At 49.4% G+C, this 115,343-nt stretch carries 97 protein-coding genes and 2 pseudogenes (1 of these 99 running past the window's edge); 76 read left to right on the top strand and 23 right to left on the bottom strand.

Features of this window, described 5'->3' with window-relative positions; genetic code table 11:
- Positions 1 to 698: 698 nt before the first annotated feature.
- Positions 699 to 929 carry a hypothetical protein gene (locus M1D61_RS18460; protein ID WP_458120064.1) on the bottom strand — a complete coding sequence of 77 codons (231 nt, stop codon included), beginning with the start codon at positions 927 to 929 and terminating at the stop codon, positions 699 to 701.
- Positions 930 to 1,476: 547 nt separating this feature from the next.
- Here M1D61_RS18460 and M1D61_RS18455 point away from each other — a divergent pair.
- The 8 genes from M1D61_RS18455 to M1D61_RS18420 all read left to right on the top strand — a co-directional run bounded on the left by M1D61_RS18455 (position 1,477) and on the right by M1D61_RS18420 (position 9,435).
- Entirely contained in the window at positions 1,477 to 2,472 is a 996-nt protein-coding gene (locus tag M1D61_RS18455) for a LacI family DNA-binding transcriptional regulator (RefSeq protein WP_458120063.1), read from the top strand.
- Between the two features lie 35 nt (positions 2,473 to 2,507).
- The gene (gene rbsK, locus M1D61_RS18450; protein WP_458120062.1) at positions 2,508 to 3,422 is read left to right on the top strand and encodes a ribokinase; all 915 of its coding nucleotides are present in this window, start codon (positions 2,508 to 2,510) and stop codon (positions 3,420 to 3,422) included.
- Entirely contained in the window at positions 3,422 to 3,835 is a 414-nt protein-coding gene (rbsD, locus tag M1D61_RS18445; protein WP_458120061.1) for a D-ribose pyranase, read from the top strand. The genes rbsK and rbsD overlap by 1 nt, the downstream gene beginning before the upstream one ends.
- Positions 3,836 to 3,895: 60 nt before the next feature.
- Positions 3,896 to 5,377 (top strand): sugar ABC transporter ATP-binding protein, encoded by a 1,482-nt coding sequence (locus M1D61_RS18440; RefSeq protein ID WP_458120060.1) that lies wholly within the window; start codon positions 3,896 to 3,898, stop codon positions 5,375 to 5,377.
- A gap of 1 nt (position 5,378) precedes the next feature.
- Positions 5,379 to 6,347 (top strand): ribose ABC transporter permease RbsC, encoded by a 969-nt coding sequence (rbsC, locus tag M1D61_RS18435; protein ID WP_458120059.1) that lies wholly within the window; start codon positions 5,379 to 5,381, stop codon positions 6,345 to 6,347.
- A gap of 35 nt (positions 6,348 to 6,382) precedes the next feature.
- Positions 6,383 to 7,309 carry a ribose ABC transporter substrate-binding protein RbsB gene (rbsB, locus tag M1D61_RS18430; protein ID WP_458120058.1) on the top strand — a complete coding sequence of 309 codons (927 nt, stop codon included), beginning with the start codon at positions 6,383 to 6,385 and terminating at the stop codon, positions 7,307 to 7,309.
- Positions 7,310 to 7,560: 251 nt separating this feature from the next.
- Complete coding sequence (locus M1D61_RS18425) at positions 7,561 to 8,439, top strand: aminoglycoside 6-adenylyltransferase (RefSeq protein WP_458120057.1); 879 nt, start codon at positions 7,561 to 7,563, stop codon at positions 8,437 to 8,439.
- A gap of 96 nt (positions 8,440 to 8,535) precedes the next feature.
- A complete protein-coding gene (locus M1D61_RS18420; RefSeq protein ID WP_458120056.1) occupies positions 8,536 to 9,435 on the top strand; it encodes an arginase family protein in 900 nt (299 codons plus the stop codon).
- Positions 9,436 to 9,518: 83 nt separating this feature from the next.
- Here the strand turns inward: M1D61_RS18420 and M1D61_RS18415 are convergent, their stop codons facing one another.
- Positions 9,519 to 10,577: a hypothetical protein gene (locus M1D61_RS18415; protein WP_458120055.1), complete on the bottom strand. Its 1,059-nt coding sequence runs from the start codon at positions 10,575 to 10,577 to the stop codon at positions 9,519 to 9,521.
- A gap of 217 nt (positions 10,578 to 10,794) precedes the next feature.
- Between M1D61_RS18415 and htpG the strand changes: the two genes are divergently transcribed.
- Positions 10,795 to 12,696, top strand: a complete 1,902-nt coding sequence (gene htpG, locus M1D61_RS18410; protein WP_458120054.1) for a molecular chaperone HtpG — start codon at positions 10,795 to 10,797, stop codon at positions 12,694 to 12,696.
- Between the two features lie 241 nt (positions 12,697 to 12,937).
- Here htpG and M1D61_RS18405 read toward each other — a convergent pair whose 3' ends face one another.
- Both M1D61_RS18405 and M1D61_RS18400 read right to left on the bottom strand, forming a co-directional pair.
- A complete protein-coding gene (locus M1D61_RS18405; RefSeq protein WP_458120053.1) occupies positions 12,938 to 13,993 on the bottom strand; it encodes a sugar ABC transporter substrate-binding protein in 1,056 nt (351 codons plus the stop codon).
- 27 nt (positions 13,994 to 14,020) lie between these two features.
- Positions 14,021 to 15,727, bottom strand: coding sequence for a methyl-accepting chemotaxis protein (locus M1D61_RS18400; RefSeq protein WP_458120052.1), 1,707 nt, complete (start codon positions 15,725 to 15,727; stop codon positions 14,021 to 14,023).
- A gap of 377 nt (positions 15,728 to 16,104) precedes the next feature.
- On the opposite strand from M1D61_RS18400, the gene M1D61_RS18395 reads away from it, so the two are divergent.
- The 8 genes from M1D61_RS18395 (at position 16,105) to M1D61_RS18360 (ending at position 24,504) form a co-directional block, all read left to right on the top strand.
- Positions 16,105 to 16,689 carry a bifunctional transcriptional activator/DNA repair enzyme AdaA gene (locus tag M1D61_RS18395; RefSeq protein WP_458120051.1) on the top strand — a complete coding sequence of 195 codons (585 nt, stop codon included), beginning with the start codon at positions 16,105 to 16,107 and terminating at the stop codon, positions 16,687 to 16,689.
- 63 nt (positions 16,690 to 16,752) lie between these two features.
- Positions 16,753 to 17,382, top strand: coding sequence for a flavin reductase family protein (locus M1D61_RS18390; RefSeq protein ID WP_458120050.1), 630 nt, complete (start codon positions 16,753 to 16,755; stop codon positions 17,380 to 17,382).
- Between the two features lie 251 nt (positions 17,383 to 17,633).
- Positions 17,634 to 18,815 (top strand): ABC transporter substrate-binding protein, encoded by a 1,182-nt coding sequence (locus M1D61_RS18385; protein ID WP_458120049.1) that lies wholly within the window; start codon positions 17,634 to 17,636, stop codon positions 18,813 to 18,815.
- Between the two features lie 107 nt (positions 18,816 to 18,922).
- Complete coding sequence (locus M1D61_RS18380) at positions 18,923 to 20,761, top strand: ABC transporter permease (protein ID WP_458120048.1); 1,839 nt, start codon at positions 18,923 to 18,925, stop codon at positions 20,759 to 20,761.
- A 1-nt stretch (position 20,762) separates the two neighbouring features.
- Positions 20,763 to 21,905, top strand: coding sequence for an ABC transporter ATP-binding protein (locus M1D61_RS18375; RefSeq protein ID WP_458120047.1), 1,143 nt, complete (start codon positions 20,763 to 20,765; stop codon positions 21,903 to 21,905).
- Positions 21,906 to 21,987: 82 nt separating this feature from the next.
- Positions 21,988 to 22,758 carry a PHP-associated domain-containing protein gene (locus M1D61_RS18370; RefSeq protein WP_458120046.1) on the top strand — a complete coding sequence of 257 codons (771 nt, stop codon included), beginning with the start codon at positions 21,988 to 21,990 and terminating at the stop codon, positions 22,756 to 22,758.
- Between the two features lie 131 nt (positions 22,759 to 22,889).
- Positions 22,890 to 23,726, top strand: coding sequence for a MurR/RpiR family transcriptional regulator (locus M1D61_RS18365; protein WP_458120045.1), 837 nt, complete (start codon positions 22,890 to 22,892; stop codon positions 23,724 to 23,726).
- A 163-nt stretch (positions 23,727 to 23,889) separates the two neighbouring features.
- On the top strand, positions 23,890 to 24,504 hold the full coding sequence (locus M1D61_RS18360; protein ID WP_458120044.1) for a DUF6707 family protein: 615 nt from the start codon (positions 23,890 to 23,892) through the stop codon (positions 24,502 to 24,504).
- Positions 24,505 to 24,575: 71 nt separating this feature from the next.
- Here M1D61_RS18360 and M1D61_RS18355 read toward each other — a convergent pair whose 3' ends face one another.
- Both M1D61_RS18355 and M1D61_RS18350 read right to left on the bottom strand, forming a co-directional pair.
- Positions 24,576 to 25,112, bottom strand: a complete 537-nt coding sequence (locus M1D61_RS18355; RefSeq protein WP_458120043.1) for a hypothetical protein — start codon at positions 25,110 to 25,112, stop codon at positions 24,576 to 24,578.
- A gap of 119 nt (positions 25,113 to 25,231) precedes the next feature.
- A complete protein-coding gene (locus M1D61_RS18350) occupies positions 25,232 to 26,449 on the bottom strand; it encodes a hypothetical protein (protein ID WP_458120042.1) in 1,218 nt (405 codons plus the stop codon).
- Between the two features lie 331 nt (positions 26,450 to 26,780).
- Between M1D61_RS18350 and M1D61_RS18345 the strand changes: the two genes are divergently transcribed.
- From M1D61_RS18345 to M1D61_RS18325, 5 genes are all read left to right on the top strand, one after another.
- Positions 26,781 to 27,278: a HEAT repeat domain-containing protein gene (locus tag M1D61_RS18345; RefSeq protein ID WP_458120041.1), complete on the top strand. Its 498-nt coding sequence runs from the start codon at positions 26,781 to 26,783 to the stop codon at positions 27,276 to 27,278.
- A gap of 119 nt (positions 27,279 to 27,397) precedes the next feature.
- Positions 27,398 to 27,661 carry a NifU N-terminal domain-containing protein gene (locus M1D61_RS18340; RefSeq protein WP_046215996.1) on the top strand — a complete coding sequence of 88 codons (264 nt, stop codon included), beginning with the start codon at positions 27,398 to 27,400 and terminating at the stop codon, positions 27,659 to 27,661.
- 279 nt (positions 27,662 to 27,940) lie between these two features.
- A complete protein-coding gene (locus tag M1D61_RS18335; RefSeq protein ID WP_458120040.1) occupies positions 27,941 to 28,900 on the top strand; it encodes an MraY family glycosyltransferase in 960 nt (319 codons plus the stop codon).
- Positions 28,901 to 29,220: 320 nt separating this feature from the next.
- On the top strand, positions 29,221 to 29,745 hold the full coding sequence (locus M1D61_RS18330; RefSeq protein WP_458120039.1) for a hypothetical protein: 525 nt from the start codon (positions 29,221 to 29,223) through the stop codon (positions 29,743 to 29,745).
- A gap of 265 nt (positions 29,746 to 30,010) precedes the next feature.
- Positions 30,011 to 30,883 carry a DUF4261 domain-containing protein gene (locus M1D61_RS18325; RefSeq protein ID WP_458120038.1) on the top strand — a complete coding sequence of 291 codons (873 nt, stop codon included), beginning with the start codon at positions 30,011 to 30,013 and terminating at the stop codon, positions 30,881 to 30,883.
- Between the two features lie 125 nt (positions 30,884 to 31,008).
- Here M1D61_RS18325 and M1D61_RS18320 read toward each other — a convergent pair.
- A pseudogene (locus M1D61_RS18320) lies at positions 31,009 to 31,203 on the bottom strand (MFS transporter); the annotation flags it as partial.
- A gap of 202 nt (positions 31,204 to 31,405) precedes the next feature.
- Here M1D61_RS18320 and M1D61_RS18315 point away from each other — a divergent pair.
- The 13 genes from M1D61_RS18315 (at position 31,406) to M1D61_RS18255 (ending at position 46,282) form a co-directional block, all read left to right on the top strand.
- Entirely contained in the window at positions 31,406 to 31,828 is a 423-nt protein-coding gene (locus M1D61_RS18315; RefSeq protein ID WP_458120037.1) for a MarR family winged helix-turn-helix transcriptional regulator, read from the top strand.
- A gap of 265 nt (positions 31,829 to 32,093) precedes the next feature.
- A complete protein-coding gene (locus M1D61_RS18310; RefSeq protein WP_458120036.1) occupies positions 32,094 to 32,300 on the top strand; it encodes a helix-turn-helix transcriptional regulator in 207 nt (68 codons plus the stop codon).
- A gap of 54 nt (positions 32,301 to 32,354) precedes the next feature.
- The gene (locus M1D61_RS18305) at positions 32,355 to 33,467 is read left to right on the top strand and encodes an SAF domain-containing protein (RefSeq protein WP_458120035.1); all 1,113 of its coding nucleotides are present in this window, start codon (positions 32,355 to 32,357) and stop codon (positions 33,465 to 33,467) included.
- 12 nt (positions 33,468 to 33,479) lie between these two features.
- Positions 33,480 to 34,199 (top strand): hypothetical protein, encoded by a 720-nt coding sequence (locus M1D61_RS18300; protein ID WP_458120034.1) that lies wholly within the window; start codon positions 33,480 to 33,482, stop codon positions 34,197 to 34,199.
- Positions 34,187 to 35,017 (top strand): hypothetical protein, encoded by an 831-nt coding sequence (locus M1D61_RS18295; protein WP_458120033.1) that lies wholly within the window; start codon positions 34,187 to 34,189, stop codon positions 35,015 to 35,017. The genes M1D61_RS18300 and M1D61_RS18295 overlap by 13 nt, the downstream gene beginning before the upstream one ends.
- A 6-nt stretch (positions 35,018 to 35,023) precedes the next feature.
- Positions 35,024 to 36,931: an ATPase, T2SS/T4P/T4SS family gene (locus M1D61_RS18290; protein ID WP_458120032.1), complete on the top strand. Its 1,908-nt coding sequence runs from the start codon at positions 35,024 to 35,026 to the stop codon at positions 36,929 to 36,931.
- Positions 36,918 to 39,005 carry a hypothetical protein gene (locus M1D61_RS18285; RefSeq protein ID WP_458120031.1) on the top strand — a complete coding sequence of 696 codons (2,088 nt, stop codon included), beginning with the start codon at positions 36,918 to 36,920 and terminating at the stop codon, positions 39,003 to 39,005. The genes M1D61_RS18290 and M1D61_RS18285 overlap by 14 nt, the downstream gene beginning before the upstream one ends.
- Positions 39,006 to 39,081: 76 nt before the next feature.
- The gene (locus M1D61_RS18280; protein WP_046215986.1) at positions 39,082 to 39,564 is read left to right on the top strand and encodes an ATPase and permease components; all 483 of its coding nucleotides are present in this window, start codon (positions 39,082 to 39,084) and stop codon (positions 39,562 to 39,564) included.
- 272 nt (positions 39,565 to 39,836) lie between these two features.
- Positions 39,837 to 40,223 (top strand): hypothetical protein, encoded by a 387-nt coding sequence (locus tag M1D61_RS18275; protein WP_458120030.1) that lies wholly within the window; start codon positions 39,837 to 39,839, stop codon positions 40,221 to 40,223.
- A gap of 12 nt (positions 40,224 to 40,235) precedes the next feature.
- A complete protein-coding gene (locus M1D61_RS18270) occupies positions 40,236 to 40,781 on the top strand; it encodes a hypothetical protein (RefSeq protein ID WP_458120029.1) in 546 nt (181 codons plus the stop codon).
- The gene (locus M1D61_RS18265) at positions 40,768 to 41,751 is read left to right on the top strand and encodes a hypothetical protein (protein WP_458120028.1); all 984 of its coding nucleotides are present in this window, start codon (positions 40,768 to 40,770) and stop codon (positions 41,749 to 41,751) included. Before M1D61_RS18270 ends, M1D61_RS18265 begins: the two co-directional genes overlap by 14 nt.
- A 122-nt stretch (positions 41,752 to 41,873) precedes the next feature.
- A complete protein-coding gene (locus tag M1D61_RS18260) occupies positions 41,874 to 42,845 on the top strand; it encodes a copper amine oxidase N-terminal domain-containing protein (RefSeq protein ID WP_458120027.1) in 972 nt (323 codons plus the stop codon).
- On the top strand, positions 42,842 to 46,282 hold the full coding sequence (locus M1D61_RS18255; protein ID WP_458120026.1) for a DUF5704 domain-containing protein: 3,441 nt from the start codon (positions 42,842 to 42,844) through the stop codon (positions 46,280 to 46,282). The genes M1D61_RS18260 and M1D61_RS18255 overlap by 4 nt, the downstream gene beginning before the upstream one ends.
- Positions 46,283 to 46,404: 122 nt before the next feature.
- Here M1D61_RS18255 and M1D61_RS18250 read toward each other — a convergent pair whose 3' ends face one another.
- The 4 genes from M1D61_RS18250 to M1D61_RS18235 all read right to left on the bottom strand — a co-directional run bounded on the left by M1D61_RS18250 (position 46,405) and on the right by M1D61_RS18235 (position 51,257).
- Entirely contained in the window at positions 46,405 to 47,739 is a 1,335-nt protein-coding gene (locus M1D61_RS18250) for an anti sigma factor C-terminal domain-containing protein (protein WP_458120025.1), read from the bottom strand.
- Entirely contained in the window at positions 47,732 to 48,238 is a 507-nt protein-coding gene (locus M1D61_RS18245; protein ID WP_458120024.1) for a sigma-70 family RNA polymerase sigma factor, read from the bottom strand. Before M1D61_RS18245 ends, M1D61_RS18250 begins: the two co-directional genes overlap by 8 nt.
- 248 nt (positions 48,239 to 48,486) lie before the next feature.
- Complete coding sequence (locus M1D61_RS18240) at positions 48,487 to 49,743, bottom strand: stalk domain-containing protein (protein ID WP_458120023.1); 1,257 nt, start codon at positions 49,741 to 49,743, stop codon at positions 48,487 to 48,489.
- Positions 49,744 to 50,189: 446 nt separating this feature from the next.
- Entirely contained in the window at positions 50,190 to 51,257 is a 1,068-nt protein-coding gene (locus M1D61_RS18235) for a permease (RefSeq protein ID WP_458120022.1), read from the bottom strand.
- Between the two features lie 256 nt (positions 51,258 to 51,513).
- On the opposite strand from M1D61_RS18235, the gene selD reads away from it, so the two are divergent.
- The 12 genes from selD (at position 51,514) to M1D61_RS18175 (ending at position 62,718) form a co-directional block, all read left to right on the top strand.
- Complete coding sequence (gene selD / locus M1D61_RS18230) at positions 51,514 to 52,566, top strand: selenide, water dikinase SelD (RefSeq protein ID WP_458120021.1); 1,053 nt, start codon at positions 51,514 to 51,516, stop codon at positions 52,564 to 52,566.
- Positions 52,567 to 52,690: 124 nt separating this feature from the next.
- Positions 52,691 to 53,740 (top strand): tRNA 2-selenouridine(34) synthase MnmH, encoded by a 1,050-nt coding sequence (mnmH, locus tag M1D61_RS18225; protein WP_458120020.1) that lies wholly within the window; start codon positions 52,691 to 52,693, stop codon positions 53,738 to 53,740.
- A 590-nt stretch (positions 53,741 to 54,330) separates the two neighbouring features.
- The gene (locus M1D61_RS18220) at positions 54,331 to 55,008 is read left to right on the top strand and encodes a Na-translocating system protein MpsC family protein (protein WP_458120019.1); all 678 of its coding nucleotides are present in this window, start codon (positions 54,331 to 54,333) and stop codon (positions 55,006 to 55,008) included.
- A 131-nt stretch (positions 55,009 to 55,139) separates the two neighbouring features.
- Positions 55,140 to 55,523: a response regulator gene (locus tag M1D61_RS18215; protein WP_458120018.1), complete on the top strand. Its 384-nt coding sequence runs from the start codon at positions 55,140 to 55,142 to the stop codon at positions 55,521 to 55,523.
- 69 nt (positions 55,524 to 55,592) lie between these two features.
- Positions 55,593 to 56,270: a DUF2294 domain-containing protein gene (locus M1D61_RS18210; protein ID WP_458120017.1), complete on the top strand. Its 678-nt coding sequence runs from the start codon at positions 55,593 to 55,595 to the stop codon at positions 56,268 to 56,270.
- A gap of 223 nt (positions 56,271 to 56,493) precedes the next feature.
- Positions 56,494 to 57,168, top strand: a complete 675-nt coding sequence (locus M1D61_RS18205; RefSeq protein ID WP_458120016.1) for a Na-translocating system protein MpsC family protein — start codon at positions 56,494 to 56,496, stop codon at positions 57,166 to 57,168.
- A 160-nt stretch (positions 57,169 to 57,328) separates the two neighbouring features.
- Positions 57,329 to 57,721 carry a response regulator gene (locus M1D61_RS18200; protein ID WP_458120015.1) on the top strand — a complete coding sequence of 131 codons (393 nt, stop codon included), beginning with the start codon at positions 57,329 to 57,331 and terminating at the stop codon, positions 57,719 to 57,721.
- A gap of 249 nt (positions 57,722 to 57,970) precedes the next feature.
- The gene (locus M1D61_RS18195; protein WP_458120014.1) at positions 57,971 to 58,612 is read left to right on the top strand and encodes a deoxynucleoside kinase; all 642 of its coding nucleotides are present in this window, start codon (positions 57,971 to 57,973) and stop codon (positions 58,610 to 58,612) included.
- Positions 58,590 to 59,261 (top strand): deoxynucleoside kinase, encoded by a 672-nt coding sequence (locus M1D61_RS18190; RefSeq protein ID WP_458120013.1) that lies wholly within the window; start codon positions 58,590 to 58,592, stop codon positions 59,259 to 59,261. Before M1D61_RS18195 ends, M1D61_RS18190 begins: the two co-directional genes overlap by 23 nt.
- Positions 59,262 to 59,558: 297 nt before the next feature.
- Positions 59,559 to 60,071 carry a type IV pilus modification PilV family protein gene (locus M1D61_RS18185; protein ID WP_458120012.1) on the top strand — a complete coding sequence of 171 codons (513 nt, stop codon included), beginning with the start codon at positions 59,559 to 59,561 and terminating at the stop codon, positions 60,069 to 60,071.
- On the top strand, positions 60,055 to 60,741 hold the full coding sequence (locus M1D61_RS18180) for a prepilin-type N-terminal cleavage/methylation domain-containing protein (protein ID WP_458120011.1): 687 nt from the start codon (positions 60,055 to 60,057) through the stop codon (positions 60,739 to 60,741). Before M1D61_RS18185 ends, M1D61_RS18180 begins: the two co-directional genes overlap by 17 nt.
- Positions 60,742 to 60,756: 15 nt before the next feature.
- On the top strand, positions 60,757 to 62,718 hold the full coding sequence (locus M1D61_RS18175) for a hypothetical protein (RefSeq protein ID WP_458120010.1): 1,962 nt from the start codon (positions 60,757 to 60,759) through the stop codon (positions 62,716 to 62,718).
- 213 nt (positions 62,719 to 62,931) lie between these two features.
- Here M1D61_RS18175 and M1D61_RS18170 read toward each other — a convergent pair whose 3' ends face one another.
- Positions 62,932 to 67,446, bottom strand: coding sequence for a DUF5057 domain-containing protein (locus M1D61_RS18170; RefSeq protein ID WP_458120009.1), 4,515 nt, complete (start codon positions 67,444 to 67,446; stop codon positions 62,932 to 62,934).
- Positions 67,447 to 67,774: 328 nt separating this feature from the next.
- Between M1D61_RS18170 and M1D61_RS18165 the strand changes: the two genes are divergently transcribed.
- The 8 genes from M1D61_RS18165 (at position 67,775) to M1D61_RS18130 (ending at position 77,283) form a co-directional block, all read left to right on the top strand.
- Positions 67,775 to 69,439: a GspE/PulE family protein gene (locus tag M1D61_RS18165; protein WP_458120008.1), complete on the top strand. Its 1,665-nt coding sequence runs from the start codon at positions 67,775 to 67,777 to the stop codon at positions 69,437 to 69,439.
- A gap of 38 nt (positions 69,440 to 69,477) precedes the next feature.
- Entirely contained in the window at positions 69,478 to 70,527 is a 1,050-nt protein-coding gene (locus M1D61_RS18160; protein ID WP_458120007.1) for a type IV pilus twitching motility protein PilT, read from the top strand.
- Complete coding sequence (locus M1D61_RS18155) at positions 70,527 to 71,735, top strand: type II secretion system F family protein (RefSeq protein ID WP_458120006.1); 1,209 nt, start codon at positions 70,527 to 70,529, stop codon at positions 71,733 to 71,735. The genes M1D61_RS18160 and M1D61_RS18155 overlap by 1 nt, the downstream gene beginning before the upstream one ends.
- A gap of 70 nt (positions 71,736 to 71,805) precedes the next feature.
- Positions 71,806 to 72,300 carry a prepilin-type N-terminal cleavage/methylation domain-containing protein gene (locus M1D61_RS18150; RefSeq protein ID WP_458120005.1) on the top strand — a complete coding sequence of 165 codons (495 nt, stop codon included), beginning with the start codon at positions 71,806 to 71,808 and terminating at the stop codon, positions 72,298 to 72,300.
- A 306-nt stretch (positions 72,301 to 72,606) separates the two neighbouring features.
- Positions 72,607 to 73,362, top strand: a complete 756-nt coding sequence (locus M1D61_RS18145; RefSeq protein WP_458120004.1) for a prepilin peptidase — start codon at positions 72,607 to 72,609, stop codon at positions 73,360 to 73,362.
- Between the two features lie 10 nt (positions 73,363 to 73,372).
- A complete protein-coding gene (gene pilM / locus M1D61_RS18140; RefSeq protein WP_458120003.1) occupies positions 73,373 to 74,938 on the top strand; it encodes a pilus assembly protein PilM in 1,566 nt (521 codons plus the stop codon).
- On the top strand, positions 74,922 to 75,470 hold the full coding sequence (gene pilO, locus M1D61_RS18135) for a type 4a pilus biogenesis protein PilO (RefSeq protein ID WP_458120002.1): 549 nt from the start codon (positions 74,922 to 74,924) through the stop codon (positions 75,468 to 75,470). The genes pilM and pilO overlap by 17 nt, the downstream gene beginning before the upstream one ends.
- A 199-nt stretch (positions 75,471 to 75,669) precedes the next feature.
- Positions 75,670 to 77,283 carry a gamma-glutamyltransferase family protein gene (locus M1D61_RS18130; protein WP_458120001.1) on the top strand — a complete coding sequence of 538 codons (1,614 nt, stop codon included), beginning with the start codon at positions 75,670 to 75,672 and terminating at the stop codon, positions 77,281 to 77,283.
- Positions 77,284 to 77,457: 174 nt separating this feature from the next.
- Here M1D61_RS18130 and M1D61_RS18125 read toward each other — a convergent pair whose 3' ends face one another.
- A complete protein-coding gene (locus M1D61_RS18125) occupies positions 77,458 to 77,868 on the bottom strand; it encodes an Lrp/AsnC family transcriptional regulator (RefSeq protein WP_458122555.1) in 411 nt (136 codons plus the stop codon).
- Positions 77,869 to 78,004: 136 nt separating this feature from the next.
- Here M1D61_RS18125 and M1D61_RS18120 point away from each other — a divergent pair, with 136 nt between their 5' ends.
- Complete coding sequence (locus M1D61_RS18120) at positions 78,005 to 78,763, top strand: MBL fold metallo-hydrolase (protein ID WP_458120000.1); 759 nt, start codon at positions 78,005 to 78,007, stop codon at positions 78,761 to 78,763.
- A gap of 245 nt (positions 78,764 to 79,008) precedes the next feature.
- Here M1D61_RS18120 and M1D61_RS18115 read toward each other — a convergent pair whose 3' ends face one another.
- Both M1D61_RS18115 and M1D61_RS18110 read right to left on the bottom strand, forming a co-directional pair.
- On the bottom strand, positions 79,009 to 79,680 hold the full coding sequence (locus M1D61_RS18115; protein ID WP_458119999.1) for a TVP38/TMEM64 family protein: 672 nt from the start codon (positions 79,678 to 79,680) through the stop codon (positions 79,009 to 79,011).
- A gap of 96 nt (positions 79,681 to 79,776) precedes the next feature.
- Positions 79,777 to 80,385, bottom strand: a complete 609-nt coding sequence (locus M1D61_RS18110) for a TVP38/TMEM64 family protein (protein WP_458119998.1) — start codon at positions 80,383 to 80,385, stop codon at positions 79,777 to 79,779.
- Positions 80,386 to 80,621: 236 nt separating this feature from the next.
- Between M1D61_RS18110 and M1D61_RS18105 the strand changes: the two genes are divergently transcribed.
- The 12 genes from M1D61_RS18105 (at position 80,622) to nirD (ending at position 100,145) form a co-directional block, all read left to right on the top strand.
- On the top strand, positions 80,622 to 81,632 hold the full coding sequence (locus M1D61_RS18105) for an ion channel (protein ID WP_458119997.1): 1,011 nt from the start codon (positions 80,622 to 80,624) through the stop codon (positions 81,630 to 81,632).
- A gap of 239 nt (positions 81,633 to 81,871) precedes the next feature.
- On the top strand, positions 81,872 to 86,605 hold the full coding sequence (locus tag M1D61_RS18100) for a fibronectin type III domain-containing protein (RefSeq protein WP_458119996.1): 4,734 nt from the start codon (positions 81,872 to 81,874) through the stop codon (positions 86,603 to 86,605).
- A gap of 236 nt (positions 86,606 to 86,841) precedes the next feature.
- A complete protein-coding gene (aroD, locus tag M1D61_RS18095) occupies positions 86,842 to 87,612 on the top strand; it encodes a type I 3-dehydroquinate dehydratase (RefSeq protein WP_458119995.1) in 771 nt (256 codons plus the stop codon).
- Positions 87,613 to 87,890: 278 nt separating this feature from the next.
- Positions 87,891 to 88,667, top strand: coding sequence for an SMI1/KNR4 family protein (locus M1D61_RS18090; protein WP_458119994.1), 777 nt, complete (start codon positions 87,891 to 87,893; stop codon positions 88,665 to 88,667).
- A gap of 369 nt (positions 88,668 to 89,036) precedes the next feature.
- Positions 89,037 to 89,822, top strand: coding sequence for an SDR family oxidoreductase (locus M1D61_RS18085; protein WP_046215950.1), 786 nt, complete (start codon positions 89,037 to 89,039; stop codon positions 89,820 to 89,822).
- Between the two features lie 36 nt (positions 89,823 to 89,858).
- Positions 89,859 to 90,614 carry a hypothetical protein gene (locus M1D61_RS18080; RefSeq protein ID WP_458119993.1) on the top strand — a complete coding sequence of 252 codons (756 nt, stop codon included), beginning with the start codon at positions 89,859 to 89,861 and terminating at the stop codon, positions 90,612 to 90,614.
- Between the two features lie 151 nt (positions 90,615 to 90,765).
- The gene (locus M1D61_RS18075; RefSeq protein ID WP_046215948.1) at positions 90,766 to 90,981 is read left to right on the top strand and encodes a hypothetical protein; all 216 of its coding nucleotides are present in this window, start codon (positions 90,766 to 90,768) and stop codon (positions 90,979 to 90,981) included.
- Positions 90,982 to 91,189: 208 nt separating this feature from the next.
- Positions 91,190 to 91,792, top strand: a complete 603-nt coding sequence (locus M1D61_RS18070; protein WP_458119992.1) for a DUF1273 domain-containing protein — start codon at positions 91,190 to 91,192, stop codon at positions 91,790 to 91,792.
- Positions 91,793 to 92,172: 380 nt separating this feature from the next.
- The gene (locus tag M1D61_RS18065) at positions 92,173 to 93,855 is read left to right on the top strand and encodes an alpha-keto acid decarboxylase family protein (RefSeq protein WP_458119991.1); all 1,683 of its coding nucleotides are present in this window, start codon (positions 92,173 to 92,175) and stop codon (positions 93,853 to 93,855) included.
- 487 nt (positions 93,856 to 94,342) lie between these two features.
- Entirely contained in the window at positions 94,343 to 96,997 is a 2,655-nt protein-coding gene (locus M1D61_RS18060) for a cation-translocating P-type ATPase (RefSeq protein ID WP_458119990.1), read from the top strand.
- A 310-nt stretch (positions 96,998 to 97,307) separates the two neighbouring features.
- The gene (gene nirB / locus M1D61_RS18055; protein WP_458119989.1) at positions 97,308 to 99,731 is read left to right on the top strand and encodes a nitrite reductase large subunit NirB; all 2,424 of its coding nucleotides are present in this window, start codon (positions 97,308 to 97,310) and stop codon (positions 99,729 to 99,731) included.
- Between the two features lie 93 nt (positions 99,732 to 99,824).
- On the top strand, positions 99,825 to 100,145 hold the full coding sequence (nirD, locus tag M1D61_RS18050) for a nitrite reductase small subunit NirD (RefSeq protein WP_458119988.1): 321 nt from the start codon (positions 99,825 to 99,827) through the stop codon (positions 100,143 to 100,145).
- A 165-nt stretch (positions 100,146 to 100,310) separates the two neighbouring features.
- Here the strand turns inward: nirD and M1D61_RS18045 are convergent, their stop codons facing one another.
- Positions 100,311 to 100,910 (bottom strand): hypothetical protein, encoded by a 600-nt coding sequence (locus M1D61_RS18045; protein WP_458119987.1) that lies wholly within the window; start codon positions 100,908 to 100,910, stop codon positions 100,311 to 100,313.
- Positions 100,911 to 101,125: 215 nt separating this feature from the next.
- Here M1D61_RS18045 and M1D61_RS18040 point away from each other — a divergent pair, with 215 nt between their 5' ends.
- From M1D61_RS18040 to M1D61_RS18030, 3 genes are all read left to right on the top strand, one after another.
- On the top strand, positions 101,126 to 101,938 hold the full coding sequence (locus M1D61_RS18040; protein ID WP_458119986.1) for a methionine ABC transporter ATP-binding protein: 813 nt from the start codon (positions 101,126 to 101,128) through the stop codon (positions 101,936 to 101,938).
- Positions 101,931 to 102,611, top strand: coding sequence for a methionine ABC transporter permease (locus tag M1D61_RS18035; protein WP_458119985.1), 681 nt, complete (start codon positions 101,931 to 101,933; stop codon positions 102,609 to 102,611). The genes M1D61_RS18040 and M1D61_RS18035 overlap by 8 nt, the downstream gene beginning before the upstream one ends.
- Before the next feature lie 99 nt (positions 102,612 to 102,710).
- The gene (locus tag M1D61_RS18030; RefSeq protein WP_458122554.1) at positions 102,711 to 103,568 is read left to right on the top strand and encodes a MetQ/NlpA family ABC transporter substrate-binding protein; all 858 of its coding nucleotides are present in this window, start codon (positions 102,711 to 102,713) and stop codon (positions 103,566 to 103,568) included.
- A 275-nt stretch (positions 103,569 to 103,843) separates the two neighbouring features.
- Here M1D61_RS18030 and M1D61_RS18025 read toward each other — a convergent pair whose 3' ends face one another.
- On the bottom strand, positions 103,844 to 104,380 hold the full coding sequence (locus M1D61_RS18025) for a hypothetical protein (protein ID WP_458119984.1): 537 nt from the start codon (positions 104,378 to 104,380) through the stop codon (positions 103,844 to 103,846).
- Positions 104,381 to 104,723: 343 nt separating this feature from the next.
- On the opposite strand from M1D61_RS18025, the gene M1D61_RS18020 reads away from it, so the two are divergent.
- The gene (locus M1D61_RS18020) at positions 104,724 to 106,130 is read left to right on the top strand and encodes a malic enzyme-like NAD(P)-binding protein (RefSeq protein WP_458119983.1); all 1,407 of its coding nucleotides are present in this window, start codon (positions 104,724 to 104,726) and stop codon (positions 106,128 to 106,130) included.
- Positions 106,131 to 106,273: 143 nt separating this feature from the next.
- On the opposite strand, the gene M1D61_RS18015 is transcribed toward M1D61_RS18020, so the two are convergent.
- The 3 genes from M1D61_RS18015 to M1D61_RS18005 form a co-directional block, all read right to left on the bottom strand.
- Positions 106,274 to 107,074 (bottom strand): hypothetical protein, encoded by an 801-nt coding sequence (locus M1D61_RS18015; protein WP_458119982.1) that lies wholly within the window; start codon positions 107,072 to 107,074, stop codon positions 106,274 to 106,276.
- Between the two features lie 74 nt (positions 107,075 to 107,148).
- Positions 107,149 to 107,457, bottom strand: a complete 309-nt coding sequence (locus M1D61_RS18010; RefSeq protein ID WP_458119981.1) for a hypothetical protein — start codon at positions 107,455 to 107,457, stop codon at positions 107,149 to 107,151.
- 45 nt (positions 107,458 to 107,502) lie between these two features.
- The gene (locus M1D61_RS18005) at positions 107,503 to 108,672 is read right to left on the bottom strand and encodes a stalk domain-containing protein (protein WP_458119980.1); all 1,170 of its coding nucleotides are present in this window, start codon (positions 108,670 to 108,672) and stop codon (positions 107,503 to 107,505) included.
- A gap of 480 nt (positions 108,673 to 109,152) precedes the next feature.
- Here M1D61_RS18005 and M1D61_RS18000 point away from each other — a divergent pair, with 480 nt between their 5' ends.
- From M1D61_RS18000 to M1D61_RS17990, 3 genes are all read left to right on the top strand, one after another.
- Positions 109,153 to 109,668: a hypothetical protein gene (locus M1D61_RS18000; RefSeq protein ID WP_458119979.1), complete on the top strand. Its 516-nt coding sequence runs from the start codon at positions 109,153 to 109,155 to the stop codon at positions 109,666 to 109,668.
- A gap of 270 nt (positions 109,669 to 109,938) precedes the next feature.
- Positions 109,939 to 110,937, top strand: coding sequence for a Gfo/Idh/MocA family protein (locus M1D61_RS17995; RefSeq protein ID WP_458119978.1), 999 nt, complete (start codon positions 109,939 to 109,941; stop codon positions 110,935 to 110,937).
- A 102-nt stretch (positions 110,938 to 111,039) separates the two neighbouring features.
- Positions 111,040 to 112,374, top strand: a complete 1,335-nt coding sequence (locus M1D61_RS17990; RefSeq protein WP_458119977.1) for an AAA family ATPase — start codon at positions 111,040 to 111,042, stop codon at positions 112,372 to 112,374.
- An 85-nt stretch (positions 112,375 to 112,459) separates the two neighbouring features.
- On the opposite strand, the pseudogene M1D61_RS17985 reads toward M1D61_RS17990, so the two are convergent.
- Positions 112,460 to 113,403: pseudogene (locus tag M1D61_RS17985) on the bottom strand (IS30 family transposase).
- Positions 113,404 to 113,579: 176 nt separating this feature from the next.
- Positions 113,580 to 113,744 (bottom strand): hypothetical protein, encoded by a 165-nt coding sequence (locus M1D61_RS17980; RefSeq protein ID WP_458119976.1) that lies wholly within the window; start codon positions 113,742 to 113,744, stop codon positions 113,580 to 113,582.
- A 361-nt stretch (positions 113,745 to 114,105) separates the two neighbouring features.
- Between M1D61_RS17980 and M1D61_RS17975 the strand changes: the two genes are divergently transcribed.
- A complete protein-coding gene (locus tag M1D61_RS17975) occupies positions 114,106 to 114,432 on the top strand; it encodes a hypothetical protein (protein ID WP_458119975.1) in 327 nt (108 codons plus the stop codon).
- A 211-nt stretch (positions 114,433 to 114,643) separates the two neighbouring features.
- Here M1D61_RS17975 and M1D61_RS17970 read toward each other — a convergent pair whose 3' ends face one another.
- On the bottom strand, positions 114,644 to 115,343 hold the 3' portion of the coding sequence (locus M1D61_RS17970) for a dipeptidase (protein WP_458119974.1). 227 nt of this gene lie beyond the right edge of the window; 700 of the gene's 927 nt are visible here — the last part of the coding sequence; its start codon lies beyond the right edge, outside the window — the gene reads right to left on this strand; the stop codon is at positions 114,644 to 114,646.

The raw sequence follows: 115,343 nt of genomic DNA, 5'->3' as shown, positions 1-115,343 counted from the left end.
ATAGGGTGCCGCTGTAACGGCCCGGTTGGTGAATGTATAATCTGAAGTCTGGTGACTTCGTGTTGGGTGCTTTTTGATGGAAGATGATCATCTCTTTCATGTCTTTATATTAAATTAAAACTAAAATTTAATATGTGATTAAAATCACAATGCTGTGTGGAATTTGAAATAAATTTGGAGGGTTTGCCATAGACCGCTCCGGAAAGAGATAGGGGCACGGCCTCCGGTTAAGCCTGGAGATCCTTGGGTTGTGGGAGAAGATGAGGATCTCCAGGCTTAAATGTCGTTCGTCGCCCCTATTCCCCTTCCTGCGCTCTGTGCATCTATTTGTACATATGTACCTTCATGAATATGTCTTTATGATCTCTTTGTTGTACAAACATAATTGATAATTCATTTGTATGGTAAGGCTTGGATAAAAGGCTGCTTGTCATGTTATAGTTTATGTATAATCCTGGTATTAACACAGCTTTTTCATAACAAAGCGAAGCAGCCAGACAAGTGCGATCAGTACAACAATCAGCATAATCACTCCGGGAATACCTACGCCACCAAACATAATGAATACCTCCTTAGTCAGGCTCGAGTCTGTTATCATATTTTATAAGTGAACAAGTACAAATACAAACAAGTGAGAATTCCAACGCTAATTCCTAGTACCCATTTCATGTCGGCAACTATTCTTTGTATCCGAGCGGTTACCGGCTCTTATTCTCTTCTCGCCATTTCTCCAAGCCTTCCAGGATCTGATAAATCCACACAGCTACGGCAATATAACAGGACAGACTGACCAGATACTTGATCCCATTTTCCAGCGTAAACCATCCGGCGGCCATATCATATTGCAAAAGGGAAAGTCTGCGAAAACTGAGGTTGCCGATCACGTTAGCCAGCAGAAATGCCAGAATGAACTTGCGAAGTGTTTTCATAGAAGCCTCCTTGAGATGAGGATCGATGGGAAGACGAGATTTATCTTCAGATAGCTGCCTAATAATTTGGGTTGTAAAATAAATTGCGTTGCAGGTAGGTAATTGCATGATATCGTCTATATTGCTGCTTATTACCCTTCATCTGCAGGGCTGATTCTCCTACAGATACAAAGGCGCTGATAAAACTCCTACTGAATGGGACAGTAGTGATAGTAACTGCAGAGGAGTCTGCAATACTACGTCGAATAAGAAAATATATAATCAAGAAATTAATGAAAGAAAGCGGTGTTGCAGACGAAACAGTTACGTAACGATACGATAGCGGCAGGTAATAATGATTACGGACAATGCAATGTAATAGAAAGCATCAAATAAGATCCAATGGATGATGCAAAGCGCACTGAAGCAGTTAAAGCAAAACCAGCTTAAACTGAGTACAACCCTGCACAACCTCTCCATACTCATATGAAAAAATACCATTTGCCAAAATCAAAACCTTGTGATATTTTATATATGTAACCGGTTACAGATTCGAGGTGAGCAGCAAATGACAACTATAAAAGATGTAGCAAGCCATGCAGGTGTATCGGTAGCCACCGTCTCCCGTGTCATCAACGAGACCGGCTATGTTCATGAAGATACCCGGCGCAAAGTTGAAAACGCTATCCAGGAATTGAACTATACGCCCAATGAAGTGGCGCGTTCCCTATATAAACGCAAATCCAGATTGATCGGTCTGCTGCTGCCTGATATTACGAACCCTTATTTTCCACAGCTCGCTCGTGGAGTGGAGGATCGGATGCAGGAGAGCGGATTCCGCTTGATCTTTGGCAATAGTGATGAGAGTCAGATCAAAGAGCAGGATTACATACAGACTTTTGTGCAAAATAACGTAGTCGGTGTGATCTCGTCTACCAATGATCCGGGTTCGGCTTCGTACCGTTCGCTGAAAATCCCGGTAGTTTTTCTCGATCGTATATCGAGTGATCGCCCGGCGGTCTATGCGGACGGCCGGGAAGGCGGGCGGCTGGCGGCACAGCAGATGGTTCAGCGCGGCAGCCAGCGGATTACGGTGATGCAGGGACCGGCTCATATTCGTCCGGCGCAGGACCGCTTTCAGGGTGCGATTGAAGTGCTGCAGGATATGGGTATGAACTATCAGGTCACGCAGACCTCGTCGTTTTCCTTTACCGAAGCCGATCGGTGGGCGAGAGAGCTGTTCAAGCAGCATCCGGATACCGACGGAGTGATCGCCAGTAATGATATTACGGCCGCAGCCATCATTCAGGAAGCCCATCGTCTCGGGAAAAAGATTCCGGGCGACGTGCAGATTATCGGATTTGATGATACCCCGCTCAGCAATTTGTTATCGCCGGCACTGTCGACGATACGCCAGCCTGCTTATGATATGGGGCGCGCGGCCGCCGATCTGTTGATTCAGCTGATCGAAGGCACTGCCGTAGAGAAGCGTACGATCCAGATGCCGGTGCAGTTTATCGAACGGGAGACGACCCGTCCGCTGTCAGAGAGAGAGTTGTCTTAATATAAAATAGTCATAACGAAAGGTGGAATCTTATCATGTCTCAATCTCAACATACATTATCATCTTCTGCCAAAGCCAAAATCTGCGTGATCGGCAGCTGCTCGATGGATCTGGTCGTTACGTCTTCCCGGCGGCCGGGTGCAGGTGAGACGGTACTGGGAGAAAGCTTCAAAACGGTACCTGGCGGCAAAGGAGCCAATCAGGCCGTAGCTGCGGCACGTCTGGGCGCGGAAGTAACCATGATCGGCCGGGTAGGCGATGATCACCTGGGCGAAGCGATTTTACAAAACTTTAAAGAAAATCATGTGAATACTGATTATATGGAACCGGTTACAGATATGGAGAGCGGTACTGCCCATATTATTCTGGCCGAAGGAGACAACAGCATCATCGTGGTCAAGGCTGCCAATGATCATGTCACACCGGATTATGTAGCCAAGGCGGTTGAAGTCATTCAGAGTTCGGATATGGTCATGATCCAGCAGGAGATCCCCGAAGAGACGGTCGCTTATGTAAGCGAGATTTGTGCAAAAGCGAATGTACCGCTGCTGCTGAATCCGGCTCCTGCACGTCATGTGAGTGAAGCGGTGATTAACAATGTCTCTTATATTACGCCGAATGAGCACGAAGCTGCGGTTCTTTTTGAAGGACTGACCCTGCAGGAAGCACTTCGTCAACAGCCGAACCGTCTGTTTGTGACTGAGGGCAGCAACGGAGTTCGTTATTACGATGGTGAGCAGGAAGTAGTCGTACCGACTTACAAAGTGGAAGCGGTAGATACCACCGGAGCAGGAGACACATTTAACGCGGCTTTTGGCGTGGCGCTTGCAGAAGGCCAGTCACTGCAGGATGCTCTGCGTTTTGGTAATCGCGCAGCGTCTCTCTCTGTCACCAAATTCGGTGCTCAAGGCGGAATGCCAACACGCCAGGAAGTGGAGGAACAACTGTAATGAAGAAAAGTGGAATCCTGAACAGTCATATCGCCAAAGTACTCGCAGATCTCGGACATACGGATTATATTGTGATTGCCGATATCGGATTGCCAGTCCCGGAGGGAGTGCCAAAGATCGATCTGGCACTCACCTATGGTGTACCAAGCTTCCGGGATGTGGTACAGGCCATCGCCGCAGACATGGAGATCGAGCAGATTACGATCGCCGAGGAGATGATCGGACAGAACCGGGAGACTTTTACCTATATGCAAAGGGCATTCGGCAATATTCCATTGTCGACATGCAGTCATGAACAGTTCAAGCGTCACAGCCAGCAGGCCAAAGTGATTATCCGCACCGGTGAGTCCAGACCGTATGCCAACTGCATTTTGCATGCGGGGGTATATTTTGGAGCTGAAGCACAGCAGTAGCGGCAATAGGTAACCGGTTACAGAAATAAGAAGGCAGCAGATTCAAAGGAGGCATTGTATATGCAGATTCAGATGAATGGTATTTACAAATCCTTCGGTACAAACCAAGTTTTGAGCGGGGTTGATTTTGATCTCCGTCCAGGCGAAGTTCATGCACTGATGGGTGAAAATGGAGCGGGCAAATCAACGTTGATGAACATTTTGATAGGTCTGCATGAGCGTGATCAGGGAACGATTATGATCGACGGTGAGGAGACATATTTTGATAATCCCAAAGTGGCCGAGCAGAAAGGGATCGCTTTTATCCACCAGGAGCTGAATATCTGGCGCGATATGACGGTGCTGGAGAATTTATTTATCGGCAAAGAGATGACTTCCAAATGGGGCTTGCTCAACAACAGACAAATGAAAACGTTAGCAAAAGAGCAGTTCCGCAAACTGGCTGTCGATCTTCCTCTGCAGGGCGAAGCGGGAGACTGTTCCGTCGGCCAGCAGCAGATGATTGAGATCGCCAAAGCGCTGATGACCGATGCCAAAGTAATCGTAATGGATGAGCCGACGGCGGCGCTCACCGAACGCGAGATTCAGAAGCTGTTCGAAGTGATTGCATCCCTCAAAAAAGAAGGCGTCTCGATCGTCTATATCTCGCACCGGATGGAAGAGATTTTCGCGATTTGTGACCGGATTACGATTATGCGGGATGGCAAAACGGTAGATACCAAGGAGATTCCGCATACCAACTTTGATGAAGTCGTGAAAAAGATGGTCGGACGCGAGCTGACCGAGCGCTACCCGGTACGATCTCCGCATCCCGGCGAAGTGATCCTGGAAGTGAAGGAAGCGAGCAAAAAAGGCCAGTTTCGTAATGTGAGCTTTAACGTACGTGCGGGAGAGATCGTCGGCTTCTCCGGTCTGATGGGTTCGGGACGGACCGAGATTATGCGCACCCTGTTCGGTCTTGATACGCTGGACAGCGGCGAAATATGGATACGCGGCAAAAAAGTGACTATTCGCAGACCGGATGATGCGGTCAAGCACGGAATCGGCTTTATTACCGAAGATCGCAAGGATGAAGGTCTGGTACTGGACTTCTCCATTCGTGAAAATATGGCGCTGCCCAATCTGTTCAGCTTCTCGTCCAAAGGATTTATTTCCGGCAAAAAAGAAGCCGAATTCGTCGATACACTGATCAAGCGGCTGCAGGTCAAAACGCAGTCGGCCGAGACGCCCGCTCGCAGCCTCTCCGGCGGTAATCAGCAAAAAGTCGTTATCGCCAAATGGATCGGTATCGGACCAAGTCTGCTCATTCTGGACGAACCGACCCGCGGAGTCGATGTGGGCGCCAAGCGTGAAATCTATCAGTTGATGAATGAACTGACCGATCGCGGGGTCGCCATCATCATGGTGTCTTCCGAACTGCCGGAGGTGCTGGGCATGAGTGACCGGATCGTGGTCGTTCATGAAGGACGAATCAGCGGGGAACTGTCCAGCCAGGACGCTACCCAGGAAACTATTATGACGCTAGCTACAGGAGGACAGTGATATGTCAACGATAACCAAACCAAAATCAGAGAAAAACTTCAAATTATCCAATGTTACACAGAAGCTCGGTCCATTGCTGGGATTCATTATTCTGGTCATTATTGTATCGGTATTGAACCCCGGCTTCTTGGAACCGCTTAATATTTTGAACCTGCTGCGTCAGGTTGCGATTAATGCATTGATTGCATTTGGTATGACCTTTGTTATTTTGACTGGCGGTATCGACTTGTCGGTCGGCTCGATTCTGGCGCTATCCAGTGCGTTTGTAGCGAATCTGATGCTGGCAGGCGTGGACCCGATTCTGGCGATCATTATCGGCTGTGCCGCAGGTGGCGTGATGGGTATGGTGAACGGACTCATGATCACCAAGGGCAAAATGGCACCATTTATCGCCACACTGGCGACGATGACCATCTTCCGCGGACTGACGCTTGTCTACACCAACGGTAATCCGATCACGGGGCTCGGCGACAGCATGGCATTCCAGCTGTTCGGACGCGGTTATTTCCTCGGCATTCCGGTGCCGGCGATTACGATGGCGATTGCTTTTATCATCCTATGGGTGATCCTGCACAAAACGCCTTTTGGTCGTAAAACGTACGCAATCGGCGGTAACGAGAAAGCGGCGATTGTATCCGGTATCAAGGTACCACGTGTCAAAATCATGATTTATTCGCTGGCTGGTGCATTATCCGCACTCGCCGGGGCAATCCTGACTTCCCGTCTTAATTCGGCACAGCCGACAGCAGGTACATCATACGAGCTGGATGCGATTGCAGCGGTAGTGCTCGGCGGCACGAGTCTGTCCGGCGGACGCGGACGCATTGTCGGTACGCTGATCGGTGCGCTCATTATCGGTACACTAAACAACGGTCTGAATCTGCTGGGTGTATCTTCGTTCTACCAGATGGTCGTCAAAGGGATCGTTATCGTCATCGCTGTATTAATCGATCGCAAAAAGTCGGCATAACCGATAGATTTTAAAAAGGAAAAGAGGAATCAGGCATGAAAAAAATCGTACCTTTACTGGCCGCTGTCATGATCGTTGTGCTGCTCTCCGGCTGCTCCCTGCAGCCGCCGGAATGGGCCAAATCGGAAAAGTCGGCCAAACCCGGTGAAATCAAAATCGGACTATCCATTTCCACACTGAACAATCCATTTTTCGTATCGCTCAAAGACGGTGTCATGAAGGAAGCGAAAAAGCTGAATATCGAAGTGATCGTCGTTGATGCACAGAATGACTCGGCGAAGCAAAGCAATGATGTCGATGATCTGATGCAGCAGGGTGTGGATGCGCTGCTGATCAACCCGACCGATTCCGCCGCCATCTCGGCAGCTGTGCAATCGGCGAACGGACTGGATATTCCGGTCGTTACGCTGGACCGCTCTGCAGATAAGGGCGATGTCAAAGCGCTGGTCGCTTCGGACAATGCCAAAGGCGGCAAAATGGCAGCCGAATACATCGTCAAGGAACTTGGCAAAGATGCCAAAGTCATCGAGCTGCAGGGCGTACCGGGCGCTTCCGCTACCCGTGAACGCGGTAAAGGATTCCACGATGTAGCCGACAAGGAACTGGATGTCGTCGCCAGCCAGGCGGCAGACTTTGACCGTACCAAGGGTCTGACCGTGATGGAGAATCTGCTGCAGGGTAATCCGGATGTACAGGCCGTATTCGCTCACAATGACGAGATGGCACTCGGTGCGATCGAAGCGATCCAGAGCTCCGGCAAGGACATTCCCGTGATCGGATTCGACGGCAACGAAGACGCGCTGAATTCGATTAAGGAAGGCAAACTGACCGCTACCGTAGCCCAGCAGCCCGAACTGATCGGACAAATGGCTGTAGATGCCGCGCGCGATGTGCTGCAGGGCAAAACGGTCGAGAAGTCGATCCCTGCTCCGCTGAAGCTGGTGACCAAGGAAAATCAGTAAGCCAAGTTAATGCGTCAACCTCCAACATGAATGTAAAAGACAGTTCTTCCCTATCGATTCCCCGGTCCTGGCGCTTTGAACAGCGTTCGGATTGGGGAACTTTTTCCATTATTAAGAGGAATATTAACTCTTTGTTGAAAAGATATTAATTCTTCCATAACCGATACCCATCTCCGTCCATGTTAGGTATAATTTAACAATATCCATTTGTACATCATTCTGACAGACGCAAAGAAAGGAACCTGATAACGATGCGCAATAACCAGCAAATGATGGATCTGATCCTGAACTATGCCCGTAATGATGAGCGCATCCGGGCTGTCGCCATGAACGGTTCCCGGGTGAATGAGAATGCACCAGAAGATCCTTTTCAGGATTATGATGTGGTGTATCTGGTTACGGATGTGGATTCCTTTACCTCGGATCATAGCTGGGTGGATTATTTTGGCGAGCGGCTGATCATGCAGATTCCGGATAATTCTACATCGGATCCGCCTCATCCCAGCGGCAGCTTTGCCTATCTGATGCTGTTCGCCGATGGCAACCGGATCGATCTGCGGCTGCTGCCAATTCAGCAGTGTGAAGCCTATCTGCAGGAGGACAAGCTCACGGTCTTGCTGCTGGACAAGGATGGAAGCATACCGGCTCTGCCGGAACCGACAGATGAAGACTACCGGGTGATGCAGCCGACAGCTGTCCAATTTGCGGAGTGCTGCAATGAATTCTGGTGGGTATCCACCTATATTGCCAAAGGGCTGTGGCGGCGCGAGATTTTGTACGCGCTTGAACATCTGGACAGGTATGTACGCCCGATGCTGATCCGGATGCTGTCCTGGCAGGCAGGAGATCGGCATGGGTGGCAGATCAGCATCGGCAAAAGCGGCAAATATCTGGATAAGTATGTATCGGCAGAGGATTGGCAGGCACTGCTGGCTACGTACTCCTGTGCAGAGGAGGAGTCTGTCTGGCAGGCGGTATTTGCAACGATCGATCTGTTCAGCCGAACGGCCCGGCAGGTGGCTTCCTGTCTGGGACTGGAATATAATAGGGAAGAAGAAGGAAATGTAACTGCCCATCTGCGTCATATAGCGGGATTACCGCATGATGCCATACGCATTTATCCGGACTGATTACATATACAGGCGAGGATTCCGAACAGACTGAACGTTACAGGTTACGGTACAAGTTACGGAAGAGATTCGCCCCATAGAGAGAGGAATACCACAATGAGAATGCGAGCAATTGATATTTTTGAATTTCCCACCAATCTGGGACTGCGGCAGCAAAACCCGGATCACGAACCGGGTGTCAACCGGATGCCGGAATGGCTGCATCAACACGAGCTTCATGAACGGCTGCAGGCCGAGCAGGTATTTCGATTGGAACCACCGGCTTATGGGATGGAACAGGATGAGCTTTCAGGCATACTGAATATGGAGGCTGCTTCGGATTATGCGATTCGCCAGGCACAGCTGATGAGCCGCCAGCTGGAGCGGGACAGCTTCAAGCTGATCCTCGGCGGTGACTGCAGCATACTGATCGGCAGTACACTGGCCCTGAAGCAGCGAGGCAAATATGGTCTGTTCTTCCTGGATGGCCATACGGATTATATAACGCCTGATCTCTCGCAGACCGGAGGCATTGCCGGGATGGATCTGGCGATTGCTGCCGGAGTAGGCGATGAGCGGCTGACCAATCTGGAACAGTGCAAGCCCTATGTGGAGCCGCAGCATATCTTCTGTGTCGGCAATCGGGAATATGATCAGGCTTATGTGAAGCCGGTGCTGGAATCGGACGTGCATTATTACGATCTGGCACGCGTGCGCAGCGAAGGCATTCAGCCGATGGTCGAGTCCTTTTTGGCGATGATGAATGAACAGGAACTGGATGGTTTCCTGATCCATCTGGATGTGGATGTGCTGAATGATGCGCTGATGCCAGCGGTCGACAGCCGGCAGCCCGATGGACTGAGTTATGAGGAACTGGCGGAGATACTCATTTCGCTCGTATCCCATCGGCTCGCTGTCGGAATGGAAGTGACCATTCTCGATCCTTCGCTGGATCCGGATGGACAATATACCGCAGCTCTGGTCAATCATTTGACCGATGTGCTGGATCATATGTAACAGCCAAAAAAGACGACAGGTATCAGACTGTCGTCTTTGATTTTATCATGATATGTCATCTGTTGAGTCTTATGGCAGACCCTCTATCCATGGAGCTGTTGGATCACTTTCCAGCGTTGTTCATACTGCTCATGAATACGGCGTATCTGCTGGTCATGCAAAATAGTCTGGGCGATATTGCGCTCCAGCATGGCAACTACACGGATCTGTTCGGCGATCTGTTGCACCCGGGTGATCCGCTCATCGGTGGATGGCGCGATCTTCCGGTACGATTCCCGGATGGCACTCCAGCTGCGCACACTTTGCCGAAAAGCATTCAAAATAAATTTCAGCGTTTCTCCTGCCGCCGGATCTGTGAGATGTTCGAGCAGCAGCAGGAACTGAATCCGTGCTTGCATCACCAGCAGCATCTCCAGCTGCAGATGCTCTTCGGCCTCCGATACGGCAGTGGCAGCATGCTGTTGTTCCAGTTGATCCAGTTCGACCAGCCGCTCGGCCAGCACATCCATCGAATCAAAGACCGGGATGCTGCCATCTTCATGCCCGAGATTACGCCGGGCGCACTGGATCAGCAAAGTATACGGATCAATGGCAGCTGACGGAGCACTTTCCGCTGATGGTATAAAGGTAATCAGATCGCCGGTAAATCCGGCTTCAAACTCTGCAAATGGCTGCGCATGATTTTGTGTCAGATAGGCTACATCAGTGCAGCGCAGCTGATGGGATAATTCATCATGGTGGGTCACAATATAGAAATGGGCATTATGTAGCTGCTGATAATCCTTTTTGAGCCAAGAGCAGCAAAAGGTATCGCCCTTGACAAGTACAGGACGCTGCTGCCGGCTTTCCTGCTGAATGATCTCCAGTGCCTGCTGGGCAGACTGATTCCGGTGAATCCGGTGCTGCAGCCGGCTGGCCCCAAGAATCTGCTCATATGTAGTGTGATACGCTCTTGCTTCCTGTCCGAGCGCCTGATATTCCAGCGGCACATGAGCCTGATACTCAGGGAAGGTCCAGGCATGGGCAAAAGCCTGCAAATAGCCGCGGTTAAAATAAGAGGCAATCGTCGCCATGTTGCCGATCAGATTCGCCCGTTCAAAGCCGGGCAGAGGCTTCAGCAAAAAGCTGTAATCGTTCGACATCAATCGAATCCTCCTTCGTGTTGTTCCTTATCATTATATAATAGTTCAGTTAATTAATGAAATGATGCCCGCGGCTCACTTAACATTGACATCCAAAATAAGGGTGTGATATATAAAAGATAGGGTTTAGCACTCTATTCATACGAGTGCTAAATTAACGGATTGGAAGCAAGTGCATAAGCACTTACATATACTCATGAAGGGAGCAATAATCGTTATGACGAAAAAGCAATTTCAGGCAGAATCCAAGCGTCTGCTGGAGATGATGATTAACTCGATCTACACACACCGGGAGATTTTCCTGCGGGAGCTGATCTCCAACGCAAGTGATGCCATCGACAAGATCTACTACAAGGCACTGACCGACGATCAGCTCACATTCAACAAAGAGGACTACTTTATTAAGATTACACCGGATAAAGCCGCCAGAACCCTCACAATTACCGATACAGGAATCGGAATGACCGAAGAGGAACTGGAGAACAATCTGGGTATCATCGCCAAGAGCGGCTCGCTCGCTTTCAAAAAAGAAAACGAAGCCCAGGATGGTCACAATATTATCGGGCAATTCGGGGTCGGCTTCTATGCAGCCTTTATGGTAGCGGATGAAGTGACTGTTATTACGCGTGCACTGGGCAGTGACCAGGCATATCGCTGGTATTCCAATGGAGCGGACGGTTACACGATTGAACCGGCGGACAAGGATACTGTAGGTACCGATATTATTCTGAAAGTAAAAGAAAACACCGAAGATGATCAGTATGATGAGTATCTGGAAGAATACCGTCTGCGCGCGATCATCAAGAAATATTCCGACTTTATCCGTTATCCGATCAAGATGGATATTACCAGCAGCCGTCCGGCCGAGAAGCAGGAAGGCGATGCGGAAGACAAAGCACCGGAATATGTGGATTATACCGAAGAACAGACCGTCAACAGCATGATCCCGATCTGGCGCAAAAACAAAAGCGAACTGACTGACGAGGACTACAACAACTTCTATCAGGAGAAACGCTATGGCTTTGACAAGCCGCTCAAGCATGTGCATATCAGTGCCGACGGTGCTGTCGTATACAATGCGATCCTGTTTATCCCGGAAAATACACCGTTCGATTATTACACTAAAGAGTACGAAAAAGGGCTTGAACTGTACTCCAACGGCGTACTGATCATGGACAAATGTGGGGACCTGCTGCCGGATTACTTCAGCTTTGTCAAAGGGATGGTTGATTCCGAAGACCTGTCGCTCAACATCTCCCGCGAACTGCTGCAGCATGACCGCCAGCTGAAGCTGATCGCCAAAAACATCAAAAACAAGATCAAATCGCAGCTGCAGAGCATGATCCGTGACGAGCGTGAGAACTATGAGAAGTTCTACACTTCCTTTGGCCGCCAGCTCAAGTTCGGTGTGTACAATGACTACGGCATGCATAAGGACGATCTGCAGGATCTGCTGATGTTCCATTCATCCAAAGAGAAGAAGCTGGTTACGCTGGATGAGTACGTATCCCGTATGCCGGAAGATCAGAAGTATATCTACTATGCAGCCGGTGATTCCATTGAGCGCATCGAGAAGCTGCCGCAGACCGAGATGGTCTCCGATAAAGGCTACGAAATTCTGTATCTGACCGACGATATCGACGAGTTCGCACTCAAAGTCATCGCTGCCTATAAGGAAAAAGAATTCAAATCCGTATCCAGCGGCGACCTTGGCATCGAGCCGGACGAGAAGGATGAAGCGGCACAGGCAGAGGAAAATGACAATAAAGAGCTGTTCGAAGCGATGAAAGAAACGCTGGGCGGCAAAGTGAAAAATGTTAAAGCATCCAAACGCCTCAAATCCCATCCGGTCTGCCTGTCCACCGACGGCGAACTGTCGATCGAGATGGAGAAAATCCTGCAAATGATGCCAAACGGACAGGATGTCAAAGCAGAGAAAGTACTGGAAATCAACGTCAACCACGACGTATTCCAATCCCTGAAAAAAGCGTATGAAGGCGACAAGGAGAAGCTGGGCCTGTACACCAACCTGCTGTACAACCAGGCGCTGCTGATCGAAGGACTGCCGATTCAGGACCCGGTTGAATTTACGAATGATATTTGCAAAGTGATGGTGTAAGCCTCACCTGATCAGCTATCGTGCAGCAAAAGAATCGCTGACTGTGCTATACCGAAAATGATCAACAAAAAAATCGCTGATCGCTCCATAACAGAAACGATCAACGATCATTCCACGAACTAATTTGGAAACCACAAAAAGACCGAAGTCTGCAAATGCAGTTTCGGTCTTTTTGTGGTTTGTGTTTTATGATGGGTGATGTATCAACAGCAGACCTTTTGGGCACAAAAGCTGTAATAATTTATTTCGTACCGTAAATGTCGGCTTCCTTGAGATAGTCATCCTTGATGACGGTATCACGGATATTGTCTGCAGTCACAGCGGTAGGCTCCAGCAGGATGGAAGGGACGTCGATTTTGCCGTTATTTACCTGGCTGGTCGTCTGGATGGCTGTCCCCTGTGCTACCTGCAGTGCCATATCGGCAGCCTGTTTGGCGATGGCTGTGATCGGCTTGTAAATGGTCATCGCCTGAGTACCTTTGGCAACGCGCTGTACACCGGCGAGTTCGGCATCCTGTCCGGATACGGGTACACCGCTGACACCTGCGGCCTGCAGTGAATTAATGACCCCGCCGGCTGTTCCGTCATTGGCTGCGACGACCGCATCGATCTTGTTGCCGTTTTGCTGGAGGGCAGAGGCCATATTTTTCTGTGCAGTGGCGGGGTCCCAGCCTTCGGTGTACTGATCGTACACGAGGCGAATATCGCCTTTGTCGATCAAAGGTTGCAGTACGCTCATGGCACCCTGGCGGAACAGGATGGCATTATTGTCGGTTTTGGCACCGCCGATATAGGCATAGCTGCCGGTCGGCTGACGTTTGACGATTTCCTGTGCTTGCATTACGCCAACCTTCTCGTTATCAAAAGACACATAGTAGTCCACATCCGCATTTTTGATCAACCGGTCATAGGAGACGACTTTGATTCCGACGGCGTGGGCTTTTTCGACGATAGCAGCGGATTTCTCGGCATCATGCGGCACAACGACGAGCACATCGACCCCTTCATGGATGAGCAGTTCAGCTTGCTTGAGCTGTACATCGTCCAGCCCGTTGGCTGCGAGCGTCTTGACCCGGCCGCCCTGATCCTGAATGGCTTTCTCGAACAGCGCTTTGTCTTTGTACCAGCGCTCTTCTCTGAGTGTATCGAGAACGAAGCCTACATAAGGCTTGTCGTCCGGCGTCAATTTGACCTTGGCAGGGTCGGCAGTCGGAGCAGCCGGTGCCGGTCCGCAGGCGGTCGACAGTACGGCAGTGGCAAGCAGCAGCGTTCCGAGCAGTGTTTTGGTTTTTCTCATGTTATATCCTCCTGATATCGGCTTCATCTACAGATGGAAGCGTCCGATCATGGTATTCATTCGTTCGACCATTTCCTTGAGCTGCAAGGCGCTGCTGGAGATATGATCGATGGAAGCTTTTTGTTCATGGACGGAAGCTGAGATCTCCTCGGCACCTGCTGCCGACTCTTCGGAAATGGCGGCACTGTTGTTGACCGCTTCATTAATCTGGCTGCTGGCGCTCTGGGCATGCTGTACCGTATCGGAAATGGCACTGACGCGTCCGGTCATGTCTTCAATATACTGCTTGATCTCGGCAAAGTACTGTCCGGTGATCTCGATCTTCTGCGTGCCTTCGGATACTTCTGCATAGCCCTGCTTCAGTTCCTGGGACATGACGGTAGATTGTTCCTGAATGTCGCTAATCACGCCAGTAATATCTTCGACCGAGCGGGAGACTTCTTCCGACAATTTGCGGATTTCTCCGGCGACGACCGCGAAGCCTTTGCCGGCTTCACCTGCGCGTGCGGCTTCAATGGAAGCATTCAGCGCCAGCAGGTTGGTCTGCTTGGCAATCGATTTGATCACATCGGTAATTTCCGTAATGGAATGCGTTTTGGCTTCGAGACTGGCTACTTTATCTACAGATTGGTTCATGACTTGATTGATCACGCTCATCTGTTCCAGGGAGGCTTTCATCTGATGGTCGCCTTTGATGGAAGCATTCAGCGCTTCACCGGAGAAGGTAACCAGCTCTTCGCTGTGCGCGCGGGCACGATCGAGACGTCCGCTGAACTCGTGTGTACTTTCGGCAATTTCTGTTGTTTCGTTTGCCTGGCTGCTGGCTCCGGAAGCAAGTTCCTCGATAGTGATGGCAATCTGTTCGCTGCTTTCTTTAACTCTGCCGGATACATCGGATAATGCGGTCCCGTGAGTATCCATTTCCACAGCGAGTACCTGCACTTCACGGATCATATTTTGCAGGGAAGTACCCATTCGGTTAATCGAGTCGGACAGCAGCCCGATCTCGTCATTGCCGGTATAGAGGAGCGGTTCATTATTCAGCTGACCTTCGGCGATACGGTCGCTCGCCTGAACGACCTTGTTCAATTCCCGGTTGATGCGGCGGCTGATCACATACATCAGGACAAAGCCGATTACAATAGAGGTGATTCCGGATACGACGAGCAAGGTGACGGTAGTGGTCATGCCTTTTTTGGTCTGCTCGATGGATTGGCCGCTCTCCCGGCTGGCGACTTCCTTGAGCTGATTGCCGGCTTCCATCGTTTGTGCTTTCAGCTGCTCGGCTTCTGTCTGAAGTTTGCTGAAGCTCTGTGTATTGATATTTTGTACATTGGGAACGATGGTACTGAAGAAGTATTGATCCAGCTTGTCATTGTTCTCCAGGATCTGATTAAATGCCTGCATCTGTTCGGCACTGAGCAGCGTTTTGGCTTGCTTGGCGGTCTCCGTGAATTTCATGCTGTCATCCAGATAGTCGGATAAAATCCGATCCTCGGACAGTAATATATATTCAGGAATATGATTATATTTCTGGTTGTACAAAGACAGCAGCTCGGATATATTCATCGCTCCCCAACTCTTCATACTGGATGTCTCCATTGTCTTCCGGGCGTTCTGCAGTACCGTATAGGTGGCTGCAACAGATGCCAGGAAAATAACCGATACCAGAGCGAAAATAAGCATATATTTCATACCGATTTTAAGATTGCTCCATTTCCATTGTGTAATCAAACTGATTCCCCCTGATCTAGTAATACTTAACATAAAATGTAATTACATATTTTATATCGGTCATAAGGAGCAGGGACTAAATAGCTAAGCGAGCTATAAAAGAGTAAGCAAGCAGCTAAAAGGTAACGCTTGCATTAAAATGGTGACAGGACAAGTCGGAGTCTGATTTTTATGAAAATACATAAAGAGAAGTAACCAATTCAGAAGCAAAAAAGCGTAAAATGAATTATGAAATGAAACCGAGGTACTTTTTCCATATTTTTTATAAAAAGAGATTAGTAGAATAGATTTGCCAAGCGGCAGAGTCATTTGAACGTTATACAAGACAGCTCAATGTATTTCAACAATTAGGCAGCAAGATTGGAAGGAGAGATCATATGTCTAACCATAACGGCCTGGAATTAACAGAAACCTACTGGCAGGCGATCATCCGTAATGATGCCTCTTACGACGGTATTTTCTTTTACGCTGTCCAAACGACCCGCATTTTCTGCAGACCGTCCTGCAAATCACGTATGCCCAACCGGGAGAATGTAGCGGTCTTCCAAAATGGACAGGAAGCGCTGGATGCCGGATTCCATGCCTGCAAAAGATGTCAGCCGGATCAACTGCAGCCGCCGCGGACCGAATGGGTTGAAGATGTGGCCCTGCTGATCGAACAGCGTTATGCAGAAAATTGGAGTCTGGATGATCTGTCCCGGGAAGTCAGTGTAAGCCCATTTCATTTGCAGCGCTCCTTCAAGGAACTCAAAGGCAGCTCTCCCGCCGAATACCTCCAGTCCATACGTTTGCAGCAGGCGGCAGAGCTGCTGCAGAAGACGCAGAAGACCGTTTCTGAAATCGGCATGGATGTAGGTTTCCAGAACCCTGCCTATTTTGCCACCCTGTTTAAGAAGAAAAATGGCCGGACTCCTACCGCCTATCGGCTGCAGATGTACAGCAGCAATGAACAAGCAAGATAACAAAAGACGGATCACTCTCGCCTCTTTTATACTGGGCATAACCTGTTACAGAGGAGTGATCCCATGCACCAAACTATCGATCCAAGCATACTGTATTTCGGCACACCGGTTGTACTGATCAGCACCCTGAATGAAGACGGAACCCCTAATCTGGCACCCATCTCATCGATCTGGTGGCTGAACCATTCCTGCATGATCGGCATGTCCAGCCGCTCCCAGACGATGCTGAATCTGCAAAGAGAGCAGCAGTGCGTATTGAACCTTCCTTCCGCCGACCAGGTCGATGCAGTCGACCGTCTGGCGCTTACAACCGGCAGAACGCCAGTACCCGAATACAAAGCAACGATGGGCTACATACACGAACCCGACAAATTCACCGGCGCCGGCCTGCACCCGCTGCAAGCCGATCAGGTCAACGCCCCAAGAGTACAGGAATGCCCTGTGCAGCTGGAAGCCATCGTCGAACAAATCCATGCCTTTGACAATAAGGGCACCGGCCATATCAACGCCGTAGAGTTGCGAATCGCCAAGGTACATATCGAGGAATCCCTGCTCATGCCCCCTCGCAACCATATCGACCCTGACCGCTGGAAGCCGCTGATGATGAACTTCTGCGAGTTCTACACCCTTGGAGAAAAGCTGCATCCATCCCGCCTGGCCGTTCCTTTCATGAACAGCCACGATCCATCGTAATTCCGAAGCGACCATGACTCCCTCAATACCGAGGCAGCCTGCGGTCGCTTTTCTTTTTCTTTTTTCTTTTTTTTTTTTTGAAAAAAAATTATCAAAATAAAATAGAAAGATAATTTTTTACCAAAACCTTCCCCTTCGTTAATCATCTTCTTACACTTCCCCCCTAATATGAATAAAGAAAGCGGCGCACGGCAAGCTGAAGGACAGCAATGCCGGAGGATGCCATTTATCATGTATTCCAGGAGGAATTTATGAAAAACGGATCAATAAATCACCAATGGATCAAACCTGCAGGCTTGCTGTCTCTGCTGCTCGTGCCTGCTCTGCTGTTATCGGCCTGTGGCAATACAGGAACCGAAGCGGCGGCGAACGGACAGGCGGCTCAGACGATAACGACGAATGAAACGGCGGACCAGCTGTACGCCCAGGCCAAGCAGGAGGGCAAGGTAGTCGTGTATTCCACATCCGGCCGGGCCAATGATGCCGCCGAGACCTTTATGAAAAAGTACCCCGGCGTCAGAGTCGAAGTGAGCAAAGTCAAATCCGACGAGATGATGGATAAAGTCACCAATGAACAGGATGCCGGACAGTTCAACCCGGATGTGATCATCACCAAGGAAGTGAGCGGAGCGGTCGGCAAGGAAATGGTCGAACAGGGACGTTATCTCAAATACCTGCCCGATGATATCGCGCCCAAAGTCGACGAGCCTTACCGCACCAAAGCGCCGGGGTATGCCAACTACGCCGAATTCCGCACGATCTTTTACAATACCGACTATTACAAAAAGACTCCCGTCACCAACTGGTGGGACCTGACCACGCCGGAGTTCAAGAACAACATATATGTCGCCGATCCGCTCAGCTCGCCGGCTTTTATGGATCTGTTCACCACGATGGTCATACATAGCGATGATATGGCTGCCGCCTACAAGCAAAAGTTCGGCAAGGATATTCAGCTCAGCGGTACGGAAAATGTCGGCTATGAATTCATACGTCAGCTGTTCGCCAACGGACTCACCGTCCTCAAGGGCAGTGACGATGTACTGGATGCGATCGGCAAAACGCCGAGCGGTGCAGTGGGTATTGCTGTCTCCGGCGATGTGTCCAAAGTCGAGGAGAATGGCTGGGATGTGAAGCCGATCTACGATATCCAGCCGAAGACGTCAGTAGCGGATTCCGGATATCTGTACATTGCCAACAAAGCGCCGCATCAGGCCGCCGGCAAGCTGTTTATCCGCTGGATGATGGGCGAGCAGGATGGTAAGGGCGAAGGTCTGGCTGCCTTTAACGAAGTGGGATCATGGGTACCGCGTTCGGATGTGAAGACCAAGAACCCGATCGGCTTTGAACAGCTGAACCTCTGGGATTACGATGCGGACACACTGTATATGACTTCACCAAAAGTACGCGACTTCTGGATTCAGCAAAAATAATCAAAGTCTGACGAAGCTGCACCGTGGATCAGCGTGATCGCTGCCATTGCTGCAGCTTCATAGCTTCAATCCTACAAACTCAAAATACAAAAGAAGGAGGGAGCCGGATGTCCAGCAAGTCATTGTCCCCCATCTCTCTGAAACGAAACCGGAGTCGTCTGTGGAATCAGGTGACTGGCTGGCTGCGCAATCCGGTGAACCTGATCGGTACAATAGGGCTGCTGTTTCTCGCCTATACGATTATCTGGCCGGTGGTGGAGATTCTGATCGCCACCTTCATCTGGAAGCAGCAGGATATGCGGATTACCGCAGCAGCGAATCCGGGGCATTTTACGTTTTATCACTGGCAGCGGGTGCTGGCGAGTGACATCAGTTCGTCCCTGTTTTACAAGCCGATTCTGCATGCATCGGCGGTAGCGCTGAGTGTATCGGTCATCTCGATGGTGCTCGGCTGTGGTCTGGCCTGGCTGGTCACCCGTACCGATCTTCCTTTCAAAAAAGGCATTACCTTTCTGGCGGTCATTCCGTATCTGCTGCCATCCTGGGTTATTGCACAGGCATGGCTGACTTTTTTCAAAAATGAAAAGATTGGCGGGACGCCGGGAATTCTGCAGTCGCTCACCCATATGAGCACGCCGGACTGGCTGGCATACGGATTCGTGCCGATCGTGGCGTCGCTATCGATCCATGACAGTGTGTATTTTTTCCTGCTGGTCGGCGCGGCGCTCAGTTCGATGAACAGCCAGCTGGAAGAGGCGGCGAGTATGAGCGGAGCGGGCCGATTCCGGATATTGCGCAGAATTGTATTTCCGCTGATGCTGCCGGCGATTCTCTCGGGATTTATTCTTACCTTTACCCGGGCGATCAGTTCGTACGGGGTACCGGCCATTCTCGGTACGCCGGTCGATTTCTATATGATCTCGACGATGCTGTATTCGAGTATGCGTGCTCGGCTGACGACAGAAGCGCATGTGCTCAGTCTGATGCTGATGCTGATCTCGATGCTGATGATCTATATGAACCACCGGATCGTCGGCCGCCAGCGCAGCTTTGTTACTGTCACTGGCAAGGACAGCCACAAGACCGTTATGCCGCTGGGGCGTCTGCGCCGTCCGCTGGCAGGGATCACAGTCATGCTTATGACGCTGGTGTCGGTCGTACCGCTGCTTATTTTGCTGCTGCAGACATTTATGCTGCGCGAAGGCGTGTATACGGCGGATAACTGGACATTGCATTACTGGATCGGCGGCTCGGTGAGCGGGATCAATTCCGGTGAAAAGGGCGTACTGCACAATCCGATCTTCCTGCTGGCACTGCGCAATTCGCTCTGGATTGCGGCCATCTCGTCGGTAATCGCTGCCGTGGTCGGTCTGATTCTCGGTTATGTGGCGGCCAGAGGCAAACAGACGTGGATCGGGCGTATGGTCGATCAGGTCTCCTTTTTCCCATATCTGATTCCGGGAATTTCGCTGTCCGCCATCTATATTACGATGTTTGCCAAGCCGCATTTTATCGTGCCCGCGCTATATGGTACGGTCTGGCTGATTATTTTGATTACCGTCGTTAAGGAACTGCCTTTTACCGTCAAGGCAGGCAGTGCGTCGGTCATGCAGATTGGCGGAGAGCTGGAGGAATCGGCCCAGGTGAGCGGGGCTTCCTGGTGGACCCGGTTTCGCCGAATTCTGCTGCCGCTGAACCGCAAAAGTCTGCTGTCCGCCTTTTTGCTCGTATTTATCGGGGCGATGAAGGAGACGGAGCTGATCATCATGCTGGTTACGCCGCGTACGGAGACACTGACGACATTAACATTTGAATATGTGGAAAAAGGCTACACCCAGCTGACCAATGTGGTGCTGATGATTATGATTGCGATTGTGATTCTGGTCTATTATCTGGCCACCCGATACGGCAAGGCAGATCTGACCACAGGGATTGGAGGACAATAATATGAATGCGATTGAACTGCAGGGAATCCGCGTCGATATGGGCCGCAAAAGCATACTGAAGGGCATCGATCTGACGATTGAGCAGGGGGACTTTATGACCTTTCTCGGGCCTTCCGGCTGCGGCAAGACGACGCTGCTGCGCACGATTGCCGGTCTGCAAAAAGCAGATGGTGGCACGATTGTGCTGCACGGTCAGGAGGTAGCCAATGGAGAGACCGCGTACCATATGGACCCGGCCAAGCGCGGACTGAGTCTTGTGTTCCAGAGCTATGCCCTGTGGCCGCATATGTCGGTCTATGAGAATGTGGCATTCGGTCTGCAGGTGCGCCGCCAGTCCAGAACCGAGATTCGTGAAAAGGTCACCGCCGCCCTGGAAAAAGTACGCATCGCCGATCTGGCCGAACGTTATCCGGGCGAGCTGTCCGGCGGGCAGCAGCAGCGGGTTGCGATTGCGAGAGCGATTGTGACCGAGCCGCAGGTGCTGCTGCTGGATGAGCCGCTATCCAATCTGGATGCCCGTCTGCGTGTGGAGATGAGAGCAGAGCTCAAGCGGCTGCACCGGGAGCTGGGCGCGACGATTATCTATGTTACGCATGACCAGCAGGAAGCGCTGACCCTGTCGACGCGGATTGCGGTGTTTTTTGAAGGGGAGATTGTGCAGCTGGATCGACCGCAGGTGCTGTATCGCAGACCGGCTACGCTGCAGGTAGCCGATTTCTTCGGTAGTGGCGGCATGGATACGAATCATCTGGGTGCCGAGCTGATCGCGGCGGATGGCGGGCGGGTGTACCTGAGTTCGCCGGTCTGCTCCTTTCCGCTGGAAGGCATTACATTGACGGAGACGATGCCAGTCATTTTGACGATCAAGCCGGAGCATATCCAGCTGCATCGCAGCTTTATACCGCATGCGGTGCCGTCTGTCGTCGAAGCTGTCTTCCCGGCAGGTGCCGAAACGCTGGTGAAGCTGATGACCGATGGCAGTGAACTGAGTGCCCGTGTGCTCGGGGATGCCGAATACAGCTGCGGCGAGACGGTGTATATGACGCTGAATCCTGAATATATGAATATATACAACCGGGATAGCGGCCGTCTGCTGACGGATATCCGCCCGGTAATGCCGACCCGGGAAATGGTTCGGGCCTGAGCATACCGAGAAGAACGGGAAGCAGCACCTCTAGCTGAAATGATGCACCTAATCGAATTTTAATTTTATGGAGGAACCTATCATGAGAATCGACTTTCATATTCACGCCAAATTATCCAAGAAAACAGACTTTTCACTGGAGCACTTCTATACCATTCTGGATGAAGCCAAAACGCACGGTCTGGATGCGATCATTCTGACCGAGCATTTTAATACCCGCCGGTTTGACGAGGTATATGGTACGCTGGATCAGCATCTGCCGTGCAACGGGCATTATTATGACCGGGATGGATTCCGCATCTTTACCGGGATGGAAGTCGATGTAGCCGAGGGCGGGCATATTCTGGTCAGTGGACCCAGGGAAGCGCTGCTCAAGGTACGTGAGGCACTGGAGAGCTACACTTCGCCAGAGCATTTTATCCCGCTGGAAGGGCTGTTCGATCTGTGTCATCCGGCAGGATTGATGGTCATCGGGGGACATCCGTTCCGCGAGTCCAATCATCTGTACCATGTGGCACCGGAGCTGCTGCGCCGGTTCGATGCCTTTGACCTGAACGGCAAGGATCTGCACGAGATCGGCATTCAGGAAAATATCGCCAAAGTACTCACCCTGGGTGAGCAGCATGATGTGCCGGTCGTCGCTGGCAGTGATGCGCACCAGATGTTCCAGGTCGGCTGTGTGTTTAACGAGCTGCCTGGTACTTATGAGACGGTTGACGAGATTCGTCAGGCGATTCGCGCAGGGCAGTGCCGCCGCAGTATCTCTCCTTCGCTGCATCTGCAGGTACGTGCCGCCAATGCAGTCAAAAAGCTGCTCAAGAAGAAGGTAGAAGTTACCGATTCGCCGAATTGAATCTTATTCCGGCAGCAGCTGCAGTACATTTACGTTATCCTGAATAAAAGCAGCACACCAAAAGCCGACTTGCACCGTCCATACTGGACTGGCCAAGCCGGCTTAATGAACAGAAAGCAGAGGGCCGCATCATGGAACTTACTTTTGCCAGTAACAGGCTGTCCCGTAGTCACCAGCGGGTCGCCGATTATATTATCAAAAATATCGAGGGTATTCCATTTATGGTAGAGGAAGATATCGCGGCAGCCTGCAAGGTCAGCGTCTCAACCGTCTCCCGCTTCTGGGCGGAGATTGAATGCCGCAATCTCAAGGAATTCAAGCACAGGGTCCAGAAGGAGGGACTGGTCTCTCCGTCGCGCAAGCTGCAGTCTGCCTTTGACCGGATGGAGGAGCAGGGTAATGCTTCCGCGCAGATTATGGATACGACTGTCTATCTGCAGCAGACTGCCGATCGGCTGGAGCAGGATGTATTCAACCGGGCCGTGCAGTATCTGGTGGAAGCGGACACGGTGCATATCTATGGTCCCGGCTCTGCTCGCTCGCTGGCTGTACTGCTGGAATTCCGACTGAACCGGTTCGGCAATCATGTACGCATGATGGACTATGGCGGTCATGAACTGCTGGGGTCCTTTATCCATATGAAAGCAGGCGATGCGGTCGTACTGTTCGGATTTGTCGCGGAGTCGCCGGAGCTGGCGTCGCTGCTCGATTATGCCCGCGAAGCAGGCTGCTACACGATTCTGGTAACCGACCTGGCAGTCAGTGATATGCGGCAAAAGGCCGATGTGGCGCTTTATACTGCCAGAGGCGAAGTATGGGAATTCCACTCCATGGCTGCGCCGCTCGTGCTTCTGGAGACGCTGATCGTCGCTGTCGGCAAATCGCAGGAACAGGAAGCACTCCACCGCAGCGAAGAACTGCACCGGCTGCGTCAGCAGTACGGCAAATGGCTGCCCAAGCAGGTCTGAATCTGATCCATCGTCCGAATAGATCAAGCAGTGGACGATAACGGCAGACGACAACATCAATACAGCCAATTGCACGAGAAGAGTCTGTCAGCAAAGACAGGCTCCTGTATACTGGATACAGTATGTATATCAATCCCATTTTGCGAGGAGGCATCCCTATCTTATGAAGCTCAAGGAAGCACTATCCATTATCCACGGCGATACCGAAGCTGCCGACTATCTGTCCCGTACACCAGCCCGCGCCAGACGCACGGCCAAGGGCGAACTGGAGACCTGCGTCCGGCTCGGCTGGCTGCTGTATGTTACCGGTGAACCGGAAGCGGCAGGCCGGCTGATCGAGCCGCTGACAGCCGTTTCTTTTGAAAACAACTATGATCACTGGACATGGATCGAGTACGCGCTGGTTCTGCAGGTGCAGCTATCTGCGGGGGCAGCGGACGAAGAAAAGGTCCGCCAGCAGGCTATATCCGCAGTCGAACAGGCTGTGCAGACCGGCGAAGAATCGATTGTGCAGGTAAAACAAAAAGTGCACGGCCGCTTCCTGAGAGGAGAGACCCTGCACCCTGAAAATATAGAAAAGGCGGTTCAGGACAAAGACGATATTCGCGAAGCCAACTATCGGCTCATTCATCTGATGGAGCTGAGCAAGCTCGCTGTACTGGGCGGCTCAACAGAATATCCGGCAGAGCAGGCTGCCCGTGAAGCTGCAGAGCAGCAGGCACGCATCCGTCAGATTGCCGAACAGCACGGACGAGCAGAACTGGACCCATTTAAATAAACATATCATTCATGGATTGCAGTCAGTATGCCAGCCCCCTGAATTGCTCGAATGGATCGAGCCGGACTCATTTAAAAAGACATACCGTTCATCCACCGCAGCCAGTCTGCCAGATCTTCGAACTTGCGCTCCTGCTGACTGTAATATCTGTACACCCGCGGTTCGGCCGACTTGTCCTCCGGCCAGACCAGCAGGGTGTACTCTCCATCATCTTCACTTATCACCGACAGTACAGACAGCCGGTCATCCGGGTAGCGTGCCGGTGCGCTGTCTTGTTGGTTGTCCCGCATCGCAGTGATCCATTCACGAAAAGGCTGCCCGTGTATCACTTCTCCCATCTGCATAGGGTCCAGCATATGCTCGCCAAGATCCAGCCAGCTGCCGGCATAGGCAAACCGCTCCAGCAGCTGTGGACTGACTGGCCGCAGGACACCCTTATCCAGTGTCGGAATCTGCTCTGCCTGTATGCCTGGCGCGATCTTCAGCCGGATATGGCTGCGGGCTTCCATTTCAATCATGCCTGTGGATACCAGTTCCTGTACTCTAGCTTCCATGCGTGCAGGGAAATTCATTTTGTACTGATCCAGCAGCTGCGATATAGTCGGCATGCCTGTTCCTCCTCCGATATCTTCATGTTATTTTCCGGTAATCCGATAATCACAAGTCACCTGATCACTGCACAGCTGCTGAGCAGCAAGCTTGCTGCTCGTCCACCAACATCATCTGCTTATTCCACCGATGCATATTTCACAATCACCGCTTCCCGTGTCTGTTCATCATAGGCGACCCACAGTTCATCACCTGCCACGACACCGTACAGCGGCTCAATCGACTGCTCGATCCGGTATTCCACACCGCCGCGCTCTGCCATAATGACAGCCCGCGGGCGTTCGCCGTTCGTACCGCGAAACTGCACTGAACGTACGATGGCGCTACCCTGCTTGCCGCGCAGCAGCGCTGCTTCACGGTTATATTCCTCGACTTTGACGCTGACCGGAATATCCACTTCCGGCTGCAGCATGTCGATCATATGCGGGGGCACAAACTGGCTGTTCAGCCGGGTCACACCGCCGCCTTCAGTTCGGGTGATCAGCTCCAGCAGCATCAACTGGCGATCGTCGATGTGCAGCGGATACTTCTGTACATGAACAAGCTGCCCGGTGATCGCCGTATGATCCTGCTTGCGATATGGAATCGCTTCGCCATAGCTGAATATCCGCACCGTACTGCCAATCTGCAGCAGATTAGCGGTCTCTCCGACCTGGTAAAAGAAACCCGGTGCCTGCACGACAGGTACACGGTATCGCTGACCTGCAGCTTCAAAATGCAGCAGCAGCGCTTCACTCCGGTGGATCGGACCATAGCTGTCGATCTGCTGCAGCACAGCGGATGCAATAACCTCAGGCTCACGGGGAGGCAGATTGTTCTTTTGCTGATCATTTTCGGTTATGAATAGAGCCTTGCCGTTCACCGGATTATAGCTGATCATCACCGGGTCGCCGGTCTTGGGCATATGCAGATAGGAGATGACCTGCCGGATCTCCACCTGTTCGCTGCGTCCTTCATGCATGAAGCTTACCGTGAACCGGATCAGCGGCTGGTCATTGATCTGTGTACCTGTCTCTGCCATCGAGACAATGGTTCCCTGGATCAGGATCCCCTGCTGCAGCTGCTTCTGTCTGCGAAGCGTCAGCAGCTTGATCAGCAGCGGCACACCTATGAAGATCAACAGCGTGATGCCCAGCCAGATCACCGAGTTGATCACGATCGCATTCCACTGTTTGACATAGGCGACAAAGCTTTCTACAGACACCGGATCGGCCTGCTGTGTCTCGGCAGGCAGTTGAAACGTACTCGTATAATCTTTCCATACCAGCACACTCAATATAATGACCGGAATCAGAAAGATAAGACCTGCTAGGGCTGCTGGAACTGCTTTTTTCATTTGCATTCTCCTCGAATAAAGTGGAATACCTGGTATAAATATTATGTAGACATGACCATCATGAACAGCGAAGTGGTATTCTGAACCTGTGCAGATCATTTGCTATAACCCGCTACGTGAATAGACCGGGCGTTACAGGCCATCACTATAAATGTAACATACTTGCCGATCATCTTCCTAAATCGACGCCGGAAGGAGCGCAGCGACGTTATTTTGGCAGATTCGGGGCGCAGATTGTATATTCCGGGAGCGGTCCGGTTATATATATGTTAGTATAGAAGCTGGATAAGAACATTTCCGTATAAGGAAGTACAGAGGAGACCTGAATATTTTGACAACTGAAGATCATTCCAATAAACAATACGAGCTGCCCGAGAATTATAGCGAACTGAAAAAAGCAGCACACCGTACAGCGGACTGGCAGCAGCGCCTGAGTGCCGTAACGGAACTGGGACAGTATGACCAGCCGCCGGTCATTGACCTGCTGCTGCATCTGATGAACAATGACCCGGTAACGGCTGTACGCAGAGAAGCCCACAAGCAGCTGCGCAGTCTCGGTCAGGATGTACAACTGCCGCAGCGTCACAACACAGAGCTGTTCAATCATATGACCAAGACGTTGATCCGTATCAAGAAGAGCCTGCCGCGTGAGCACACGTACGAGGACTTCAAGGACAAGCTGAACAAAATGCGTGCTGATATCTACAATGCCTACGAAGGCGAAAAAGGCGACGAGTTCGACAGCTGGCTGCGCGGCAGATGGGAATCCCTGGATCTGACCCGCAACCCGAAAAAAACACCGAAGCCAAATACCGGCTCCGAGCAATAAGAACAGCTGATTTGCAAATGCAATAGTCTGGCGGCAGAACCGCAGCCGCAGACCCCATCACGGAAGCAGGCAGCATGGCTGCTTTGTATATACCAATCCCACATGTAAAGGAGCTATCCATGGCTATTCAAATTAATGTTCAGACTACCCCTAACCCGAATTCGGTTAAAATCAACGCAGATCGTGCCATCTTTGAGGGAACAGGCAGTACTTCCGTCAAAGCCGGCGACAGCACGGATCATGCACTGGCACAGGCACTGGTTAACATCGACGGTGTCGATAACATTTTTGGGATGCGTGACTTTGTAACAGTCACCAAACTGCCGGATGCGAGCTGGGATGAGATCATGCCGCAGGTAGAACAGATTTTCGAAGAAGCATAATTTATAATCAGATCGGCAGGCCTGTACAGATTACTGTACTGTGCCTACCGGTCCAATCATTCAGCCGGCCTCCTCAGGAGCGCCGGTTTTTTGCTGTGGAGATCCAGATTGGAGTCGCCTTCTTCAGAGGGAACTGCCAATTATGATAAAAATATCATTTTTGCAGCTATTGTAATGGTTTCTTTTTAGGCGTATATGTTATCTTAACTGATAATTATTCGCATCGTAATTCATCTATTTCGAACGGATTAAATGATAACCAGACCATAAGGAGGAACTATGCCATACATTGCTGCTTTTATTCTGTCGTTTGTGTTTGTGCTGATCACGATTCCGATGCTGCGCAATTGGGCGATCCGGCTTGATTTTGTGGATAAACCGCGACCGGACAGCGAGCGCAAGCTGCACAGGGAACCTGTACCGCTGATGGCGGGGATTGCTTTGTTTGGTGGGTTTGCGATCTCGTACATACTGTTTATGGATGCGGGTCTGTGGAAAATGACAGCTGTCATGGCTGGGTCGCTGCTTGTACTGGGGATCGGGCTGGTCGATGACTGGTACAAAGTGAGCCGCCGTGAATTTCCGGCACTGCCGAAAATGATCGTGCAGCTGGCTGCCGCGCTGATTATCTATATGGCCGGTATCCGCTTCTCGGGGTTCTCGAACCCTTTTAATGACCAGTATATTCTGCTGCCGGACTGGCTGCAGCTGATCCTGACGCTGCTCTGGATCTTTGGCGTAACGACTGTCATCAACTTCAGTGACGGCATGGATGGTCTGGCAGGCAGTCTGGCGACGATCTCGGCGGTGACGCTGTTCATCGTGGCGATCACCCAGGGACAGGGCGGATCGGCGATCATGGCGATCAGTCTGGTCGGTGTGGGACTTGCCTATCTGCGGTACAACAAGCCGCCGGCCAAAGTATACATGGGGGATTCGGGAGCGACCTTCCTCGGATTCGTCTTGGCGATCATCGCACTGGATGGCGCCTTCAAGCAGGCGACGCTGCTGTCATTGTTCGTTCCGATTCTGGCATTGGGCGTGCCGATTTTTGATAATATTTTTGTGGTAATCAAGCGTATGCTGAATGGCAAGCCGATCTATGAAGCGGATGCGACGCAGATTCATTACCGTCTGCTGTCGAGCGGCCTGAATCAGCAGCAGGTGCTGCTCGTCCTGTGCCTGATCAGCGTCTGTCTGAGTCTGTCTTCGATTATTCTGGTACTGCTGCCGGTGTAGGTCACATTGTCATCAGACTACGTTGCAGTTCAAAAGTCTCTTCCTGGCGAAGAGACTTTTTTGTTGTATACAGGAGCTGAATAATCAATATCTGTCCGGCGCGATACGCAGCGATTCCAGCTTGCAGACGCGCTGCACAGCCATCTCGGCTTGAAGGACATAGTCCCCTTTTCGTCATATTTTTATAGTATTGATATAAATTACAATATATACATAATTTAGTTGATGCGGTATTGTGAAAGAAGAACATGTAGAGAGGAGAGGATTGCCGAAAATCCAGTAGTTCTGTATTCCGTCATTACACATTCAGGAGGGATTTTATGAAAAAGACAATGCTTTATCTGCTGTCCATGCTGCTTCTGTTTATGCTGATTATGCCTTCATCAACAAAGGCCAGCGCAGAAGGCAGTGCATCTTCCGACGTGTATGCAAACGCGGATTTGCTAACGATTTCATCGGAAACTGCTTCGGCAGCAAATTCGGAAAGTGCGGCGTCTTTTGAATCAAGGAACTATTATTACTATACGATGGTACTGAATGTAGAAGACGGTTTTGGATTCGGGGATGATCCGAACCGGACACACGGGCAGACGCTGGTCGGTACGCTGCCTGCCATGATCAAGGCCGAGACAGGCCGGGATGTTCAATTTTATGACTTCGGTGCGTTATGGGATGAAGATGGAGACCGGCTGTTCATAATCTACATGCTGGTATATGATGAGAAGATTCCCGATGTGGTTAAACTGCGTACCCGCCTCAATACAATAAAATGGTATGCCGATATGTTCCCGGTATACGAAGGCAAACCGCTGGTGGAGCGGTTCTCGTATGCTCCGCGCTGGTAGTATCGAATAGATCAGTCAGATGTCCAGGAAGCAGGTACTTTTCTTTGGATCGACACAGGATAGCTGCTGGTATGGAAATGGAATTATAGCGAATGCTGATGGCCTGTTCATCAAAAGCCTTTCTTCGGAAAGGCTTTTTGGCATGGTAGGAAAATGCTTCCTTTACTGTTAAACTGGTAAAAGAAGCACGGATACCTTGCAAGAGTGCATCTATACATTGAAAGCAGCAGGATACATATATCATTTCAAAACGAAGGAGCGTTGGATGATGGGAATTTTCGATATGTTTCGTAAAAAAAAGAAAGATCCTGTGCAGCAGGAGAGCGGTCATCGCACAGATGTGGAGGTGCAGGCTGCCAATATGAGCAAACCGGCTGCAGCCGATCCGGCCACCGAGACTCCCGAACCGGCGAGTATGCTGCTCGGATTTGCACTGCTGAACAGTGCCGAATATGACGTAGAACAGTTGGTCCGTACGATGCAGACAGATTGGAGCATCCAGGTAGACGGACTGGAAGCGGGCGAGAATATGGTATTTCAGCTGGGCGGCATGAATATCGCTGTCGCTTATATGCCGGGACCGATCCCGAATCAGGAGGTCGAATCCAATTGTAAATATAACGTATTGTGGCCGGAAGCGGAGCAGGTCGTAGCGACCCATCAGGCCCATGTTATCATTACAGTGATGAACATTACCGATCCGCTGATCGGTCACGCGCTGTTCACCCAGATTACGAGCAGTGTACTGAAGCTGAATAATGCGATTGCCTACTATTCTCCGCCGATGGTCATGTCTGCAGAATCGTATATTGAGAGCGCACGGATGCTGCAGGATCAGGAGCTGCCTGTGCAGCTGTGGGTGTTCCTTGGGTTGTACCGGAGTGAAGACGGCGGAGGCAGTTCCTCGTACACGATCGGACTGAAGCATTTTGGCAAGGATGAGATCGAGATTGTGGATTCCCGTGAAGAGATGGCGGATGTATTTGAATTTACACTGAATATTGTGAGCTATATTGTGGGAAGCGACGTGACTTTCCGTGATGGCGAGACGATTGGATTTGCCGAAGATCACAAACTGCAGCTGACCCGTTCGCCAGCGGTGGCGATGGAAGGGTACAGTATCAAGATCGGGTATTGATGGGATCGGTCTTCGATCATCATTTATATGCACGACAAATCTGAATATCAGCAAAACACTGCAAAAAGAGCAATGCGCCGGACTTATTATCGGTCATTGCTCTTTTTAATTCATGTGAAATAAAATTAAGATGCCTCCTCTGCGCCATCTTCCGCGATGTGACCCGAGCGTAGCATACGCCATCCAGTCAACAGAGCCGCAATCAGACAGATGCTCGCTGATACAACGAAGACCACATGCATACCTGCAAGGAAAATATCCGGACGATCCGGAATCAGTCCGGTGACCCGGCAGCCTGCTTCCCCGCTCATCACGCCAAAGTAGTCGGTGGAACATGTCGAGTATGTATCAGTATAGATGCGTTAGCAACTATTTATCGGATCGCATTCGTTCGTTTTTACTTTCTATACACATCATCATCGAATTCCGTTAAAATTAATGTATGAATTTCGGCGCAGAAATAGGGCTGAGACAGTGAAGTATATTACCCGGATCATATCCGGCTGGAGTGGGTGCACAGGCATGAAAAGGGATTCAATCGGCAAGCTCATTTCGTACATTAACCGTGTTAATCAGAAAAATCTGGCCCGCAGCTTCAAGGAGTATGACATCGGCAGCGGAGGACATCACAGCTATCTCAAAGCCATTTTGCAAAGACCCGGCGTCAATCAGGATCAGCTGACCACCGATCTCAAATTCGACAAAGCTACCACGACCCGTTCGGTTCGGCAGCTGGAGGAAGCCGGTTATATTGAGCGGCGAACCCATCCGAATGACCGTCGTGCCTATCTGCTTTACCCCACCGAACGGGCCAAGGCATTTGAACCGATACTGCATGAGATTCTCCAGGATGCCAATGCTCAGCTTACCCGCAGTCTGTCCGCCGAGGAGAAGGAGCAGCTCTGGCAGCTGCTGAAAAAAATCTATCACAGCAACAATGAATAAGGACAGTAGGCAATCGGTATAGTCTAAAAGACATGACTAAACAGAAAATTGTGCCTTATTATCTTTTGTTATGAACCTTTGTGCTTATTATATATAATCCAAAAGTCACAAAAAAATTGCGAAATGAATTGACAACACATCCGGCCTTCATATAAGATGGCTGTATAAATAAACAAATCTTGTTAAAGCGAAGCACGCTTAATGTCCTCTGGGCATTTTGCGTGCTTTTTTTGTTGTTCATTTACAGAGAGAGGAGTAAGCGTACTTGAGTATATCCCTAAATGATGCCGAACAGCTGGCCATAGCGCGGAAGCGAAAAAAGCTGTCCCAGGGACAGCTTGCCAGGCAGATCGGCTCCTATCAGACCCGGATCAGCCGCTTGGAAAATTCACGCAGCGAGCCTACAGCTGATGAGAAAGCATTAATCGAAAAAATACTGGGTACCCGCATCTGGTCTGTCACCGTATCATGAATCCAGCTGTCAGTGGCCTATCCGGAAGAGCCAACTATTAAGGAGTGTACAAACGTGTCCATCATTCGATTTCGTATGAAAAGCAAGATCTACGCCGGACTGATCGGCGGGTTAATCGTCGCCATTCTCGCTTCGGCAGGATACATATTTCTGATCAATCATCAGGCCAATCAGCTCAAAGCCGTCAAGCAGCAGTATGAAATGCAGCTGAGTCAGTCCCAGCAGGCGCTGGCCGACCAGCAGGCTGTCTCCAGCAGGATTGTCGTCACCACCGGTGAATTGAAAGCCGGCGACCGGATACAAAAGCAGAACGTCTCGGTCGCCTTCGTCTCCAAAAAAGGAGCACCGGCGAATGCCGTCACCGACCCCGGCCAACTGATTGGCAAAATCGTCAAGATCAATGTCGGCAAAGCAACGCCGCTCATCTCGTCGATGGTCTACGCCGAAGAAGCCACGCCAAAAGATCTGCGCAGCAAGGAATACAGTGTTGTCCAGCTGCCGACCAAGCTGCAAAAAGGCGACTTTGTCGATGTGCGTATCGGCTTCCCGAACGGTAATGACTATATCGTATTGTCCAAGAAAAAAGTCGAAGATCTCGCCGGTACGACGATCTGGTACAACATTAACGAATCCGAGATTCTGGCGATGAGCAGTGCGATTGTCGATGCTTATCTGCAGGGAGCCAAACTGTATGCCATCTCCTATGCCGACCCTTATATGCAGGATGAAGCTATTCCGAATTATCCGGCCAACAAAGATGTTATTAACCTGATCCAGTCCAATCCAAATGTACTGGAAAAGGCCACCCTGCTGCTGAGCAGAACTGCGCGGGAGACGCTGGATAGCAGCCTGAGCCGGATGAGTGAAGCCGACAAGCTCAAGCTGGGCGGCGGCAGTCAGCCGCAGGCAGCAGAGAGTGAGCAGCAGTCGACCATTCCAACGGCACAGTCGTCCGATCAGTTGAACGCACAGGCGACGGAATGGAATGTTTCTGCTACAGGAGGCAATGCAGAGCCGGTCACCGATCCGGCGGCTGTACCAAATACAGCCGATTCATCGCCGCATCAGCCGATCGTATCACCGGTTGAGCCAGCCGCGAGCCATTCAACACCTGCCACAACAGAGCAGAAGAGCGAGGCTGTTTTTGAACAGCCGCTCGTTAAATAAAGGAGGATCTCCATGAATTACACCTTATTTCTCGGATCAACAGATATCAGCGATCTGCTGGTCTACCTGAGCAAATTTTTACAGACCGCCGGCAAGCGGGTGCTGTTGGTCGATGCCAGTGCCGAAGGATTTATCCGCTATAATACGCCGATTCTCCAGACGGGTACCGGTGTATCGGAGTACGACCAGTTTGATATCGGATATGAGTTTACCAGCTTCCGGCATATGCAGGAGCAGGTGGAAAATGCCCAGGAGTATGACCATGCGATCGTACTCTGCTCCACGCCCGATTTTATCGGCGAAATGGACTGGGACCGTTTTGACCAGCGCTTTATCGCGATCTCGTCCGAACGGCGCTCACTGGAAAAGACGGTAGAGTTGCTGGAAGAGATGTTCGCGGACAGAGCAGAGAATCTGCTGCGGATCGGATTTACCCGCGTGTTGTTCCAGCAGGTGGACAACGGCTTGGCGGAGGACTATCTGGAGCAGCTGCTGGACAGGCTGCCGATCCGGTTTGAAGAGCAGTCGTTCGCAGTACCGTTTGATGAGATGGATTATATGCAGAAGATTCTGAATCAGAACAGCAGCAGTATCAGCATCAAGCGCATTTCCAGGGAATTCCGTAATGTTATCCAGGAAATCGCCGGCAGTGTATCCCAGCTCAACCCCAGTGAACTCAAGACCTATACCAAAAAAATGTCACGGAGGAATCAGCCGGTATGGGGAATGTAATAGCTTTCTGGAGTCCGCGCCACGGGCAGGCCGGTAACTCGTCGAATATGGTAGCTGCTGCGGCCGTACTGGCGATGGACTATGTGAGCCATACGCTTGCTGCCCATACCCATTATGGGATATCCATGGTCGAAAATGCCTTTCTACGAAACCAGCGTGCGACAGAGAATCGATCGGCGAGCTATTCTGCGCAGGGCATCGATTCCCTGGATACGCTGGCACGCTCCAAGCAGCTGACTCCATCGGTGATCAAGGATTATGCCGTGCCGGTATTCAGCGGTTCGCTCGATGTGCTGGCCGGTACGCAGAAACCGGAAGAGGATTTATTTCTGAAAATGCATGAAGTGACCGGCTCGATCTGCCAGGCCGCACGAAGCGCCTACGATCTGACACTGATCGATGTGAATAGCGGCTGCCGCAATGTGCTGACCAACGCAGTGCTGGAATCGGCGGATCTGGTAGTCGTCTCCCTGAGCCAGAATCTGGCGCTGCTACGGGAATTTTTCGAGCATCCGCCCGCTTTTTTGGAAGGCAAAAAGTACATCATTGTACTGGGACAATATGATGCCGGATCGAGGCTGACACTTGGCAATATCAGACGGCTGTTCCGAACGCGTATCCCGATCTTTGCCGTGCCTCATAACAGCAGTTATATGGATGCATGCAATGAACATAAGGTTGTCGAATTTTTCCTGAAACGAAAGCATATTAACGCGGTTCAGCCGGATTATGCATTCATGCAGGAGATTCGCAGACTGGCCCGTGGCATCTACGAGGGACTGGCTGTCGATCCCAATATGTATGCAAAGGAGGCGTAACACGCGGTGGATATCAGCCTCATTATCAACAGGGCCTGCATCGGTCTGATTGCACTCATCCTGATCGTACTCGCCTATTTCAAATTGACTTATAAAGGCGATGCCTCGGACAAAAAGAACAAGCAGAACAACAAATACACTCTGCCGGCGATCATTGAATATGTCAAAACAGCACTCCATGAGATGACCTCGGCGTCTCTTGATGATCTGGGATTGTCCGAGGAAGAATACAACCGGCGGCTCAACCAGCGGGCGACGCTGATCAAGTCGCTCAAGGACTGCACCCACGGCGATCTGAATGCCAAAAAGTTCGTTAAAGGCATTATTTTTGACCTGCTGCTCAAAACGTATGAATTTACAGAAGAGAATATGAATAAGGTCATTCCGTTTAACAACAGCATGGATCTGAGCAGCCAGGAGAAGTTCGATATTATGCTCTATCAGTATAAGGAAATGTACGGACTGAATGGACTGTCCCGGCTGATCGAGGATCATCAGCTGGCCGAGCTCAAGCTTCAGCCGGATTCCCAGGGGTCGGGTTCGTATGTCATCACAGCCCGCGAGATTGATGATGTGTTTGAAGGATTCCGCAGCATTCTTTACTTTGAGGACAAACTGCAGCTTATCGTGCAGCGTGTCTACCAGACATTCAAAGGATTCAGTGTGGTGGATGAAGTACGGGATATGAAAATCGACGGCGTCAGCGGCGGTGTGTCCGGCGTACCGGTCAGCCAGGTAGAGTACGACGATGATTTCTACGATTTTACTTCCCGGATTAATGAACAGCAGACACCGATGAGTCATGACAGCGTCTGGATTTTCTACCGGGGCAGATCGGTTCATCTGGAATTTCTGTCCTTTGGCACGGAGGCGGAGCTCAAGCGGGTCTGTCAGAACATTTACCGGTACAACAATCCCGGGCAGTTGTCCGAGGCCAATGGATTCAAGGTCAATGAGATGAAGGATGGCTCACGGGTCGTCGTGGTCCGGCCGAGCTTCTCGGAATCGTGGGCGTTCTTTGTCCGCAAGTTTGATCCGGCTTCGGCGACACTGGATCAGCTGATCACCGACCGGATCGGCAATCATCATATCGTCAAATCGCTGCTCATGTATCTGATGAAAGGCGGCCGTATCGTAGCGGTGACCGGCGCGCAGGGTTCGGGGAAAACGACGCTGCTGATGGCACTTGTCGCTTATATCAACGAGACATTCACTCTGCGGATTCAGGAGATGTCGTTCGAACTGCATCTGCGCAAAATCTACAACAAACGCAACATCCTGACATTCAAGGAGACAGAGACAGTCACCGGCCAGGCGGGGCTCGACGTGCAGAAGAAAACCGACGGAACCGTCAATATTCTCGGTGAGGTGGCGACTGATGAAGTGGCTGCCTGGATGATTCAGATGGCGCAGGTAGCCAGTCTGTTCACCATTTTCACGCACCATGCCAAAACGTTCAAGGATCTGGTCTATTCGCTGCGCAACTCGCTGCTCAAGCAGGGGATTTTCAATAATGAGAAGACTGCCGAGGAGCAGGTTGTACGGGTGCTGAACTTTGATGTGCATCTGCGCCGCGATCCGGATGGCTCCCGTTATGTGAAGCGGATCACCGAATGCATCCTGATCGATCAGGAGCAGGACTATCCGGAGAGCTTCAAGTCAGCCAGTAAGATGGATGAACGATTCGTGGCGATGATGGAGAGCATGACCGAGTACTTCCAGCGTTCCACCAACCGCAAGGTAGGAGAGGGGCGGAATATTATCGAGTACCGCAATGGTGAGTATGTGGCTGTTCATCCGATTTCAGAGCGCAACCAGCAGGAAATGCTGGAGATGATGGAACCTGCCGATCAGCTGCATTTCCGGCAATTCATGGCAGAGAACTGGGGTGCGGCAGCCGTTGAATCTTACTAATATTCTTATTTATATCCTGATCCTGTCCGGGTTTGCTTTTGTCGTGCTGCTGGCGGTACTGAAATATATCCAGCGCCGCAACCAGCAGAATGGTAATGCCGAAGTCTACCGGGCATACGCCGACTACATCGGCTCCGGCAAATCCAAGCGAACCAGGCGGTATAACGAGTTTCTGCAGGAATCGTACCATGCCTACATACGGATACCGCTGCTAAGGCAGTACATCCTGCGCATACGCAAGCAGCTGCAGTCCATCCACTCGTATGACGAGTTCTCGATGCGCCGGGAGACGATGAAGATTGTCTTCTCGACGATTGGTATTGTTGCGGCCTTTATCCTGGCGCTGCTGTTCATGAACAAGGATATGACCTTTATGTTCATGATCGCACTGACTGCGCTGGTCATGAACGGGATGCTGATCGATACGTTTGTGAACCGGGTTGAGAATCGGCTGCTGTATCAGCTCAAGTCAGTTATGGATGACGTGCGGCACAGCTACCAGCAGCATGGCATGATCGAGGAGGCGCTGCATGATGCCTCGGAAGCTTCCGGTCACGAAGCCTCACTCCATGCCAAAAAAGTTCATGAGATTCTGATCTCGCCTGAACCGGAGAAGCTGCTGCAAAATTATTACCAGGCTGCGCCCAACCGGTTTCTCAAGGCATTTGCCGGTATCTCGTATCTGGTCAAGGAATTTGGCGACAAGGTCGTCGACGAAGGATCACTTTATCTCAGCAATATGAACAAGCTGACCAACGAGATCAATCTGGAACTGCTCAAGCGCACCAAGCTGGGCTATATGCTCAAAGGACTGACGATCATCTCGATTGCACCGATCCTGTTCACCAAGCCGATTGAGCTGTGGGCACAGAGCAATTTTCCGATTATGGAGCAGTTCTATAACAGCAAGTTTGGCTTTTTTTTCAAAATAATGATCTTCGCCGTTATCCTGCTCTCCTATGTGCTGCTCAAAAAGCTGCAGGATCAGCAGGAAGGCACTTACCAGGCCAAAGTACGCAAAATTCTATGGGAGCAGAAGCTGCTGGAATTCCGGATCACCGAATGGATGGTGAACCGGTTTATGCCGCAAAAGCGAACGACAGCACGCTTTCGCATCCATACGCTGATCAAGGATGCCAATGCCGGCATTCCGCTGGACTGGCATTATCTGCACCGGCTGCTGCTGGCGACAGCGCTGTTCGGTACGATGCTGTTCTCTTTTGTCACTATGCATTCCATTACGGTAAATAATATTCTGCATGCACCTACCCAGAGTGCGACCATGTTCGGCGAATTATCTGCCGAAGATTTGCAGAAAGCCAAGGAGACGACAGCGCTGGATACACAGATTTTGCAGCAGCTGGAGGGGATCGGGCCGGAAGCAATACAGGACCGCATTATGGAACTGGTGAATGAGGATGACAATATTGCCGCCAATAGCTCGTTATTTCTGACCACGGTAGATCGGATTGAAGCCAAGATGAACATGCTCCAGTCCGAATACTTCAAATGGTACGAGCTGGTGATTGCGATTATGGCAGGCTATATCGGCTACCTGATTCCGTACTGGATTTTATTGTTTCAGAAAAAAGTGCGGTATATCGATATGCAAAATGAGGTCGATCAGTTCCATACGATTATCGCGATGCTGTCCGAGATCGACCGCATCTCGGTCGATATTATTCTGGAATGGATGGAGCGGTTCTCCACCATTTTCCGGGAGCCTCTACATAAGGCTGTGCTCGATTTTGAGAGCGGGGCAGAACAGGCGCTGGAGCAGCTCAAGCAGGATGCGCCTTTTGTACCGCTGTCCCGGACGATCGACAAGCTGATTCTGTCCGTCGAACGTATTCCGATCCGGGAAGCGTTTGACGATCTGGAGAATGAGCGCAATTACAATTTTGAGAAAAGAAAGCAGGACTATGAGCGTATGATCGAGACCAAGTCGGAGTGGGGCCGGATCATCGGCTTTGCGCCGATGACGGTATTGACGTTCATCTACCTGGTTCTGCCGTTTATCTACATGAGCTTTGAACAGATGAGTGCCTACTATGAACAGCTGAACCAGCTGTAATGGCCCTATTATCTTGATCCACTAACCAAATGTTAAACCACCAATAAAATAAAAATACCAACAAAGGAGATTACCCATGAATAACGCATCAGCCGCATTAAAAATAGCCGCAGGACTCTTCCTGACGATCGCCCTGATTACCATCGTTGTCGTCCTGTTTATCAGTGCCCAGGAGGCGACCAAGACGGCCCAGAACAACTTTTCCGGTATCCAGAAAGAGCTGGATCAGACGCAGTATGCCGTCTACGACAATACCAATATTTCCGGCAGCCAGGTCGTATCTTCGCTGCGCAAGTTCAAGGATCAGGGTTCCTTCGGTATTCAGGTCCTCACAGGCAAAAACCCGGCAGGCATCTGGTATTTCCATCAGGTAAACAATACCGCGTCGGTAGACAGTACGGACTATGGTTCGGTCAGCAAAGATACAGCATCAGGATCATTTTCAGATGCACTGGACCAGTCTTCCAATAACTATATCAACCCGACCGGAACCTTCAAAAGCGAAGTGATCCGGGATAAAAGTAATGTGGTACGTGCGCTGGTGTTTAGGCAGAATTAAGCGTTCATCAGGGTTATTGGGATAAATGGATAGAGGAGGATTTGAAGTATCCTCTATCTATCTATCGCCAGTTTTCGGATACACAGTGTTTCCAGATAGATGATGGTTTTTTCCATAAATACAAATGATTGATCCAGGCAGCACAGACAAGTTTTCCACGACATGCAAAAAAGTTAGCTGTGCCACGAAGCAATACATCAGGCAATGTTATTACAAAGGCAAGGCAGGCAGAAGAATCTATCCTGCCTTTACCACAAAGGATATGATCATGTATGAATATAGGCGAACATGCCCGCTCGGCTCTATGGCTGGGGGTCAGCTTTCTGATCTTTATCGCTTCGCTCAGTGGAGCTTATGCGCTGTTCCGGACATCAGCGCGCATCAATGAACAGACCTATCATCTGACCGCATCGTCAGACCGCAATATTCATTCCACCTTGAAAATTGAAAACAAATACACCTGCACCGGAGCCGAAGTTCGTCAAACGATTCACCAGATTAACAGTCTGCAGGTGGATATCGAGGTGAATGGCACCCTGTATCCCAAAGATCTCGACCCGGATGAAGTGGATGTATCCTCCATAGATTTGAACCAAAAATATACCTCTGCATACATCCGAAATACCGGAGGCCAGCTGGTCATGCTGAGGTTCACATAAGGGAGTATGGCAATGAGCAATCCATTGATCAAAATATTCGCAGCCTTTATCGCGGTTCTACTGATGGGCATCTGGCCGATCTATACGGCATTCAGCAGTCAGGACAGCAACTCGCAGATTATTGTACTGAATACGGTGACCCGGTTCGTGGACAATGTACGTGACAAAGGCTATATTACGCCAAAAATGTTTCAGGAATTCGAAGATCAGCTGTATCTGACCGGCAATACGTACGATATCCAGATGGAGCATCTGCACAAACGGTACGATCCGGTATACAATGACGATGGCACATTCCAGAATGATTTCAAGGTCAATTACGAGGGATATTACAACACCCAGATCAATGCCAGACTATTCCCGCATGGCAGCGATAATCCGGATGATCCGGCAAGAGTGTACAAGCTGAGCAGCGGCGACTTTTTTAATGTGCAGGTCAAAAACACCAACCGTACCATGGCTACGCTGATGAGTGATTTTCTGTTCAATGCCGTACAGGCGCCGAACGAGAAGATTGTTATTCCGTACGGGGGGATGGTACTGAATGAAGATTACTAGCTTTGCCGTCGTGCTGGTGCTGATTCTGCTGTTTATTTTCGTGCGGAACCATATCGATCTGGAAGATAACCGGATCAATATGCTGCTGCAGACGAGATATAACCGGGCGATCGATACCGCTGCCCAGGATGCCGCCCAGGCGCTGATCACCAACGTTAGCCAGCCGCTGGAATCCCAGTACCAATCCGCCAAAAATGTACGGATCAACAAGGAACAGGCAGCGGATACTTTTTTCAAAACGATGTACATGAATTTTAATGTGACCGACGACCCGACAGGCCAGTACGTGCTGAACAGTTATATCCCGGCACTGGTTGTTGTTGGTTATGACGGCTACTATATGTACCAGTTTGAAGAGTACCGCAATGCACGGGGAGAAACGGAGTTCCACCATGTATGGAGTCCCAAAAAGCCGTATGTATACAAGGATGCGCACAATAATACATACAGCTTCACCCTAGATGACTATGTCACGATTCAGAGAGCGGCTGACGAGCGGTGGATACAGGGATTCCGCGGGGAGATCGCAGAAGAGGCTAATATTCCTTTGCTAAAAGATGCCCCGGCCTTCGACGCTGCTCGCCGTACGACGATCGTCAACGTGATCCAAAATGATCTGGAACGGACTATTAATCAGTATAATGTCAATTCCAAAAGGTACGGCACCTCGTATACTTTTACCGTGCCGTATATCTCGCAGGAAGATTGGAATAATACGATCAATGATGCCGGTGTGCTGGCTTTTGTACAGGGGATTCCGCTGGGGAGTCAGTATTACAACAACTATGCGCTGGGCGGCGCGCGTATTGTGAAGAAAGAGACGTTCCAAGGAATTAATGTGGATGGTCGAAGATACTATTTTTCGTCTAAATCCTGCAAATCAGAATATAGTCCTGAAGAAGTTTTCACTTCAGCAAAAGAAGCAGCTCAAAAAGGATATATTCCTCTTCGCTGCGGTATTGGTAATTAACTAACTATTGCCGATAAAAAAAGTATGTGAAAATTCGCGCGATTTTCCATTTGAGCATAGCATATGTTCATAAGCTACATATCAGGCAGTGAATGTAGAAATCAAACTTAGGAGGATTAACAATGCAAACCAATTTCATCAAGAAAACAGTCCTGGCAGTTCTGGCTTCATCTTTCATTTTGAGTACTGTTCCGCAGTATCCGGCTCAAGCTGCTACCAGTACGAAACAGGTGGAGGTTCTCTTGAATGCCCGCAAAATGGCATTTCCGGATGCAAAGCCTTTCCAGGATGAGAACAATGCAGTCATGGTGCCGATTCGTTTTGTATCCGAAAAGTTGGGTGCAAAGGTCGGGTATGAACGAGTTGACGGAAAACAAAATGTCACACTGAAAACAGATAAGCACAGCGTTACCATGACTGTAGGTTCGTCGACAGCTACTGTTGACGGTACAAGCAAGACTTATGATAGTAAGATCATTGTGAAGCAGCAGCGTACTTATGTGCCATTGCGCTTGGTTAGTGAAGGGCTTGGACAAGAGGTGAATTGGGATCAGATCAGCAGATGGGTGTGGATTGGAAGTAAGGTTCCGCCGACTGTGGATGATCTGGGACTTCCAAAAGGAAATATAAGTTTAGTCAAGCCGTTTTTTTCTAAAAAGCCTGCATTAATGGATAATTTGTATGGAGTACAATATCAGAATGTTGTAAAAATGAATCTTTCAAATTTCCCGCTGCAGTTATCGGGTTATGTGTATGGTATGGACCTTTATACCTTTCATGATAATAGCCCGTATAATGGTCGCACATATATTCGAGTAAGAACTACTCGTTCAGCACCAAGTCTTTATTTGTTAACAAATAAAGGAGATGCGCGTTACAGATTCGAAAGAGAAGACTTGAGACATAAAAATAGTGATGGTACATTTTATCAGTTTTATGCTATTTATGCTGATACAGATGGCCTAATCGAAAATATTCATGACAAAAAGCCTTTAACTATAAATGATGTTAAATATATCGGGTTTGACTCTGCTTCTTCTAAAGATGGATTGTCCTTTATCTATATGGATAATCCATGGAGAAATCTTCAATGAAGTTTAAGGCAATCTCAAAAAATAGACGCTACTTCATATTCATATTGATAATAATATTTTCATTCAATACATGTATACCATTAAATGGAATTTGGCAAATGGCAAATGCAGATGATACTGTAACGCCACTTAAATATTATAAAGATGCCTCTACTAATACAACCGAGGCAAATTATAGGTATTTTGTTGGGATGATGTACTATGATATGTGGTTTGGATCAACATGGGTGCATAACAAAGCTCCTTACCGAGGAGATGACGGAACAGTCGAGCAGACTTATCGTTTTTCATTTCCGAATCGCACAATCAAAAGTATTGAAGTAAGTCTGTATGAGTATAATGCAGACAATGCTATTTACTTCGAATCTTCCCGAACAGAAGAACCAGAAGAAGGGCAAAGCAACATTTGGTCAAAGTATGCTAAAGCTGTATCGACAAGTGGAAAGAATACAACAGACGGAAAAAAGAACAAAATTACCTATAGTACAAATGGAATTGGTACCGATACAGCTACGATTCCCACTACTATAAATATGGTTTTAAATGCAACTTTAGCAAAAGAAATAACAGACACCTGTACAACTCAGTGTGGACCTGACACTAAAGGGTTTCGTATATATACACCAGTCCTATTCAAAATAGAACTCGACTCCAAACTAAGCGTTTATTACAAAACCAAAGACGGTAAATCCCTCAACGCTATCTTCCCTCCTCGGGAGGAAGAAATGAAGCCGGGAACCGAATACGAATTTACAGCACCAACAAATGAAAAGTACAAATACATCGGCTACAAAAAAACAACAGATGGAACAGACCCATCGAAGCAACCAGCTATAACAGAAGGGGAACCTCCAAAATTCAAGTATAACGGATCTTTTGAAGAATACAGGGCATACCAGTATTACGACATTGTCGAAGGGTGTAAGCCAGGGCAAACCAGTGCGGATAATCCGGATTGTGAAGATCCTGAACTTCCTTCGGAAGGAAAAGGCGACTGTACATTCACCATACTGCCTTCAACACAAGCACAAGAGCGTTCCAAAGCAGTAATGAATCCCGCAGCATCCGGGCATATTCTGAGTGATGATGCAGCGAATGGACGTCATTTTGATGCAACCCGAGGTATCCCTACGAGTGAGAACCTGTATGCAAATGCATGGGGTTACAATTACTTGTTCAGCCATAAGTTTGGAGAAATGAAAGGGAGAGTCGAATACAAGTGCCAGGTAAAAGTAAAATACAGCCTCAAGTGGAAAGAAAAAAATAATAAAGGGGATTGGAAAAACAAATCAGCCAATGCGACCAAAACGTACAATTTTGGCTTTATCCGTGATTACTCTTATTGGCAAATTAATCAATTAGCCGCTTATGGCATTCACCAGGCGAAAATGAATAACTATGCGCTCCCAAATGGAAGTGTAACGATCTCTGCAGCTGGCTATACACCGCCTACAATCGAAAAGGAAGATAGCACAGATGTGAATGATCATGTACGTCCGGATGAAACGGGTGCTATTAATTACCATCCTGGCGTCATTGATGGTGGCAAGTCAGGCAAACCTTCGGTTCCTAATGACGAGAGTAAGCTCAAAGGCATGGCTGAAAGCAAAACAGATGATCCGCAAGTTCGTAATGATGAGATCCAGTTCACTTTTAAAAATAAAGAAACTGAAGTGATGAATGGAGAATGGACGAAAAAGACAACGGTTGAACCCAAAGAAATTCCAGCACCTGCTAAAATTCGTTCCTACAAGGACTCAACCGAGAAGATCCTGTTCAAAGGTTCACAGCTGATTAGTCCCAAACTGACCAATAAGGCTAATACACCAGCAACCGGAACTATTTTTTATACAATGATTGATGAAAATGTAAATGGGGATGGGGACCAGAACTTTCCGATTACAGACATTAACCATGTGACTGTCTATACACCGGTTGTAAACTATTCATCCATATCCGATGATAAGCTACATAATCAAAAAACGGTGCCGGATTCAGCCAGGATGGCTTTGATTTTGGATCGCCCTTTTACTGTCCGCATTCCTACAAGCGGCCAACATCAAAGCCAATCCTCTTATCCCGGCTATGGTAAAAGAGACTTTGCCAAGTATTTTAAAACCAAACAAGTCCTCTTCCCGTTTGATGTTTACAGCAAGGATAGGAGTACATTCTATCCCAAAAACACCTGGATCGATGTGCCGGTGAATCAGCTGGATACAGTATTCCATTTACCGGTGTGGGTGGATGAAGGTAATTACACTGTAGCATTCCGTAACATTGCTGAAAATGCTCCCGGCAGCTTCACTGCAGAACAAGATGCCAACTTTGATCTGAAAAATCATGTGGCCAAAGATACCGTTGATGTAGAAGTGATCGGAAGAATATATGACTTCCACATTACCGATATAGCGGATTTTAACTGGGAAAAAGTGTTCCGGACTACGAAAGGGAGCAGCTCATCTACAGGGAAATCATATTGGGTAGGTCCCAATGAGATGGATGGAGAACTCCGTGGCAATAATTCTCCCTATGTACTGCCTGTTATGCGTGGAAGTAACCCGCTCTCAGGATTCAAGAACGTAACGGTTAAAACCGGTTATCACTTTAAATTCGATTTGAAAACAAAAGGGAATATGTTTGGAGACAAAGATGCTATTCGTATCACTCCAACTTTCTATTATCAAGATAAAAATGCGTCGACCCAGCCGGAACGAGTGCCCGTTGATTTATACTATCACTCGGACCATAAGAAATTCATCAAAATAGGCTCCACCTCTGATGTGGAACGGCGTGATGTAATGTTGAACCAACGCCTTCGTAATGTCCCCGCCTCAGCTATCAAAAATACAGCTGCATCGATCTATGACTTGTCGGAGGGCTGGATGATTACAAAAGAACAGTACATCGCTAATTTTATCAAACGTTCCAATAAGTCGACCTATACCGGCGGTTATGATATCCAGATCTTAACCTCTCCATTGCGGACGTTTATTAATACGTTTGAACGGCCGGAAAATGCTTCTGCATCGGCTGCCAGAGTCAATGCGAGTGTACAGCAATGGTATGGTGAATACAGCTTGCCTGCTAATGTGTATGCCGTACCCAAAGGAACTAATCTGGCCGAATACGGACGTTCGCATGTACTTGATGAGAAAGCGCCTATTTTCTTGAAAAATGGTTTTATCGTAGTGAATTTCGATCTGGAATCTGTAGTCAACGGAGATACCGCTCATCCCCATCTGCAGTATATTCATACTCCAGCAGGCTACAACAACCAGTGGTGGGATATGGAAGGTTACGATCATACGGATGGCAGCCGCGATCATATCGTTAACGATCCTTATCAGGTGAGTTATATTGTGAAAGATGGCGATGTTATTTTTTATGATACGGATCTATCTTCCTATGATGATTTTACTGCTTACGGCACACATTAAAATATCATAATACAATGAACTGAATCTTGTTAAAGAATGGAACCACATACAAAAAGAAGCACTGTCAAACTTTCGCTTGCAGTGCTTCTTTTTGTATGTGCTGCTTATTCACTTCATTCATTCTAATCTTCCCAATTCCACAACCGTACTTCCCCCAATTCAATACGATGGGCAAATGCTTCATTTTTGAGCTTCAATACTTCCTTGGTAGGCCCGGTCACTGCCATGCCATAGATCTGCACGCCGTTTTGCTCAATATAACGGGTAATCCGGTCAAAATCGTAAAAGGGAGCTGGCGCGCGCAGGATTCCTTTGTAAGGCTGGATCAAGTGCAACGTGTCGAGGAAGTTTTGATCCCGTATATCTCCACTGCCGTAGTCCTGCACTGTCGGATAGCTGTAGCTGGAACTGCTGGTGCGGCTGAACCAGCCGATCTTTTCTTCGCTGTGATGAAGCAGCGTCTGATCCGAATTATGCCAGAGCGGCTCATACGGGAACCCGATCACATTACTCAACATGGAAGATCCTGATTCGTTCATATCACTATCGGTTCCTGGACGTACAGCCAGCCAGAGCGGCTTCATATTCCTGCCTTTGAACAGCTGCAGCGCCTGGTCTGTGCTGTAGTATTTATCAAAGCTGATAAAAGCTTCAACTACCGTACCCTCCGGCAAATGTTCGAGACGCTCCCATGTCGCTGCGCTGTCATTGGAGACATTCGAACCTGGAGGCTGAAAAGGCAGAGAAGACGGAGTACTTTCTGTCAGCCAATCGGTATTGTACGTACGTGCGAAGTTAAACGTGATATCTACAGAGTAGTCTGCGATTTTGACCTGGCTGCTGCCGATTTGTTTCTCCATTGCACCTTTGATATGTAGGCCGGTTGGGTCAACATTGGCACCGGCGCTATCCAGGGACACATTCGGCTGGGTCACGGCAATAGCGGAACGAATCACGTCCCGGTAAGTATCGAGACGACCATTTTCTCCAATGCCGTAATAAATAATATTAAAGATCGAACATACGAAAATAAAAGCGAAAAATGCTCCAATCACAATCCCCGCAGTGCCCGAGCGCGAACGCCATTTGCTGCGCCGCATGATCCGCCGGACTTTTTTCTGATCCATCCGTTCATCGGTATAGAGCTGACCATACCGTCGCATAAAGGCCGGCTTCATTTTCGGGAAAGCAGCACTTGCGGAATGATCTTTATCCCGATGCTGCGCATGGTTCCCATTCAGCGGTTCATTCTGATCCACCTGTCGCTCGGTGGAATGCTGTTCATCCAAGTCCGTCTGTTCACCCATGTACTGCTGTTCGTCCCGATCCAGCTGTTCACCGACGTACTGCTGGTACTGTTCCAGCTTATTCAGTTCCTGTTCGACCTCGGCACGCTGCTCATCGGATAATTTGCCGTCATAATAATCCTGCAGCTTCTGTCTAAAAGGGTCACTCATCGTGGTCACCGCCTTTGTGAATATCGCGTAATCGCTGCCGTCCGCGAAACAGCAGCACTTTGAAATAGGACAGCGATATATCCATGATCGCTGAAGATTCCTGATAGGAGAACTGGTGAAAGTCATACAGGAGAACAGCCTGCTTTTGCATAAGAGGCAGCTGATCCAGCTGGTAGATGATTTGCTCCATTTGCTCCTGTTTAATGAATTGGTTGTCTGGCGCAGTCTGCGGATCGGTCATTTGATTGAAAAAGGCTGGTTCCTGCACCTGCTGCCGCTTTCGTTTGCGCTGGTCGTCGATAAAGGCATGATAGGCTGCCCGGAACAGCCATGGTTTTACCTTTTCGCCGTTATACACTTCCAGATACAGATAAGCCCGGTAAAAGGTCTCCTGCATCAGGTCTTCCGCCGTATGATGATTGCGGCTTAATGAATACAGATACCGGTAGATGTCATGTGTGTACTGCCTGTATAATTCATCCAGATGTTTGGACACCATAACCTCCTTTCACTGTAACCACGTGTGAAACTGGAAAATGTTACATATTTGGCATGGAAATTATAAATATGCCGAAATGAAGTACGGAGCTAAAAAGAAATAAAATGCAGAACTAAAAAGCAATATGTAATACATACCTGGATCGAAATATATAAAAAAGGACGGTAAAATCTCACCGTCCTAATATCCTGTATCTTTTCTTGGCATCCGTATCCATGGTACAAGCCGCATGTGATCCATATAATACGTTACTTGTTAAATTCCACCGACTGATGCATCGCATCCATGGCATTCTGGCCAATGATACCGAGGCGCCAGATGGCGATACCTTTCAGATCGTAGCGCTTGGCGAGACCGATCTTGCTGTTCACCGAGCTGGCATCTTCGCTGCTCAGCGAGATGCCGAGGATCAGCTTGCTTTTATTCACCTGCTTCAGTGCCAGCTGGATCGCATTGTCCACTTTGTTGATCGGCTCGGGGCTCTTTTTGTCGGTATAATCGTATGCCATAATAATCAGATCATCTGCCAGCGTACCGAGCGTTTTGTAATCGTAGCCGGTATAGGAGCTGTTCAGCGGGTGCAGTGCCAGCGTCAGCTTGAGTCCCTGCTGATGGGCTTTGGTGGCGATATTTTTGACAAAGGCGTTGTAGTCGGTTCGGGCTTTGGCTTTGTCGCCGCTCCAGCCGAGTCCTTCAAAGTCCAGCACGATGCCTTTGAATCCTTTGCTGGTCGCGGTATCGATGATCGATTGGATTGTCTGGTTTTGCAGCGTTTTATTCTCCAGGTTCTTGGTCAGTTCGCCATGGCCGTCTACCGAATAGACCATCAGGTAAGGAGAAGTTCCCTGTGCGGCAGTATTCTGTATAATCGATTCCGGTGTATCGCTGCCGGAAGCCTGAGGCCATTTGAACTCCGTATTGGAAGTGGAGAATTTGCCTTCGGTCGTAATGCGGCTCCAGCCGTAAGCTACCGTGTCAAAATTCGGTACCATCGCGCGCTCGTCATATGAAGAGATCGCATAGAATCCCAGCGTATACAGATCTTCTGCCGGCGAAGTGATCGAGACGGTGCGAGTGGAGGCATTCCATTTCACATCCGCACCGAACTGCTGGCTGAAAAAGCTCAGCGGGATCATGGTATTGTTGCTGATCGTCTGCGGTGCTACCGCCAGAGTGACTTTTTGACCATCTACCGTGGCTGTTTTACTGTTCATGGTGAGTACGACTTTCTTATTGCCATTCGTACCGGGAGCTGTCGCAGTAATTGTCCTGGAGGATTGATTCCAGCTGACCGGGATGCCGAGTGCTTCGGCAATCGCCCGGAAAGGGACCATCGTCGTGCCGCTGATCATCGTCGGTGCAACTGGAAACGGCAGATTGTAACCGTCCAGTGTAATGCTTACCTGGCTGTTCGCTGCGTGGGTCACCGGGCTTAGCGAAGTGCTGCTCCAGATACCGGTGCACAGCATACTGCTGCATAATGCTACTTTAAGTATGTTTTTCATAGGGTTGCTCCTGTTCCATTCAAGTATGAAGCTATATCCTGACCATTACAAAATAGAGAAATAGCAAAGTAGAGAAGTAAGGAAGTTGCGATTCGTCAGTTATATATATCCATCGTCAGCCTGGGAGCAGTGGTGGACTGCTCTCTATCCGTGGTCAGGAGAAATAAATAACGCTATACTATTATACTAAAATATGGATGGTTTGTTACTCACAGCCGAATGATATTTTTGTCATTAAGTATATGTTCGACTATCCACCTCTATTTATGGAAATAGACAACAAAGAGCCTGCTTCAGCGATACACCGAAGCAGGCTCTTTTCCAAGATCCATTGCTCATTACCATACGAGATCACATTACTCATTGCCACACAAGACAATACCAATCATTTCCACGCAAAATAACATCACGAGCTATTATCCAGTTATCCGATCAACCATCAGCCATTACAGTACCCACATACCGACGAGTCCGCACAGAATACCGAGCACAACGACCGATCCGGCGACGAACAGCATGACCTTGAGCGGGAATGAACGAGCGATCATCAGCATCGACGGCAGGCTGATCGCGGGCAGGGTGAGCATGAGTGCTGCTGCCGGACCGGCGCCCATACCGAGGTTCATAAAGGACTGGATAATCGGAATCTCTGCCGCTGTCGGAATGACGAACAGCATCCCGGCAAGCGCGAATCCGGCGATCACAAGCAGGCTGTTGCCTGTCGAGATATCCATCGTCGGGAACAGCCACACCCGTGCTGCACCAAGCAGCAGAACGAAAATAATATATGCCGGTACAATGCCGATCAGCATATTCAGAATACTTTTGCCCCAGCGTACCATCAGCGGCTGCTCGGGTGCAGGCGGTGGCGTCACATTGGGATCATCCACCTTCATTTCATCCGGCAGCTTCTCGGCCGGTACGAACCGGTTCGCCAGATAACTGACACCAAAGACGAGAATAAGACCGAACACGAGACGCAGCAGCGTGAATTTCCACGACAGTACAAACGTCATAAAGACCAGTGTCGCCGGATTAAGCGTCGGGTTACCGATCCAGAACGCCAGACTGGCGCCCACAGAAGCCTGTTTCTTGCGCATACCGACCGCGATCGGTGCTGCGCAGCAGCTGCACATCATCCCGGGCAGTGAAGCGACGCCCGCCAGTGCGGTACTGCGGAAGTCCGCTTTGCCGAGCACACGCAGCAGCCACTGGGCAGGCAGCATCACCTGCAGCAGCGAACCGAGCAGAATACCGAAAACGGCTGCTTTCCATACGGCTTTGAAATAAACGACTGCATAACCCCAGGCCGCTTCCCAGGATGGCGATCCTCCGGCAGCATCTCCCAGAATGGAAGCTCCGATGGAATGATCGGCTGCTGCTTTGAATGCTTTATGGTAATAGGGCCACCATTTCACATACATTAGCCCTGCAACGACAATAACCAAAAAGGCAACGACCAGCCAGATGACTTTCTTGTTCGGCTGACGTAAGCCTGTATCCGTTGTGTGCATATTGTTCCTCCTGAATAAAATATCAAACCAACTAACGTATCTATCCAAGTGAGCCGCAAGAGCAGATCACAAGTGTAAATTATAGCATAAAAATATAAGCGGAAACGTACGCTGCATCGAATAATTTGCCGGGCTAGTGGTATAATTAATAAAGTGCTGTTCTAAAATCATATTACAGGGAGGCAGGAGACGTTAGACCCTTCTGCAGCCTTCCATAGATACTGTACAAACCCCATACCGGAAAGGAACGATATATATGTCATCAACCGATACAATCAAATTAACTTCTCTCTCTTCCAAAGGCGGCTGCGGCTGCAAAATTGGCCCTGCCGATCTGGCACAGGTACTGCGCAATCTGCCGCAGGCGATTCCCAATCCGAATCTGCTCGTTGGACTGGATACGAGCGATGATGCAGGCGTATACCGTCTGACCGATGATCTGGCGATTGTCCAGACGCTGGACTTTTTCACCCCGATCGTGGATGATCCGTACTCCTTTGGCCAGGTCGCTGCAGCAAATGCAATCAGCGATATCTACGCCATGGGCGGCAAGCCGCTCACTGCGCTGAATATCGTCGCTTTCCCGATCCATACGCTGGATAAGCAGATCCTGACCGATATTCTACGCGGCGCCGGTGACAAGATGGCCGAAGCCGGTGTGACTCTTGTCGGTGGTCACTCCATCGATGACAAGGAGCCCAAGTTCGGCCTCGCAGTAACCGGAACCGTGCATCCGGACCGCGTACGTACCAATGCAGGTGCCCAGCCGGGCGATCAGCTGATCCTGACCAAGCCGATCGGTGTAGGCATTCTGACCACATCCGTCAAAAAAGACCAGTTGAGCGAAGCGGAAGTGGCGCGCGTTACCCAGGTGATGAGCACGCTGAACAAGACCGCTGCCGAGACGATGGATGCGTATGAAGTGCATGCCTGCACTGATGTGACCGGATTCGGTCTGCTCGGTCATGCTTCCGAAATGGCCAAAGGCAGCGGTACAGGCATCGTGATTCACCAGCATCAGGTTCCTATGCTGCCGCGTGTACGTGAACTGGCAGAAAGCGGATTTGTACCGGGTGGTACCAAAAACAACTATGCCCATCTGGAAGGGGATGTTACTTTCCCGGCGGAGATGGATCAGATTGATCAGTGGATTCTGTGCGATGCGGTGACTTCCGGCGGACTGCTGATTGCGGTCGCTGAACATGATGCTGCCCAGCTGCTGAGCGATCTGCTGGCGGCAGGTGTCGAAGCGGCACATATCGGTGAAGTGACTGCCGATCATCCGGGTCATATCCGGGTACAGGTATAATTTGTTAGGCAAGTAAGTATATTTGAATTTAAAATGCACATCCTGCTCAAGGAATGTATGCTTCATACGTGAGGCATGCACTCCTTTGGCGGGTGTGATTTCATAACTTAAGGAGCGGATGGTTTTGTTTCAGGATATCACCATAGAAGAACTGCTGAAGAAACGGGCCAGCGGCGAGATTACGACGATCGATGTGCGTTCGCCGTCGGAATACCGGAATGCTACCATTCCGGGCAGCCTGAATATTCCTTTATTTGATGATGAGGAACGTGCAGAAGTCGGTACGATCTACAAGCAGGTCGGTACCGAACAGGCCAAAAAGCGCGGTCTGGAGATCGCTTCGGCCAAACTGCCTGATTTTATCGCCAGTTTCCAGCAGATTGAAGGTCCAAAGGCAGTCTTTTGCTGGCGCGGCGGCATGCGCAGCAAGACGACAGCGACCGTTCTGTCATTGATGGGTGTACAGACGTACCGGCTGTCCGGCGGTGTACGCGCCTATCGGCAGTGGATCGTGGAGGAACTGGGTCAGCTGCAGCTGAACACACCGGCATTTGTACTGAACGGGCATACCGGCAACGGTAAGACACTCATGCTGGAAAAGCTGCAGCAGCAAGGTTATCCGGTCATTGATCTGGAAGCTATGGCCGGTCATCGTGGATCTGTATTTGGCGGCATCGGCCTGCAGGTGAACAATCAGAAAGCTTTTGATTCCCTGCTGATTGAGCGGCTGAACGAGATCGGAAAGGCTCCCTATATACTGTTCGAAGCCGAGAGCCGGCGTATCGGCAAGGTCGAAGTCCCTGCCTTTCTGCTGGACAAAAAGGAACAGGGTACCCATCTGTGGGTAGAGCTGCCGATGACAGAGCGTGTGCGTCATATTATGGAAGATTATCGCCCGACGGAGCACAAGGAAGAATGCCTGTCCGCCTTCGAGCGCATCAAGGCGCATATTCACCAGCCGATCGGCGTGCAGATTGAAGAAGCACTGCATACCGATCAGTATGAGCAGGCGATTGCGCTGCTGCTGGAATATTATTATGATCCCAAATACCAGTACTCTGCCGATAAAATGAAAAATGCCCGGCGCATCATCATTCAGGCGCAGAATGTGGATGAAGCGGTAGAGAAAATCAAGGCCTGTCTGGCGGAAGTATCCATTCCTCAGCAGAGTTAACCTGTAAATAAAAGCTGTCCTCCGGCAGCAGAGCGGAATCGCCCATCAGGGTGACCCACTCTCCATACTGCCGGGTGACAGCTTTTTTTATGAATTAGTGCGGATTATAAAAGGGGTCTAAGGCCATATTCATTCGGTCTGACTTCACTGGCCTGACAGTAAAAAATAATGAATACAGTTCCGAAAAAAAGGAAGATGTAATTCGCGAATTGAATAATTGAGCTATTTGTATTATCTTAATGAATATAGAGAAACAGTAGGTAATATACGGATACAATAAGCCGCAGTAGGAGTGAAATGTCCATACAAAATGGACTATGCCAAGCAGGGGCTGTTTATGATGCAGTTCGGTTACTTCATATATTCGTCGATTGATATAATGGTTTATAATAGGTATGGAAGGTTATATACGATGAGGCTTTTTTGAATTTTCTTTCTTTTTAGCGCGGATATTGTATATTTACCTGAGAAATAGGCGTATACTCGTACTGAATACTCATTTCCGATACTTTATCGGATATATAGGAGATGTGTCCTTATTAGGGAGCGGGTATATCCTTGTTTTCATTCTGGTCAGGAGCATTTCCAAATTGGATAAAAAAGAATTGATTAGCCGCGGAACCAGCTATATTTCTAAGCTGCTGCGGAGTCGCTTTGGAAAAGGACCCCAATCGGTATATATATATTTATCAGAGTATTGTATTATTATTCATCTCAAAAACTTTATGAGTCCGGTGGAAGAATTTCTGCTGGATCAAAAAGAAGAGCGTGCTTTCCTGTATACAAGGGAATTGATTATGAAGTCCCTGCTGCCGGAATTAAAACAATTTTTTCAGGATCATTTAAATCTGGACGTGGATGAGTTATATTATGATTGGGGGATGCATAACGCGTCCGGGATCATTGGCGGATTGTTTGATTCCAATTATGGTGAAGCGCCGGATTATGAAGGCAAGCAAAAGCTGCATGAGTACATTTTGGATGCTACCACATTGGTCCAGAAAAAAGCTGATTTTATTGACTCCTGGTGGGTCAACCCCAGAACGCTGGTCATCTTTCGAAAGGGTATAACCGTACTGCTGGAAAAAGAACTGTTGGATCTGGGGTATGAAAATGAACTGAGATCCGCTAAGCGTAATCTGGAGAAGAGAATTTTGTTGGAGTATGCCGATCTGGACCCTATACTCCACAAAAATTTGGAAGATATTTATATTGACTGGAATTTTGATACAGATCATAGTATGTTTGTATATACGTTTGCAGAATAATTCTGTGTGGAAAACAAAATAGGGATTCGGTAATAATTCAGACATAATGCATGCGCTGAAATTAGGCCGGGGATTGAGTTCATTGTAGAGAACTCTTTCTTCGGTCTATTTTTTTGAAAGGATGATTAAGAGTGAAACAGGATAAGACCACCGTTCTCTATATCGGTAGCGATCGGATCAACCTGGCTCTGCTGCGATTATTGTTCCGCAAAAAATTGTCTGATCTAACATTGCTGGAGACAGATGATACAATCAAAGGAATAGAGATTGCCCACACTCACAAGCCTGTATTAATTATGGTCGATATTCAATTTCCGGTAGCGAACAAATATGATATCCTCTCTATTCTGAAATCCTGCCCGGATACAGCAGCTATCCCCATCTGGGCGATCAGCGCCTGTGCCTTTAACGAGGAAATAGCCAAAGGAATACAGGCCGGATTCAACCGTTATATTACCAAACCGATTGATCTGAAAACATTCATACAACGGATACGGATGGATATAGCAATCTAGTCATGCAGATATATCCCAACTGAATAACGGATGTATCCTACCAATTTAGCTGGGAGTGTGTAATAATCATTGAACCACAAAAATATAATCACCCAAGCCACCAGTTATACTACCAAATTACTAAGGAACCGATTCGGCAAAGGTCCGGAGTCGGTCTCCATTTATCTGTGCGACCGGTGTATTGTTTTGCATCTGAAAAACTTCCTCAGTCCGGTAGAGAAGTTCCTGCTTAGCCAGGAAGAAGAGCAGGCTTTTCGCCATACTCGTGAATTAATTATGAAGTCCCTGCTGCCCGAGCTGCGAAGCTTCCTTCATGACAAGCTGCAGCTGGAAGTGACTGATATGCATTACGACTGGGGACTGTATAATGCTTCCGGAGTCGTCGTTGGATTGCTGCAGAGCGATCTAGAACTAACACCCGATTATGAAGGCAAGGAACTGCTGCATCAGCAGATTATCCGGGCGACCAGCGAACTGCAGAAGCCGCCGGCCTGGATCGATTCCTGGTGGATTAATCCCAAAACATTATTCGTTTTTCGCCAGGGCCTGACCATCCTGCTGGAAAAGGAATTTATCGGTCTCGGTTATGAGAACATGCTGCGTATGACCAAAGGGAAATTGGAAAAGTCTCTGCTGGAGAGTCATGTACAGGTAGAACAGATTTTTGATAAAAAGCTGGCTGATCTGTATGTCGACTGGAGCTTTGATCATGACCATAGCATTATTATTTATACATTTCATAACTAGCTCTTCGTGTAGAAGGATACAGTTCTTTTGGATGGTAAAACATTAAATTTTATGCATTGTATGATCCATTTTACCTGTTTACTGGAAAAAGGTCGATTATCACCAATTAGTTAAGGTATACTTAGCGTGGATCACTCAGATCTCGGAATTGAATATTCCAAGCGCCGTAACCCCGGTGGATGATGAGTTATCTTTTTCTTATTTTCCTAAGGGGGTGTACGCATTGAAATATAGACAGTTCGTCAGTCAGGCCACCAGCTTTACGACCAAGCTGCTGCGTGAACGATTTGGTAAAGGACCGCAATCGGTGCATATCTCTCTGAATGACCGATGCATTATTTTTCATCTGCGGGAGTTTATCAGTCCGGTAGAGAATTTCCTGGTAAATCAGGAAGAAGAAGAAGCGTTCCGTTACACACGTGAGCTGATCATGAAGTCGATGCTGCCGGAATTGAGCGCATTTCTGGAAGAGAATCTCGAGACGAAAGTGAACGACATGTATTACGACTGGGGCATGCACAATGCTTCCGGAATCATTGTCGGCCTGCTCGATGAAGAGTGGAAAAAAACCGTGGAGTACGGTGGTTGGGAATCGGTTCATGCACAGATTACCGAACTCAGCCAGTATATTCAAAAGCCGCCGGAACTGATAACTTCCTGGTGGGCCAATCCCAAAACATTAGTCATCTTTCGACAGGGTATACTCATACTGATTGAGAAAGAACTAATCGATCTGGGACAGGGCAATCTGCTCAAAACAGCCAAACGCCGGCTGGAAAAGCGGATGCTCGTGCAGGAAGTCCAGCTGGAGACCGTACTGGACAAAAAAGTCGCTGATCTGTACGTCGATTGGCGATTTGATCAGGATCACAGCCTTATTGTTTATGTTTTTGAATAATGATAATAAGAGATTGGAATAGTGCGATATCAAATTGAATAGATACGGTAATATACCAGACATTTGATGCGCTGAGATAGGCCGAAGAGAACGGGAGCAATAAGGTTCCTTCTCTTCGGCCTTTTATTTTATTAGATGGAATAGAGAGAGGATGAACTAATTGAATTCAGCTCTGAAAGAAATTTTATATATTGAAGATGATCAGCTGAGTACATTAACCATGCGCCATATTTTCAAGAAAAAATTTCCGGGCTTAAAATTAGTAGAGGCTTCTACAGCACAACAGGGGATTGAACTGGCGATCAGACGAAGACCGTTTCTGATTCTGGTGGATATTTTGCTGCCGGATATGAGTGGATATGAGAGTCTGAATTACCTGCAAACCCATGAAAAGACCCGCCTTACTCCGGTCTGGGCAGTAACTGCCTGCGCCATGGACAGCGATATTCGCAGAGGGATGGAGGCGGGCTTTGAACGCTATATTACCAAACCGATTGATATGAAGCGATTCATCCAATTAATGAATATCCATGTCATTAATGTAGAAGTCTGAATCAAAGAGTCGTACGCCATGACAGCAGTTGCAGCTGCTGCATAGGCTTATAGTATAACTCTTACCTTATTATTCGTATACTATCTAGAGCTGGATCACCTATTTTGTTAATATATAGCAGGAAGTCTGATCAGAGAGCAGACTTCCTGCTATTATTTTAGATAAATACATATCGTCACAAAAACATTTCATGATACAATACATAAAGTCTATTAACGAACATGTGATACAGGAAGGACATTCATACCCATGATACAATCCCCGTTTATCGCCGTGGAAGGCCCGATCGGCGCTGGCAAGACTACCCTTTCTTCCATGCTGGCAGAAGAGTTGAATCTCCCCATTATCAAGGAAATCGTTGAGGAAAATCCATTTCTCGGCAAGTTTTATGACAATATCGATGAGTGGAGTTTCCAGCTGGAAATGTTCTTTCTCTGCAATCGGTACAAGCAGCTCGAAGACACCGGTGTGCAGTACATTTCTCGCAATCAGCCGGTCATCTCGGATTATCATATTTACAAGAACATGATCTTTGCCGAGCGTACGCTCAAAGGGGTCAAGCGGGACAAATACCGCCAGATCTATCATGTGCTGACCGATGATCTGCCCAAGCCGGATATTATCATCTATATTCGTGCAAGCCTGGATACCCTGCTGGCCCGGATTGAGAAGCGCGGCCGCGTTTTCGAGGAAGCGATGGATACGGCGTATCTGGAGCAGCTGATGGCGGATTATGATGAAGCGATGGCTTCGATCGCCGTGCGCGAGCCGGAGACGAAGATTATTACCATTGACGGAGACAGCATTGATTTCGTGGAAAACCGGGAGCAATTTGATCATATTGCCTCTCAATTAAAGGAGCTTATACATGAACGAATACAACATACCTGATAATGCACTGATTACCATTGCCGGAACGGTAGGTGTCGGCAAATCCACGCTGACCGCAGTGCTGGCTGAACGCCTGAACTTCAAGACTTCCCTCGAGAAGGTCGATCATAACCCTTATCTGGAGAAGTTCTATCATGACTTCGAACGCTGGAGCTTTCATCTGCAGATCTATTTCCTGGCTGAACGCTTTAAGGAACAAAAGCATATTTTCGAAGCCGGCGGCGGTTATGTACAGGATCGTTCGATCTATGAAGATACCGGCATTTTCGCCAAAATGCATGCCGATAAAGGCACCATGTCCGCAACCGATTATGAGACATACACCAGCCTGTTCGAGGCGATGGTGATGACTCCGTATTTCCCGCACCCGGATGTGCTGATCTATCTGGAAGGCAGCCTGCCGTCCATTCTGGCCCGTATCCAGCTGCGCGGACGTCAGATGGAGATCGAGACGGATGTATCCTATTGGGAGCAGATGCATGAACGGTATGTCACCTGGATCAGCGAGTTCAATGCTTGTCCGGTGCTGCGCTTGAATATTGACGAGTACGATGTGAATGATCCGACGTCCATGGACAGCATTCTGTCCGAGGTCAGCCGCATCATTGCCGAATCCCGTCAGAGCAAGCTGAACGGTACACTGGCATAATGCAGCATGGCAGCCTACGCTGCACAGATACAGATAATGATCAGCCTGCGCTCTCAGTCAAAGCTAAAATTATACCCATGCAGTAAGACGATCATATTGAAGATGATATTTACAGCCTGTTCCTACAAGGAGCAGGCTTTTTTGTTATCAAATAATGTCTTCGGCTGAATAACGGGGTTACTTGCTAACTTTTGAGACTATAGACCTAAATAATATGGTCACAAACGCCGAATAATTAAATAGCTAAGTTTTATGAACATGAGTCCCAGTCGACATATTCAACCAAAGGAGTCCATTATGCGTAAAGCTTTCAAGGAGGAGCAAGGATTTACACTTATCGAAGTGATGGCTGCAATCGTAATTCTGTCGATTGTCTCCCTGGGCCTGATGGCTTACTTCAGTAATTCGCTCTCTTTTTCCAAAAGTAATGAGAACAAGACCGTCATGGTGAACCTGGCCCGCAGTGCGCTGGTCTATGCGGAGAAGCAGGATTTTGACAAATGGAAAACCTACCTGGAAGACAATAAAGCGATACAGGCAGAAGGGTGCAAAACGGCGGATAGCTGCAGTAAATACGCCCTGCTGACAGACGACACCGCTGCGCTTTCTTTTATATTGAATCCGGTGATCAATGGCATAACCTATAAAGTGTCCATCAACTCCCAGCTTCAAAGCCAAAATACCGGCTCATCGAAAAAGGCTTCTCCCTATCTCATGCCGATCCAGGTAAAAGTAAAAGGACCCGATATCGAGAGCCGCCAGGGAGATACAGTAGTGGAGGGATATATTACGGATGAGAAGATTCGTTAAGCGGCTGCGCAGCCAGCAAGGATTCACACTGATCGAGATGCTGCCGACTCTGCTGCTGTTGACAATGATCATGACAGCTGTATATGCAGTCGCTACTTTTGGGATGCGCAGTTACAGTCAGATCAATACAGAGAACCGGCTGCGGGAGGAAGGGGATATCATGATGTCCTCGATTATTACGCAGCTGTATACCTTTACCCCGGATCGTGTCAGACAGCTGACTGATCACAGCGGTCAGCCTGCAGGTATCCGGCTGGAGAAAAATGGTGACAAGCCGGAGAGCAAAGACATCTATATTTGCGGTGAGAAGCTCTATCTGGGGGCAAAAATTGAAGGCATTCCGCTTCAACTCAAAATACCTTCGTGTACAGACAGCGAGGCAGCGGTTCCGGTATCGGGCGGCAATACGGCACAGCTGTCACAGCCAGCCAGCACACCGGAGTCATCGGCCGCAGTGAATACGGCGCAATCGCCGGGTATAGATGCCAATCAGCCGCAATGGGTGGAAGCACAATCCCGCCTGGAGGAAGGCTCCATCATCGAGATTGATAACAGAGAAGGAAAAAGCGTATACGAGAGCGGCATTATCAAAATCAATCTAAATCTATCCCATTCGATCATGGGCGGAGATACGGCACAGACATCGCTGGAAAGCAAATTCGGATTCTAGAAAGAAGGAAGCATAATGTTCCGTAACGAACACGATCAGCCGCTGGATAAAAGGCCTTTCTGGCGGCAGGAGCAGGGATCGGCACTCGTCATGGTGATGTTCATCGTGCTGCTGCTCACCGTACTGGGAGTCGCTGTGCTCAGTGCGACAATCGGCGGGGCCCAGCGTACCGAGCTGCGCGAGAATGATGTGCAGAGCCTGCATCTGGCCCAAAAGTCGCTGGATGAAGCGATAGCCTATATTAGCCAGGAGCTGGATCGCCATCAGGATATCGATCCTATGAAATTAAATGGTGTGCTAAAGGGAATTCGGGATGATCTGCAGGCACAGATCAATCAGAAGAAGAGTACAGTGCATACGGAGCTGAATCAGACAGGCTCAGCGTCAGCCCGCCTAACGAATATTCAATATGTAGATAAGGATGTAATGGGATCGACAGAATCTCCAACCCTGTACCATATTACATTAACTGCTCAAGCACAGGTGAACGGTGTCACCCGTACACTGCAGCAGCGGGTAACAATTGATACTTTCCCTGAATTTCTGAATTATGCACTCGGTTCGGAGAGTAATCTAACCCTGAATGGTGCTCCAGCGATTACCGGTAATATCTATTCCGGCAAACTACTGAAGCTGAGCCGCCATGCGGAATATCGGTATAACGGCAGTGGAGATCTCAAGCAGGAGACCATTTATCCGTATCTGTTCCCGGATGGAGAAGCGTATGTGCAGTCGATCGATTCCATTCTCAAAGAAGGCATACCCGTCAACGCCGATACCCGCAGCACCGCGAACACGCTGAATGAATCGCTGGGTATCCCGCTGGAAAATGTCATGATCAAAAACAATAAAAAATTCGTTCAGATCAATCTGGAAGAGACTATGCTGGATAAGGTGACGGAAGCGCTGAACGGCACTTCCAGAACAGATGTACAGCAGTGGTACGAAGAGGAAAATCATAGCTTTGCCGGTCTGGTCGGTACCATCGCAGAAAAGGCGAGACAGCAATCGGCAGCTGATCCGACGGGGCAACCCGGCATGATCCGGGTGGCTGTCAGACCTGTGCCACCTGCCAATCCTGCCAAGGATGCCACAGAAGCGGAATTACAAGATTTTGAGACTCGCAGCCGGTTATATGAGAAGCAGATGACCGAACTGGATGATACATTTAAAAACATGCAGGATTCCATGCTGTTTGACGGTAACCTGGAGCTGGATGGAGTGACCTGTGAACAGATTAACTACCCGGATAAAAATCCGAAGGACTCCGCGGGGAATTCTGCAAATAAAGAATTCAAAAAGTGGCTCATCGTACATGGCGATCTTATCATTAACAATACGCTGGATACGCCTGTACAGATTAGAGCTAATATTATCGTCACCGGCAAAATGATTGTTAAGGGCAAAGCCGATATGGATGCGACCATCTATGTGATGAGTCCTGCTGCGACTGCAGCAGCTTCAGGCGATTCGACAGGTACCGGCAATCAGCCGTCTTCACCAACGGTCTATACCACCATCCTGCAGGATGCAACAATTCGTGATCTGGACGACAAGGAACTGGTACTGATGTCCAAAGGCGGCATTTTATTAAACCGGTTTGATGCTTTTAATAACACGATGATTGGCAATGATTCCAGTACGAAAAAGATCAGAGGTTTCTTTTATACCGAATCTTCAGCCTGGTTGTATGGAGTAGGCTCGATCTTTTCACTGGAGGGTGGATTTTTTGCCCGCGGTAATCTGACGGTCAATGCAGTAGCCGGAACAGCATCGGCAGGCGGATCGTCGATTCAGTTTAACCTGTCCAGCAATCATCAGGACAGCCGCTTCCAGGTAAAATATGACGATAAAATCTTCACCAAACAGCAGCCTTCGGGACTGCCAAGGGTCAAGCAGGTCAATATTCGAGTAGGCAAGCTGGAACTGATCAAGAACGAATCCAATTCGAACAAGAAAGAGGGCAGCAGTTCATAACAAGAGTGGACCCTTGGATCAGGACAGCGTAATTTATTTGATACAGAATACAGAATACAGAATACAGAACGCAGAACGTCAAAAAGAGCAGGAGTACTCATCCGGTGATACGGATTAGCGCTTCTGCTCTTTTTGGTATTTATGCTTTTGACATGGGCTGTAATGATCAGGACTGCTGTAACTGCAGCAGTCCATGATGATCGCTGAAGCCGATCAGTATCGGTCTCCATTGATATTCGGATCATTATTATCTGTAGTGTTATCCGGATTCGTCGTGCCGGACAGCACGATAATGCCAATCGTAACAGGCTTTACATCCGGTTTGCCGGTGTAGGAGAGGGTGACGGTTGTATAACCCGGACGGATCGCCTGGATTACACTGCCGCCTCTGATGATCGGTTCCTGCCCGGTAGAGCTGGAGTGTTCGAATCGAATACTTGTCTGATCGGCAGGCATGCTCCAGACCAGATGATCCAGCAGGGTAGAGATATCCACACTTCGCGGACGATAATCAAACCCGGAGATGCTGGTATCCATCAGATCAACGGTATTGCCGACATTCATCCGTATCGGTCCCTGCAGAATAAGTTCACGCAGTACCGGGTGGATGATAACCTCGATAGCTGCCTGCATCCCTCCAGCAGATACAATAACGTTGACTTTGCCCGGTTCCTTGCCGGTCAGTGTAACGCTGGAGCCGGTACTCGAACTCAGCTCAGCACTGCCTGGATGGGCTGCGCTGTCCGCACCGCCGGAACTTCCTGGACTGCCCGCATTATTCGAACTGTCGGTACTCGCCGGGCCGAGAGACCAGGTGAATGCCGGAGCCGGGGTAACGCCGGCAGGATCGGTGACAGCGGTTAGTGTAATCTTTTCGCCGTCATTCATGGCGGATGGACCATCGATGCGGATACTAAAAATCCATAATGTGTGCTCTGCCGTATACGTGCGTCCGTTGGCAGTCGTTACGGTGGCAACCACCGTATATTTGCCCGGATGCTGGCCGGTGATGGATGCCTGCCATGGATTGGCCGTGTTGACGGTAAGGACAGGTTTGGCAGATGTACCACTGCTGCTGTCTTTGACAGACCAGGTGATACGGGCTTTTTCATCGGATGGATTCAGGATAGCCTGAAGCGTACCGACCTGTGCAACGCCGATAGCGGCAGGTCCCTGAATGGACAACCCCGGCTGTATAACGGTCACAGCAGCTCTGTACGTAATATTGATGCCGTCGGTTGCATGGATTTCGATGAAGGTCTTGCCTGGTACAAGTGCCTGAATGGTTCCATTTTCTCCGCTCGGAGTGACTGTGACCATCTTGGGGTTGGCAGAGGACCAGTTTAACACTTTGTTATTGGCGTCTACAGGTGATACGGTCGGAATAAGCGTTTTCTGATCGCCGACCAGCATCGATATATCTTCCAGATACAGTGTTTTTACTTTGACAACCGAGTTGAAAATAATATCCGGGAAAACAATAGTCACTCTGTCTTTCTCATCTGGTGCCGGTGCAGGGCCTTCCACATCCACATCGTAGAACGGAATGGACGACGAACCATAGCCGCTTCCTGTCATGGAGGCTCCGATCAGGGAGCCTTTGACACTGCCGCCAAAGTTCAATGCCGCATTGGGTGCCAGCACGGAACCGAGTACTCCGATATTGTTCAGCTGCAGGCTGGAGGCCTGATTAAAGTTATACAGGATATGCTGGTAGTCCGGGCCGTTAACGGTTAACCCGCCGCTTATTTTGACATGTGAGCCGCTGATATTGACCAGTACATGGGAACTGGCTGGCGCCTCAATGACTATCGAATTGGTGCCATCTCCCAGCTGGGAATCGGCGACCTGGAATATATTGAGTTCGGGGTCTGTACCGGTTAGCGTCAGCGTAGAGTAAGATTTGGTCACCGAGCCTTTGGCGGGAAGGGCTGCGAGATCGTTGGACATGCTGCGCAGCTTGGTACCCATGGCGTCAAAGTCAATCGGTGTTCCCTGTACGGCCGTATAGTCCGTATACTCCGGCTTGCTGATCGTATCTCCATAGACGGCTTTGCCTTTGTAGACAGAACCGCTGCTGACGGTCAGGCTCTTGCCGGCGATAAGGACCGGTGTGCCTTTGGCATTATCGCCCAGTTCTGTACCGATACTGAAGCCGCCGGGCAGATTAACATTGCCTGCACCGGCTACTCTTCCTGCTGTCGAGAAGCCCGAACGATCCATTGTGATATCGCCAAGGATCAGTACGCTGTAATCTTTCAGATTGCCGAGCGCTGCAATATTACGGGTAGCGCTGTGGATATCCGCATAATTCAGCTGGGCATTCACGAGATTGTAGGCTCCTTTGCCGACAGGTGTCAGGGTAAGTCGGAACTTCACCGCAGGCTGGTCTTCCGGCATTACGGGAACATAGGACTGTACGCCGTTTTGGCCGGATAGTCTGTACTGAATATCCGGCAGCGGCATGGTGAGTACATATCCTGTGGCTGCCGTGCCTTCTTTGGTCATGCCTTCCGGGAGAGTGTCTGTAATCTCCAGCTGAGGAGGCAGCTGCTCCTTGTATTGAATACTGGAAATGACCAGTTTGCTGGATGCCTGTTCCTCCGGATTCACAGACTGGTAGCTGACTGGCTTCGGTGTAACCGAGTATTCGATGGTCAGCGGTGTATTCTGTTCGGCTTCGCCGTTTTGTACACCGGAGATAATCTCACGATTGGTCAACAGATTGGCCTCGGCTCGCTCGATCGTAAAGTTGACCGTTTTGGCCGCCAGCGCGCCCTGCTTGTCTTTGACCGTAATCTCAATCTGCAGTGTACCACCTTCCGGCAGCGGATTCTCGAATGTTTCGTTAATAGCCTGACCGGACAAGACGGTCTTTTCCGGAATGGACAGGTCGGTCAGCACTTTGCCGTTATGTTTGAATTTCACGCTGGCTGTCAGATTACGGTCTTTGAGATCCCAGTCATTGGCAGTATAGCTGAGTACAAAGTTCTTCAGGTACGAAGGTTTGGTGCTGCCATCCGCAGGTGCGGTGACGGTAATCTCCGGTGCATGATTGGAGCCGATAAAGGCGCGGTACATCGTATTGACGAATAATTTTTGCTCCCACTCCGGGAACCCGGTATTGGTATGACCGGTACCGGAATACGTAACATTGCCTTTGGAGTACGTATAGTAGTGATTCCAGCTGTCCTGTACATCCCGATTGCTGCCGGTAATGTTATACCAGGACACCACTTCAGGATCTTCCAGATCCAGGGTGAAATACTGGTCATGCGTCTGGTTAATCTGTCCTATATAACCATTGCTGTTGGAAGGGGGCTGACTGAGATCAAACGGATACTCTGTCAGCAGACCTTTATTCACTACAGCCGTGGTCCTGGATTTGTTGGGTGCATTAAGACCGATATTTGTCTTTGGCGCAATCTGGCCGGAGTCGGTCTGGAAATAATTGAGCCATATTTGCGAAGCAGCGTTACTTTTGTCAAACACCGTATCATGGGTAAACATTACTCCCTGGCCGGAAGCGATAAACTTGCGTACAGCTGCCGCCGATGCGTCATTGAGCGGAGCAAACTGATTATACTGGTCGCGGAAACCGAGCACGATCATATCATAGGTTCCGTTCAGATTCCGATACACGGTCGAATTGAACTCCTCGAAAGTCTTGACGGTAATATCCAGCTGGTAATCTGTTCCTGACAGATAGGATGGCTTCATATTGGCACTGTTCAGCAGACTGCTGTTACCGCTGGACTTGCCGTCCGATGGCAGCACCTGAAGTACGCGGACAACGGTCTTCTCATCCTGATACCGGATTACCCCGGTCGTATAATTTTTGAGCGCGGTACCTGATTGACGGTTGACGATCTCCAGTTTCCAGTACAGTAATCCCGAATAGGCCTTGGGCAGTTTGTAACTCAGGGTTCCCTCAGTAAGATTGAGCTGCTCGGTTGCTACCAGCTGGTCGCTCCCCATTTTCAGAACCTTATCGATCCCCAGGTACAGATTGGCTTCCACATTACCCTCGGTCAATCCCGATACATTGCCGACATTAAAATCAAACCGCAGTTCCTGGCCTTGTCTGTAGACAACGGATTGGCCTGCAGGGCTATCATAGTCTGCCGGCTTGTTACTGACACTAAGCTGTGGACGCTGGGTCATCATTTTATAAAGACTGGAATTGGTATCTTCCATCTGGACAGCCAGCGGCGGCAGTTCCTCATCAGCAATAAAAAATACATTGAAAGGACGTACCGTCGTATCCTGATAAGGTGAGAAATAATCATATAACAGATGGGCATTCTTGCTGGTAGCGGGCTGATTGAGCAGCGCCTTATTCAGGATGACGGGTAGTCCTTTCTCGATGTAGTTATCGATGATATCCCTGGCTTTGAGCTCGGTAATATCGTTCATGATGCCGGTCGTATTATGATCCTGACCCTGTACGCCAGTCGTATTGTACGTACCGCTGCCGATGTAGATAGCATCATATTTGCCATCCAGCTCTTCACGCATCGCTACAAACTGCTTCATGCGCATGGTGGTGACGGTGAAGTTGGATCTGTTCTGAAGCTTCTCCTGCAGCGGGAATATACCATTATCATTAATCTCCAGAATATGGATCTGATAACGTGTAGATGCCCCGGCGATCATTTGTACAAGCGGGATCGCAAGCAAGCTCAACAGGATAATGGAAAGGAATATTACTGCACTTTTGGACCTCAAGGACAAAAACCTCCAATATTTTTAAATTCCAATTAAATTATTGAGTCTAAAGTCCGATAAAAATAAATAGGTAATTTACTTAATATATCGGTTGCTAAATATTATTTATAATATTAGAATAAATGGGGCTTAAATAATAGGACTATTTTATCAATTTTGTAAAATAGTAGTTCTTTAGTTGTTGATAGAGAATCGATATTTCGAATTTTAATGATGTAAAAAGCTGCTCTGGCAGAAGTAAGGACACAATGGTAAGCGGCTGGCGATCCCGGGCGAAAAAGATGCGGTATATAGCCTCCGACTATGCCTGATGGAGTTGAGACAATAGATGAAGATAATGAAGAAAAAGCTGGGCGATCTTCTTTTTGAAAATGGACTTATTACTGAAGAACAGCTCAATCAGGCGCTGGAGGAACAGCGCAAATCCAAACGCAAGCTCGGCGATGTACTGTTGGCACAAGGATATATTACAGAGCAGCAGCTGATTGAAGTATTGGAGTTCCAGCTGGGGATTCCACATGTCAATTTGTTCAAATACCAGATTGATGCGGCTGTGACCCAGATTATTCCGGAAAGTATGGCCAAGCGTTATCAGGTGCTTCCATTTATGAAGGATGGCAGCAAGCTTATGGTAGCGATGGCAGATCCGCTGGATTATTTTGCGATTGAAGATCTGCGTATGAGTACGGGCTTCCGGATTGAGCCGGCCATCTCCAGCCGGGATGAACTGCAGCGAGCTATTGCCCATTATTACGGCCTGCGCGATTCGATGAGCCAGATGATGGGAGAGCTGCCGACGACCGAAGAGATTGAGGAAACCGAGATTACGGATGAATCCTCACCGGTTGTGCGGCTGGTCAATCAGATGATCCAGCAGGCGGTGCATCTCAGAGCCTCGGATATTCATATTGATCCGAGTGAAAATGATGTCGCGATCCGCTATCGGATCGATGGTCTGCTGCAAACCGAACGTCATGTACCGAAACAGATGCAGGGCTTTATCACGGCTCGTCTGAAAATTATGTCCCGGCTGAATATTGCCGAACGGCGTCTTCCCCAGGATGGCAGAATCAAGATGCAATTCGATCTGAAAATGGTCGATATTCGTGTATCGACGCTGCCTACGATGCATGGTGAAAAGATTGTAATGCGTCTGCTGGATATCAGTACCGGCGTCAAGCCGCTCGAACAGCTGGGCTTTAACCAATATAACTCCAAGCTTTTTAAGGGAATGATCGATAATCCCTATGGCATTCTGCTAATTACCGGTCCGACGGGAAGCGGGAAGACGACTACGCTGTATTCGGCACTGAATGTATTGAATGTGGAGAGTACCAATACGATTACGGTGGAAGATCCGGTGGAATATCAGCTGGAAGGGATCAATCAGGTGCAGGTGAATCCGGCAATCGGGCTGACCTTTGCCTCGGGACTGCGCTCGATTCTGCGGCAGGATCCTAACATTATCATGGTCGGGGAGATCCGGGATAATGAGACCGCAGAGATTGCCGTGCGTGCTTCCCTGACCGGTCATCTGGTGCTGTCAACGCTGCATACGAATGATGCGGTGAGTACGGTAATGCGTCTGCGTGATATGGGAGTGGAACCGTATCTGATCGCGTCTTCCCTGATCGGTGTCGTCGCCCAGCGTCTGGTACGCCGCATCTGTCCGGACTGCAGAATTGCCTATACGCCGTCAGAGCAGGAACGAATCCTGCTGCACAGCCATGGTATACAGACAGAGCAGCTGTACAAAGGTCGCGGCTGTGGCAACTGCAATCATACCGGTTACCGCGGGCGGGTAGCGATTCATGAAGTACTCAAGGTGGATAAGCGCATACGCCAGAGCATTACAGATAATGCGTCTGTGGAAGAAATACGGGAAGCAGCGCATGAACAGCAGATGATCACACTTGTAGAAGATGGCCTGCGCAAAGTAGAAGAAGGCATTACAACGATTCAGGAAGTCATGCGTGAGACCGTCTCGTATTAACAGGCTCAGATTCAGCGTAAAGGAGGGAAGATGCACGAATGGCCTCAACCACTCATAATATCCACGAATTACTCGACAGCATGCAGCAGCTGGGGGCATCGGATCTCCATCTTTCGGTTGGCTCCGTGCCCATCATGCGGATACATGGCCAGTTGACCGCACAGTCCGAAGAACTGCTGACCGCGGAAGATACCCTGGCAGCAGCCGGGATGCTGCTCACTGAAGAACAGCAAAATCATTTCCGGGCAAAAGGAGAATTCGATTTCTCATATTCCCTGGGCAATACAGCCCGTTACCGGATCAATATATACCGGCAAAAAGGGTCTGTCAGTATTGCGATCCGCCTCATCACGAGTCAGATTCCGACGGTGGAGCAGCTGGGTCTGCCGCCCCTTCTCAAGACGCTGACGGAGAAGCCGCAGGGGCTGGTCCTGGTAACGGGTCCAACCGGAAGTGGCAAATCATCCACACTGGCAGCGATGATCGGACATATCAACCGTCATCAGTCCCGGCATATCGTGACGCTGGAAGATCCGATTGAGTATATGCATACCCATGGCAAGTCGCTGATTAACCAGCGCGAAGTCGGCAGTGATACGGCCAGCTTTGCCAGCGGGATTCGGGCAGCGCTTCGGCAGGACCCGGATGTACTGCTCGTCGGAGAGATGCGTGATCTGGAGACGATCTCCGCTGCAGTGACTGCGGCAGAGACCGGCCATCTGGTTTTCGCGACTCTCCATACGACAGATGCTCCACAGACGATCGACCGTATTATTGACGTTTTTCCGGCACACCAGCAGGGACAGATTCGGATTCAGCTGGCGGCTGTACTCAGTGCAGTCATTTCCCAGCGGCTGCTGCCAACCTTGTCCGGACGCAGCCGGGTATGTGCGACCGAGATTCTGATCAACACGACTGCCATCGCCAACCTGATCCGTACGGAGAAGACACATCAGATTCGCAGTATGATGCAGACCGGGCGTTCATCCGGTATGCATACACTCGAAATGAGCATTCGTGAACTAATGCAGCAGGGGCAGATTAACCCTGCGATCGGTAAATTGTATCTGCCCGAGGTGAGTATCTGATGCCGCAATTTGAATATCAGGTACGTACCGTTAACGGCAAACAGCTCAAAGGCACATTGACCGCAGCGGATAAAACAACCGCAATGGACGAACTGCGCCGGCGAGGCCTTACGGTGTTCTCGCTGAATGAACAGCGCAAGACACTCATGACGACCGAGATCTACATCGGCAATCCGGTCAAGACGATCGACTTCATCGTGTACTGCCGGCAGTTTGCCACGTTAATCCGTGCAGGAGTGACGATTCTGGATGCGACACGCATCCTGGCTGAACAGACCGAGAGCAAAGTGCTTCGTAAAACGCTTCATGAGGTTCATTCCAAGCTGATGCGAGGGGTCGCCCTGTCACAGGCAGTACAGGAATCACCCAAAATCTTCCCGAGATTGTTCATCAGCATGATTCGTGCGGGTGAGGAGTCCGGTGATCTGGAAGGTACGCTGGAGCGGCTTGCCGTTTACTTTGAGAAGCGGCATGTTACCCGCGAGAAGATCAAGTCTGCGCTGACCTATCCGATTACCGTCGGTATTCTGGCTATTGCCGTCACCGTCTATCTGCTGGTGGCGATCATTCCACAGTTTGTCGATATGTTCGAATCGATGGATGCCAAGCTGCCGACGATCACCGTCGTCATTCTGGCACTGAGCAAAAGTATCCAGCAGCAGTGGTATTTCTGGGTACTCGGGCTGGTCATTATCATTGCAGCTTTTGTTATACTCAAGCGCTCTGAGCGCGGCGCATACTGGATCGACTATGCCAAGCTGAAGATTCCGGTGTTCGGAAGACTGAATCAGAAAGGCTCCATTGCCCAGTTTGCACGTACACTGTCATCGCTGTATGCCAGTTCGGTCCCGGTGCTGCAGGCACTGTCGATCGTAACGGAAGTTGCTGGCAACAAGGTGATTGAGCGGTATCTCAATCAGGCGAGCGAATCGCTGCGCCGGGGGAATGCATTATCCGATCCACTCAAGAAATCCTGGGTCTTCCCGCCGATGGTCACCCAGATGATCGCTATCGGCGAAGAGACCGGATCGCTTGACCAGATGCTCGGCAAAGTGGCGGATTTCTACGAAATGGATGTGGAAAATACCGTCGACCGACTCAAGTCGCTGCTCGAGCCGCTGTTGATCGCTTTCCTGGCAGCTGTCGTCGGCATTATTGTGGCAGCCATCATGCTGCCAATGTTCACACTGTATGATTCAGTAGGTTAAACGCGGTGAAGTACGCATCCGCGAATGGACCTGCTTTGATATCAATAATTAAGCAAAAGGGGAAAAGACAATGTTAAGCAAAGTGATGAAAAAGATGGGCAAAGAAGAAAAAGGATTCACCCTGATCGAGCTGTTGGCCGTTATCGTTATCCTGGCGATTATCGCGGTTATTGCGATTCCTTTGATTGGTAATGTTATTAACAAATCCAAAACGAATGGCGATCTGAATACTGCTTCGCAAATTTACAATGCAGCACGTATGTATGTTATTGATACTTCCAATGGTGATTTCAAAACAGCGGGCACTGTGAGTCTGACAAATTTGGTAGATGGTGGTTACTTGGATAAAGGTATTGCTTTGCCAAGCAGCAAGAAAAAAATTACCAAGGCTGATGTAGTATTCACTTCTACTGGACAATTGGATAGTGTAACCATAACACCTGCACCTGAAGGATCAGCAGCTGGGAAATATACTGCGGCCCAGGTTCTCGCTGTAGATAAAGATGCAACAGATACTGCAACAAAAGTTGAAACTCCTACCCCTACGCCTGCTGGAGGCAGTTAATTTTATTAAATAAGCATTTAAAGTTAGAAATGTAAACTAAGCACGTAGCGGAGAAAAGAGAATTCTGCCAATGACCGACATTTAAGAAGGAAGATACACTGCTGCAAACGGTCATTCCGTATCTTCCTTCTTAACCGGAGGGAATGGCAGAATCTCTTTTCGCAGCGGACAAGCTATAAACGCAGTCGACAAGCTATAAAGGCAGCGGACAAGCTATAACGAGCAAGTAAACCAGGGAACCGGACAACGACTCCGGTTCCTCTTTAAATAGAACACAAAATCCATCAGAAAGTGAACACACCCACCATGACTGCAATCATTGCAATTTACCTGCTGATCCTCGGACTGGCACTTGGCTCTTTTTACAATGTGGTTGCCCTGCGGGTACCGGCGGGAGAATCTGTCGTACATCCGCCATCCCGCTGTTCACGCTGCGGGACCAGGCTGGGAGCATGGGATATGATCCCGGTAGTCAGCTATCTGTTCAGCCGCGGACGCTGTCGGCACTGCGGAGTCTCGGTCTCTGCGCTCTATCCGCTTGGCGAAGCGGCGACCGGGCTGCTGTTTGTCTGGGTATATCTGCAGACAGGCATCAGCGGCCAGCTGCCGATCGGGCTGGTGCTGGTCAGCCTGTCGATCATCATCACCATAGCCGATATACATTATATGAAGATTCCCAACAAAGTGCTGCTCTTTTTCCTGCCGATTCTGCTGGCGCTGGTCGTACTGACTCCTGCCGGTTCATTATGGAATCATCTGGGCGGAGCACTCGCCGGTGGAGGCGTACTGCTGCTTATTGCCGTACTCAGCAGAGGCGGTATGGGCATGGGGGATGTTAAATTATTTGCATTATTTGGCTGGGTGATCGGGTTCCCAAATGTGCTGCTGGCACTGTTCGCCGCCTGTCTGCTGGGTCTGCTGTATGGCATGATCGTGCGCATCAGCGGACGTCATGGACACGGTCAGCCGATTCCATTTGGTCCTTTTCTGGCAGCAGGTACACTGATTGCCTATAGATACGGTTCATATATTATAAGCGGGTATCTCTCGCTCATGGGGTAGGAGGATACAATTGAAGAAGCTTCAACGTCATTCATCACATGCAGGTCTCTCGATTGAGCAAACCGGGGTCCGCTATGTCTCATTAAAAAAGAAAAAATCATGGGAAATGGATCAAAAGCGCTACCTGGCGCTGCCATCCGGCGTTATCGTGGAGAATCAGATTGAGGATGAAGGAGCCCTTCAGCAGCTTCTCCAAGAATGGGCGATCCGTGAGAATCTGAAAGGCAAATCGGTAACATTGTCCATCCCGCCTTCACGGATTCTAATTCGTACGATGAGCGTTCCGAATGCAAGTGTCAAACAGATTGCCCAGCTGGTCGAACTGGAAGTGGAGACTGGCATGCATTTGCCATTCGAGAATCCGGTCTACGATTATATGATCACATCGGCGGATGAGGAGCAGACACAGCTGCTCGTATTCGCAGCACCGAGCCAGCTGGTCAAGGACTATATCGCGCCATTGCAGGAAGCCGGTATCCGAATCGCTGCCGTTGAATTCTCGGCGACCTCATTATCGAGAGCCGTTGTGCAGGTACAGGATGCACAGTTTGGCAATGCCATGCTGCTGCAGCTCAACGCCGGACTGCTGGACATTTATATGTTCCGCAATGGGTATCCGGTGTTTATGAGGACAATTAATTTTGCTATGCCGGATGAATCTTCCGGCAGTGCTGGCAGCAGTATTCATCTGTCTGCACAGGAAGTCGCAGATATTACTCCCGAAATTTCGAGAATGCTGAACTTTTACCAGTACAGTCTGCATGATGGATCAGTGAGAATCGAAGAGATTGTCGTTACCGGCTCCTATGAGGAAAGAGCCCTGCTGGTGCTTGAATTGCAGCAGTCCATGGGAGAACTGGATATTCGGGAAGTGGATTTCCGACAAAAGGAAAATGATGCCGAACAGGACGCGGAAATGAATGATTACCGGATGGCTGTCGGAGCAGCGTTGGCCGGTGAAGATCGCCAATCGATTAATCTGCTTCCACGCCGCGAGTCCCAGCAGACGCAGAAGTTCTCTTATCTGGTCATCGGTGCTGCGGCAGTATGGGTACTGCTGATGGCACTGGCCCTCGTTGGCTGGATCAGTTATAAAGGAACGATCGCCGAGCAGGAAGTACAGATTCAGCAGCTTCGCGACAATAATACACTGGCGCAGCTGGAACTGAACAAGCTCAGTGGCGGAGGAGGAGCGGCCGGGCCGCAGGCAGTCATGGATGCGGTAATGAATTATCGGCTGGATGCAGTGAACATACTGGATCAACTGTCTTTGGCCAAGCCTCGTCCCTCCGCCATAGAGAAGATCAGGTATACCCGAAGTGACACGATTCAGCTGACCCTGGTCACACCTACGATGGCTGCCGCATCCGCTTATCTGGTGAAGCTGCAAGAGATGCCATTTACCGATCAGGTCACTGTGGATAAAGTCGTCCGCAATACAGCGGTTACTGCTGGAGTGAAATCTGGCGGCAGTCTGCAATCGTATTCGGCGTCCTATACGATTACTCTCAAAGGCAGTGCAGCAGCCCGTGCCGCTGAAGAGCAGAAGGAGGAGACCAATGGAACAACTGAATAAATATCGTTCCTCCATTATGCTGGGACTGGCGCTGCTGTTTATCATATTGCTGGCTGTCTATATGCTGGCTGTCCGTCCACTTGGTGAACAGGCGGAGACGTATGAGCAGAATATTACGGAGCTGCAGCAGGAAGGGCAGCTGCTGCAGACGCGGATTGCAGAACTGCAGAGCCATCAGGGAAATAATGCTGCCGTTATGGCAGCTGTGCCGGCTGAGGCTGCCAGCGAGCAGCTGCTGACCGCACTGGAACAGGTAGGAGAGAAAAGCCGGGCACGACTGACGAATATCGAGTTTCAGTCCATTGTGCCGGGAGCAAACAGCAGCGGTGAAGGCGTTCCGATTGGGAGCCAGGCAGGACAGATTCAGATGAATGCGGAGATTCAGGGCGGTTATGCACAGATCCATGAATGGATGAACCAGCTGCAGCAGATGCCCCGGTTGGTGACCATTGATTCTTTCAGCTTTGAGCAGCCTTATCAGCCGATTCTGACGGCCAAAGTGACTTTTACCGCTTATTATACGATTCAATAACAAGAAAAGGCCATTACAGCAACGCTCCCATCCAGGAACAGCGTTACTGTAACGGCCTTTTGTTATGTCGTCATAAAAGAGGATATGCCACTGGCTGTGCAGAACCGTTATAGATTCCGGTAATGATGCCGTCTATTTCTCAGCTGCAGCAGAGTACATTTCTCATAGACCCGTCATCCTAATACATTGGAGGTATTCCATGATATCCTATGACCCTTTATTCCATCCGTACCCTTCTCAGCGGCATTCTGTCTATGCACGCAATGGAATGGTTGCAACTTCCCAGCCGCTGGCTGCCCAGGCTGGCCTCGATATTCTCAAAAAAGGCGGCAATGCTATTGATGCCGCGATTGCTACCGCCGCCTGCCTTACCGTCGTAGAGCCTACCTCCAATGGAATTGGCGGAGATGCGTTTGCGATCGTCTGGACCAAAGACCGGCTGTATGGATTAAATGCCAATGGTCCGGCACCAGCGTCCATTTCCATGGAAGCGGTACAGGCTGCCGGACATGAGAAGATGCCTACGTATGGATGGACACCGGTTACCGTTCCGGGTGTACCGGCTGCCTGGAAGTCGCTGTCGGAACGATTTGGCAAGCTGCCGCTGACCGAGGTGCTGCAGCCGGCGATCGATTATGCGGAGCAGGGATTTCCGATCTCCCCGACGCTCGGCTATTACTGGCAGCTGGCGTACAAGCGGTTTTCGGAGATACTGACCGGAGAGGAATACCGCGGTTGGTTTAACACCTTTGCCCCGAATGGCCGTGCACCCCGGATCGGCGAAATGTGGCGGTCACCCGGACATGCGGCGACTTTGCGCAGTATCGCCGAGACTGGCGCAGAATCCTTTTACCGTGGAGAATGGGCGGAGCAGATCGATGCGCATTCCCGTGCGTATGGCGGCTTCCTGCGCAAGGAAGATCTGGCAGCCTTTGCCCCGGAGTGGGTGGACCCGATCTCGGTCAACTACCGTGGCTATGAAGTATGGGAGATTCCGCCAGCCGGTCAGGGACTGGTCGCGCTGATGGCGCTGAATATTCTCAAAGGCTACACATTCACCGGCCGTGATACCGTCGAGACGCATCATCGGCAGTTCGAAGCGATGAAGCTTGCCTTTAGCGATGGACTCAAATACATTACACAGGGAGACAAAATGACTACCCGCGCCGAACATCTGCTGTCCGAAGCCTATGCTGCCGAGCGGCGTGCACTAATTGGTACAGAAGCATTGCAGCCCTTAGCGGGACAGCCGCAGGCAGGCGGTACGGTCTATCTGGCAACAGCGGACAGCGAAGGTAATATGGTGTCGTATATTCAGAGCAACTATATGGGCTTTGGCGCGGGCATCGTCATTCCGGGGACAGGCATCGCCATGCAGAACCGCGGTCATTCCTTTTCCCTTGATCCATCCCATGAGAACCGGCTGGAACCGGGGAAGAAGACATATCATACGATTATCCCCGGCTTCCTGACGAGAGACGGCCGACCGATCGGACCGTTTGGCATAATGGGCGGATTCATGCAGCCGCAGGGACATGTGCAGGTCGTGATGAATATGATCGATTTTGGCCTGAATCCTCAGGCTGCACTTGATGCACCGAGATGGCAGTGGATTGAGGACAAGATCATCGAGGTCGAGCCCCATTTCCCGGATCATCTCGCCCAGAGCCTGATGCGCATGGGTCACCACATCCGCCGTGCCAACAGCGCCGGTGCCTTTGGCCGCGGCCAGATCATCCTCCGCGATGAACAGACCGGCGTACTGACAGGCGGTACCGAAATGCGCACAGACGGAGCCATTGCTTCATGGTAGGTCGCTATTTCCCATTTTCCATTACGCCTATTACCAGCAGTGCTGCATAAATAAAAACAAGGATAGACGACGGCCATCCACTGCCATCATCTATCCTTGTTTGCTGTACCCATCCCTTGCCGCAGCGGCTGCTGCCATCCCGTCATAACGATTGCCTCCATCCAGTAACCCCGCTTATTTGTTAATCACAATCGACAGCTTGTAATTCACATGCCGATTCAGATCCATGAGAAACTGATTCAGCACCGCATTGGACGGAAACTGGCATTCCAGCAGGTAACAGCTGTCCCCGCTGATTTTATAATTATGGATCACATACGCTTCCTGCGTTGTCAGAAAAGACAGATACGGCTGATGATACGTACTCTGGGTGAAAATGCTGATAAACGCATGTACCGCGTAACCGATCTTTTCCTGATTGACCTTGACCGTATATCCTTCAATAACGCCTTGATCCTCCAGCCGTGCTACTCTTGACGAAGCGGCCTGCCCGGTGAGATGGACTTTTTCGCCCAGCTGCTTCATGGTGATCCGGCTGTTACGGGACAGCTCCTCGATAATCTGTTTGTCTACGTGGTCCATGATGGTCCCAATCCTTTCAGAAATCAAGTCAAACGGCTCAAAGACTTGATTTTATCCATGTAACACATAATTGTTCTCAGTATAAAATAAAGACAAAGCAAAACACAAACCCATTTCTGAATATAAAGGAGCATCACTCATGAATATACAACTAATTCGCAATGCCACTCTGGTCATCGAATATGCAGGCCGAAAATTACTGGTCGATCCCTTTCTCGCGGAGCAGGGCGTTTACCCGCCATTTCCCAACTCGCTGCGTCAGGACCAGATGAATCCGCTGGTCGGTCTGCCGGTTGCAGTAGAGGATATTATTGATGTGAATGCCGTGATCGTCACCCATCTGCATCTGGATCACTACGACGATGCCGCCAAGCAGCTGCTGCCCAAGGATATCAAGATGTTCGTACAGAATGAAGAAGATGCCGCTGTGGTCATGCAGGACGGATTCACCAATGTGGAAGTGCTGCAAGAAGATACAGTGTTCGAAAATATTCAATTGATCAAGACCAAAGGCGAACACGGGCGCGGCGAGATTCTGAAAATGGCGGGTAATGTGTGCGGCGTCGTATTCAAGCATCCGTCCGAGAAAACGTTGTATGTAGCCGGTGATACGGTCTGGTATGCAGCCGTTCAGGAAGTGATCGACACCCATCAGCCGGAAGTGATCGTCGTCAACGGTGGTGACAACCAGTTCCTGCAGGGCGGGTCACTCGTCATGAGCAAGGAAGACATCTACGAAATATATCAGGCAGCACCGCAAGCGCAGATCATCTCTGTCCACATGGAAGCGGTGAACCACTGGACATTGTCACGTGCAGAGCTGAAGCGATATGCCGGGGAAAAGGGAATGTCCGATCATCTGCATATACCGCAAGACGGCGAATCGTATACATTCTGAGGAATCGATGATCCTGTTGATTCCGAACGATCTCGCAGATTGAGGGATAGGCTAACATACAAGAACCACGGTATAAGATGCAAAAAGAGACCTTTGTAAGGTCTCTTTTTCATCGTTACAGCGCCTATTTGCTGTTCTGATATGCAGTAACGATATACAGTCCTGATTGAATATTCTGATTAACAGCCTTGATGTACCACTTTTATTGTGGTTGCTGATACAGCTGTTCCCAGTAACCGTTCCATTTACAGCCCCGATTTACACCCTGTTGGTTCCTGCTCCAATTCCAGTTCCAGATTGCCAACTGCTGACGGTTTATCATCGCCTCGTCCGAACCAGCTTTCCATTTTGCGGGCGATCAGGAAGCCGAGCGCAATGAACAGTACAACCGGTAAGAGCTGCCATGGATTTTCCATATAGCTGGACAGATCGGAACCGATATACGATACGGTAAAGATCATGATGGCCCGGCCCAGCGCAGTCGCCGCCAGAAAGGTGCGGAAGCGGATACCGCTCAACCCGGCAGCAATATGCATCATGGTGAAGGGGCCAAATGGCAGCAGACTGAACATAAACAGGTAAATAAATCCGTTCTTCTGAATCCATTCAAGACTTTTACTGATACTTTTGCGATTGGCAAAACGCTGTACATATTCATAATGGGACAGCTGGCGGACCAGACCGAACACGGTCAGGATACCGGCCATTACCCCGATCCACGAAAATACGAAACCGGCCCACAATCCGTTGGAAGCTCCGTTCAGTCCGATAACAAGCATCGTGGGCAGGGGCGGCACAAATGAAATCAGAAAAGCCAGCAAAATGCTGACCAGCGGTCCGAACGACTGGTACTGCTCCATCAGATCCGTAACTCCCTGCTCGTTCAGGGCGGACAGCAGCTGTGTTGTCATTTCCATAAAGTCAAATCCTCTCTCCATCGTTCGCTGGGTGACATGGTTATACAGTTATTACCCATCTGCATCACCGGCGACATGGATAGAGAATAATCTTTTTTACATATTATGCTGATCCTTGCGGCTGAAATAAGCTTCGATTCGGCGACTGATCACCAGGCAGACGACGATGAAGATCACCACCCATACCAGATACCACGGCTGCTCCCAGTACAGGGCAAAATCTGCCCCGATAAAGGACACCGCAAATACCATGACTCCCCGGCCAAACAGGATCGCGATCAGAAAGGAGCGGAAGCGGATACCGCTCAGCCCGGCCGCCAGATTCAGCAGCGTAAACGGTCCGACCGGGAACAGGCTCAGCAAAAACACATAATTGAACCCGTTATCCCGTACCCAGCGGCGCGTACGCTCCACCCGCGGCCGCTGTACGATCCGGGCCAGATAGCGATGCTGGGACAGCTTGCGAATCAGCACAAAGGCAGTGAGCGATCCGCCGATAATGCCGATATACGAATACAGAAATCCCATCCACAGTCCGTATACAGCTGCATTGACGCCCAGTACGACAATCGTGGGCATCGGCGGGATAAATGATTTGAGAAAAGGAATCAGAATACTGATCAGCGGACCGAGCGACCGGTAGTCGTTCATCCAGCGTCTCAGATTCTCCTCGTTGATGGCAGACAGAAGTTCCGATATATCCATGGCACGTATATCCTTTCGGGTCATAAGATCATTTCTATTTATTATAGCAATATGTGTAGCCGCAGAATGGTCTGCTGTGATATTTTTGTAAAAGTATCTGCTGACGCTGCCGGATGATTCTATAGCCGGGGAATGAATCGTTTGCCGAAATTCAACGTATAATTGTTAGCTGCTGACAACAAAGGGGTTATCAGCGATGAAAATGAAGACGTTTGCATGAAAGGAGAGAAAAGACCATGCATATCATTATCAGGGTATCCCGCAAGCTGCTGCGAATGCGCAAATCCGTTCTGGCAGTGACGACGATTCTGTTCGTGCTGTTCAGCTCCATGATTGCCTATTTGCTGGAGCCGGATACCTTTACCCACTGGTTCAATGCGCTGTACTGGGTACTGACCACGATGGCGACGGTAGGGTACGGAGATTATTTTATGGAATCGATCCCCGGCAAGATTTTCACTATCTTCCTGTACATCTTCGGCATCGGGCTGCTCAGTCTGATCATCGGCAAAATTATTGACTCCCTCGGAGAATACAATCGCAGAAAGGACGCGGGCAAATTGGTGTATGCCGGCAAAAATCATGTCATTATTATCAACTGGAGCAAAAAGGCGCAATATGCGATCGACGAGCTGTTCTCGAGCAACCCGGAGTTGGATATTATCATTATCGACGAACTGGAAAAGCATCCGTACGACCATCCGCAGGTACATTATGTCAATGGAGATCCGACCCGGGATGAGACGCTCAATCAGGCAAATGTTCAGCAGGCGCAATCAGCCATCATTTTTGCCGATTCACGGATTGACGATGCCTCACTCGTGGATGGCAAATCGCTGCTCGTCGCTTCCAGTATTGAACGCCTGTCTGACCATGTACATACGACTGTAGAGATTATGCTCGAGAACCATATCAAGAATTTCCATCACATTCATATCAATGAATTTGTATTGTCCCATGATGCGATCTCCCGTCTGGCGGTACGTTCTGCCCTGAATGAAGGCAATAACGATATTATCAACCAGCTGCTCAACCGCCGGTATGGAGAGGATCTGTTCCCCATTTCTTTGCGTCCCGAATGGAAAACGTACGGTGATGCTTTCCAGGCGCTATTGACCATGGGTGCGACGCTCATCAGCGACCGCAACGATATGACCATTAACCGCAAACTGTCCGAGCCGATTCCGGCAGATGCCAGACTATTCGTGCTCTGCGATGATGAGACATACCGCCACATTAAGGACTGAGCCTCCATATTGATATGCAGCAGGAAGGCAAACAATGTATAGGACTTTTGGGAAAACAATAGTTTACGAAATGGTTCTAAGGTTGTATACTGGACAAAACGAATCGAACGTGAGGAAGCACCTCGCAATAAGGAATTTTTCCTTTTTGCGGGGTGCTTTTTTTGTGTTCTTACGGGAATCGGCTTCTGTCTGGCGGAACAGCGGATGCCGATCCGAAACGTTCCAAAGGAGGATCAGGATTGAAGCTTAAACTGAGAAAAATAGGCGCTGTCGCTGTAAGCACATCGCTTCTGGTTGGCATGCTGCCTTATCAGCATGTACTTGCCGCATCCGCGCCGGAATTCACTTCGGCCGTGCAGGTAGGTGATCATGCCAGACTGGAATGGTCAGTCAGTATGGCTGATTCGGATGTAATCACCCAGTCGGGCTTTGAGTCGACAAGCGAATTCAATACTTATGCGGGTGGTGAAAATTCTGCTGGGGGACAGAGCCAGACTGCGGAGGATAAATATACCGGCAGCTATTCCCTCAAAGTTATGGACACGACCGGCAAAGGTAATGCCTACTGGTATCCGAATACATCATCCGATAGTTCCAGACTGTCTCTCGGACGCAAATACGGTATTCCCCGAGGCACCCCATTATCGATTACGTTCAAGGCCAGAGCGATCGGGCAAAATGGCTGGATTCAGCCTTATATGGCAGGTGGACTTGGCAAAAGCACATATCCGCTGAATCATTTCCCGCAATATTACCCGGCGATCAAGTCACCGGTGCATTTTACTTCCAGTGTTCGGGCCGGAGACACTTCATTTACTGTGGATAATATCGATGAATTCTATGCCGAATTCTCGCGCCGCAAAGCACAAAATAGTCTGATGCATATCGCAGCGAATGCTTCCAGCAATTATGGAATCGGTATTGTATACATCCAGAGTGTAGATGTGGCAAACAAACGGGTGTATCTCTATCCGAATTCCGCTTTTCAGGGGAGCTTCGCGGCAGGAAGTGATGTACAGTCGGCCTACTGGGAGGACAATGCTTTTACAGGGCGAACGATCAATGCCGATACAGGCTGGAAAACGTACAGCACAAATGTCATCGTCGCTACCAATACGGATATGGAATATGACAAGCAGGGGATGGATGCGATCTTTGATACGATAGCACCAGGTGTCGTTTATCTGGATGATTTCAAATTTGGCTATGCGACCGAGGCAGAGCTGTATCGGGATGGGCAGGCGATCTACAGAGGCTATCTGTCCGATTATGAAGATACCGAGGCGGTCGACCGGACAGCGCCGGATCAGCCGCAGAATCTCCGGGCGGCAGCCAACCGGCAGACACGACAGCTGGATATTACATGGAATGCTTCGGTCGACCGCGGGACCGCCTATACGTACAAGCTCAAAGGATATCCGCGCAAAGAAGCAGCAACTGGCTACTCAACGGATCAGCTGGTGACGGTAACTTCCGGCATCAAAGGATACTCCATACTGATCGACAATCAGCCGGATACCCAGCCTTCCGGTACGATTACGACTACCTCCAGCAGCTGGTCGGCAGCAATGCCTGTCCGGGCTTCGTATGTGCATGTGGCGGCAGTGGATCAGAAAGGCAATGTGTCACCAGCTGTACATATTCCTGTAAATGATCAGGATCAGCCGGCTCTTCAGCTCCATCCATCCGTTACCGACTGGACCTCTGCTCCCGTACAAATTGAAGCAATTGCCAGCGACGCAGGAACATGGATCCATCATATAACAACGCCGCAGCAGAATGTCGATGGAGCATCGGCGGTCTATGAAGCTGTCCGCAACGGAACGTATTCTTTTACCGCTGTAGATCATTTTGGCAATACGACCGAAGCTTCTTACACGGTAAACAACATTGATACTGCCGGACCGGACATATCTTTTACCCCTTCCCGTCAGGATTGGCAGGAGGATGATCTGGCGGTGCATGTAAATGTGACCGATGAGCAATCAGGTATTGAAGCTGCTGGCATATCCTATGCATTGACGCATAACTCTACGCCCCCAGCTGCAGATCAGGGAGCATGGATTCACCCGGATCATCCGGCATTTGATGTGCCCGTAAATGGAGAAGGGGAATGGTATCTGCACGTTCAGGCGAACGATCGTACAGGCAATACTACCCGTTCCAGTACAGACTATTTGCGCATCCAGCGGCTGCCGGATATACCTGTGCTTCATGCCGAGGCAATAGACGCCAGCGAAATCGCATTGACCTGGGATTACCCTGGTCAGGGGATGAAGGATGGACTGACCTACACGCTGATCAATGAGACCAATAACAGGGAGTATCAGCTGAGCGATCCGACTACACGTTATGTAGAGACCGGGCTGCCTGCGGGAACCGCGCAGACCTATCGGATCAGGGCTGTTAATCATTCGGGAAGCAGCAGCTATTCCGAACCGCTGACTCTGTCTACGCTGCCGGCTGTGCCGGAGCGGGTGGAGATTTCCTTTGAAGGAAGGGATTATAGCCGGGCCTCCGTACAGATTGCGCCAGTTCCTTCTGCCGAAGCCTATCATATGAGCTGGACCAATACGGTCACTGGCATTCATGACTATGAAGCAACCGTAACAGGCACCACCTATGCCGAAGCGCATAATCTCATGCCGAATACGCTGTATGATGTGTCGATATCGGCGATCAACAGCAGCGGCAGCGGGCAGGCAATTCATGTCGGTTATTTGTCTTTGCCTGCTTCGCCTTTTGGATTTCAGGCGGTATCGGCATATGAAGATCGGATCGATCTGCACTGGCAGACGGTTACCGGCGCTGTCTATGCAGATTTGCGTCGCAATGGTGAATCGGTCACTGAAGATACTTATTTGCCGGGAGCGATGATGACATTCAGCGATACACAGCTGGCTTCCGGTTCATTGTTTGATTATGATCTGGCGCTGTCCAATGGAACCGGGTTTGGCTACTTTGCCAGTCTGCCGGGCATATGGACACTTCCGGCCAGTGTACAGGAGCTGCATTCCACCGATACTGCACAGCACAGCAAGACGATACAATGGCAGCGCTCCAGAGGAGCGACCGGTTACCGGCTGTATCTGGATCAGGAATATGTCGGAATGACGACGGATACCCGTTACACATACAGTGATCTGGCAGCCGGACGAACGTATAATTTTACAGTACAGGCATTCAACAGCAGCGGCTTCGGAGCATCACAGCAGATCACGGAAGCAGTGCTGCCGGATCAGCCGACCAACGTATCCGTAACCGGTCAGGATGAGCATAGTTTCAGGGCTGCAGTAGAGCCTGTATATGGGGCAGACCGTTATCGGCTGACGCTGAATGGACAGGTGTATGATCGTCCGGATGGACATTTTGTACTGGAGCAGCTGGAGCCGGGACAGACGTATTCCTTTACCATACAAGCGGGCAATGAATCCGGTTATTCCTCAGCTTTGATCGGTCATACGATGACACTTCCCTCATCTGTCACCGGCATGACGGTAGCGCATAACGAACCGGGTGAGATTATTTTGAAATGGAATCCACAGCCCGGGGTGGATCATTATACAATTATGGATTCATCCGGTACGGAGCTGGCGCAGATTCGTCAGCCGGAGTATAGGGAAGCCGGCAATCGTCTTGCTCCCGGAGGATGGGGACGAATAACGGTGATTCCGGTTAATGCCAGCGGTCAGGGAGCAGCAGTCTCGCTGGACTACCAGGCGGTACCGGATGCCGGGAAGACCCAGCCGGAACGTGTAACCGGGATAGCACAGCGTGGCACCCATCATGCGGTGATTCGCTGGAATCCCGTACAGGGGGCGAGCCAGTATCATATTTATGATCCGGCCGGACAGCGTCTGGCAACAGTGAGCGGGGATACCTATTATAATCTGACTGCGCTGGATAGCGCGAAGCGTTATGCTGGTTACTCCATCACTGCCAGCAACAGCGGTGGAGAGAGCAGACATTATCCGGTCGCCAGCTTTGTAACTCTGCCGGACAATGATTTTGCCGTAGAGACAATTGCCCGCAGACACGGGGCAGAACTGGCGATTCGTACAGGTCTGCAGCATGAGCAGTTTGTTTTTGCATCCGGCAAAAATAAAATTCTGTCCAGAGGTTACAAGACAGAGCTTACGCTGAATTCTCTGCGCGCAGAGACAAATTATTCCTTTCTCGTATGGACAGAAAATGAACTGGGCGAAGCTTCTGTTCCTGTGCCGATTCTTCTGCGGACGACTCATGAAGGACAGGCTCCTGTAACGATGGAAATGAACGGCAGCAATGCCGGTGACAAAGCAGGCATGATACCATCTACTGCTGCTACAGCGGCAGAAATGACGGCTGTTGGTAAAAAAGATGACCATACAGCTGACTCAGCTGCTATACAGGTCCCCGCTGGAATGGGAGTGGCTGCCGAGTTTGACGATATTCATAACCATTTTGCAGAACAGGCGATCCGCTATTTGTCTGCACTCGGCATGATCCGGGGCAAAAGCAGTACCCGGTTTGCGCCCGATGAAGGAGTCAGCCGGGCAGAATTTACAGCAATGCTTGTCCGTATGCTGCATACCGATGAAGAAGTTCATGCGGCCGATCAAAGCAGGCTTTCTTTCCAGGATGTGCAGCCTGATGCCTGGTACGTGCCTGAGCTGCGAATTGCTTATAACAGCGGCATCGTAGACGGATTCAGCACCACCCGCTTCCGTCCCGATCAGATCATTACCCGGGAACAGGCAGCCAAGATTCTCGCAGGCTTGATCGATTCCCGTCTTGGCCGCAAAGATTCGGTGATGCCGTATAGCGATCGGCAGACCATAGCAAACTGGTCGGTTGAAGCGGTAAACAGACTTAGCTCTGAAGGGCTTCTTCAGGGCTACCCGGACAGCACATTCCGCCCGCGCACAGAGCTGACACGCGCGGAAGCATCCCTGATAATGTACCGAGGCATTCAGGCAGGACTACTGCAATAAAACGCTATGTGAGAATAAGGAAACGGGCAGCTTGTTACTTCATAGTCTGCCTTCATTTCGTCACTTCATCGGCTGCATGATCGGGTATATGATCAATAGTGGAACGGGTGAAGAATACATGGTAATCCGGGCGAAGACCGACAGTATCATCCGCCCTGATGATACAATTGTGCTGTATTCAATTTCCGTATATACTTCATTCAACTGGTATAGACTAGACAAAGGAGTAGTTGAAAATGGCTCAGACAATCAAACCCGTAATTGCAAAGCATGTAAGTATCGGTGAAGGCATGCCCAAGATTTGTGTATCCCTGATCGGTCGAACTCTGGAAGAAATCCGGCAGGAAGCGCTGGCGATGCAGGCTGCAGACGTAGACGTGGTAGAGTGGCGCGTCGATTTCTATGAAGATGTAGAAGATATCGAAAAGGTGAAATCCGCACTTGGCAGTATCCGGTCGATTCTTCCTTCGCGTCCGCTGATCTTTACATTCCGTACAAGCCGTGAAGGCGGGGAACGGGAGATCGACGAAGAGAGATATTTCCGTCTGAATGAGGAAGTCGTCTCCACCGGTCAGGTGGACCTGGTGGATATTGAATTGTTTATGAATGAAGAGCGTATTTGTCCGTTTATCGATACTGCTCATCAGCACAATGTGCATGTGATTGTGTCCAATCATGATTTTCAGCAGACACCGCCCAAGGAAGAGCTGCTGTCCCGTATGCACCGTGCGCTGGAACTCGGTGCCGATATTCCCAAAATATCGATGATGCCGCAAAAGACGAGCGATGTGCTGACTCTGCTGGATGCGACCTGCAGTATGCATGAGCAGACCGATCATCCGATCATTACCATCTCCATGTCCGGTCAGGGTATGGTTACCCGCATCGCCGGCGAGCTGTTCGGTTCTGCACTGACATTTGGCTCCCTGCGCAATGAATCCGCACCGGGTCAGGTGCCTGTAGAGGACTTGCGGCAGACGTTGAAGCTGTTTCATGCAACGCTGTAAGTGGAAATGAGATCGCATCTGGATAACGGGCTGCCTTCAGGGTGGATGAATGGGTTAAGTCGATGTAATCCGACAAATTGAAGCAAATGTACAAAATGGTATGCACATGACTGATGTGTATGCCATTTTGCATGTATCCCTGATTGCATGATTAGATAATTGGAGAAGATGTGAAGCAGGAAGATCTGAAGAGACACTGCAGAATCCATTTATTTTGACAAAAAAAGCACAGCGAACAGAAAAACGTACCCATTTATAATCAGGAGGTCATACATAGTATGTATATCGTGTCCGAACATTTGCAGACCGCAGGAACGGAACAATTGCAGCAGCTGGAGCATGAATGGAATATCAGCCTGCCTCAGGCGTATGTGCAATTTATGGGGCAATATGGTCAGGGGACCTACTGCGGCATCATGAACGTGGAATACCCAAACCGGGAACAATTGCGGGAATTTGTCGATTATGAGATATGGGAGCATGATGAGCATAGTCCAATCACCCGTGAACAGCTGGGAGAATGTGTAGTAATCGCCACGACGATCGACGGGGATTTTGTAGCGGTGCATCCAACGGTGGAGTCTTTGATCTGGCTGCCACGGCATTCGGAAAAGGTCGGTCGGCTCAACTGTAATGGTACATCATGGATCGAGTGTATGAACGAATGGGTCAAGGAAGTTTATGGCCCGCTGGACCTTGCCGAAGACGGTCGCTACTTTGAGCCATGGAATGAGCGGAAGCAGCACCTGTTCCTGATGCTTGACGCTCAGGAGCAGATTGATGCAGCGTCCGATACAGCAGCTGAGGCGTCAGGAGTAGTCAATATGAATCTGATAGCCATTTGCCATGAATGTGCAGAGACAATGCCTCCGGATCTGATCATTACAGATGAATATGCCGGGCTGCTTTTCTACCGGCGGATGAACGGATATGTACGGTTCAATTATGCCTATAGCCGAGAGGTGGCTGTCTTTTACGAAGAAGAGCAGCAGGGAGAAGAGTCCGGTTTCCTGGATCGCCTGCTCGGGTTTATGCATGAACACGGTATACGTTAACCATTAAAAGATGCACAGCCGCAATAAATGCAGCTGTGCATCTTTGTTGCGCGGGTATCGCAAGGAGTGGATCAATCTTTGGAAAAAGCCTGCAGCTCGTCCATCTGCTTTATACCGCCTTTCCATGCATTTCCCGATTCAAGACAAACAGCCTTTCATTTATCATGAAAAGCGATCGCATACCCTTTTGATAATGACAGTTAAATACGATGCAGCTGTTTATTCGTCCGTATTTAAGTGTAACGATTCTTTGTATACTGCTAACGTATCCCGCATTCATATGAACGGATAACAGCTGGCAGTGAGACAGACGGTTGTAGGGGAAATAATGAACGTAACAGAACGATCACACATAGAGGAGGCACTATTATGTATCCGGATTTGGAAGGCAAAACAGTCATTGTTACCGGCGCAGCCACAGGTATCGGGCAGGCCATCGCCCTGCGTTTTGGACAGGAAAAAGCGAATGTGGTGATCAACTATCACAGCAATCATGACGGCGTGGAAGAGACGATCCAAAAGATCAAGGAAGCCGGCGGTCAGGCGATTGATATGCAGGGGGATATGTCCAAGGAAGAGGACGTGGAGAAAATTATCCAGGCGGCTCATGATCAGTTCGGCAGCATGGATATCATGATCAACAATGCCGGTATGGAGAATGAAGTGCCTTCGCATGAACTGACACTGGACGACTGGAACAAAGTCATTAATGTCAATCTGACCGGCGCCTTCCTCGGCAGCCGCGAAGCGATCAAATACATGCTAAAGCACAATATCAAAGGCAGTGTCATTAACATGTCGAGCGTACATGAGATTATCCCATGGCCGCATTTTGTACATTACACGGCTAGTAAGGGCGGCGTGAAGATGATGACCCAGACGCTGGCAATGGAATACGCGCCGAACGGCATCCGAGTTAACTCGATCGGGCCGGGTGCGATTAATACGCCGATCAATGCCGAGAAATTCTCTGACCCCAAGGAAAAGGAAAAAGTCGAGAAGCTGATCCCGATGGGCTATATCGGCAAGCCTGAAGAGATCGCTGCGGTAGCGGCCTGGCTGGCTTCGTCGGAAGCGAGCTACGTGACCGGCATTACGATCTTTGCGGACGGTGGTATGACCAAGTACCCTTCATTCCAGGGTGGTAACGGCTAACCGTACATGCCTGCAGCTGACAAGGAGTGGATGACGATGATTTCCCTGAATCAACCAAGCGCGAATCCAACGGTACGACTGTATCCCGAACCGGCCGAGGTATTGGAGAACCCGGCGTTATCCTGTTATTTTCTGCCGCTGATGTCATTCACGCATGAGCATATACAGGATCAGCAGGAATATACGATTCATCTGCTGGGCACCGATGGGTTATCCTGTACGTCGCCTCGTCCGTGTGCGGAGAATATTATTCATGGATTCCAATATAATGAAGGACGTTACCGGTACATGGGCGATCCGGCGGCTTTTGGCGAATACAATAATATTTCTGAAGTGTATGGCTGGCTGCTCGAGGACTTCAACCGCAACAGCGAGTATTATCTGCACGAGAAAATCAGCGCCGCCGATTACGGGACCAACGTGCAGGTCGCGCTGAACAGCATCGCTACCTTTGACTCCCGGCGTTATGCGGAAGGTATTTACAGCTATCTGTATACCAAGACCCATTATCAGCGGACCGGTGAATTCCGTCAGATGACCGAACTGACAGGCAATCAGCTGCCTGTCGCTGACGACCTGCTGCTGGATCATCTCATCGCGCAGGAACTGGGGCAGACACTGCTGGCCGAGCTGCCACAGCATACCCAGCATTCTTACAATTTGCGCCCGGAAATGATCGTCGGCGGTACCGAACGAAGCCGCTTTATGTCACCATCCGGTCGTGGAACTATACTTGCAGCCCTCGATCCGAAGCACAAGGAGATATACCTGCTGAATCCGTCAGCGATGTAAATGGAAGCGGAAAATTATTGCTGTAAATGATCAGAACGTTAACAATCAATTGGTTTATATGCCATCCATATACCATTCATACAGCCCATAGACAAAAGTCGCTGTAGAGTTGCCGCGGTCTGTGTGTTATCATCTAGCTGAGGTGAGTACATTGACTACAGAACAACCATCCCAGCCATCCGGTGAGCAATCATCCGTTGAGGCGAAGAAATTAAGCCAGGCCGAAGCAGCCAAACGACTGCTGGCTCAGAAGAAACAAAACAACCAGGGCAAAGGCCCGGGCGGTCAGACTGCAACCGGCGGTCAGAAGATGAAAAGCCAGATGACCAAAAAGGTAAATAACCAGCGCAAAAAAATGGGGACCTAATATTCTGCCACAGCAGTCTTTCCCTGAGAACCAGTTCGGATACACGAACTGGTTCTTTATTTTGCCGAAAATCCATATTTCCAGTTCTCCGTCCAGTATTACCAACGAACTGCACATTACCACCCATCTCTCCATGTCCAACTGCCGATGCGTATCTGCCTGTGGTATGATAATACAGAAGAATGACGGAAGCGGAGGAATACAGCAAATGAAGAATCTACTGGTCACCGGCTACCGTGCGCATGAGCTGAATATTTTCGGGCAAAAGCATGAAGGCATCGTCTATATCCAGCAGGCCATCCGCAGCAAGCTGATCCCGCTGATCGAGGAAGGGGTGGAGTGGGTGATCACGCCCGGTCAGTACGGAGTCGATCTGTGGGCATGCGAAGTCGCGATCGAATTGAAGCAGCAGTACCCACAGCTGAGAGTGTCCATCCTGTCGGCCTTTGCCAATTCGGAGGAACGGTGGAGTGACGACAAGAAGGAATATTATAACGAGATTATGAAAGGCATTGATTTTCACGGTATCGTCAGCAACCAGCCGTATCAGGGCATTTGGCAGTTCAAGGCACGGGATGAACTGCTGTTCCGCAAAACAGACGGTATTCTGCTCGTCTATGATGAGGATGCCGGCGAAGGCAGCCCGCGCTTTTTCAAAGAGGAAGCGTTGAAGCGGCAGCAGGCCGATGGGTACCGTTATATGAGCATCAGCTCGGAGGATATTCAGACCATCGCGGACGAACAGCGCATGGAAGAGCAGTTTGAAGAGAATTTCGAGGAGCGGGTTACCGATTCTTTTGAAGAAATCTAGCAATATGCGAGCAAATACTCAAGCCGGACAAAGATCCAACCCAACCTAATTGGCAGTGTAGAGGGGAAAGCAATGATTGGAATCAGCCTATAGGGAATCAATCAGGGTGGTTTTTCTGTTCAGAATAAAGCATCTTCTTAAAAGCATCTACCATTTAAAGCAGCTTCCATATCCATAAGGAGCTGCTTTTTTTGTTGGGTATTCCTCGTATGTGCTGGCTCCTCTAAGCGGTCTCATCCTCCAGCTTTCTGCACATCCGTTATTCTTTTATCCTCTTTTCCAAGTGATTTTCCCGGCAAACGGGTAATACTCTAAAGAGTGCATCTGCTGCTGTGATCCAGGCGGCGGATGATGAATCTGGAAGACGAGAGGGGATTATAATGAGTACATTGACCAAAACCGGAACAACGCTGGGAAACTATTTGCTGGATTGTCTGCAGCAGGAGGGAATTACCGAGATTTTCGGGGTGCCCGGAGATTATAATTTTACCCTGCTCGATACGCTGGAAAAGTATGAAGGCATCGGATTTGTCCCTGCGCGTAATGAACTGAATGCCGGGTATGCCGCAGACGGGTATGCACGGATCAAAGGTATCTCTGCGCTGATCACCACATTTGGCGTTGGCGAGATGAGCGCATGCAACGCCATCGCCGGCGCGTACAGCGAGAATATACCGATTATCCATATTGTTGGCACGCCGAAGACCCAGGCACAGCAGGGCAAAAAGCTGATGCACCATACACTGCTTGACGGAGATTACGACGTATTCCGCCGCGTATATGAGCCGATCACCGCCTATACTACCGTACTGACACCGGAAAATGCCATGTTCGAGATTCCACAGGCGATCCATATTGCCAAAACGACCGGCAAACCGGTCTATCTCATGGTCGCTATCGACCTGGTTACCGAGCAGGTATTCCAGCATACGCCACAGCAGCAGCCGTTGGAGACCAGCCAGTCCTCGCTTCAGGCTGCGATCAGCCATGCTCGCCAGCTGCTGGAAGCTTCGGAAAATGCAGTCCTGCTGTCCGACAGCACCGTTCTGCGCCAGCGCTGGCAGGAGCCGGCACGCCATCTCGCCGAAGCGCTCAATATCCCGGCCGCATCCACGATGATGGGCAAAAGCGGATTCGACGAGAGTCATGCCCGCTATATCGGAGTATACAGCGGAGCCTTTAGCAATCAGGAAGTAACACAGATTGTGGAAAATGCCGACACCGTGATCGCACTGGGGCTGATCTGGTCGGATACAAATACAGCCAACTTTACGGCCAAGCTGGATATGAACAAGGTTATCAATATTCAGCCCCAATCGGTCATGATCGGTGAAGCGGCCTACCAGAATATCCGCGGCGAAGACATGATCAATGCGCTGATCGAGCTGGGCTGGATGAGTATGTCATCTGTGCCGGAGACGTCCTTCCCTTATACGGAGCAGCAGGGGCAGCTGGATGAGCCGCTGCATACGGGCTACTATTATCCACGCTTCCAGCAGCTGCTGCAAAGTGGTGATATTGTTGTCACCGAGACGGGAACGCTGTTTTACGGCATGTCCCAGATCCGTCTGCCGCAGAATGCCATGCTGATCGGTCAGGGCGGTTGGCAAAGTATCGGGTATGCGACACCGTCGACATTTGGCGCGTGTATCGCTGCTCCGGATCGCCGGGTGATTTTATTTACAGGCGAGGGATCGATGCAGCTGACCGTGCAGGAATTGAGTTCCATGCTGGAATACGGCTGCAAGCCGATCATTTTCGTACTGAATAACGGTGGGTATACGATCGAGAAATACCTGAACGTCAAGGAAGAGGTATCCAAGCAGACGTATAACGAGATTCCGGGCTGGAATTATACCCAGCTGATCCAGACCTTTGGCCGGGAAGCTTATACTGCCCGGGTAACCACCAACGGAGAGCTGGACGAAGCGATCCGTCAGGCTGAACAGCAGCAGCAGCACCGTCTGTGTCTGATCGAGATGATCGCCGGTGATCCGATAGATGCACCGGATTATATGAAGAAAATTCGTGAATTTATGCAGGAGCAGGAGAAGCAGCAGTAACCCGCTTTTCCGTTATGGGATAAGCGCCGGGAACCCGCTGCAATTCAGGCTTCCCGGCTAGAGCATATACCGACAGCAAGAAGCACAAAAAAGGAACATTTCCCGGTATGAAAGGGAATGTTCCTTTTTTGTTTTTTCATGAAAACAATCAAAGTTTACATATATTGTGATTTCAATCACGTGACAATGTGCAGATGTAAAGTATATTGAGATAGGCAACAAACATCACAATTTTAGTTAGGTGGATTTGAACCATTTTCTTTCCAATCGATTCATTTAGAGATACAGCAGTGAACCTTACATGATTCCCGGCAATGCAGATAGAGCGCAAGCTCTGCCGTTTATTGATCGGAAGGGGGATAAAGTACACGAATACAGCAGAGTTGAATATAGGAAGGATGAGGATCCTTTACCGCTCCATCATGCACCATCACAACGTCGAAGACTAAAATCGTGAGCCGACAACCAAGACGGGAGAGGTGTTTCGATGAAATGGGTAAAGAAGAAGCTGGATGAGGTTATTCAGGCGCTGCATACGAACCCGGAACAAGGGCTGACCAATCAGCAGGTTATGGAGCGACAAAGTACCAAGGGCCTGAATCAGTACGAGGAAGAGAAGAAGGAAAGTCTGCTGCACAAAATCGGGCATCAGCTGACGGAAGTGACAACGATCATTTTGCTGATTGCCGTAGTGATATCACTCTATCTGGCGATTACGGCAAGGCATGGATTTGCCGAGCCAGCTACAATTATCGCTATTGTTGTTCTCAACATCGTACTGGGTATCCGTCAGGAAAGTAATGCAGAACGTGCATTGGAAGCACTTAAGAACATGAATACTCAAATGACTACGGTGATCCGTGATCACAGTAAACAGCTGATTGATGCCAGAGAGCTGGTGCCTGGTGACATTATTCTGCTGGAGACCGGAGATATGATTCCGGCGGATGCCCGTATCATTACAAGCAGCGGATTAAAGGCAGAAGAATCTGCGCTTACCGGCGAAAGTGTACCGGTCGAAAAAGATGAACACGCCCAGGTGGATGGCGATACGCCGCTGGGTGACCGGCTGAATATGCTGTACTCCGGGTGCATGATTATAAACGGGCGCGCCACTGCAGTAGTAGTAAAAACAGGCATGGATACGGAGATGGGGAAAATCGCCGGTCTGCTGAACAGTACATCCAAGCAGCAGACTCCAATGCAGATACGTCTGGCGAGGCTCGGCAAAAGACTGAGCCTGATGGCTGTGATTGCTGGTCTGCTCCTATTCCTGATTGGTCTGTTCCAGAAAGAACCGGCGCTGAATATGCTGATGACTGCCGTCTCGTTGGCCGTCGCAGCTGTGCCGGAGACATTGCCGGTTATTGTAACTATTACACTGGCTGTTGGCGTGCAAAATATGGTCAGCCGCCATGCGATCATTCGGCGGATCTTGGCCGTGGAGACACTGGGCAGTGCTTCGGTTATCTGTTCGGACAAAACGGGTACGCTGACTGAGAACAGAATGACAGTTCAGCAGGTATGGGCGGCCGGACATGCGCCAAAGTCTGCAGAGGAAGACTGGGCTCAACCCGAGGAAGAGCTGCTGTTCATGTTAAGTCTGGTTAATAATGCTTCTATGGAACAGGTGGGCGATAAAGAGAAGGCGGTTGGTGATCCGACCGACTCCGCAATCATCCAGCTGCTGCATAATAAAGGAAGCAACAAGGCTGCACTTGATATCAAATACCCGCGCATTTTTGAGATTCCTTTTGATTCCGACCGTAAGCTGATGACCACTGTACACCAGCTGGAGCAGGGATATCTATCCGTGACCAAGGGAGCTTTTGACCGTATTCCTGTCCACTATGAAGAAGGAATGCAGGAGCATGCGCAGATTATCCATGATTGCTTTGCCTCCAAAGCAATGCGTGTACTGGCGGTCGGATACAAATATTACGAAAAGATGCCGACGAGCATGGATGTAGCTGAGCTGGAGAGTAATCTAACATTTGCCGGTCTGGTTGGCATGATCGATCCGCCGCGACCCGAAAGTAAAACAGCTGTCCATGAAGCCAAGCAGGCCGGCATTCTTACAGTAATGATTACGGGCGATCATGTTGTCACCGCTTCGGCGATCGCGAGAGAGCTTGGCATTCTGTCCAGTGGGCAAAAGGCAATTACCGGCGCTGAGCTGGCGGAGCTGTCCGAAGAAGAATTGATTCATCAGGTACACCGTTACAGTGTATATGCACGTGTGAGCCCCGAAGACAAGATCCGTATTGTTAAAGCATGGCAGGCCAGAGGTGAAGTGGTTGCAATGACCGGTGATGGTGTAAATGATGCCCCTGCGCTGAAAGCTGCCGATGTGGGAGCGGCGATGGGCATTACCGGTACAGATGTGTCCCGGAACGCAGCAGACATGGTGCTGACCGACGATAATTTTGCGACGATCGTCGAGGCGGTCAGTGAGGGACGGAGAGTATACGATAATATCCGCAAAGCGATTTATTTTCTGCTGAGCTGTAATATTTCAGAGATTATAGTGATGCTTATTGCCTTTCTGCTCGGCTGGGGAGCACCGGTGATTGCCATTCAGCTGCTGCTGATCAATGTGGTGGCCGACGGGCTTCCCGGACTTTTCCTAAGCCGTGAAGCAGCCGAAAAGGATCATATGAACAGACCACCAGTATCCAGGAATGCCCATATTTTTGCAGAAGGTCTCGCTGCCAGAATCATGTCTCAGGCACTGATTTTCACAATCATTACCCTGATCGGGTTTTATGTCGGCAGCTTTGTGGAGCTGGGTACACCGATTAACGCATCGCCGATGCTGGGCCAGACGATGGCTTTTGTGATATTGGGCTTGTCGTCGATTATTCATGTTTTCAATGTACGAAGCAATCACGAATCTATTTTCAAAATGGGATTCACCTCGAATCGGCCGCTGTTCTGGTGCGCCCTGCTGTCAATGTCCATTATTGTGCTGGTAGCGGTCGTACCGCCGCTTGCAGCCATTTTCCAACTGGTACCGATGAGCCTGCCGCACTGGGGACTGGCTGTCGTATTATCAGTCATACCATTGATTGCGGTGGAGTTGAGAAAAGGGCTGACTTCGCACCGTCGAAGTACTGTTTCACATCGCTCGGAGCAGTATTAATTTATTGGAAACCGGTATAGTCAACAAAAAACCATGCAGGAGGAAAGCCGAATAAACTTCTCCCTTCGGATCTTTTGAAAGGGAATAGAACGAAGGTAGATAAGAAGAAAAAAAGTAGATGAAATTTTAAGTAATGTGATCTATGTCACATCTGGAACCTAACATCACAGGTATACTGGGAACATAAGAAAACATCTAATTTTAAATACTAAAGATTGTGAAATTGGTAACATGATATGGTAACTATAACCAGTTAAGCCGGAAAGCCAAATAGATAAAGAGGACAACAGAGAATACAGGAGGAATCCATATGAACACAACACGCGAACGCTTGGTACTGATTGGGAACGGGATGGCAGGGGTAGCAACACTGGAGCAGATTATCAAATTGGGCGGAGCTTACGACATCACCGTCATCGGCAGCGAGCCGCATCCCAACTACAACCGGATCATGCTCTCTTATGTACTGGAAGGCAGCCAGACGATCGATGATATCGTACTGAACAGCCATGAATGGTATGAAGAGAACCGGATTACACTGCATACCGGTGTAACGGTGACAGCGATCGATCCGGAGACACAGATGATCCTGACGGATAGCGGCCTGCAGGTGCCTTATGACAAAGTCATTATCGCTACCGGTTCCAAATCGCTCATTCTCCCGATCCCCGGTCATGAAAAGCAGGGTGTTGTCGGATTCCGTGATATTGCCGATTGCCATCAGATGATGGAGGCGGCCAAGAATTATCGCACTGCTGCGGTAATCGGCGGCGGTCTGCTCGGTCTCGAAGCGGCCAAAGGTCTGGTCAGCCTCGGTATGGATGTAACCGTGGTCCATCTGATGGATGACCTGATGGAACGCCAGCTGGATTCCGTAGCGGCAGCGATGCTGAAAAAGGAACTGGAAAGCCAGGGTATCAAATTCCGCATGGGCGCACAAACCGCCGAACTGCAGGGCGGCGAGCGCGTAGAACGCTTGCTGTTCAAGGACGGCTCGACACTTCAGGCTGACTTTGTCGTCATGGCAGCGGGTATCCGTCCGAATATCGAAGTGGCACAAAACAGCGGCATTGAGACCGGACGCGGTATTCTGGTGGATGATTATCTGCAGACTTCCATGCCAAATGTATATGCTGTCGGCGAATGCGTACAGCACCGTGAGACCTGCTATGGTCTGGTCGCTCCGCTGTTCGAACAGGGTATGGTACTGGCCAAGCAGATCTGCGGTCTCGAAGCCCAGCCGTATGAAGGATCGACCGTATCGACCAAACTGAAAATCTCCGGTGTCGATGTATTCTCGGCCGGCGTATTTATTGAAAATGAACATCAATCCGTCATTACAGCACGTGATGACTGGAAGAGAACCTATAAAAAGATCATTTTGCAGGATAACATTATCGTCGGCGCTGTATTGTTCGGCGACATCAATGACTCCGCCCAGCTGCAAAAGCTGATTCGCGAAGCCGCACCGATGACCGACGAGCTGTATGCCGAACTGATGGGTACCGGCGGATGCAGCCATAGCAAGAAAAAAGCTTCGGTCGAAACAATGGCCAATGACGAGATTGTCTGCGGCTGTAACGGTGTCACCAAGCTGGATATCGTCAGTGCGATACAGGACAAAGGATTGACCAGTGTCGATGAGATCAAAGCATGTACAGGTGCAACCCGTTCGTGCGGCGGCTGTAAACCTGTTGTCGAACAGATTCTGCAGTATGTACTCGGTGATGGCGCGGCTGTCGCTTCGAGTCAGGGCATGTGCGGATGTACTACCCACAGCCGTGATGAAGTAGTCGCTGCCATTCGTGAAAAAGGACTTCGTACTGTCAAGGAAGTCATGAACGTGATGGAATGGCAAAAGCCGGAAGGCTGCTCGAAATGCCGTCCTGCGATCAACTACTATCTCGGCATGATCTATCCGGTAGACTACCAGGATGAGAAATCGTCGCGCTTCGTCAATGAACGCATGAACGCCAATATTCAGAAAGACGGTACGTATACCGTCGTACCGCGTATGTATGGCGGTGTCACCACTCCGGAAGACCTCAAAAAAATCGCCGATGTATCGGTCAAATACAATGTCAAAGCCGTCAAAATGACCGGCGGACAGCGGATTGACCTGATCGGTGTCGAGAAAGAAGATCTGCCAAAAGTATGGGAAGAGCTTGATATGCCATCGGGTTATGCCTACGCCAAATCGCTGCGTACGGTCAAAACCTGTGTCGGTTCGCAATTCTGCCGCTTCGGTACCCAGGATTCGATGGGAATGGGCGCATCGCTGGAACAGCGGTTCGAACGCCTGGACTTCCCGGCCAAGTTCAAAATGGCGGTCAATGGCTGCCCTCGTAACTGTGCGGAGTCATGCACCAAAGATATCGGTATCGTCGGCAATGACGGCGGCTGGGAGATCTTTATCGGTGGTAACGGCGGGATCAAAGCCCGTCTGGCCGATTCGTTCTGCAAAGTCAAAACTGATCAGGAGCTGATCGATCTGTGCGGCGCGATTATCCAGTACTACCGCGAGACAGGAAAATACCTGGAGCGTACTTCGGAATGGGTAGAGCGCATAGGGCTGGATACGATCAAGGCAGCTATCCTGGAAGACGAAAACAACCGCCAGCAGCTGGTAGATCGTGTCAATATCGCACTCGCCCAGGTTGAAGATCCTTGGCAAAAAGTACTGAACGACGAAGAAACCCGTACCGCGCTGTTCGGTAAAAAAGTCGAAGTCTAAGTAAAGTATACGTCGAGGAAACGATAAATAAATGCTCAAACCATAACGTGAATTCAGGTGTATCCACACAGAGATATAAGGAGAGATGAAGCGATGAACAGTGTACAGACATTTTACCCTGTCGGTCAGCTGGAGGAATTCATGAGCCGGATCGGTCGTGTACTGGAACTGAAAGGAATGGAACTTGCCGTGTTCCGCACATCGGATGATCAGGTATATGCATTGGAGAACCGCAACCCTCATCCAAAAGGCGGCCCGATTGCCGAAGGGATCGTATCCGGGCATATATTGTACGATCCGCTGTATGACTGGCAGATTGATCTGGAGACTGGACTGGTACAGGCGCCGGATGAAGGTAAGGTGCGTACCTTTGATGTGAAGCTGGCAAATGGTCAGGTATGGATCGCTGTCTGATTGGTAGATGAAGAAGTTAGAGGCAAGCAATATTTTATGAGCAATCATTAGTTTAAATAAGGAAGCATTACTACGAAATAAACAGGCACCATTCTGACGGTTACCTTGGGGTGATTATCAGGATGGTGCCTGTTTGCTTTGCAGTCTTATTTGCTTTGATAATGTTTATTTATTCACAATAAGAACATCGATCAATTTACCGCCGTTAGCACCAAAGTACATTGTAACTTTGCCATAAGTATACATCATCACCTGATCGTAACCGTCCAATATATCGTTGCCCTCACTATTTGGCCTGCCGAGCGCTCTACGAATATCTGCAAAAGTGTGGCCTTTAAACCCTGGCGGAACAATCATAATACTGGAGAGAGTACGATTTGGACCTTCAAAGAAAAAGACCGCATTGGGCATTTTACTTAGCTTGAAGTACTCTCCGCCAAGATAATAATCGGAGCGTACCGGCTGGCCGTAGATTTTTTGGACCTGCTGCATGGTCATGCCGAAGCGAATTTTGTAGCCGGGGATATAGCCTTTTTTCAACATGGGACCTGTTTTGCTGTTCATGGGCATCACGGGATAAGCTGCTGCCAGAGGAGTGAGTACAGGGAGAGAGTGAATAGATGCTGCCGAGTTTGTATACAGCTGCGGAGCCTGAGAACCGGCGAGTTCTCCGTTAAGTGCAGCGGCTTTACTTTCGGCCGGGCTGAAGAGGCTGACAGTCATGAGGACAGTCAGCAGACTGGCAGCTGTGTATTTTTGGATCATTGGATAAATTGCCCCTTTATCGTTAAAATAGTGAACGCTTTCTTTCTCATTATACCCTTTCCTTGGAAAGGTTCCATGCTTGATAATAAAATTAGTGACACAGCATAGACATTTGCTTATAATGTAGCAGAAGTGCCGGGTATAACAGATAGATAAGAATAGTAATACAAAGTATTCCTCAACAGGCCGGCTATGAGGCGGAGGAGGTCAGATTGATGATCGCGCTGCAAGGCGTAAGCAAATATTTCAGTAGAACAGACGGTGGACAGGCTGCGGTGGATGAAGTGACTCTGCATATCGAGGCAGGCGATATACATGGCATTGTCGGCAGCAGTGGTGCAGGCAAGTCGACCCTGCTGCGCATGATCAATATGCTGGAGCGGCCGGATCAGGGCACGGTGATGGTAAATGGAGAGCTGCTGACCGGACTGCCCGAGCGGCGTCTGCGTCCGGCACGTCAGCAGATCGGCATGATCTTCCAGCAGTTCAATCTGGTGCACAACCGGACAGTGGGCGGCAATGTCGCCGTACCACTGGAATTGGCAGGTATACCCAAGGACCACCGGCAGGCGCGGGTCAGGGAGTGTCTGGAACAGGTAGGGCTGCTGGACAAGCTGGATGAATATCCGGCACAGCTCAGCGGCGGACAGAAGCAGCGGGTGGCGATTGCGAGAGCGATTGCCAATCATCCGCGGGTACTGCTGTGCGATGAACCGACATCCGCGCTGGACCCTAAGTCCACGTCAGGCATTCTGGAGCTGCTTCAACAGATTAATGAGCAGCTGGGCGTAACGATCGTGATCGTGACGCATGAGATGGATGTGGTCAAGCGGCTGTGCAATACAGTATCGGTTATGGAGGGCGGACGGATTACGGAGAGTTATTCACGGGAGCAGGATCATTTCGCTCCGGCACCGGATTATACGCTGTCCTACCGGGAGCAGCTGCTTGGTCGTTCGGATACAGCAGTTTCGCGAGGCATGGGGACAGAGGCTGACCCACAGAATGGGGTGAATGGAAATGGATAATACACGTACATTTGCCGAGATGATGGACCGCTATCAATCGGAGATCTGGCAGGCGATTGGTGATACCTTTACCATGGTCGGGATCTCGCTGGCAGCGGCTGTACTAATCGGGCTGCCGCTCGGTACACTGCTCTATCTGACCAAAAAAGGGCAGCTGTATGAGAATCTGTATCTGGCAGGACTGCTGAACAGCCTCGTGAACATTATCCGTTCCTTTCCTTTTCTGCTGCTGGTCGTCTTCCTGATCCCGTTCACCCGCATGGTCGTTGGAACTTCGATCGGTACGGAGGCGGCTTCGGTGCCGCTGTCGATTATCGCGATCGCTTATTATGCGCGGCTCGTCGAGCAGGCACTGCTGGACGTTCCTCGGGGCGTCGTGGAATCGGCGCGTTCGATGGGCGCTTCCGGTCTGCAGATTGTGTTCAAATTTCTGTATGTGGAGGCACGTTCCGGGTTGGTGCTCGGATTGACCACGTCGGCGATCAGTTTTATTTCCTATTCCACGGTCGTTGGTATCGTGGGCGGGGGAGGTATCGGGGACTTTGCGATCCGTTACGGGTATCAGCGGTTCGAGACGGATGTGATGGTCTATATGATCATTCTGATGATTATTCTCGTCCAGGCAGTCCAGTTTACAGGCAGTCTGATCTCAAGACTGATCGACAAAAGGTAATTCCAATTCGCTGGTAGCAGCTGCGCTCAACACGCATAGGCCGCTCCGGCACAAGTGAAATTTACACATTATACTACACACGGGGGTACCCTATTCATGATGAACAAGAAAGCACTACTCATTTTACTATTCGCAATGACCCTGCTGCTCGCAGCCTGCGGTCAAAAGGCAGACAATACGGCAGCAACAGGCAGCAAGCCTGACCAAGCTGCTACCGAAGCAGAGACAGGTGGCGAACAGACACTCAAAGTCGCTACCCTGATCCCTCCAATGACCGATATTCTGGATATCGTGAAGCCATTGCTTCAAAAAGACGGCATCAATATGGAAGTCGTGGTACTGTCCGACAATGTACAGCCCAATGATGCACTGGCCAACAAGGAAGTCGATGCGAACTTCTTTCAGCACGTTCCTTATATGACGCAATATAACGAAAGCAAAGGCTCCAACCTGGTCGCGATCCAGCCGATCTATGATGCGATCTACGGCGCTTATTCCAAAAAGTACAAGAGCATCGAAGAGCTGCCGGAAGGCGCAGTAATCGCGATTGCCAATGATCCGTCCAATATCGGACGCTCGCTGCAGATGCTGGCTCAGGCAGGCATGATTACGCTCAAGGACGGTGTAGGCATGAACGCTACACAGGCAGACATTACCGCGAATCCGAAAAACTTTGCATTCAAGGAAGTGGATCTGCTGATGCTGGCCCGTATGTATGATGAAGCGGATCTGGTCGCGATGACTCCAGCCTACGCCAAGCCGCTGAACCTTACGCCGGTCAAGGATGCAATCGTTACGGAAAAGGCAGATTCCACTTTTGCCATTACACTGGTAGCACGTGAGGACAACAAGGATTCCGCCCCAATCCAGAAGCTCAAAGAGCATATGGCCGGTCCGGAAGTGAAGAAATTCCTCGAAGACAATTACTCCGATATCGCTGTACCTGCATTTAAATAATATACTTGAATACAGAATATTTAAGAAACAGAACTCAGAACTCGAATTCTGATATATGATGCAGAATAGAGATGCAAGCTTCTGCATCATAAGGTTATAACCATAAAGGCTGTTCCCGTGACCCGGTAATATACCGATCAGCAGGAACAGCCTTTATATATAAATCTCCCTGGATAATACAGTAGTACCTGATGACAGATATATGCCTTCAAGCTGCAGATGTGCTAAAACGCAATGTACCGCAATTCAATGTACCGCACAGTCCCGACTCAAACTCAGGCTGTGCTTTTTTGTTTGCGCGGCCACAGCGTATAGCTGAAGCTGATCACAAAGTCGATCGCCAGTACAATCGCCCACACCCGGATAACCGAGTTCAGTACAATTGTCCGCGACGGATCATCTACATACCAGATCATGAACAGCAGCAGGGCATTACCGACGATCCATGAGATCAGATGCATCATCCAGCCGGTGCGTTCGTGACGGGCATGCTCACGTCCATATAGTTTCTTCGGTCTCTGTCCATCAGCGAACCGGTAGGCGAATCGTTCATCCGCCCAGCGGATCATCCGGTGTCCATAAGCGAGCGACACCCCGATGTATACTGCAGCAATACCGTGTGCCATCGTGGCTGTAGCTCCATTGCGCAGATCCATAAAGGCTGCAATGAGCAGTACCAGATCAATCAACGGCGTACAGATCAGCAGAAATGTACTCAGACGCTTGGCTCCGAGTATATAACGCGCAGCCAGACCGCCGATAACGAATACCCAGAATAACACTTCACACGCTACAATCAGGTAAGCAATCATTCCCTATCTTCCTTTCCCTAAACAATGAATTGGATACTGCCTTCTGCAATAATTGTAACGCAGTCATGGCAGGGAACCCCATACACCGACAGGATGATTTTGGAAATGGAAAGGGTAAACCTGCTGATGGAGTACAGGCGGTTTCCTGTCCATGATGAAGAGGAAAGAGGGGAAAAGAGCGGAATATGCCATATTAAATGACCGCTGGATGAAAATCCCTTTTGTCCCGGTTTCTTTGTGATCAAACTGTGCTATAATAAGTCCGAACTTTATTGTAAGCGTTCTCTTTTGTTTGCATGCTTCCTTAACATAATCTATGACTATTGAACAGGAGGATTCCCCCATGGCTCTCGGAACAAGTATGATCATACGTTTACAGATGGACAAGAAACAGGTGACTTTTGGAGAAGTAGCCGGTGCAATCGGGGAAGCGGGCGGCGATGTAGTCGCGATTGACGTTATTCATGCCAGTCCGGAGAGTACGACGCGTGACCTGACGGTTAATCTGCCGGAGAGTGTACGTGAGATGATTCTCCAATCGGTAGGTGCCCTGACCGGCGTCAAAGTCGTCAACGTCTCGGACCGCACCTTCCTGGCGCATCTCGGCGGCAAAATCGAAATCCAGCCCAAGACGCCGGTCAAAAACCGGGAAGACCTGTCCCATGTCTATACACCGGGCGTGGCCAAAGTATGTATGGCTATTCATGAAGACAAGCAAAAAGCCTTTTCATTGACGGTCAAACGCAATATGGTTGCTGTCATCTCGGATGGTACCGCTGTACTTGGTCTGGGGGATATTGGTCCCGAGGCAGCCATGCCGGTTATGGAAGGTAAAGCTATGCTATTCAAGCAGTTTGCGGATGTGGATGCATTCCCGATCTGTCTGAACACTACGGATACGGAAGAGATTATTAATGCGGTCAAATGGATGGCGCCTACATTTGGCGGGATCAATCTGGAAGATATCAGCTCGCCGCGCTGCTTTGAAATTGAGCGCCGGCTGACGGAAGAACTGGATATTCCCGTTTTCCATGATGATCAGCATGGTACCGCGGTCGTCGTACTCGCAGGTCTGCTCAATGCACTGCGTATTGTCGGCAAATCGCTGGAGACCGCCAAGATTGTCGTACTCGGCGTTGGAGCGGCCGGTGCAGCCTGTGTAAAAATGCTGCTGTCTGCAGGTGCACGCAATCTGATCGCTGTCGATCGCTGCGGCGCGCTGGTGTCGGATGAAGAGTATCCGCATGAGATGTGGAACTGGATTGCGGCTAACAGCAACCCTGACAAGCTGCGCGGTGACTTGACCGAAGTGATTCAGGGAGCGGATGTATTCGTCGGCGTCTCCCGTCCGGGACTGCTGAGTATTAACCATATCCAGACGATGGCCGAAGATCGCATTGTGTTCGCAATGGCGAATCCCGATCCGGAAATTGACCCGGAAGTGGCCGAGCCGTATGTGCGTGTACTGGCTACCGGACGCAGTGATTATCCGAATCAGATCAATAACGTGTTGTGCTTCCCGGGCATTTTCCGCGGCGCACTGGACTGCCGGGCGAGCGTAATCAACGAAGCGATGAAGGTCGCTGCTGCCAAGGCGATCGCTTCGGTAGTGAAGGAAGACGAACTGAATGAACTGTACATTATACCGGGAGTATTTAACGATCAGGTCGTCAAGCTGGTGCGCGATGGCGTGATCCGGGCAGCGATTGAGAGCGGTGTAGCCCGCCGGATTCCGCAAGAGTATCGTTAAACGGTCTGTATCCCGCAGGATAGTAGATATAGTTATGGAGTATGCGTGAATAAAAAAGCCGGAGAACAGGTAATATGCCTGTTCTCCGGCTTTTGTTTTGTACATAACGTTCAGGACATGCATTTGCAGCAGCCATGCAACCGCTATAGAGCAGCCAATTTGCTGAGGTTGTATGTCACTGTTTTTTTGGCGAGACCTTGAGCTTCGACTGTGAAATATAGCGTATTTCCTTTTCGTTTGACAAAAGTCAGACCGTCGCGTGCTCCCATCGGTCCCGAGTCGAGTTTGACAAATTCCTGTTGTTCCGGTGTAAGCAGCTGGTCGAACAGAATTACACTTTTGCCGGTTTTGCGGCTGATCAGCTGCAGCTGGTAATCCGCCGTATTACGGATCAGCATCATATCATCGTCGATCGCTTCAATACTGTACATTTGGTTTTTGCCTTTACCACCGAGATCGAGCAGATCTATTGTCTCCAGCACTTTGCCGGTGCCGTCTTCGATAATACGCAGCTTTTTGCCGTCATTTAGGACAACATTATTATTATAGCTGTCGACGAGGTCGGTACTTCCCCAGTTAAAGTCTACACCGGTCCTGCGAATGATCTGTCCTTTCTTCAGCAGCAGCTGAAATAGCTGGCTGTTGATATGAGGTTCGCCGTAGGAATCATTTACCGTAATCAGCAGCAGCCCTTTGGGTGTGGAACGAATGGTGATATCGCTCAGATCCAGACTGGTATTCAGAGATGTTAATTTTACCGGCTTTTTTTTGCCGACAGTAGTGAACAGATCACCGTTTGCTTTAGTAACCGTGTAGGTTACACCTTTGTAGACTTTGCTGATGATGGAATAGTCATGGATACCGGACGCTTTGACGGTATGGGTAGCGGGATCATATCCATCGTATTTGCCATCGAGCGCCTGTACGGCGAATTTAAAAGGCACGTACACGTCCATCCTTCCGGATTGCGGATTGTTTTTCAGAAAAGCAGCGCCCTCCATGGTGACTTTTTTGCCATCTAGCATAGCGATTTTACTGCCGTCGCGGACTCCAATTTTTTGATCCAGCCGTTGAATCCTGCACGCTTGCCGGTAGAATCCTGGGAGTACTTCAGGCCGGCCATCATAGCCGTAAAATTGAATTCGATATAGGGTATACCATTACGCATAATTGTGGAGACCTCTTGAGTGGAGCCAGAATCGCCTTCTCCATAGTAGCTCCATTCGTACTTCGTCTCTGTGGCAGCAGCCTGTATCGGTTGGGAATAAGCAGTGGGGAGCAGAAGAGCAGATGATAGCAATAAGGAAGTTAGTATTTTTTTATTCATGATGATCATTCCTTTCCTGAGTATAAATCCGGCCGGTTTATCCGATCAATTCAGCTTGTTCAGATTGTACGTATATTTCTTGGTTCCTTCATTAAAATCGGCATACGTAAAGTACAGCGTGCTGCCCGAACGCTTGGTAAACTCGATCCGGTCGCCGCCGCCCATTGGACCGATATCTTCTTCAACGGCCTGCTGCTGTTCCGGGGTCAGGAATTGCTGATACAACAGTACACTGTTGCCGTTTTTGCGATTGATCAGCTGCAGCTGATGATCGATGGAATTGCGAATCAGCACCATATCCTGGTCGATTGCTTCCACATTGTATTTCTGATCTTTACCTTTGCCAGCCATCTCCACGAGGTTAAGGGTCTGGAGCACGTTGCCGGTTCCGTCTTCAATCACGCGGAGATGCATGCCATCATTCATGACGATTTTATCATCATAGCCATTGACCGTATTGATACGACCCCATCCATAATCCACCCCTGTCTGACGGATCAGCTGTCCGTTCTTAAACAGCAGCTGGAACTGCTGGCTATTGATATGGGGTTCACCGTAAGAGTCATTGACCGTAATCAGCAACAGGCCGCCCGGTGTGGAGCGGAACTCCATATCAGTGGAATCGAAGCCTGTTTTGAGGGAAGCCAGCTTGACTGGATTTTTTTTGCCACGGGTGGCATACAGATCGCCGTTCAGCTTGGTCAGCGTATAGGTAGTTCCCTGGTATACGTCCGTCACGACCGCATAGGTAGGCATATTATTGATCTGGTAATTACCTTTACCGGCAGTAGGACTAATCAGCTTGCCATCGAATGCCTGGGCAGCGAAACGCAGCGGGACATATACAGAAGGAGTGTCGGATTGCTTGTTTTTGCGGATTATCGCCGGTGCCTGCATGGTTACACTTTTGCCATCCAGCATGGCGATTTTGCTGCCATCGCGTACAGCGAATTTCTTGTTCCAACCGTTAAAAGAAGCACGTTTGCCAGCAGCGTCCATTTTGAACTCCAGTCCGAGCCAGCCTGGGAAATAGCTGATATCCATATAGTTGACTCCACTCCGAACAATGATTTTCTGTAGGGATTCACTGGTATAACCTCCCCCGTCATATTGAAGAATGACTTGCGGGGAGCTGGCTGCCTGCAGGGAAGCTGGAGATACCGGCAGCAGCAGCGCCGAAGAGAGAGCCAACGTAAGCCATGTTTTTTTGTTCATCGGAAAGATTCCTTTCTGTTAAAAGGTAAAGTGTTCTAATATTTACAATAATATGGACGAATCTCTTGGAATAAAGTTGCAATCGTGGCCATTAGGATGGCACATTATAGACATATCGTTCAACAGCGTGCATAGTGAAGCGAGGACGATTAGCAGGAGGCAGTTATTTATTTTAAGCAGCTTACTCATCCAATCGGGAGGGCAGCGAGCATAATAGCTGCCCTCCCGATTGTCGTATCCAGAGGTGTCCCGTTAACCTATTGGCTGATGACAGCACCAGGCTGCAATCAAACAGGTAAAAATAGCAGCGAATATACCCATCCCTTACTCCATTACTGCTGCAATCAGGAAGAACATCTACCATCCATTCACTTCATCAGAGCCTTTGACATCGTAAAATGATGCCCGTATAATCATGGTTTAGCCAACTGGTAATATCTTGTAGTTCACCTCACCCGCTCAACAAAGGAGATCAGCAATGTGAAGAAATGGTTTATTATAGCTTGCACCATCACAGTACTCATCGGCATCGCCTTCTTGGTACAGATCAAGATGTCCTCCAAGAATCATATGGCAGAATCAGCAAATATCCAGTATCCGGCCAACCAGACCCGGGCCGAACCACCAGCCAGCTCAGCAGTGGAAATACCATCTTTCGATCACGCCCAATCCGCTCCATATAACCTGCTGCTCATATCCGATACCATCCATTCAGGCCAAGGAAGCTACACAGGCACATTCGCCTGCACTGCCCAAAATGGTAACCATATCGATGTAAATGTCGTCAATAACAGCGAATCCCCGGTACTGTTCAAAGTATCCCAAAACACAAGCGATTTCGGTTATATCAAATTAGCCAGCAAAGCCGCCGTAACAAGAACATTCCAATCCGTCAAAACAGGAGACCTATCCGGAGATTGGAGAGTATACATCACCAACGATTCCGGAACCCTTATGAATCTAAAAATATCTGCCGGCCAGTTCACCACTCACTAACTACATAGCTGTAACAAGAAAAGTAAGCCCTAGTTGTATCCCAAGCTGCCAATGAGGATTCAGCCACTCACATGGAAATAAGTGACAACCAAATAACAAATATTTAATACAAATTATCAGAATATTGATATACGTACACCAGCAAAAACTTTACGCTTAACATAGCAAGGGTTTGGTGAAATACAATCTAGCAGGTGACCAAGCCTGCGGCACATACAGCCAGGTGCTGAGGTCAAGCGGCATTTCGGCTCCAAGGAGGAGAATATTCAGATGTCCCAATCAACCGAAGGCAAGATCAAATGGGGAATTATCGGCACAGGCGGTATCTCCAATAAATTTGTGGCAGATCTGCCGCACAGCAGCAATGGGGTCGCTTACGCGGTCAGCTCCCGCAGCCAGGAGAGTGCAGACGCGTTCGCTGGCAAATACAATATTCCCAAGGCATATGACAACTATGATAAAATGCTGCAGGACCCGGAAGTGGATGTTATCTACGTGGGAACGCCGCATCCGTTACATAAACAGAACGTGCTGGATGCCCTGAATGCGGGCAAACATGTGCTGTGCGAGAAACCTTTTACCATCAATGCGGGTGAATTGGAAGAAGTCGTCGCGCTGGCAAGAGAGAAAAAGCTGTTCCTGATGGAAGGCATGTGGACCCGTTTCCTGCCGCCGATCCGCCGTGCACGCGAATGGATCAGAGACGGCAAGATCGGCGAAGTGCGTCTGGTCAAAGCAGACTTTGGCTTCCGTATTGGCTGGGACCCGGAGAGCCGTCTGCTTAATCCCGAACTGGGCGGCGGCGCGCTGCTGGACGCAGGGATTTATCCGGTATCCTTTGCCTCGATGGTGCTGGGTGCCAAGCCTGCGGAAGTATTCAGTACCGCCCATATCGGCGAGACCGGTGTGGATGAGCAGTTCTCGATCCTGCTCGGCTACGAAGGCGGCCGCGCGGCAACCCTGAACGGTGCGGTCCGTCTGGGCTTCCCGAACGAAGCATACGTGCATGGTACGGAAGGATATATCTATCTGCCGCAGTTCCTGTTCGGCGCATCGGCATCCCTGTTCGTGAATGGGGAAGAGGTAGAGACATTCAAAGACGACCGTAATTCTGAAGGATACGCTCTGGAAGCCGAAGAAGTCGGCAACCTGATCCGTGCGGGCAAACTGGAAAGTCATATCATCCCGCTGGAAGAATCACTGGACATCATGCGCCTGCTGGACAAAGTCCGCAGCCAATGGGGACTGAAGTATCCGGGAGAGCAGTAATAATGTAAATAATTAAAAAAGCCGGTTCTCTAAATTTGAGAAATCGGCTCTTTATTATGCTATGATAACTATTGATAAATTCTAGTGCAGGATGCTTTTAAATTGAAAAAGAAAAGGTTGATTCTAGTGAGTAATAATTCATTAAAACAAGTATTTGGTGTGTCTAAAGATATTTTAAAAAGTTATGTTATTAGGCAAATTGATCAAGATTTTCAGGATAAATTAGATTTGACAGATCACCATATTGTAGTATTTGGAGAGACTAAGGTTGGAAAAACTTTTCTAAGAAAAAAGTATGTACCTATCACTGATGAAGTCATTGTAGTTGACTGTACAAAAGGAATTAACTTGAATGATATTTATATACAAATACTATATAAAGCAGATATCGAAGTTACTGAAGGAATAACCAAAACAATGGAGCAGTCTAACAGATTCAAATCAGAAATAAGTTCAAGCTTCTTGGAATTTTTGAAGGCAAAGATAACTGGGGAGAGAAGTGATAGAGAAGATTTTAAAGAAGAAAAAAAGCCTTATATACCAAATACTGTTAGTGTTTTAGTTTCAAATGAACTTGAGAAAAAGAGCAAAAGAACAATAGTATTAGACGACTTTCATTATCTACCTTTAGTGGAACAGTACCAGTTAGCCTATGATTTAAAGATGTTTTACCAAAATGGCATTAGATTTATTATTTTAGGAACTAAAATAACTTCAGGTTATTTCGAAAAATTTAATGGGGAGCTATCGCATAGAATTGACTATATTGATGCAACTAGTTGGAGTAGTGAAGAATTGAAGGAGGTAGCTTTAAAAGGCGCAGCGTGCTTAAATATTAATATATCTGAAGAACTTATAGAATATTTTATCGATGCTTCAAATAGTATAATTTCAGTTTTTCAAGGATTATTATTTCAGCTATGTATTGTAAATGGATTGAGACACGAACAAGAAACAACTATTAATCTATCAAATATCCAGCAGGCGAATAACATTACAAAAGATTATTGGGAAAATATGAGTAAGACGTATTTTAATAAGATCAAAGATATAGCTAGTGGAGGAAGACGAAGAAAGCTACAATTATATTATTATATAACTAGGATTATTCTTAATGCAGAACAGGATATAATTCGAAAAGGATTTCCTTTTCAATATATATATGATCAATTGAAGTTAACACATCCATTAGGAAGTAGCATTAACCATGGAGCATTAACGACAGTGCTAAGTCATATCGATGAGTTACAGATTGACAAAGAAATATTTCCTAAAGTCTATACTTATTTTGAGAAAAGATTATCTATAGTGGACTCTGACTTTTATTTTATTACTAAGCATTTATTACGTTCACAAATAGATGACATACTACCACCGCATGAATACCAAATTAATATAGAAGAACAAGAAGATTTTCAGTTAAAACTTTTTGATTAATTATAAACTTACACGTAAAGACAGGCCCTTAACTTAAGAGCCTGTCTTTACGTGTAAGTTTATAACTTTTATATTTAACGGATTGTCAATCCAAATGCAACAGTTCGTTTTGAAACGATTCGTGTGTCGACTTCCAGCCTAAACAGTTGCGAGGCCGGTTGTTAATCACGTGAAGCGCGTGCTGAAGCTCCGCGTCGGACACTTTGGCAAAATCATGGCCTTTGGGAAAAACTCTCGAAGCCATCCGTTCGCATTCTTGTTGGAACCTCGCTGCCAGGAAGAATACGAATCGGCAAAGTAAACCTCCACACCATGGAGCTGCTTGAGCACGGCATGGCAGGCCAATTCTTTGCCCCGGTCTACGGTTGCCGTTTGAATCGCCGCTTTTGGATATTGCGCAGCCAATACGCCGAAGGCGATCTCCATCGATATCGCTGTTCGGTTCGGCATCTTAATCGCCTGATAAAATCGAGTTTTCCGTTCAACAAAGCTTGCGACGCAAGCTTTACTTTTGCCACGACTGAAAACGACAGTATCCAGTTCCCAATGTCCGAACGTTTCTCGGCTGTGAATTTCTTTCGGACGCTGCTGAATCGAAGGGCCGAGCGTAGAACAGCCGCGCTTCTCTGGCGGTTTTCGGCGCTTGCCTTTGTGCCGAAGAACCTGGAGTTTCCCTTGGTTTAACCGGCTCGAGTAGAGCCAGTTGTAGAGCGTTTTAAAGGCTATCGTAGGAAATTCCTTGGCTTTACGGCTGCTTGTGATTTGTTCGGGGGAATGGGTTCTCTTGAGGTCAGATTCGATCTCGTTCGCTAATTTCGGATTCCATTTGCCGTTTGGTTTCGAAGCCTCTCTTTGGTAAGCATAGGCCTGCTGAGCTTCTTGCGCGTCGTACCGCCCAGACGATCCATTACGTTTAAGTTCTCGGCTGACAGTTCCCGCTGACCGGCCCAGCACCCGGCCAATCGCTCGGATTCCGGCTCCCTGACTATGCAAGAGTTCTAGTTTGCTGCGTTCGATAGTGTAGCTCATGATGGATTCTCCTTGTAGAAGGTGGTGTGGTAACTTCATTCTACACGAATCCGGCCATGAGTCTTTTTATATTTCATTCGAGGTGTTGCACTTCATTTTACAATCCGTCCTTTATTAAAAGCGAATCATACAACTTATTTTTTTATGTATAGTTGTCAATAAATATAATGCATATATTAAATGAAAAAAGTTATTGAATAAGCAGTATCTTCCCGCTGATTGACCAGCAGCAGCACGGTGCGGTAGATATAGTCCTTGTATGACGCATAGAACGTCCGAAAGGCTTCGCGGTCGCCCTGCTCCATCTGATGCAGGCAATCCTGCAGTTCCTGTTCACTCATCGTTATGCTCACCTCCTGATATGTATACTCTATATTGGTCCGCAGATTGGAAAAGGTTCGCTTTTTGGCAAAAATAATTCCAGCAGGCAGATAAGCAAAGCGTAGCAGCGATTCCAAAGGTAGGATCGCTTTTATTTTTTTTGCTGATTATGTCTATGGTTTGATAGAAAACGGCGATTTTGGTTGAAATACATAATAGAAACGTCCTCGCTTTACATTGCGCTAATATCCCTTTACACAATGCTGCAACTTCATTGGCTTATTGTAGAATGTCTGATTCCTTTCTGCTTTCGGTGCGACACTCCGCGAATGGACAGTGGACCGCCTTGCTCCTAATCCTTCTGACTTGAGGTGTAACCGTATGAACACAATGAACATAACTGTTAACAAATGGATAGGTTCTCTGCTTATCCTGGCTGCTCTGGCGGTCTATATCATTTTCCAGACCCGGATGGCTGTAATGGCCGGTATCGTGCTGCTGGCAGCAGGGATTGTGATCAGCCTGCTGACCATTCCAGCGGGCGACTTTTTATGTAGTGGCGATCCCGGTGTTTTATTTTATTCGTGCTTTTATGTAGTGACAAAGAGGGACGGATATCGTCATGCGTCCTTTTTGGTGCAAGCAGAAAGCCTGACCGGCACAACGAGCCGATCAGGCTTCTTTTGCATATCTACGCTATACGTATAACTCCATGTCATTTTAGATTTATTTGTAAAAGCAACTCCCTGTGACAACAAGCAGAACAGCGAATAGACACGGAGTGGGAGACGACGAACAGAGCAGCAGGCCATAAGTTCAGAACATCCGCCATAATCCTGCAGCCTTCCAAATTACTGTCCATGAATAAAGAATATTCCGATACCAATCGTTGGTTCCTCCCCTAACGCTGCGCCTGGTTCTATAGAGGCAGATGTCTTATAAAATTCCCATGCGCGAACCCTTGCACCTGTTCTTCCGTATAATGTTTGAGCAGTTCTTCGATCAGACGCTGCGTCTGGCCGGCATGCTCCAATCCCTGAATATGCATGGATATCCCGTCAAAGTCAGAGCCGAGTCCAATATGCTGCTCTCCGCCCAGTGCGCAGAAATGATCGATATGCGCGACCAGCTGCGGGATGGTGACAATGTCTGTATTTTGTACAAAATAAGGGCAGTACACCACATGGACCATCGCCTGCCGCTCAAACATCGCCCTGGCCTGCTCATCCGTCAGATTGCGCGGATGATCCAGCAGGGCACGTGCATTGGAGTGACTGGCAATCGGATAATCGGCGATCTCGATCACATCCCAGAAGGCCCGCTCACACAGATGACTCACATCCGTCAGCATCTTGTATTTGTTGTACATGGCGACCAGTTCCCGGCCAAAGGTCGTCAGTCCCGCTCCACGCGGCTCCAGCGCACCATCTGCAGCCAGATTGGCAAAGTTCCAGGTGAGTCCCACAGAGCGCACACCGAGCCGGTAGAGCAGATGCATTTTGTGCAGATCGTTACCGATCGGATCGACGCCTTCGAGTGTCAGCAGTGCACCGATCTGGCCTTGCTGCAGGCTGGTGATCTGGCTCCAGTCAGTAATATGGACGATTTCCGGATGCTTT

It is taken from the genome of Paenibacillus sp. Z6-24 (assembly GCF_054161335.1).
Note: the sequence above shows the minus strand (reverse complement) of the source record. Positions and strands in the feature narration are given on the sequence as shown.

What these genes read in the sequence shown, in the direction of transcription:
- M1D61_RS18245 (WP_458120024.1), bottom strand. Translation starts at nt 48,238, where the DNA reads ATGGTGTCCAAACATCTGGATGAATTATACAGGCAGTACACACATGAC.
- M1D61_RS18370 (WP_458120046.1), top strand. Translation starts at nt 21,988, where the DNA reads ATGAGAATCGACTTTCATATTCACGCCAAATTATCCAAGAAAACAGAC.
- M1D61_RS18395 (WP_458120051.1), top strand. Translation starts at nt 16,105, where the DNA reads ATGTCTAACCATAACGGCCTGGAATTAACAGAAACCTACTGGCAGGCG.
- M1D61_RS18165 (WP_458120008.1), top strand. Translation starts at nt 67,775, where the DNA reads ATGAAGATAATGAAGAAAAAGCTGGGCGATCTTCTTTTTGAAAATGGA.
- M1D61_RS18235 (WP_458120022.1), bottom strand. Translation starts at nt 51,257, where the DNA reads ATGCACACAACGGATACAGGCTTACGTCAGCCGAACAAGAAAGTCATC.
- M1D61_RS18085 (WP_046215950.1), top strand. Translation starts at nt 89,037, where the DNA reads ATGTATCCGGATTTGGAAGGCAAAACAGTCATTGTTACCGGCGCAGCC.
- M1D61_RS18300 (WP_458120034.1), top strand. Translation starts at nt 33,480, where the DNA reads ATGAATTACACCTTATTTCTCGGATCAACAGATATCAGCGATCTGCTG.
- M1D61_RS17995 (WP_458119978.1), top strand. Translation starts at nt 109,939, where the DNA reads ATGTCCCAATCAACCGAAGGCAAGATCAAATGGGGAATTATCGGCACA.
- M1D61_RS18440 (WP_458120060.1), top strand. Translation starts at nt 3,896, where the DNA reads ATGCAGATTCAGATGAATGGTATTTACAAATCCTTCGGTACAAACCAA.
- M1D61_RS18070 (WP_458119992.1), top strand. Translation starts at nt 91,190, where the DNA reads ATGAAGAATCTACTGGTCACCGGCTACCGTGCGCATGAGCTGAATATT.
- M1D61_RS18105 (WP_458119997.1), top strand. Translation starts at nt 80,622, where the DNA reads ATGCATATCATTATCAGGGTATCCCGCAAGCTGCTGCGAATGCGCAAA.
- M1D61_RS18185 (WP_458120012.1), top strand. Translation starts at nt 59,559, where the DNA reads ATGCGTAAAGCTTTCAAGGAGGAGCAAGGATTTACACTTATCGAAGTG.
- M1D61_RS18180 (WP_458120011.1), top strand. Translation starts at nt 60,055, where the DNA reads ATGAGAAGATTCGTTAAGCGGCTGCGCAGCCAGCAAGGATTCACACTG.
- M1D61_RS18375 (WP_458120047.1), top strand. Translation starts at nt 20,763, where the DNA reads ATGAATGCGATTGAACTGCAGGGAATCCGCGTCGATATGGGCCGCAAA.
- M1D61_RS18195 (WP_458120014.1), top strand. Translation starts at nt 57,971, where the DNA reads ATGATACAATCCCCGTTTATCGCCGTGGAAGGCCCGATCGGCGCTGGC.
- M1D61_RS18065 (WP_458119991.1), top strand. Translation starts at nt 92,173, where the DNA reads ATGAGTACATTGACCAAAACCGGAACAACGCTGGGAAACTATTTGCTG.
- M1D61_RS18120 (WP_458120000.1), top strand. Translation starts at nt 78,005, where the DNA reads ATGAATATACAACTAATTCGCAATGCCACTCTGGTCATCGAATATGCA.
- M1D61_RS18045 (WP_458119987.1), bottom strand. Translation starts at nt 100,910, where the DNA reads ATGATCCAAAAATACACAGCTGCCAGTCTGCTGACTGTCCTCATGACT.
- M1D61_RS18005 (WP_458119980.1), bottom strand. Translation starts at nt 108,672, where the DNA reads ATGAACAAAAAAACATGGCTTACGTTGGCTCTCTCTTCGGCGCTGCTG.
- M1D61_RS18425 (WP_458120057.1), top strand. Translation starts at nt 7,561, where the DNA reads ATGCGCAATAACCAGCAAATGATGGATCTGATCCTGAACTATGCCCGT.
- M1D61_RS18030 (WP_458122554.1), top strand. Translation starts at nt 102,711, where the DNA reads ATGAACAAGAAAGCACTACTCATTTTACTATTCGCAATGACCCTGCTG.
- nirB (WP_458119989.1), top strand. Translation starts at nt 97,308, where the DNA reads ATGAACACAACACGCGAACGCTTGGTACTGATTGGGAACGGGATGGCA.
- M1D61_RS18355 (WP_458120043.1), bottom strand. Translation starts at nt 25,112, where the DNA reads ATGCCGACTATATCGCAGCTGCTGGATCAGTACAAAATGAATTTCCCT.
- M1D61_RS18035 (WP_458119985.1), top strand. Translation starts at nt 101,931, where the DNA reads ATGGATAATACACGTACATTTGCCGAGATGATGGACCGCTATCAATCG.
- M1D61_RS18360 (WP_458120044.1), top strand. Translation starts at nt 23,890, where the DNA reads ATGAAGCTCAAGGAAGCACTATCCATTATCCACGGCGATACCGAAGCT.
- aroD (WP_458119995.1), top strand. Translation starts at nt 86,842, where the DNA reads ATGGCTCAGACAATCAAACCCGTAATTGCAAAGCATGTAAGTATCGGT.
- htpG (WP_458120054.1), top strand. Translation starts at nt 10,795, where the DNA reads ATGACGAAAAAGCAATTTCAGGCAGAATCCAAGCGTCTGCTGGAGATG.
- M1D61_RS18265 (WP_458120028.1), top strand. Translation starts at nt 40,768, where the DNA reads ATGAAGATTACTAGCTTTGCCGTCGTGCTGGTGCTGATTCTGCTGTTT.
- M1D61_RS18020 (WP_458119983.1), top strand. Translation starts at nt 104,724, where the DNA reads ATGGCTCTCGGAACAAGTATGATCATACGTTTACAGATGGACAAGAAA.
- M1D61_RS18080 (WP_458119993.1), top strand. Translation starts at nt 89,859, where the DNA reads ATGATTTCCCTGAATCAACCAAGCGCGAATCCAACGGTACGACTGTAT.
- M1D61_RS18380 (WP_458120048.1), top strand. Translation starts at nt 18,923, where the DNA reads ATGTCCAGCAAGTCATTGTCCCCCATCTCTCTGAAACGAAACCGGAGT.
- rbsD (WP_458120061.1), top strand. Translation starts at nt 3,422, where the DNA reads ATGAAGAAAAGTGGAATCCTGAACAGTCATATCGCCAAAGTACTCGCA.
- M1D61_RS18460 (WP_458120064.1), bottom strand. Translation starts at nt 929, where the DNA reads ATGAAAACACTTCGCAAGTTCATTCTGGCATTTCTGCTGGCTAACGTG.
- M1D61_RS18270 (WP_458120029.1), top strand. Translation starts at nt 40,236, where the DNA reads ATGAGCAATCCATTGATCAAAATATTCGCAGCCTTTATCGCGGTTCTA.
- M1D61_RS18130 (WP_458120001.1), top strand. Translation starts at nt 75,670, where the DNA reads ATGATATCCTATGACCCTTTATTCCATCCGTACCCTTCTCAGCGGCAT.
- M1D61_RS18255 (WP_458120026.1), top strand. Translation starts at nt 42,842, where the DNA reads ATGAAGTTTAAGGCAATCTCAAAAAATAGACGCTACTTCATATTCATA.
- M1D61_RS18330 (WP_458120039.1), top strand. Translation starts at nt 29,221, where the DNA reads ATGAAAAAGACAATGCTTTATCTGCTGTCCATGCTGCTTCTGTTTATG.
- M1D61_RS18455 (WP_458120063.1), top strand. Translation starts at nt 1,477, where the DNA reads ATGACAACTATAAAAGATGTAGCAAGCCATGCAGGTGTATCGGTAGCC.
- M1D61_RS18090 (WP_458119994.1), top strand. Translation starts at nt 87,891, where the DNA reads ATGTATATCGTGTCCGAACATTTGCAGACCGCAGGAACGGAACAATTG.
- M1D61_RS17980 (WP_458119976.1), bottom strand. Translation starts at nt 113,744, where the DNA reads ATGAGTGAACAGGAACTGCAGGATTGCCTGCATCAGATGGAGCAGGGC.
- M1D61_RS18040 (WP_458119986.1), top strand. Translation starts at nt 101,126, where the DNA reads ATGATCGCGCTGCAAGGCGTAAGCAAATATTTCAGTAGAACAGACGGT.
- M1D61_RS18110 (WP_458119998.1), bottom strand. Translation starts at nt 80,385, where the DNA reads ATGGATATATCGGAACTTCTGTCTGCCATCAACGAGGAGAATCTGAGA.
- nirD (WP_458119988.1), top strand. Translation starts at nt 99,825, where the DNA reads ATGAACAGTGTACAGACATTTTACCCTGTCGGTCAGCTGGAGGAATTC.
- M1D61_RS18350 (WP_458120042.1), bottom strand. Translation starts at nt 26,449, where the DNA reads ATGAAAAAAGCAGTTCCAGCAGCCCTAGCAGGTCTTATCTTTCTGATT.
- M1D61_RS18190 (WP_458120013.1), top strand. Translation starts at nt 58,590, where the DNA reads ATGAACGAATACAACATACCTGATAATGCACTGATTACCATTGCCGGA.
- M1D61_RS18420 (WP_458120056.1), top strand. Translation starts at nt 8,536, where the DNA reads ATGAGAATGCGAGCAATTGATATTTTTGAATTTCCCACCAATCTGGGA.
- rbsC (WP_458120059.1), top strand. Translation starts at nt 5,379, where the DNA reads ATGTCAACGATAACCAAACCAAAATCAGAGAAAAACTTCAAATTATCC.
- M1D61_RS18275 (WP_458120030.1), top strand. Translation starts at nt 39,837, where the DNA reads ATGAATATAGGCGAACATGCCCGCTCGGCTCTATGGCTGGGGGTCAGC.
- M1D61_RS18280 (WP_046215986.1), top strand. Translation starts at nt 39,082, where the DNA reads ATGAATAACGCATCAGCCGCATTAAAAATAGCCGCAGGACTCTTCCTG.
- M1D61_RS18155 (WP_458120006.1), top strand. Translation starts at nt 70,527, where the DNA reads ATGCCGCAATTTGAATATCAGGTACGTACCGTTAACGGCAAACAGCTC.
- M1D61_RS18415 (WP_458120055.1), bottom strand. Translation starts at nt 10,577, where the DNA reads ATGTCGAACGATTACAGCTTTTTGCTGAAGCCTCTGCCCGGCTTTGAA.
- M1D61_RS18160 (WP_458120007.1), top strand. Translation starts at nt 69,478, where the DNA reads ATGGCCTCAACCACTCATAATATCCACGAATTACTCGACAGCATGCAG.
- selD (WP_458120021.1), top strand. Translation starts at nt 51,514, where the DNA reads ATGTCATCAACCGATACAATCAAATTAACTTCTCTCTCTTCCAAAGGC.
- M1D61_RS18150 (WP_458120005.1), top strand. Translation starts at nt 71,806, where the DNA reads ATGTTAAGCAAAGTGATGAAAAAGATGGGCAAAGAAGAAAAAGGATTC.
- rbsK (WP_458120062.1), top strand. Translation starts at nt 2,508, where the DNA reads ATGTCTCAATCTCAACATACATTATCATCTTCTGCCAAAGCCAAAATC.
- pilO (WP_458120002.1), top strand. Translation starts at nt 74,922, where the DNA reads ATGGAACAACTGAATAAATATCGTTCCTCCATTATGCTGGGACTGGCG.
- M1D61_RS18295 (WP_458120033.1), top strand. Translation starts at nt 34,187, where the DNA reads ATGGGGAATGTAATAGCTTTCTGGAGTCCGCGCCACGGGCAGGCCGGT.
- M1D61_RS18250 (WP_458120025.1), bottom strand. Translation starts at nt 47,739, where the DNA reads ATGAGTGACCCTTTTAGACAGAAGCTGCAGGATTATTATGACGGCAAA.
- M1D61_RS18175 (WP_458120010.1), top strand. Translation starts at nt 60,757, where the DNA reads ATGTTCCGTAACGAACACGATCAGCCGCTGGATAAAAGGCCTTTCTGG.
- M1D61_RS18240 (WP_458120023.1), bottom strand. Translation starts at nt 49,743, where the DNA reads ATGAAAAACATACTTAAAGTAGCATTATGCAGCAGTATGCTGTGCACC.
- M1D61_RS18315 (WP_458120037.1), top strand. Translation starts at nt 31,406, where the DNA reads ATGAAAAGGGATTCAATCGGCAAGCTCATTTCGTACATTAACCGTGTT.
- M1D61_RS17975 (WP_458119975.1), top strand. Translation starts at nt 114,106, where the DNA reads ATGAACACAATGAACATAACTGTTAACAAATGGATAGGTTCTCTGCTT.
- M1D61_RS18115 (WP_458119999.1), bottom strand. Translation starts at nt 79,680, where the DNA reads ATGGAAATGACAACACAGCTGCTGTCCGCCCTGAACGAGCAGGGAGTT.
- M1D61_RS18325 (WP_458120038.1), top strand. Translation starts at nt 30,011, where the DNA reads ATGATGGGAATTTTCGATATGTTTCGTAAAAAAAAGAAAGATCCTGTG.
- rbsB (WP_458120058.1), top strand. Translation starts at nt 6,383, where the DNA reads ATGAAAAAAATCGTACCTTTACTGGCCGCTGTCATGATCGTTGTGCTG.
- M1D61_RS18260 (WP_458120027.1), top strand. Translation starts at nt 41,874, where the DNA reads ATGCAAACCAATTTCATCAAGAAAACAGTCCTGGCAGTTCTGGCTTCA.
- M1D61_RS18060 (WP_458119990.1), top strand. Translation starts at nt 94,343, where the DNA reads ATGAAATGGGTAAAGAAGAAGCTGGATGAGGTTATTCAGGCGCTGCAT.
- M1D61_RS18010 (WP_458119981.1), bottom strand. Translation starts at nt 107,457, where the DNA reads ATGAATAAAAAAATACTAACTTCCTTATTGCTATCATCTGCTCTTCTG.
- M1D61_RS18385 (WP_458120049.1), top strand. Translation starts at nt 17,634, where the DNA reads ATGAAAAACGGATCAATAAATCACCAATGGATCAAACCTGCAGGCTTG.
- M1D61_RS18025 (WP_458119984.1), bottom strand. Translation starts at nt 104,380, where the DNA reads ATGATTGCTTACCTGATTGTAGCGTGTGAAGTGTTATTCTGGGTATTC.
- M1D61_RS18340 (WP_046215996.1), top strand. Translation starts at nt 27,398, where the DNA reads ATGGCTATTCAAATTAATGTTCAGACTACCCCTAACCCGAATTCGGTT.
- M1D61_RS18390 (WP_458120050.1), top strand. Translation starts at nt 16,753, where the DNA reads ATGCACCAAACTATCGATCCAAGCATACTGTATTTCGGCACACCGGTT.
- M1D61_RS18365 (WP_458120045.1), top strand. Translation starts at nt 22,890, where the DNA reads ATGGAACTTACTTTTGCCAGTAACAGGCTGTCCCGTAGTCACCAGCGG.
- M1D61_RS18335 (WP_458120040.1), top strand. Translation starts at nt 27,941, where the DNA reads ATGCCATACATTGCTGCTTTTATTCTGTCGTTTGTGTTTGTGCTGATC.
- M1D61_RS18405 (WP_458120053.1), bottom strand. Translation starts at nt 13,993, where the DNA reads ATGAGAAAAACCAAAACACTGCTCGGAACGCTGCTGCTTGCCACTGCC.
- M1D61_RS18145 (WP_458120004.1), top strand. Translation starts at nt 72,607, where the DNA reads ATGACTGCAATCATTGCAATTTACCTGCTGATCCTCGGACTGGCACTT.